Source organism: Uliginosibacterium sediminicola, from assembly GCF_039631295.1.
Classification (GTDB): Bacteria; Pseudomonadota; Gammaproteobacteria; order Burkholderiales; family Rhodocyclaceae; genus Viridibacterium; species Viridibacterium sediminicola.
Window position 1 is genome coordinate 507,929 of sequence record NZ_JBDIVE010000002.1, and the last position, 115,343, is coordinate 623,271.

Sequence of the window (115,343 nt, forward strand, 5' to 3'; positions counted from 1 at the left end):
GCCGCGTCGGCAAGGCATAGGCCAGATAGCCGAAAGCCGCGATCAACACGCCCGCCACCAGGGTATTGCGGATGCCGATGCGCCGCTCCAGCCAGTGGGCGACGAGCGCGCCGCCCAGCCCGCCGAGGGCGCCCAAGGTATTGATCAGGGCGATGCCGCTGGCGTCCAGACCCAGCTCGCGTGCGGCGAACAGCACGTACAGCGCGGCAAAACCGTCATTGAGGCCGATCCACAGACAAACCACCCAGACCAGGTGGCGCAGCATCGGTGTCTGCCAGACCAGTTGCAGACCTTCGCGAATCTGCGGCCACAGGCGCAGCGGGCTCGCCACGCCCCGGACTTCCTGGAAGCGGATGCGTGCCACCAGCAGCGCCGAGAGCAGGAAACTCGCCGCATCCGCGATGATCGCCAGCGGCGCGCCGAGCAGGGCGACCAGCAGCGCCGCCAGCGCCGGCCCCACCACCTGGGCCACCGAGGCAGCGCCGGAGAGCTTGCTATTGGCCAGCACCAGACGCTCGCGGCCGACCAGCTGCGTGATGAACGCCTGCATGGCCGAACCGCCAATCGCCTCCTGCGTCTTGACCAGGAAGCCGACGCCGCACAGCAAGGGCATGCTCAGAAAGCCGCCGAACCAGGCCAGCGGCACCAGCAGCAGGCCCAGCGCCGCGCAGAGATCAAAGGCCACGGCGAGATGCCGCTTGCGCGAACGGTCGATCCACACCCCGGCCGGCAGACCGAGAATCACAAAGGGCAGCAGCTGGCAGGCGATCAGCACGCCCATTTCGGTCGCGCTGGCGCGCAGGAGCTGGACTGCGGTGAGCGGCAAAGCCATCTGGGTGACGGCCGAGCCCAGCACCGACAGGGTATTGGCGGCGAACAGCAGCAGGAAGTTGCGATCACGCCACAAAGAGCCGGGAACAGCCGTGGCGGACGCGGGAAGGGGATGATTCAAGGCAAGCGGGCCTACACAAAGAGGCCGCGAGTCTCGCCCGCATGCACGACGCGGTCAAGCATGCGCCCATAATGCAAAGCTTCGACGATGCCCGACGTGCCCCCATGAACATTCCCGCCCCACGCCTGCACCGCAACCTGTTGCTGCGGCAGATCCGCATCCGCCCGCGCCTGTTCGCCGCCAGCCTGCTCGCCCTGATCGTGTTCGCGCTCAGTCCCGCACTGCTTGGCGTACATCCGGTCACGCGCCTGCTGCTGAGCTGGAACGCGGGCGTCTGGGCCTATCTGCTGATGGCGGCGGTAATGATCCTGCGCAGCACCCACGAACGCCTGTGCTGGCGCGCCCGCTTGCAGGACGAGGGGCGCCTGGCCGTGTTGAGTGCGGTGATCCTCGCCAGCTTTGCATGTCTGGCGGCGATCTTCGTCGAACTGGCCAGCGTGCGCGAACTGCACGGGCTGCTCAAGGCCGAGCACATCGCGCTGACCCTGGCCACCGTGCTCTCATCCTGGTGCTTCATCCATCTGATGTTTGCCCTCCACTACGCGCACGACTTCTATCTCGCCCAAGGGCGTGGCGGTGATGGTGGACTGATTTTCCCGAACACGCCGCAGCCCGATTACATCGACTTCCTCTATTTCGCCGCCGTCATCGGCACCTCCGGCCAGACCGCCGATGTCGCCTTCAGCTCCTCAGCCATGCGCCGCTGGGGTCTTTTGCATTGCGTGCTGGCCTATGTTTTCAATACCACCGTGCTGGCGCTGGCGATCAATATCGCGTCAGGCCTGATCTAGGGCCTGCTTACACTCATCCGACGGTTGCGCGGCCACACAATGGAGTGCAGAACAAGGCGCGGCAAGGCCGTACTGCGCTCAATTGAGTGAGCGCCTGCACGGTTGAAGTGCTGGGCTTGCCATACTGCGTTGCGCTCCTTGTGCGGGGACCCACCCCGCACCGCGTCGTGCGCCTTGTCTGGCAAGCCCAGCACTTCAACGCAATCCGCCGGATGAGTGTAAGCAGGCCCTGGTGCCTTGTTACAATGCAGGAACCAATTCTGCACAGCGTGCATCAGAGACAAGATGGATATCCAGCAATACATGCAGCGCGTCGGCCAGGAGGCGCGTAGCGCCTCGCGCGCAATGGCAGCGGCCTCGACGGCAGCCAAGAATCTGGCCCTGAACGAAATCGCCCGCCTGATCCGTGCGCGTGCGCCGCAGCTGCTTGCTGCCAATGCGCGCGATCTGGAGCAGGCGCGCGCCGATGGCCTCGAAGCGGCGATGATCGACCGCCTCACGCTCAGCACCAAGGGCATCGAGCAGATGGCGGCGGGCCTGGAGCAGGTCGCATCCCTCCCCGATCCGATTGGCGAGATCAGCAACGTCAAGCGTCGCCCCTCGGGCATCCAGGTTGGTCATATGCGTGTGCCGCTGGGCGTCATCGGCATCATCTACGAAGCCCGCCCGAACGTCACTGCGGATGCCGCCGGTCTGTGCATCAAGAGCGGCAATGCCAGCATCCTGCGCGGCGGCAAGGAAGCCCTGCACTGCAATCAGGCAATTGCTGCCTGCGTGCGCGAAGGCCTGCTGGCGGCAGGCTTGCCGGAAAACGGCGTGCAAGTCATCGAGACCACGGACCGCGCCGCGGTGGGTGAGCTGATCACCATGCCGCAGTTTGTCGATGTGATCGTGCCGCGTGGCGGCAAGGGCCTGATCGAGCGCATCAGCCGCGACGCACGGGTGCCGGTGATCAAGCATCTGGACGGCAATTGCCATGTCTACATCGACGACGAAGCCGACGCAGCCAAGGTGCTGCCCATCGTCGAGAACAGCAAGACGCAGCGCTACGGCACCTGCAACACGGCCGAATCCCTGCTCATCGCGCGCAGCGTGGCCAAGCGCTTCCTGCCGGACATCGGCCGCATGCTGGCCAGCAAGAACAACGAGATGCGCGGCTGCGCCGAGTCGCTAGCGATCTTGCGCGAAGCGGACATCCCCAACGCCAAATTTGTCGAAGCCACCGAGCAAGACTGGTTCGAGGAATACCTCGCACCGATCATCGCCATCAAGGTGGTGGCCGATGTCGATGAAGCCATCGCCCACATCAACACCTACAGCTCGCAGCACACCGATGCAATCATCAGCGAGAACTACAGCAAGGCCATGCGCTTCCTGCGCGAGGTTGATTCGGCCTCGGTGATGATCAATGCCTCGACGCGCTTTGCCGACGGCTTTGAATACGGCCTGGGCGCTGAAATCGGCATCTCCACCGACAAGATCCACGCCCGTGGCCCGGTCGGCCTGGAAGGCCTCACTTCGCAGAAATGGGTGGTCTTCGGCAATGGCGAGGTCCGCGCGTGAACGGCCTGCTGCTGGTGCTGATCGGCGTCATCGCCTGCGTGGGTGCCTGGGCAGTGTTCCGACGCGAAGAGCACAAGTTCTTCACCATGGTGCCCTTCAACGAAGCCCATCGCTACATGCGCCAGCCTGGTGGCCTGATCTGGTGGATCGGCATTGCCGTGCTGCTGCTGGGCATTTTCGAGACTTGGGCGGCACGCTGAACCGGACTTGTCGCGCTGCCGACCACCGTACCCGCGCATGAGCAGCCCGCCCTTCGATGCCGTCCTCGCCCTGCCCAGCTGCCGCCTGGGCGTGCGCAGCACGCATCAGGCGCTGAGCGAGCTGGTATTTCTGCCGCCCGACACCCCGCTCTACGCCGGGCAGCAGCCCTTGGCGCAAGCACTCGCTGAATTGATCGCGCGCTGGCTGAATAACCCGCAGCAGCGCTTCGATCTGCCCCTGCAGACACGCGGCACGCCTTTCCAGCGCCGCATCTGGCAAGCGATCAGCGCCATCCCGCTGGGTGAGACTCGCCACTACGGCGAACTGAGCGCCCTGCATGGCGGCACCGCGCGCGCCGTCGGCCAGGCCTGCGGCGCCAATCCTTTTCCGATCATCGTGCCCTGCCACCGCGTGCTGGCCAAATCCGGCCTCGGCGGCTTCGCCCATGCCCGCGACGGCTGGTTGCTTGAAACCAAGCGCTGGCTGCTGCAACACGAAATAAAGGCATGAGCACACCTGGTCTGGCGCTGGAAGAAAACATCCTGATCGCTGAATTCATCGATCAGTTATGGCTACAAGACGGTCTGGCCAAAAACACGCTGGACGCCTATCGCTCGGATTTACTGCTGTTCGCCCAATGGCTGCAGTCTTCACAGCGGACATTATTGAATGTATCGAGCGCTGATTTTGGGCAATATCTCGCCAGCCTCAGCCAGTCGCGCCGCGCCACCACGCAACGCCGCATGCTCGCCGCGCTGCGCCGGTTTTATCGCTGGCTGCTTGCGGAAAACCGCATCAGCAGTGATCCCACGCTGCAAAGCGACGCGCCCATCACGCCGCAACGCTTCCCGAAAACCCTCAGCGAACAGCAGGTCGAAAGCCTGCTCGCCGCACCGGATATTGAAAACCCGCAAGGCTTGCGCGATCGCGCCATGCTCGAAACCCTGTATGCCAGCGGTCTACGCGTTTCGGAACTGGTCAGCCTCAAAATACTGCAGCTTGATCTTTCCTCGGGCCTGATGCGTATTACCGGCAAGGGCAGCAAAGAAAGGCTGGTGCCACTCGGCGAATGGGCGATTGAATGGCTGCGTCGCTACATGGCACAAGCCCGCCCCGTGCTGCAGAAAAAACCCGATGACGCGGTATTTTTAAGCCGCTTCGGCACTGCCATGACGCGGCAAATGTTCTGGCAAATCGTCAAACGCCACGCACTGAGTGCAGGCATTTCGCAGGCGGCAATATCACCGCACACCTTGCGCCACGCCTTTGCCACGCATTTGCTCAATCACGGCGCGGACTTACGCGTGGTGCAGCTGCTGCTCGGGCATGCCGATATATCCACCACACAGATTTATACCCACGTAGCACGCGAGCGCCTCAAACAATTGCACAGCAAACACCACCCGCGCGGCTGATTAATTTTGTTGTATACAAGAAAATTAACAGAATTTGATCGGGTGGGTTTTGCATTTTATGTATTATTAGAACACAATTGCGCCTGTAGCCCGGTGTGCAGAACCTCACTGGATAATCAACAACACCCGGAGAATAAAACCATGGAATTGAACAAGCTTTCCCTCACTGAGCTCAACCGCCTTAAATCCCGCGTTGAGGCAGAAATTGCACGCCGTGCCGACACCTCCAAACGTGACCTGCTGAAAAAGGTCCAAAAGCTCGCCGCCGATGCTGGCGTGTCGCTGGACGACCTGCTGGGCCAGGCTCCCGCCAAGGCCGCCGGCAAGACGGCTGCCAAGGCTGCGCCCAAAGCAGCCAAGAAACCGGGCGCTCGCAAGGGTCAGAAGGTTGCCCCGAAATACAGCAATCCCGCCGATGCCAGCCAAACCTGGACCGGCCGTGGTCGCCAACCGGCCTGGGTGGCCGCCCACGTTGCCGCAGGCAATACCCTCGACAGCCTGCTGATCCTGTAATACCCCGCAGCGCCGGCTTTTCCGGCTCCGCATAGACCGCCGCTCAACCCGCCAGGGGAGCGGCGGTTTTTCATTGTGCCGCCATGATTCGCGAGATTGAACAACGAGCCTCACGCGCGACGACGCGCAACAGATAAGCTTGCAGGCAATAAAGCGAATTCGGCGCGAGTTTGTATGGCTTCAGAATAAAACCCAAACAAATAATGCGCATACGTTTGCGGGTAATAAAACAACACGCAAACGGCTTATGCCGACATGCAAGCGGAGAGACGGCCTCAGCCTCCTGGCGCCGCGCAATGCCCGGAAAAATACCGCAAGCCTAACGAGGCCTGAGTTACCTTGAGACGAAGATTCGTTCTGGCTACCAAAACAATCAAGGCGCTCAATTCAGCGGACACCCCGTGGCACCCGCGTTTATACCCGTGGTGGCACCGACACCCCATCACGGCCACGCTCGATATAAACCCCCACGCGGTGCACGCCACGCAGCACACCAAGCTTGGCGATCGACAGGCGCACCCAGGGCGCACCGAATTCCTCGAACATGATGCCGATGAGGAATTCGCCCAGGGTTTCAAGCAGATTGAAATGCTGTTCGGCAAGCAGCTCGCGGATGCGGCACACCACCTTGTCGTAATCGATGGTGTCGGCGATATCGTCGTGCTCAGCAGCGGCGTCGGGCACGCCGAAGGTCAGATTGATCTCGACCGACTGCGGCGCGGCTTGCTCACGCGGATAAATTCCCACCCAGGCTTGCAGCTGCAAGCCCTCAACAAAGATAAAATCCATCCCTCGCCCGTCCACATCGTAAGCAAAACCTGATGCCCGCCATTCTAGCCCCCGCCCTCGCCTTCATCGCTGCCTTCCTGCTCGGTTCGATTCCCTTTGCCGTCATCGTCTCGCGCCTGATGCGCCTGGAAGATCCGCGCAAATACGGCTCGGGCAACCCCGGCGCCACCAATGTGCTGCGCTCGGGCAACAAAACCGCTGCCGTGCTGACCCTGCTGGGTGATTCCGTCAAAGGACTGTTTGCCGTGGCGCTGGCCAAGGCGCTGGCGCCGCAACTGGGCCTGAGCGCAAGCACACTGGCCCTGGTCGCGCTGGGCGTATTCCTCGGCCATGTGTTCTCGGTGTTTCTGCGCTTCAAGGGCGGCAAGGGTGTCGCCACGGCTGCCGGCGTGCTGCTCGGCATTGATGGCCGCCTCGGCCTGGCCACCCTCGCGGTGTGGCTGCTGGTCGCCTTTGTCACGCGCTATTCCTCGCTGGCTGCCATCTGCGCGGCCGTCGCTGCACCGGCCATCGCCTACGCGCTGGGCGCCGGCAATACCTGGGCGGGTGCCTGCACGATCATGTCGGCGATCCTGATCTGGCGCCACGCGGGCAATATCCGCAAGCTGCTGGCCGGTCAGGAAAGCCGCATCGGCAAGAAAGCCTGACTCAGCCGGCCGCCTGATCCAGCGGCCAGCGCGGGCGGATGGCGAAAGCACCGCCCGGCGTCGAACTGGCCAGCCCGCGCTGCCAGCGCATGGCAGTAGCCAGAGCGATCATGGCGCCATTGTCCGAACAGAACTCCAGCTCCGGGAAATACACCCGGCCGCCACGGCGCGCCAGCGCCTGGCCCAGCTGGGCGCGCAGGCATTGATTGGCACCCACGCCGCCGGCGACGACCAGGCTTTTCAGCCCGCTTTGCTTGAGTGCGGCCAGCGCCTTGGCACACAGCACATCGACCACCGCCTGCTGGAACTCGGCCGCCAGATCCGCCGCCTGCTCGGCGCCATAGCCCTCTTGCTGGGTGGCGGTGAGCACAGCTGTTTTCAGACCGCTGAACGAGAACTGCAGATCACCCGAATGCAGCATCGGACGCGGCAGCTTGAAGCGCCCCGCCTGCCCCTGCGCAGCCAGGCGCGCCAGCGCCGGCCCGCCGGGATACGGCAGGCCGAGCAACTTGGCGGTCTTGTCAAAAGCCTCGCCGGCTGCATCATCGACGCTCTCGCCGAGCAAGGCGTATTCGCCAACCCCGGTGACCTGCATCAGCTGCGTATGGCCGCCTGAGACCAGCAAGGCGACAAAGGGGAATTCGGGCGGATCGCTGGCCAGCAGCGGCGAGAGCAAGTGCCCTTCCAGGTGATGCACCGGAATCGCCGGCACGCCGAGGGACAGCGCCAGCGCTTCGGCGAAACTCGCGCCGACCAGCAAGGCGCCCGCCAGCCCGGGGCCAGTGGTGTAGCCGATCACGGCGACATCCTGCAAACGGGCATCGGCCGCAGCCAGCGTCTCGCGCAGCAGGGGAACGAGGCGGCGGATGTGATCGCGCGAAGCCAGCTCAGGCACCACGCCGCCGTAGGCAGCGTGCATGTCGATCTGCGAAAACACGCGATGCGCCAGCAGGCGCCCCTGGCGCGGATCGTAAAGGCCGATGCCGGTCTCGTCACACGAGGTTTCGACACCGAGAACAAGTTGCGGCGCAAGTTGAGGCGTATTCATGCCGCCAGTTTACACGACTGCGCACTGTGGACTTGGAAAACGCGCGGCGCCGTAGTATAGTCGCCGACTGTCTGCGCTGCCGAGTACGCAGCCTCCCGAACAAACAATGCAATTTCGCACCTTAATCGAGTGCACATTGCAAGCCAAGGAAGCCAAGAATGCCTGGTGTACGTGTCAAGGAAAACGAGCCGTTTGAAGTTGCCATCCGCCGCTTCAAGCGCACCATTGAAAAAGCTGGCGTGCTGACCGATCTGCGCGCTCGCGAGTTCTACGAAAAGCCGACTTCCGAGCGCAAGCGCAAGAAAGCAGCAGCCGTCAAGCGCCTGCATAAGCGTCTGCGCAGCCAAACCCTGCCGCCGAAGCTGTTCTGATCGGCGGCGGTCAGGGCCAGACCGGTTCTCGCCCCTCACCGCCACGCATCAAGCTTACGTTGCTGGACAAACCCGGCGCCCTCAGGGTAGCCGGGTTTTGTTGTTTGATGCCTGCCTGCGTGCCGCATAGTTTGCTAGTCAGACCTCACTAGCGCGCCACGCCCGCAGAACCCGCCCATTTGCCGGAGAACACCCATGTCGCTGAAAGAACGCATCACCGAAGACATGAAGACCGCCATGCGCGCCAAGGATACGGCCCGCCTGTCCGCGATTCGTCTGCTGCTGGCTGCCATCAAGCAAAAGGAAGTCGATGAGCGCATCGTGCTGGACGACGACGCCCTGCTCGCGATCATCGAAAAACAGCTCAAACAACGCCGCGATTCGGTCAATCAGTACGAAGCCGCCAAGCGCGAAGATCTGGCCAGCGCCGAGCGTTTTGAAATCGAAGTGCTCAGCGCCTACATGCCGGCTGGCCTCTCCGAGGCCGAGATCGACGCCGCGGTCAGCGCCGCCATTGCCGAAACCGGCGCCAGCGGCCCGGCCGACATGGGCAAGCTGATGGCCCTGCTCAAGCCGCGCCTGGCCGGCCGCGCCGACATGTCGGTGGTCTCCGCCAAGATCAAGACCGCACTCGCCCGCTAAGCGCAACGGGCGCGCGGCATGATTCCGGAGTCCTTCGTCCAGGAAGTGCTGGCCCGGGTCGACATCGTCGACCTGATCGAGCGCCACGTGCCGCTCAAGAAAGGCGGCGCCAACTACGCCGCCTGCTGCCCTTTCCACAACGAAAAATCGCCGAGCTTCACGGTCAGCCCGAGCAAGCAGTTCTATCACTGCTTCGGCTGCGGCGCGCACGGCACGGCAATCGGCTTCCTCATGGAATACGCCGGTCTGTCCTTTCCGGACGCGATCAAGGAGCTGGCCCAGCAAGTCGGCCTGACGGTGCCGGAAGAAGACCGACCCGATCCGCAAAAGCAGGCGCAGAGCCAGTCCCTGCTAGAAATCATGGCGCGCGCGGCAAAGTTCTACCGCGATGAGCTGAAGAAGTCCCACAAGGCCATCAACTACCTCAAGGGACGCGGGCTGACCGGCGAGATCGCCGCCCGCTACGGCATCGGCTATGCGCCGGAAGGCTGGCAAGGCCTGCGCGCGGTTTTCGGCGGCCAGTACGAGAATGCCGCCCTGGTCGAGGCCGGCTTGGTCATCACCAACGACACCGGACGCCGCTACGACCGCTTCCGCGACCGCGTGATGTTCCCGATCTGCGACCAACGCGGCAATATCATCGGCTTTGGCGGCCGCGTGCTTGGCCCGGACACACCAAAATACCTCAACTCGCCGGAAACGCCGCTGTTCGAAAAAGGCCGCGAACTCTACGGCCTGCATCAGGCGCGCCAGGCCATCCGCGAGAGCAATACGGTCGTGGTGACCGAGGGCTACATGGACGTGGTCGCCCTCGCCCAGTTCGGCTTCGGCGCCGCAGTCGCTACGCTGGGCACCGCCACCACCGCCACCCACATCCAGAAGCTGTTTCGCCAGGCCGAGCGCGTGGTGTTCTGCTTCGACGGCGACAAGGCCGGCCGCAAGGCTGCGCGGCGCGCGCTGGAGAACAGCCTGGAACACCTGGCGGACGACCGCGCCGTGCGCTTCCTGTTCCTGCCCGCCGAACACGATCCGGACAGCTACATCCGCGAGCAAGGCCTGGTCGCCTTCCAGCGCGCGCTGGACAACGCCATGCCACTGAGCGACTTCATGCTGCGCGAGCTGCGTGGCGAGCTCAATCTGGACACCGCCGAAGGCCGCGCACGCCTGGTGCACGAAGCCAAGGACTGGATTCCGCGCATGTCGGCGCCGATCCTGCGCAGCCAGACCCTGCGCCTGCTGGCCGAACACGCCGGCATGGACACCGCCGAAGTCGAGCGTGCCCTGGGTCTGGAGCCCGGCAAAAAGCCGCGCCCGACGCCACGCCGTCTCGAACGCCAGCGCGTCATCACGCCGGCGCGCCAGCTGCTGCGCCTGCTCTGCGCGCGCCCGGCCCTGTGCGCCGAAGTGCCCGCTCAGGCCGGCAGCCTGCTCGAAGACGAAAGCGAGCGCGATGCCCTGCAACTGATCTGCGAACGCATGGTCCAAGGCGTATCGCTCAACGCCCTGTTCGAAAGCCAGAGCGACGCCGGTCTGCGCAACCTGCTGGCCGACCTGCTGACCGCCTCGGACGAAGAGCTGGTCAGCGACGAAGAAGCTGGCGAATTCCTGGCCGACACGCTGCGCACCCTGCAGCGCAATGCCGTCGAGCGCGAGATTGCAGCCATCACCCAGCGCGCCAGCAATGTCGCCCTGAGCAGCGAGGAAATACAGCGTTACACAAGCCTTTTACAGCAGAAACAGCAACTCAAAACTGGACAGAAACCCTCTGTCTAACATATACTTATCTGTTTCCCTGCCCGCAGATGCGAAGGTCTTGAATCACGGACCGGAATCCGCATGACTGCCGAGGCTCGATCACAGAAATGCCGCCCAGAGGAACTTATGGCCAAGGCAAAACCCTCCGCCACCGAAGTCGAGCAAGTCATTCCCGCACCCAAGGCAAAAGACGCTCCCAAGGCCAAGTCGGCCAAGGCTAAAGACAAGAAGGATCTGCGCAACCTGCCTGCCGAGCTGGTCGCCCCGGGTGAAAACGCCGAAGTGCGCCGCACGCGCCTCAAGTCCCTGATTGCCCTGGGCAAGGAGCGCGGCTACCTGACCTATGCCGAGGTCAATGACCACCTGCCCGACGAGATGGTGGACGCCGAGCAGATCGAGTCGATCATCTCGACCTTCAACGACATGGGCATCAAGATCTTCGACGTGGCACCCGCCGCCGAAGACCTGCTGCTCTCCGACAGCGTGCCGACCGCCGTGGTCGACGAAGAGGTCGAAGAAGAAGCTGAACAGGCGCTGTCGACCGTCGACTCCGAATTCGGCCGCACGACCGACCCGGTGCGCATGTACATGCGCGAAATGGGCACCGTCGAGCTGCTGACGCGCGAAGGCGAAATCGAAATCGCCAAGCGCATCGAAGATGGCTTGAAGCACATGGTGATGGCGATCTCCGCCTGCCCGACGACGATTGCCGAAATCCTCGCCATGGCCGAGCGCGTCGCCAAGGACGAGCTGCGCATCGACGAGCTGATCGACGGCCTGATCGACCCCAATGCGGTCGAGAACGAAGAAGCCGCCGCTGCCGCGATTCCTGACGAAGACGAAGAACTGGCTGAAGAAGAAGAGGAAGAAGACGAAGAAGGCGCTGCCGCCGGCGCCGTCTCGGCCTCGCTGCTGCAGCTCAAGGCCGACGCCCTGGAAAAGTTCGAGACCATCAAGGCCCTCTACGCCAAGATGATCCCGGCGCTGACCAAGAAGGGTCCGCAGGACAAGACCTACCAGAAGCTGCACGAGCAGATCTGCGCCGAGCTGCTGAACATCCGCTTCACCGCGCGCGTCACCGAAAACCTCTGCGACACCGTGCGCCACATGGTCGAGAACGTGCGCAAGCACGAGCGCAAGATCCTCGAACTGTGCGTGGATCGCTCGGGCATGCCGCGTCCGCACTTCATCAAGGCCTTCCCCGGCCATGAGACCGACCTGGACTGGCTGAAGAACGAAATCTCCTCGGGCGCCAGCTACGGCGTCACGCTGATGCGCATGCAGCCGAACATCCTCGAAGAGCAACAAAAGCTCATCGACTTGCAAGAGCGCATCCAGATCAGCCTCAAGGACCTCAAGGACATCAACAAGCAGATGTCCACGGGTGAAGCCAAGATGCGCCGCGCCAAGCGCGAGATGACCGAGGCCAACCTGCGTCTGGTGATCTCGATTGCCAAGAAGTACACCAACCGCGGCCTGCAGTTCCTCGACCTGATCCAGGAAGGCAATATCGGCCTGATGAAGGCGGTCGACAAGTTCGAATACCGTCGCGGCTACAAGTTCTCCACCTACGCCACGTGGTGGATCCGTCAGGCGATTACGCGTTCGATTGCCGACCAGGCGCGCACCATCCGCATCCCGGTGCACATGATCGAAACGATCAACAAGATGAACCGCATCTCGCGCCAGATCCTGCAGGAAACCGGTGCCGAACCCGATCCCGCAACCCTGGCGATCAAGATGGAAATGCCGGAAGACAAGATCCGCAAGATCCTCAAGATCAGCAAAGAGCCGATCTCGATGGAAACGCCGATCGGTGACGACGACGACTCCCATCTGGGTGACTTCATCGAAGATACCGCCACGCTGTCGCCCAGCGACGCCGCGCTGTACTCCTCGCTGAAAGACACGACGAAGGAAATCCTCGACTCGCTCACGCCGCGCGAAGCCAAGGTTCTGCGCATGCGCTTCGGCATCGAAATGAATACCGACCACACGCTGGAAGAAGTCGGCAAGCAGTTCGATGTCACCCGCGAGCGCATCCGCCAGATCGAAGCCAAGGCGCTGCGCAAGCTGCGTCACCCCAGCCGCTCCGAGAAGCTGCGCAGCTTCCTCGACGGCGAAGGCTGATCCAAACCCGCGCCAACATGCCATAAACATGTTGGCGCAACAGTTTCGGGCCTCTAGCTCATGCCTGGTTAGAGCAGCGGACTCATAAAATTTGTGCCGTACGTCTGGAAACTGCGTACGGGATGGCGTCAAATTCGGCGAAACCTAAGGTGCCGCAAGGCATACGGCAACGCCGAGCCAAGCTTCGGTGCGAAAGCTCCGTTGAAGGTGTAGAGACTAGACGGCGCCCACCTACAGCGAAAGCCAGGGTGAAGGCATAGTCCAGGGAGTGGCGAAAGCCACACAAACCGGAATCCGTTGGTGCTGGGTTCGACTCCCAGGGGGCCCACCAAACAAAAGAGCCTGGCCGAACGGCCAGGCTCTTTTCTTGCTCGAAAATAGCATCGAAGAAGCAGAGTAAATTCGACCGTAGCTCATCACATAACGGTCGCAAACACCACAAGCCTTCGCTACCATCCGAGTAACAGAAGGAGCACTAAAATGACCATACTCACCATCGGCTACGAAGGTTTAGACATTGACACATTCATGTCTCTGCTAGTAGAACACGGCGTAGAAACCGTGGTGGATATACGAGAACTTCCGCTCTCACGAAAGCCCGGATTCTCAAAGAAGGCATTGGCAAATGCTCTTAATCTGTCTGGCTTGGAATACGTCCACATGGTCGAACTGGGTTGCCCGAAGCCGGTACGTGATCGTTACCGGGTAGATGGCAACTGGAAACATTACACAGACGGTTTCCTGAAACACCTCAAAGCACAAGGAACTGCGGTTACCGAACTGTCCGATTTGGCGAGCGCAACTAACTGCGTGCTGCTGTGTTATGAAGCGGACTTCAATTTCTGCCACCGCTCGATGGTAGCCAATGCTGTGCGCGACTTCTGCGGTCTGGATGTAAAACACATCAAGGCCACAGACCTTAGAACAAGGAACCCTGTGTCACTTCCATTGGCCGCAGCTTAGGTGGATAGAACAAACTGATGATCAGCCACTGGTCCTGGAAACGGTGCTGATTTCCCATCAGGAACATCAAATCCCTACCGATCAGATCGCCCTCAAGCTTGGCGCGGAACTTATCTTTCCAACCTAGAGGACCGTGGTCTTGATATGTCTTCCAAAATAATGCGCCAACTTCCCAGTCGACTACCTTGTGCCTGTGCTCTATCTCTCCATCTGGCGTGTCATACAAGTAGGCGTAGTAAAAATCGAACGGTACTTTGCGCAAATCCCTGACCTGCTGCTTAGCCTGAGCTTCTGAGAAAAGATCGCCTTGCATCTGAGCACGCATCAGCTTTTCCCTCTCCTCGTCTGTCCAGTCTTTGTTGCGCGCATCCTTAATCTCTAGACGCACAACCTTTTTAGGCCGCAGCAATGCTAATGACACGCCCTCGTTCAGGCTGGCCTTCCCGAGCTCATCGAAACTGTTGAATGAAGGGATCTTGTCAATCCATCCCCGACGTTCAGCCCACTCCTTCTTGGGAGCTATTTCCTCTTCGACCCGCAAGGAGCCAATATCAATCTTGTGGCTTTCTGGTCGATGGTCAGCGGGGGCTTTCTCAACACCAACGTCGATCCATTGCCATTTTTTGAACTGCTGACTCTGTTCGATCATTCGAAACGGAACGGGATACAAACGACGCATCGCCCCATCCTGATTGATACCTGCAACACAAGAGGTTTCTACATGCTTTGCACTCGGCGATGGGTAAGTCTTCGCAAGAATAAGAATACGCTCGCGTCGTACCAGTGCCATTTTCTCCCTCCCTTAGTATCCTGTTGTAAGCCATACCCCGCATATAAGCGGCCCACCCCAACATCACAAACCCCCAACCGAATGTCATCCTACAACATGTAGGATGCAATAAGCGTCAGCGCATTGCACCGATTTTTGGCGTACCAAGCTGTAAGCAAGGTTGTGCTCCGCAAGCATTCGGTGCAATGCACTTCGGTTATTGCTCGCTACAATTTCTACGCTTTCTGCCTCACGAAATCAGCCGCCAAAAAAAGCCCCGCAATGCCAAGGCATGCGGGGCTAACTCGGAGAGATGCGAGAGAAAACGGTCAGGGGCGCATGGCGGCTTCGATCTGGCGGAGGACTTGCGGGTCTTCGATGGTGGTGAGGTCGCCGAGGTCGCGGCCTTCGCACAGCGCCTGGATCGAGCGGCGCAGCACCTTGCCGGAACGCGTTTTGGGTAGCGCGGTGATGATGTACACGCGGGCCGGGCGGGCGACGGCGCCGAGCTGCTTGTCGACGAGGGCGAGCATTTCTTTTTCGAGCGCTTCGCGCTCCGCCCTGCTCTCGCCCTTGGCGGTGTCCTTGAGTACGGCGAAGGCGATGGCGACCTGGCCCTTGAGCTGATCGGCGACGCCGACCACGGCGCACTCGGCGACGGCCGGGTGGCTACTCACGGACTCTTCGATTTCGCGCGTGCCGAGTCGATGGCCGGCGACGTTGATGACGTCGTCGGTGCGGCCGAGGATGAAGGTGTAGCCCTCTTCGTCGCGAATGCCCCAGTCGAACGTGGAATAAACCAGCTTGCCGGGCACCGAGCTGAAGTAGGTGCTAACAAAGCGCTTGTCGTCTCCCCACACGGTTTGCAGACAGCCGGGCGGCAGCGGCGGCACGATGGCGACGACGCCTTTCTGGTTGGTGCCGACTTCTTCGCCGGTCTCGATGTCGAGCAGGCGAACGTCATAACCGTACATCGGCATGCCGGGGCTGCCGAATTTGCTGGGCGTTTTCTCGACGCCATGTGCGACGGTGAGAATGGGCCAGCCGGTTTCGGTCTGCCAGTAATTGTCGATGATCGGCCGGCCGAGTCCTTCGCTGATCCACTTGGCAGTCGGCTCATCGAGCGGCTCGCCAGCGAGGAACAGCGCGCGCAAGCTGGAGGTGTCGTACTTGGTAAGCCAGGCCGGGTCCTGCTTCTTGAGCACGCGGATGGCGGTCGGCGCGGAGAACATCACCGTGACCTTGAAACGCTCGACCAGCTGCCACAGGATGCCGGCATCGGGGCAGATCGGCAGGCCCTCGTACATCAGGGTCGCCATGCCGGCAAGCAAGGGGCCGTAGATGATGTAGCTGTGGCCCACGACCCAGCCGATGTCGCTACTGGAGAAATAGGTCTCGCCGGCCTTGCCGCAGTAGATGTATTTCATCGAGGCGGCGAGCGCTACGGCATAGCCGCCGACATCGCGCTGCACGCCCTTCGGCTTGCCTGTGGTGCCCGAGGTGTAAAGCGTGTAGCTGACTTCGTTGGACTCCAGCCAGGTCACCGGCACTTCGGCATTGATGTGTTTCAGGCGCATCGCGGCGTAATCCACGTCGCGCCCCTCGATGCGTGTGAATTCGGCGAGCTTGCGGTCGACCATCAGCACATGCGTGGGCTTGTGCTCGCTGCGCTCAATCGCTTCATCGAGCGCCGGCTTGTAGGGCACCACCTTGCCGCCGCGCGAACCGGCATCGGCCGAGATGATCAGCTTGGGCGACGCGTCGTCGATGCGGCTGGCAAGGCTCAGCGCGGCAAAGCCGCCGAACACCACGGAGTGGATCGCGCCGATGCGCGCACAGGCGTACATGGCGATCGCAGCTTCGGGAATCATCGGCATGTAGAGCAGCACGCGGTCGCCACGACCAACGCCCAGCTGCTGCATGATCGCCGCCATGCGCATCACTTCCTTGTGCAGCTCACGGAAGCTGAGTATGCGTTCGGAATTGGTCTCGCTCGACACGTGGATCAGCGCAGGCTTATCGGCCTGGGTGGCGAGGTGGCGGTCGATGCAGTTGTAGCAGAGATTGGTTTCGCCACCGACAAACCAGCGCGCGAACGGCGGCTTGCTGTAGTCGAGCACCTTGGTGAAGGGCTTGTGCCAGTGGATAAGGCTGGCCTGCTCGCCCCAGAAGCCCTCACGGTCATCAATCGACCACTGGTGGAATGCGCTCAAGCTGTCGATGGCTTTCATGCTTGTCTCCTGCTGTGGGGGCTTGCCGGTGGCATCCCTTTTATTGACTGATTTCGCGGCGGCTTTTCACGACCTCTCAAGCCACTGATCTTGACGCGAAGGTCGCAAAGAAAAGCGAAGGTGCGCAGAGAGAGGAAAGAGACCCGCATTCAGTCTTTCCTTTGCGTACCTTGTCTTGTTTGTTCTTTGCGTCCTTCGCGTCATCAATGCCGGCCTCAAGGACTTGAGGTCTGGCGTTCAAATCACATACAAATCCACATACTCATTGACCGCCATCGCCTCCAGCTTCGCCTGATCGAGCGAGACGGCGAGGATCGCGTCCTGCTGCTTCTTCGGAAACTGGCGTGCGAGGTTGGTGCGGAACTTGGCTTCGAGCAGCGGGATGCCATCGCCGCGCCGGCGCTTGTGGCCGATGGGATACTCGACCACGATTTCTTCGAGCTGGCTGCCATCATTGAACTCGACCGTCAGCGCATTGGCGATGCTGCGCTTTTCGGGGTCGTGGTAGTCCCGGGTGAATTGCGGGTCTTCGACACAGACCATCTTCTCGCGCAGCGCGTCGATGCGCGGATCGTGCGCGATGCTGTCTTCATAGTCGCCGGCGGTGAGGCGGCCGAACAGGATCGGCACGGCAACCATGTACTGCACGCAGTGATCGCGGTCGGCCGGGTTGTTGAGCGGACCCTTCTTGTCGATGATGCGGATGCAGGCCTCGTGGGTGCGGATAGTGATCTTCTTGATGTCCTCGGCACGCCTGCCGCGCTGCGCGAGCGCGCCGTGAATGGTCATCGCCGCCTCCACCGCCGTCTGGCTGTGGAACTCGGCCGGGAAGCTGATCTTGAACAGCACGTTCTCCATCACATAGCTGCCATAAGGGCGCTGGAACTTGAAGGGCTGGCCCTTGAACAAGACATCGTAGAAGCCCCAGGTCTTGGCGCTCAGCACCGAGGGATAGCCCATCTCGCCGGTTTTGGCGATCAGCGCCAGGCGCACGGCGCGGCTGGTCGCATCGCCCGCCGCCCAGCTTTTACGTGAGCCGGTGTTGGGCGCGTGGCGGTAGGTGCGCAAGCTCTGGCCATCGACCCAGGCGAGCGAGACGGCGTTGATGGTTTCGTCCCGCGTCAGGCCCAGCATCTGCGACACGACCGCCGTAGACGCCACTTTCACCAGCACCACGTGATCGAGGCCCACCTTGTTGAAGCTGTTCTCCAGTGCGATGCAGCCCTGGATCTCATGCGCCTTGATCATGCCGGTGAGCACGTCGCGCATGGTCAGCGGTTTCTTGCCGGCGGCGACCGCATTGCGGCTGAGCCAGTCGGCGGTGGCGAGAATACCGCCGAGATTATCGGAAGGATGGCCCCACTCCGCCGCCAGCCAGGTGTCATTGAAGTCCAGCCAGCGAATCATGGTGCCGATGTTGAAGGCGGCCTGGATCGGATCGAGCTGGAACTGCGTGCCCGGCACCTTGGCGCCGTTCGGCACCACCGTGCCCGGCACCACGGGACCGAGCAGCTTGGTGCAGGCTGGGTACTCCAGCGCTTCGAGACCACAGCCGAGCGTATCGATCAGACAGTTGCGCGCGGTCTCGTAGGCCAGCGGGCTCTGGATCTGATAGTTCAGGACGTAATCGACGATGTCGCTGAGGACCTGATCGGGCTCGGGGCGGATGTTTGAGATGTGTGCGGACATGGATTCCTCTGAAATCGGGAGTTGAGAGTCGAGAGTGGGGAGTCGGCTGGCAGGACGAGGCTTCGACTCGCCACTCCCGACTCCCCAGTTTTTCAGCGGCGTTCTTCGATCGGCACGAACTTCAGATCCTCGGGCCCGACGTAGTTCGCGCTCGGACGGATGATCTTGTTGTCGATGCGCTGCTCGATCACGTGCGCGGCCCAACCGGTGGTGCGCGCGATGACGAAAAGCGGCGTAAACATCTCGGTCGGCACGCCCATCATGTGGTAGCTCACGGCGCTGAACCAGTCGAGGTTGGGGAACATTTTCTTGGCATCCCACATCGTCGATTCGATGCGCTCGGCGATGTTGAACATCTTCATGTCATGCGCGGCAATCGACAGGCGACGCGCCACTTCCTTGATCACCTTGTTGCGCGGATCGGCAATCGTGTAGACCGGGTGACCAAAGCCGATCACCACTTCCTTGTTCTCGATGCGGCGACGGATGTCAGCCTCGGCTTCGTCAGGCGAATCGAAGCGCTTCTGGATCTCGAAGGCCACTTCGTTGGCGCCGCCGTGCTTGGGGCCGCGCAGCGCACCGATGGCGCCAGCCACCGCCGAATACATGTCCGACCCGGTGCCGGCAATCACGCGTGCGGCAAAGGTCGAAGCATTGAATTCGTGCTCGGCGTAGAGATTCAGCGAAGTGTGCATCGAGCGCTTCCACAAGCCGCTGGGCTCCTTGCCATGCAAGAGATGCAGGAAGTGGCCGGCGATGGTGTCGTCGTCGGTCTCGGTCTCGATGCGGCGGCCGGCATGGCTGAAGTGATACCAGTACAAGAGCATCGAGCCCAGGCTGGCGATCAGGCGGTCAGCGATGTCGCGCGCACCGGAGGCGTGGTGATCATCTTTTTCCGGCAGCAGGCAGCCGAGCGTGGAGACGCCGGTGCGCATCACGTCCATCGGATGCGTCGAGGCGGGCAATTGCTCCAGCACCGTGCGGATCGCCGAGGGCAAGCCGCGCAGCATCATCAGCTTGTTCTTGTAGGCAGAGAGTTCGGCGGCGGTCGGCAACTTGCCGTGGATGAGCAGGAAGGCGATTTCCTCGAACTCCGTCGCTTCGGAAATATCGAGGATGTCGTAGCCACGGTAATGCAGATCATTCCCCGTGCGGCCGACCGTACACAGTGCGGTATTGCCGGCGGCAACGCCGGACAGAGCCACCGATTTCTTGGGCTTGGGTGCGCTGGCCGTGCTGGCTTCAGCAATTGTCTGGACACTCATCAATCATCTCCTCTCTGGTTTTATGTTGCCTCGCACTGCGCTTGAGGCTGCCTGGATTGTGTTCTGCGCTGTATGACGTTCGGCTTACACGGTAGATCAGGACTTACCCTTGAACAGCGCATCGAGTCGCGCCTCGTAGTCCCAGTAGCCAATTGCGTCGTAGAGCTCCTTGCGCGTCTGCATCAGTGGCAGCACGGTGCGCTGCGTACCCTCGCTGCGCAGCGCGCCATACACCGTTTGCGCGGCCTTGTTCATGGCGCGGAAGGCGGACAGCGGGTAAAGCGCCATCGCCACGCCGACAGCGCCCAGCTCCTCGCGATTGAACAGCGGTGTGGCGCCGAATTCGGTGATATTGGCCAGCACCGGCACGCGTACGGCATCGACAAAGCGCGCGTACTGCGCAAGCTCGATCATCGCCTCGGGAAAGATGCCGTCGGCCCCCGCTTCCACGCAGGCCACGGCGCGCTCGATGGCCGACTCCATACCTTCCACGGCCAGCGCGTCGGTCCGCGCCATGATGAAAAAACTCTCGTCCGTGCGCGCATCGACAGCTGCCTTGATGCGGTCGACCATCTCCTGCTTGCTGACGATTTCCTTATTCGGGCGATGCCCGCAGCGCTTGGCACCGACCTGGTCCTCAATATGCATGGCGGCTGCGCCGGCCTTGATCAGACTCTTGGTCGTGCGCGCCACATTGAAGGCCGAGGCGCCGAAGCCGGTATCGACATCGACCAGCAGCGGCAGCTCGCAGACATCGGTGATGCGCCGCACATCGATGAGCACATCTTCGAGACCGGTGATGCCCAGATCGGGCAAGCCCAGCGAACCGGCCGCGACCCCGCCGCCGGAGAGGTAGATGGCGCGGTAGCCCGCCTGCTGAGCCAGCAGCGCATGGTTGGCATTGATCGCGCCGGGGATCTGCAAAGGCTTCTCTGTGGCCAGCGCTTGGCGAAAGCGCTGGCCGGGGCTGAGGGTGACAGGCTGGCTCATGGCAGATCCTTCTTGTTGGTGTGAGCCATTAGCGCAAAGCACATACCAGCGGCGTAGCGGGTGCGGGAATGTCCTTAGGCGAAGCGCATGCAGCGCGTGATGCAACAGCGCGCAGCACGCTGCACAGCGCGCAATGGCGCGGTTTACAGGCCGACGGGCGAAAAACCCTGTGCCCGCCGAAGTGCCTGCTCTGGCGCTGCGGGCGCAGGCACGCCGCAGGGCTTCAGTTTCATGTAAGGAACGCGTGTTTCATTCTCGAAACATGAACACACCCTCAAACCTGCAACGCCCACGCATCTGCGTACTCGCCTTTCCGCGCCTGGCGCGCCTGGTCGAACAGGCGGCGGCTGAACTGAGCGAGCAGCTGGAGCTGATCGTCGAGCACCGCCGCTTCAGCGATGCCATCGCCCAGGCACAGGCGCTGATCGCGCGTGGCGATGTCGATGCCTTCATCAGCGCGGGCGCCAACGGCGCACAGTTGCGCCGCCAGCTGGAACACCCGGTCGCCCTGGTGCAGGTCAGCGGTTTCGACATCATGGCCGCGCTCGTGCAGGCAGCGCGCCTGTCACGGCAGAATCCGCCGCGCATCGGCCTGATCACTTACGAGACGGTCAGCGCCGAGCTCGATGAGCTGAGCAGCTTGCTGCGCATCGACCTGCATCTGGCGCGCTATCGCGACGCTGCACATGTGCGCGAACTGAGCACGGCGCTACGCAGCCAGGGCGTGGACGTGCTGATCGGCCCCAGCCTGGTCACCGAGGCGGCCGAACAAGCGGGCATGGCCAGCGTATTTCTGTACACCGCCGATGCGGCACGGCGCGCACTCGACGAAGCGCTGGCCGCCGCCCGCGTGCGCGCCATCGAACAAGGGCGTCGCCGCCAGCTCTCTGCGATCATCAGCCAGCTGCATGACGGCGTGCTGGCGATCGACACCCAGCAGCAGGTGTGGCTGGCCAACCAGGCGATGTGCGAGATGCTGGGCATTCCCGAAACGCATCTACGCGGGCAAAGCCTGGCTCAGCTGATCCCCGAACTCGATGCGGGCGAAGTGCTGCAAGCCGGCGCTGACGCCGCGCTGGGGCGCGTGTTCAAACTCGGGCGGCAGCGCATGGTCGGCAAGCTGATTCCGCTCGACGAAGGCGGGGTACGCAGCGGCGCCGTGCTCACCGTGCAGGCGGCCAGCAGCATCGAACGCGCCGGCCGCGACCTGCAGCGCCATGCGCGCAGCACGACGGCACGGGCGCGGCACACGCTGGACGATCTGATCGGCGATTCGGCGGCGATGCAATCTCTGCGCAAGCTGGCCGCGCGCTACGCAAGCCTGGACCTGACGGTGCTGATCCACGGCGAATCGGGCACCGGCAAGGAGCTGGTTGCGCAAGGCATTCACCGCGCCAGCCCGCGCGCCGCCGAGGCCTTCATCGCCATCAATTGCGCGGCGATGCCGGAGAACCTGCTCGAATCCGAACTATTCGGCTACGAGGAAGGCGCGTTCACCGGCGCGGCCAAGGGAGGCAAGGCCGGCTTGCTCGAAGCCGCACAGCACGGCACGGTGTTTCTCGACGAGATCGGCGATATGTCTCCGGCATTGCAGGTGCGCCTGCTGCGCGTACTGCAGGAACGCGAGGTGCTGCGCGTCGGCGGCCGTGAGCCGATTCCCATCGATGTGCGCATCATCGCAGCCACGCATCGTGTGCTGGCCGAGGAGATTCGCGCCGGCCGCTTCCGCCAGGATCTCTACTACCGCATCAATGGCCTGCATCTGAGCATTCCGCCGCTGCGCGAGCGGCGCGAAGACCTGCCGGCGCTGATCGCCCAGCTCTTGCAGCGCAAGCCTGGCCGCGTAGCAGTCAGTGCCCAGTTGCAGCAGCAGTTCCTGCACGCAGCACGCGGCTACGCCTGGCCGGGCAATGTGCGCGAACTGGAAAACCTGCTCGAACGCCTGCTGGCCATCGCGCAGGATCTGCCGGCGGCGGCGGACGCAGAACTGTTCGCCCTGCTCTACCCCGAATGGTCGCCCAAGCTCGACAAAACGGCTCCCGGCGAGCTGCACGTGGCACGCCAGACAGCCGAGCGCCAGCAGCTTGAGGCCGCACTGCGCGCCTCCCAGGGCAATGTGCAGGAAGCCGCACGCGCGCTGGGAATCAGCCGCACCACGCTGTGGCGCAAGCTGGGCAAACAGGCCCGCCGCTGACATTCACGCGCATGAAAAAGCCCGGCCATGGCCGGGCTGAGGTGCTTCAGACGGGCGCGCTCAGGATGCCGCGCTGAGCGCTGCATCCACGAGAGACTGCGCTTCAGCCAGGATGCGCTGCAGGTGGTCCGGGCTGTTCATACTCTCGGCGTAGATCTTGTAGATGTTCTCGGTGCCCGAGGGGCGCGCGGCAAACCAGCCGTTTTCAGTCATCACCTTGAGCCCGCCAATGGCCTTGCCATTGCCCGGCGCGTGGCTAAGGATCTGGGTGATCTTCTCGCCAGCCAGTTCGGTGCTATGCACCTGTTCCGGCGCCAGCTTGCCCAGACGCGCTTTCTGCTCCGGCGTGGCCGGCGCATCGACGCGGTCATAGGCAGACTCGCCAAACTTGCTGGTCAGCTCGCGATACACCTCACCGGGATCGCGACCGAGCTTGGCGGTGATTTCAGCCGACAGCAGCGACGGAATCAGGCCGTCCTTGTCGGTACTCCAGACGCTGCCATCGCGGCGCAGGAAGGACGCGCCCGCGCTCTCTTCGCCGCCAAAGCCCAGGCTGCCATCGAGCAGGCCATCGACAAACCATTTGAAACCCACCGGCACCTCGTAGAGACGACGACCAAGGCTGGCCGCCACGCGATCAATCATCTGGCTGCTGACCACGGTCTTGCCCACTGCCGCATTGGCGCCCCACTGCGGACGATGCTGGAACAGATAATGGATCGCCACAGCGAGGTAATGATTGGGCGGCAGCAGGCCGCTGCTACGCGTGACGATGCCATGGCGGTCATGGTCGGCATCGCAGCCGAAAGCCACATCGAAGCGCTCGCGCAAGCCGATGAGGTTCTGCATCACATAGCGCGAGGACGGGTCCATGCGGATGCGGCCATCCCAATCGACCGGCATGAAGCGGAAAGTCGCGTCGACCTCGGCATTGACCACGGTGAGGTCGATGCCATAACGCTCTGCAATGCGGCCCCAGTAATGCACACCTGCACCACCGAGGGGATCGGCGCCCATGCGCACACCGCCGGCGCGGATCGCCTCGAAATCGATGACCTGCTGCAGATCTTCGACATACGTCGTGATGTAGTCGTGACGATGGGTGGTCGCCGCCTGCAGCGCCTGGGCCAGGGTGACACGGGCAACGCCCTTGAGGCCGGCTTTCAGATAGTCGTTGGCGGCGTTTTCGATCCACTTGGTAACATCGGTGTCGGCCGGGCCACCATTCGTGGGGTTGTACTTGAAGCCGCCATCTTCCGGCGGATTGTGTGAGGGCGTGATCAGGATGCCATCGGCCAGATGCTCGCTGCGGCCGCGGTTGTAGCTCAGGATGGCATGCGAGACAACCGGCGTCGGCGTGTAATCGTCATGCACATCAAGCATCACCTCGACGCCATTGGCGGCCAGCACTTCCAGCGCGCTGGCACGCGCCGGCGTCGACAGCGCATGGGTGTCGATACCGAGGAACAAGGGGCCGTCGATGCCCTTGAGCTTGCGGTAGTCACAGATGGCCTGCGAGATGGCCAGTACGTGCCATTCATTGAAGCTGGCGTGTAACGCCGAACCACGGTGGCCCGAGGTGCCGAAGGCCACGCGCTGCGTGCTGATCGCCACATCGGGCTGCTGGCTGTAATACGCCGTCAGCAGCTTGGGCAAATCCACCAGCAAGGCGTAGGGGGCAGGCTTGCCGGCGAGAGGATTATCGGACATGCAGAACTCCTTGAACAATCATTGGCGCTTCATACAGCAAGAAGCAGGCCGCCGGGCCTGCTTCTTGATCCGACCATGTCCGCTTGGCAAGCCAGACGGACTCTCGGTGCTCAGCCGCGGGCATCGCCCCAGCGCAGCGCGCAGCGGTCATCGCCCACATACATGGTGTCGCCATTGCGACCCACGCAGTAACGTGGCGAGACAATCATCTCGCTGAAGCGCATGTCGGCACCGATGCGCGTGTACTCAAACAGAACGCTGCGCTCGACCACGGCGCCCTCGCGCAGATGGCTGCCATGACCGATCCAGCTCGGGCCGATGATGCGTGCGCCCGGATCGATACGCACGCTGGAGCCGATGTAGACGGGGCCATCGATGTGCACGTTATCCCAGTCGATATGCGTGTTGAGCCCCACCCAGACGCCCGGACGCACTTCGGTGCCAGGCATGTACATTTCGGCGACCTCACCGCGCAGCACGCGCTGCAGGACCGTCCAGTAATCGGTGACGCGACCGATGTCGATCCAGTTGAAAAAACGCTTCTGCGCGAAGAAGGGCAGGCCCTTCTCCACCAGCGAGGGGAACAGTTCGCTGCCGATGTCATAGACCTTGCCCGAAGGCACCAGATCGATCACTTCCGGTTCGAAGATATAGATACCGGTTGAGGCCAGGGTTGACTTGGCTTCTTCAGGCTTGGGTTTTTCCTGGAACGAGAGCACCTTGCCAGCCTTGTCAGCCACCACGATGCCGTAGTTCTTGACCTCTTCAAGCGGGACGTCGAGCGCCACCACGCTGGCAATCGCCTTCTTCTCACGGTGCTCGAACAGTGCGGCCTTGATGTCGAGGTCGATGATTGCATCACCGCACAAGACCAGCGTGGTCTCGTCGAAGAAGCCGCTATTGTCCTGGATGTGCTTCATGCCGCCAGCCGAACCGCGCGGCTTCGGAATCATGTCGCCGTGGTCGTAAGCGCCTTCGTAGGAGTAGCCGATTTCCACACCCCAGCGATGACCATCACCGAAATACTCTTCGATCTTGCGGTGCATGAAGGCCACGTTGATCATGATCTGACGCACGCCGTGGCGCGCCAGATGCTCGATGATGTATTCCATGACCGGCTTGCCGAGGATCGGAATCATCGGTTTCGGAATATCTTTGGTCAGCGGGCGGACCCGCGTTCCCTGGCCGGCGGCCAGGATCATCGCTTTTGCCATTTCAGTTACCCTGTGTGATTGTATTTTTTATGCGCCAGCGTGCGCACGATTTTCCCAAGTATAACCCTGCTCTCAGTGGCGCATTGCAGAACGACTGCGGCAATAAAAAAAGCCGCAGAGAATCTGCGGCTTTTGTAAAAAAAACAAACAGCGATTAAGCAGCCTTGCCCGGCGTGTTCTCACCCGTATAGCGGTGACGATTGACGATGCGCTTGTCATTCGGGTGCGTCCCCGGCACGGCCGAGATGAGGGCCTTGGTGTAGGGATGCTCCGGTGCGCCGCAGATCTTGTCAGCAGGACCGGTCTCCACAACCTGACCCTTGTACATCACGGCAACGCGGTCACAGAAGTAACGAATCACGCCGATGTCATGCGAGATGAGGATGAAGCTAAGGTTCAGCTTGTCCTGCAGATCCAGCAGCAGATCGAGAATCTGCGAACGCAGGGTCACGTCCAGCGCCGAGGTGGCTTCGTCAGCAATGATCAGGCGGGGGTTGAGTGCCAGCGCACGTGCGATACCGATACGTTGACGCTGACCGCCCGAGAATGCATGCGGATAGCGCTCCATCGCAGCCGGCGGCATGCCGACCATGGCCAGGGTCTCGGCAACCTTCTCGCGCAGGGCATCACCCGTTGCCACGCCGTTGACCAGCAGCGGCTCACCGACGATCTGACCGATGGTCATACGCGGATTGAGCGAGGCGAACGGATCCTGGAAGACCATGCGCACCTCGCGGTGTACTGCACGCAGGTCATGCTTGCCGGTCTTTGCCAGATCGACGATCGAGCCGTTGCCCATGCGGTAGAGCACTTCACCGTCAGTCAGACTCAGCACACGGATCAGGCAGTTGCCCAGCGTGGTCTTGCCGGAGCCCGATTCGCCCACGATACCGAGGTTCTCACCTTCGTAGAGGTCGATGGAAACATTGTCCAGCGCCTTGAACGGTGCGCTGGCCTTGCTGCCGCCGAGGAAGCTCTTGCGACCCGGATAGATCTTGGACACGCCACGCACTTCGAGCAGCTTGCGATCCGAGACCGTGGTCGCACGCGCACGGCGTGCCGAAGTTTCGAGCTTGCGCACCGAATCGATCAGCTTGCCGGTGTACTCATGCTTGGACGAGTAGAAGATCTGCTCGGCCGTGCCGAATTCCAGCATCTTGCCGTTGAGCATCACGCCGATCTCGTCTGCAATTTCTGCCACCACGCCCATGTCGTGCGTGATGAACAGCACAGCCATGCCGTAGGAATTCTGCAGTTCCTTGATCAGCGCCAGGATTTCGGCCTGGGTGGTCACGTCCAGTGCAGTCGTCGGTTCGTCAGCAATCAGGATCTTCGGATTGCAGGCGAGCGCCATAGCGATCATGGCACGCTGACGCATACCACCCGAGTACTCAAAGGTGTACTTGTCGATCGCGACGGCCGGGTTGGGGATTTCAACCCGACGCAGCAACTCGATGGCGCGCGAGCGCGCCTCTTCCTTATCCACATTCTGGTGCAGGAGGATGGACTCGCAGATCTGATTGCCGATGGTGTGGATCGGCGACAGCGAGGTCATCGGCTCCTGGAAGATCATCGCAATTTCATGACCACGGATGTGACGGATCTCTTTGCCACGCGGATGCAGCTTGGCCAAGTCAACGCCCTTGCCGCCTTCACCACCGTAATAGAGGATCTCACCACCCTCGATACGACCCGGGTGATCGACGATCTGCATCACCGAGCGGGCCGCCACGGTCTTGCCGGAGCCCGATTCGCCCACGATACAAAGCGTCTTGCCGCGCTGAATCTGGAAACTGACGTCATCAACCGCACGCACAGCCTTCTCGCCCGTGCCGAAGTACGTCTTCAGGTTGCGAACATCAAGAATGATGTCGCTGGATTGGGTATTCACGTTATCAACCATTTTCTCAAACACCTGTCAGGTTCAGTGCGTGTAAGGGTCAGCAGCGTCGCGCAGACCGTCACCCATGAAGTTCAGGGCCAGAACAGCCAGCACCACCGCAGCCCCCGGCATGAACAGCCACGGTGCAGCGGAGATCGAGCGGATGTTTTGCGCTTCCTTGAGCAGCACACCCCAGCTGATGGCAGGCGGTTGCAGGCCCAGGCCGAGGAAGGACAGCGAGGTCTCGGCCAGCACCATCATCGGGATGGCCAGCGTCACCGCAGCAATGATGTGCGAAGCCAGCGAGGGCAGCATGTGACGGAAAATCACGCGACCTTCACTACAGCCGTCAAGCTGAGCTGCCACCACGAACACTTCGCTACGCATGGCCAGCAGACGACCACGCACAACACGCGCCAGCGAGGTCCAGCCGATCAGCGAGATGATCACCGTCACGGCCATGTACTGGAATTGCGGCGGCCAGTTCTTTGGCAACACAGCAGCCATGGCCAGCCAGATTGGGATGGTCGGCAGCGAGATGATGAACTCGATGACGCGCTGGATGAACCAGTCGATCTTGCCGCCGTAGTAGCCGGAAATACCACCGAGGATCAGACCCAGCACCACCGACAGCATCACACCGATCAGACCCAGCGACAGCGTGAAGCGACCGCCATAGACCACGCGGCTGAACATGTCACGGCCGTTGCGGTCCGAACCGAAGAGGTAGAACACCTCGCCCGGATTCTTCGGCCCGAAAAGGTGGATGTCGCTGCGCACCAGGCCGAGGAACTTGTACTCGAAACCACGTGCAAACAAGGTCAGGTAGATCTTCTTGCCCTCATCTTCGACATAGGTCATCTTCAGAGTGTTCGGATCACGCGTTTCCTTGAAGCTCTGGATGTAAGGACGGATTGCAAAGCCACCGTCGCTGTTGTCGATGAAATGAATCATCTGCGGCGGATGGTAGGTCTTCGCTTTGTATTCACCGGGCATCCGCAGCGCATCTTCCGGATTGAAAGGCGCGAGGAACTCGGCAAATACCGCCATCAGATACAGGGCAAACACCACATACATGCTCACCAGGGCGAGCTTGTGCTTACGGAAGCGGTGCCACATCAGCGTCCACTGCGAGGCGTACTCGATGCCGCCCCGCAGGTTGGCCATATTGACCTGGGCCGGTGCCTCAGGTGTTGTCTTTGTTTCGCTCATTGTTCCACTCATTGCTCAAGTCTGATGCGGGGATCGAGAATAACCAGCAGGATGTCCGAAATCAGCGTACCCACCACAGTCATCATGCACAGCAGGAGCAGGAATGCGCCCGACAGGTAGATGTCTTGTGACAGCAGCGAGGTGTAGAGCAGCGGACCGGCCGTCGGCAGGTTCAGCACGATCGAGGTGATCACGGCGCCGGACACAAGGTGCGGCAGGATCATACCGATGGTACTGACGAAGGGATTCAGGGCGATACGCACCGGATACTTCATCAGCAGACGCACTTCAGTCAGACCCTTGGCACGCGCCGTCACAACGTAAGGCATGTAGAGCTGGTCAATCAGGTTGGCGCGCATGATGCGGATCAGGCTGGCCGTCGAACCCAGGCCGAGAATGATCATCGGAATCCACAGGTGATGCAGCAGATCGACGAAACGCGCCCAGGACCATTCGGCATTGGCGAACTCGGCCGAGAACAGACCGGTCACGTCGAGGCTCCAGTACTTCACAGCCAGGAACATCAGCACCAGTGCAATCAGGAAGTGCGGCACGGCAAGACCGATGAAGCCGATGAAGGTGAAGAAATAGTCACCCACCGAGTAACGGCGCACAGCGGAGTAGATACCGATCGGCAGCGCGATGGCCCAGGTCACAAACAGGGTACCGACCGACAGGATCAGGGTGAGGTTCATGCGCTCACCGATCAGGGCCGACACGGGGCTATTCCACTCGAAGGAGTAGCCGAAGTCACCTTGCAACACACCGATGATCCATTGGAAATACTGAATCATGATGTTTTGATCGAGACCGTAACGATGGCGCATGTCAGCCATCTGTGCCGGATCGACCACTTCACCGGACGATGCCTTCATGGCAGCCCAGCTATCAACGAAATCGCCCGGGGGCAACTGGATGAGAATAAAGACTGTGAGCGACACCAGGAACATGAAGGGTATCGCCGACAGGAGACGTCGGAATATGTAGGAAAGCACGGTGAATCTCGCTTGAAAAACCGCTACAGGGGGAATACCCGGAGGGAGGTCTCCCTCCGGGCAATGCTACTCACTCCAGCAGCTTACTTGCCGCCAGCGTAGAACCATTGTTGCAACAGGGTGGGGCCCGGCGTCGGGTAGGTCCAGCCCGACGGCATCTTTTCATACACGTTCTGCAGCTTGGCATTGCGCACAGCGGTTTCAACTGCAGGACGCACGGTACCGATCACTTCGAACTCGTTGGCAGCTTCTTGCAGAATCTGCTTGAACAGGGTGTCAGCTTCGGTTTGCGTCTTGGCAACTTGCCATTGGTCGAACCACTTCAGACGCTTTTCCATGCTCTCCGAGGGCTTTTCACCTTGCTTGCCGCCAGACAGGTAGTACTTGGTCCATTCGAGGCTCATGCGCGACTCTTGCGGGTGCCATGCAAGGTAAGCACGCGGATTGAAGGTTGCGTCCATACCGCCCGGGAAGACGTCGGTGCTGATGTCATAGTTGTTCTGAGCGGCACGGTCATAGAACAGCGTGCGTTCGGAAGACTGGATCACCAGCTCGATACCTGCCTTGGCCCATTGCTTGCGCACCAGGTCCAGGGTGTCGATCATCGTCGATTGAGCGATCTGTGCGATGGCGCCCAGGGACACGCGACCGCCATCCGGATACAGACGGAAACCGTCGCTATCCTTCTTGGTCAGGCCAAGCTTGTCGAACAGTTCGTTGGCACGCTTCAGATCGTGGTTCAGGTATTGCTTGCCGAGCTTCTCGTTGTACCACTTCGATTGCGGCAGCGGGCCGCTCTGCCAGGGCGTTGCCTGACCGAGGAACACGATGTCGTTGATTTCCTTGCGGTCGGTCGAGAGCGACAGCGCCTCACGGAAGTCATGGTTGCGGATCAGCTTGCGCAGCTTTTCGTTCTTGGTCGAATGATTCAGCCACAGACCGACAGCATTGGCGTTCACGTTTTCCGAGTTGAAAATCTTGTAGCCACCCTTGGCTTGATTTTCAGCCAGCACCGGACGGTTCTGGATACCCGAAATGTTACGCAGCTGGAAGTCGAGCTGGCCGTTGATGGCTGCCAGCACGATGGTTTCCGGCTCCGAGATCACTTGCAGCTGCAGGCGATCAATGTAGGGCAGTTGCTTGCCCGCAGCATCGACTTGCCAGAAGTACGGGTTACGTTCCAGCACGACCTTGGTGGCGCTGCCGCCATAGCCTTCCTTCACGATCCACGGATCCAGCGTGGGGCGCTCGGGGTTGTTCCAGCGAGCCGAGGACTCCAGATCACCACACTTCAGACGGAACAGCGTGCCCCAGTCCTTGGCCTTTTCCTTGGCAACCAATTCGTTGATCTGCGGGTTGTACTTCGGATGGAACTGACCGCAGTACTTCTTCTGCCACATCGTCGGATGCTGAGCGACCGGGGTTGCCAGCTGCTCAAGGAAGGAGATGTAGGGGCCAGCGAACTTGAACTTGACGGTGTAATCGTCAATCTTCGTCACTTCAGGCGCGGTGTCCTTCAGCGAGAACATCACCGGCAGAGCCGTGAAGAACTGCTTGTTGGCGACCAGATCGTTCATGTTGAACAGCACGTCATCCGCCGTGAAAGGCGTGCCATCCGACCACTTGGCGCCCTTGCGCAGCTTGAAGGTGTATTCAGAGGCATCGGCGCTGGTCGTCCAGCTTTCAGCCAGATTCGGCTCCACACCGTTGAAGTCCATTCTCCAGCGAACCAGGCCCTGATTGCCGACCAGACGCAGGATCGCGTTGTAGTCACCATTGCCGCGCAGAGCGGTGCGCAGAGTGCCGCCGTAGGTACCAATCTTGAACTGGCCGATCTTCGGATCGATCTTCAGAACTTCGGGTGCTACCGGCAGACGCTCGGCAACCGGCGGCAACTTCTTGTCTGCCACCAGCTTGTCCAGCATCGGTGCCTGCGTAAACGCAGCACTCGCAATAACCGGCATGGAGAGGACTGCCACAATTGCGGCGGTCATTCCCAGCGGTCGGGATGAATGGAATTTCATCGTATCCTCCTAAGGTTAAAATCAGGCTTCGCTCGCGGCCTGTCAGCCCCTGCCGACGCCACTTGTATGTCTGTGCAGCCGGGCGAATGCTACTACACTCAGCGGGCGGATCATACAAGTGCTCGGGAAGGTCAGACAAGCCGCGCAATGCCTTGCACTGCAACACTTCTGGCCGTTTTGCCGATCTGCTGACTACTCTGCAGCGCGGCTCTCTTAGAGCGTTTGCGAAACATCAACTCAGACTGAATTTCGCACCAACTTCGTACGAGTTTTCCCTAATTCACAGGAAAATGCGATGTGCAGTGCACAAATTGATGCCTTTGAACATTGCGCAGGTGGGCAGACCAGACTTAAGCCCTCCAGGCAAGCTCGTTTTCACTAACACCTGCGAAAGCCTAGAATTCCTTCAGAAGGGTCAGAGGCTGCCGATACATATGCAGTACGGTTCACATTGCGACCGGATCGTCACACCTGACAGGTGCTTACATGACCATGCTCGCTGCAAAGCCCGCAGACAGCCCGCGCACCCGCGTGCCGGACCCGGCTGAGGTCGGGCGGGATTTGCTGAAAAAGGAAGCGCCCATGCTCATCGCCATTGTTGACGACACCCCCGTCAATCTCATCGTGATGAAAAGCCTGGTGCTACGCCTGGGCGAGCACCAATGCGTGACCTTTGACGAGCCCTTGCCCGCCCTGGACTGGTGTTTGCAGAACAGTCCCGACCTGATCATCGTCGATTACATGATGCCCGGCATCGATGGCCTGGAGTTCATCCGGCGCTGTCGCAATGAAGAGCGCCTGCGCGACCAGCCGATCCTGATGGTCACCGCCGCGTCGGAGCGCGAAGTGCGCTATGCGGCACTCGAAGCCGGCGCGACCGACTTCCTGATCAAACCCATCGACAAATACGAATTCAATCCCCGCGTGCGCAACATGTTGCGCCTGCGCGCCAGCATGTCGGCCGTTTCACGTCGGGCTGACGAACTTGACCAGGAAGTCAAGAAAGCTGTCGAGGCGATTCACGCGCGCGAACACGAGACCGTCGTGCGCCTGGCCCGCGCCGCGGAATTCCGTGATCCGGAGACGGGCTCGCACATCGTGCGCATGGCGCAATACTCGGAGCTGATCGCACGATGCCTCGGCATGCCCGACGCGGAACGGGAGATGCTGCTGATCGCCGCGCCCATGCACGATGTCGGCAAGCTGGGCACGCCCGACCACATCCTGCTCAAAAGCGGCCGGCTGACGCCCGAAGAGCTGCTGGTGATGCGCGAACACGCCATGATCGGCTACGAGATCCTCAAGGACTCCACTTCGCCGGTGCTGCGCATGGCCGCCCAGATCGCCGCCTCGCATCACGAGAAGTTCGATGGCAGTGGTTACCCCTTCGGCCTGGCGGGCGAAGACATTCCCCTGATCGGGCGCATCGTCGCCGTCGCCGACGTCTTCGATGCCCTTACCTCGCAACGTCCCTACAAGCCTGCCTGGAGTCTGGAGCACGCGCGGGACTTCCTGCTGCAGGGGCGTGGTTCGCACTTCGATCCGCGCTGTGTCGATGAATTCCTCGGCGCCTGGGAAGAAGTGCTGCGTATTCATTCGCGCAACGCCGACTGAGCCTCGCCGCACAGGCCATGAGCAGACTTCGCGCCCTACTGCCCCGCACGCTGCAATTGCAGCTGATCCTGATCTTCACACTGCTGTTCGCCAGTTTCACGCTCGGCTGCATCCTCTACACCACGCATGATCAATACGTCATGCTGGAGCGAACCCTGATCGCCCAGGCGAACTCGCTGAGCCGTGGCCTGGCCGCGTCATCCGAACAAGCGCTGGCCACCGGCGAGGTGTGGCAACTACAGACGATCCTCAAGCAGGCCAGCCACTACCCCGGCCTGGAGCACATCGATCTGACTGATCCGGACGGCATCATCCTGTCCAGCCAAAGCTCGCCAAACAACCCGGGCGCCGCCGCCAAACCGAGGCTGCGCCTGCAAATCCCGGCACAACGTAGCGAATCGATACAGCATGAAGAAGGGCGTCGCCACGGCATCGACATCTGGATCCCGATCGGCGGCGAATCCAACCTGGGCTGGCTGCATACCCGCTTCAGCCTGTCCGTCGCCGACGAAGCACGCGAGCATCTGTACGAAGACAGTCTGTGGATCGGCCTCAGTGCGCTGATCCTGGCCAGCGGCGCCTTTGTGCTGCTCCTGCGCCGCCCGATGCAGCAACTCAAGGCGGCGACCGGATTTGCCGCCACCCTGGACGAAGCGCGCGGCGCCGTAGTCAATGCCGATTCCGGCGTCGACGACATCGACCGCCTGCTCGAAACCCTCAACCGCGCCTCGACCCGGCTGTTCGAACAGCAGCAGGAATTACGCCGCAGCGAAAAGCAGTTCCGCAACGTCGTCGAAGGCCTTTCCGAGCTGGTGTTCGAAACCGATACGGACCTCAACTGGACCTACCTGAACCCGGCCTGGACCGAGATCACCTGCTACAGCCTGAGCGAAGGCCTTGGCCATCCGGTACTCGACTTCATTCCCGCAGACGAAAAACCACGCATCTCGGCCTGCTTCAAACCGCTACGCGAGGGACACATCACCACGCTGCGCGATCAATTCCGCTACCTTGCCAAGGATGGCAGCGAGCGCACCATGGAAGTCTTTGCGCGGGCCCGGCGCGATGAACTCGGCAACTTTCTGGGCTATTCCGGCTCGATTACCGACATCTCGGACCGCAAGGCTGTCGAGCTGGCCATCCTGAGCGCCAAGGAAGCCGCTGAAAACGCCAACCAGGCCAAGAGCGATTTCCTGGCCAATATGAGCCATGAAATCCGCACGCCGATGAACGCCGTCATTGGCATGACCCAGCTGATGCTGGACACCGAACTGGACGCCCAGCAACGCGAATTCATGGAGCTGATCCAGAACTCGGCCGACTCACTACTGAGCATCATTGACGATGTGCTGGATTTCTCCAAGGTCGAATCCGGCCACATGCAATTCGAGCATACGCCGTTCAGCCTGCGTGAATACGTCGACAGCACGGTAGCTACGCTGCGCCAGCGCGCCAATAGCCAGGGACTGCAGCTGAGCAGCACCGTCGCCGAGGACATCCCCGACACCCTGCGTGGCGATCCGCACCGGCTGCGCCAGGTACTGCTCAACCTGCTCTCCAACGCGGTCAAGTTCACCGCGCAAGGCAGCGTCGCGGTCAGCGTGAGCATCGAATCGCACAGTGAAACGCAGATCCAGCTGCGCTTTGCGGTGAGTGACACCGGCATCGGCATCCCCGCCGACAAGGCTGACTACATTTTCGACAGCTTCTTCCAGGCCGACAGCTCAACCACGCGGCGCTATGGCGGCACCGGGCTCGGCCTGGCGATCTGCAAGCGCCTGGTCAGCGGCATGGGCGGACGTATCTGGGTCGACAGCCAGGCGGGCCAGGGCAGCACATTTTTCTTCACCGCGCAGTTGGGCATTGAAGATGTACTCAGCACACATCTGGACGTGCTGGACCTGGGCGACGCCAAGCCCGAACAGCACCTGAACCTGCTGCTGACCGAAGACAACCCGGTCAATCGCACGGTCGCCACGCACATGCTCGAGAGCCTAGGCCACCGCGTCAGTTGCGCCCACAATGGTCTGGAGTGCGTCGAGCGTTTGCGTGGCGAGCACCACTTCGATGCGGTACTGATGGACCTGCAAATGCCACTCATGGACGGCCTCACGGCCTGCCGCACGCTGCGCGAGGAAGCGCGCCGCGCCGGTCGCGCACGCCTACCGGTGATTGCGATGACCGCGCACGCTACCCAGGCTGATCAGGAACGCTGCATTGCGGCCGGCATGGACGGCTTCATCACCAAACCCGTGCTGCGCGACGCCTTGCGCGCCGAGCTGACGCGGGTACTCGGACATTCAACTGCTACGGCGACCACTCACATGACACCGATACCCGATACCACCGCACCGGATGCAGGCCCGGCTTTCGACCGCGCCTGGATGCTCGAACAGATCGGTCAGGACGAAGAGCTGATGCATGAGGTGATCGGCATTTTCCTGGGCAGCTACGAGGAGCTGGAAGGCCAGCTCACACGCGCCAGCAATGCCCAAGCACTGCGCGAGGCAGCGCATGCCATCAAGGGCGCAGTGAGTAACTTCGGCGCGCATGCAGCCGTGGCAGCTGCCTTGCAGCTGGAGCTTGCCGCCAAGGGCGGCAGCCAGCCCGCTGACGCTCTGGAACTGAGCCAGCAACTGCTGGCCGAAATGGGCCAACTCAAGCTTGAACTAGAGCTTGAGCAGTCCCAGGCGGCCAGCCGCTAAGCGCCTCAGAGACCTTCGGCCGCCTGACGGATCTCGTCAACACCGAGGTGGCGAACATCGCGGCCGCGCACCAGAAACACCACATGCTGCGCCACGTTCTTGGCGTGATCGCCGATGCGCTCGAGTGCCTTGGCGGCGAACAGGATGTCGATACTGCGCGAAATGGTGCGCGGATCTTCCATCATGTAGGTGATCAGCTGACGCATCACACCCTTGAATTCGCCATCGACATCCTTGTCCTGCGACACCACTTCGGCGGCAGCAATCACATCGAGGCGCGCCATCGAATCGAGCCCCTTGCGCAGCAGTTCGATGGCCAGATTACCCAGATGCTGCAATTGAACACGCGGCGTCGTGGCGATGGCATCCGGCGTGTGGATGGCGCGGGCCACCTTGGCGATCTTCTTGGCTTCATCGCCCACGCGCTCCAGATCGGTCACCACGCGTGACACGGCGAGGATAGAGCGCAGATCATTGGCCGCCGGCTGACGCTTGGCGATGATGTTGGCGCAAGCCTCGTCTAGGTCCACTTCCAGTTCATTGACGCGGCGATCATTCTCGATCACCCGGTCAATCGTCGCCTGGTCGCCGGTCAGCATACCTTCGAGCGCCTTGACGACCTGCAGCTCCACGTAACCGCCCATCTGCAGCACACGCGTACGAATGCTCTCAAGCTCGACGTCGTACTGGCGAACTGTGTGATCAGACATGTTGATCTCTCCTTGATGTGGCGTAACGGCTCCACACGGGAGCACAAAGCAGCCCAGTGTGCATCATCCGCATGACCGCAATATTTCAGTTCCGTAACATTGTGCGCACGCCCTGCGCCGTCGCCAGCAACAGCACATCGGCGGGACGCTGGGCAAAGATGCCGTTGGTGACGACACCGACGATATTGTTGAGCTGCGCCTCGAAGGCTTCCGGCTCGGTGATGCGCAGTCCGCGCACATCGACGATGGCATTGCCATTGTCGGTCACCACGCCGGCGCGCACGCTCGGCGTACCGCCCAGCGCAGTCAGCGCGCGCAAGACCTGGGCCGTAGCCATCGGGATCACTTCAATCGGCAGCGGAAAGGCGCCCAGCGTGTCCACCAGCTTGCTGCCGTCGCAAATACAGACGAAGCGCTGCGCCACCGCCGCGACAATTTTCTCGCGCGTCAGCGCCGCCCCGCCGCCCTTGACCATGCACAGGCGTCCGTCCACTTCATCAGCGCCATCGATATAGACCGACAGCTCGCTGACATCATTGAGATCGAACAGCGCAATACCGTGTGCGCGCAAACGGGCTGCGCTGGTTTCGGAACTGGCGACCGCACCACGGATGCGATCCTTCATCTGGGCCAGACCATCGATGAAGAAATTGGCGGTTGAGCCAGTGCCCACGCCGATGATCTGGCCCTCCGGCACATAAGCCAGGGCAGCGTTTGCAACAGAGCGTTTCAGATCATCCTGATTCATACACGACCTACATCAACTATGCGATGCTCGCATTGTAGTGGAAGCGCCGCATGCGCGAACGCAGGCAGCGCGACGAGACAACAACAGCAACCCCAAAACCGATGCGGAGGACTTCATGAGCTTGTTCGGACAACTGGCAGGTCAATTACTCAACAGCGCCCTCGGCGGCGGCGCCCAGCAAGGCGCCAGCCCCTTGCTGCAGATCGCAGCAAGCCTGCTGGAGAGCCAGGGCGGCCTCGGTGGCCTGTTGCAAAAATTCAATGCTGCAGGTCTGGGCGAACAAGCTGCGTCCTGGGTCAGCACAGGAGAGAATCTGCCCATCGACGCCAGCCAGCTGAGCCAGGCCCTGGGTCAAGGCACACTTGCCGATCTGGCAGGCCAGTTTGGCCTGCCGGCCGATCAGGTCTCGGGCGGACTGGCGCAGCTGCTGCCCAAGCTGATCGACAAAGTCACCCCGAACGGCAGCACCGAGGGCTCGGAAGCGCTGATCCAGCAAGGGCTCAGCCTGCTCGGCGGGCTGCTCGGCAAAACAGCCTGAACATAGCAGGCAAAAAAACGGCGCGGTTACCCGCGCCGTTTCTCATACTACGTGAAACAAACGCCTCAGCGCTCGATGGCCATTGCCACGCCCATGCCACCACCAATGCACAGCGTTGCAAAACCCTTCTTGACATCACGACGCTGCATTTCGTGCAACAAGGTGACCAGGATGCGGCAGCCTGAAGCACCAATCGGGTGACCCAGCGCAATCGCCCCGCCATTGACGTTGATCTTTTCGGGATTCCAGCCCAGCTCCTTGTTGACCGCCAGCGCCTGCGCGGCGAAGGCTTCATTGCCCTCGATCAGGTCGGGCGTATCGATGGTCCAGCCAGCTTTTTGCAGCGCGCGACGCGAAGCCGGAGCCGGGCCGATGCCCATGATCGCAGGGTCGACACCTGCCGTGGCGTAGCTGGCGATCACGCCGAGGATCGGCAGACCCAGCGCACGCGCCTTCGACTCAGTCATCACCATCACGGCAGCTGCGCCGTCGTTGATACCTGAGGCATTCCCTGCTGTCACCGTCCCGGCCTTGTCGAAAGCCGGGCGCAAGGCGGCCAGCGATTCGACCGTGGTCCCCGCCTTGATGTACTCGTCGCTGTCAAAAACGGTATCGCCTTTCTTGCCGGGGATCACCACCGGCACGATCTCGTCCTTGAACTTGCCAGCCTTCTGCGCAGCCTCAGCCTTCTGTTGCGAGCCAGCCGAAAAAGCATCCTGCTCTTCGCGCGTCAGACCGTATTTCTTGGCCAGATTTTCAGCCGTCACACCCATGTGATACTGGTTATAGATGTCCCACAGCCCATCGTGCACCATGGTGTCGACGAGCTTTGCGTCGCCCATGCGGAAGCCATCACGCGAGCCATTGAGCACATGCGGACTGGCCGACATGTTTTCCTGACCACCGGCGATGACGATCTCGGCATCACCGCTCTTGATCGCCTGCGCGGCCAGCATCACGGCGCGCAAACCCGAGCCGCAGACCATATTGATGGTCATCCCCGGCACACCTTCGGGCAGACCAGCGCGAATCACCGCCTGGCGCGCAGGGTTTTGCCCGACACCGGCCGTCAGCACCTGCCCCAGCAGCACATCGCTCACCTGCTCCGGCGCCACGCCGGTACGCGCCAACAAGGCGCGAATGACCGTCGCGCCCAGCTCAGCCGCGGGCACCTTGGCCAGAGATCCACCAAATTTGCCTACTGCTGTTCGTGCTGCACCAACAATAACAACGTTTTCCATGATCTCTCCTGATCGGACTTAAGCCTGCAAGCATCTTAACCCAAGCCATTGCATGCGCGCAGCGAGGGGATTTCCAGTATGTCGCGCAGATGACACGTCATGACACTGCAACAATCGGTCCAGAAAATGCCGCCATGCCTCGCGTACGGACCGTTTTCCTGTCGGACATCCATCTCGGCACTCGCGCTTGTCAGGCCGAGCGCTTGCTGGACTTTCTCCGCGAACACCCCGCTGATCATGTTTTCCTGATCGGCGACATCATCGATTTCTGGGCCATGAAGCGCTCGATCAGCTGGAGCACCGCGCAAAACACCGTGGTGCAAAAGCTGCTGCGGCGCGCGCGTCACGGCGAAGCGGTGACCTTCATCCCGGGCAATCACGACGAAGCCTTGCGCGCTTACTGCGGCACTGACTTCGGCGGCATCCGTGTCGAACGCGAATGGGTGCACCAGCTGGCCGATGGCAAGCGCTTCCTGTTGGTGCATGGCGACGAATACGATCAGGTCACGCGCTACCACAAGTGGGTCGCCATCCTTGGCGACATTGCCTACAACCTGCTGGTGCGCATCAATATCTGGCTATCCTGGCTGCGGCGGCAACTCGGTCTGTCGGGTTACTGGTCGCTGGCCGGCTATGCCAAGCGCAAGGTCAAAACAGCACTGCAGTTCATCTTCGACTTCGAGGAAAGCGTCGTGCACAGCGCACGCGCACGCGGACTTGACGGCGTCATCTGTGGCCACATCCACTGGGCGGCGATCCGCGAAATGAATGGGCTCACCTACGTCAATTGTGGCGACTGGGTCGATAGCTGTACCGGCATCGTCGAGCATCTGGACGGCCGTCTCGAACTGGTGAGCTGGATCTCGGCCACCGTAGCGGAACACTCACTCGAAGAAGCGCTCGCTGGAGAATCCTGAATGCGCGTACTGATGTTGTCCGATGTGTACTTCCCACGCGTCAATGGCGTATCGACCGCAATCCAGACCTATCGCCGCCAGCTCTCGCGGATTGGCATCGACAGCGTACTGGTCGCCCCGCATTACGGTAACGAAGCGGCGGAAGCCGATGTCCATCGCCTGCCCTCGTGGAGCGTGCCGATGGACCGCGAAGACCGCTTCGTGCGCCCCGATCACTTCAAGGCGGCAGCACTGGAAGCCGCACGCGATTGCGACATCATCCATATCCAGACGCCGTTCTGCGCGCATGGCGCCGGCATCAAGGCCGCACGCACGCTGAATCGGCCGGTGCTGGCCAGCTACCACACGCTGTTCGAGGAATACCTGCACCACTACGCGCCAGCCGTTCCTGCGTCATGGCTGCGTGGCCTGGCGCGCATGATCTCGCGCCAGCAATGCAATGCGCTGGATGCCGTCATCGTTCCCTCCTCGCCGATGCTGCAACGCCTGCAGTCCTACGGCGTCGCACGGCCGATGCATATCCTGCCCACCGGCATCCCGCTGCGCAGCTTTGCCGGTGGCATGCGGGAGCGCTTCCGCGCGCATTACCAGATCGAAGCGGATCGCCCGGTTGCGCTGTATGTCGGTCGCGCCGCCCACGAGAAGAACATCGACTTCCTGATCGAAGCGCTGCGCCATGCCTTGCAGAAAAAACCCCGCCTGCTGCTGCTCATCGCCGGCGAAGGCCCGGCCCTCGAACACTTGCGCGACAAAGCGCAGACCCTGGGCCTGAACGATTCGATACGCTTTGTCGGCTACCTTGATCGCGACAGCGAACTGCCCGACTGCTACGCGGCGGCAGACGTCTTTGTCTTCGCCTCACGCACCGAAACCCAAGGCTTGGTGCTGCTCGAAGCGATGGCCGCTGGCTTGCCGGTGATCGCCCTGGCCGAGATGGGCACCTGCGACATCCTCACCGCCGCATCGGGCGCCATCGCACCGGTGGCGCAGGAAGAAGCCTTCGCACAAGCGCTGGTGCGCGTGATCGGCGATCCCGCCTTGCAAACCGAGATGCGCGAGAAAGGGCGCCAGTGGGCGGCACAGTGGTCCGATGCTGCACTGACAGAAAAGCTGGCGGACTTGTACCGCTCGCTGCTGTCCCAGAGAATAAACGAGCCAGACTTGGCCAAACGCGCAGCACATGCCTGATCAACAGGCGTCCCCTACGGAGAACACATGGAAAGCCCGTTCAAAGGCAAGACAGGCCTGACCCGCCTGTTCAATGCCCTGCACTACTCGATTGATGGTTTGCGCGATGCCTATCGCCTTGAAGACGCCTTCCGGCAAGAGGTCCTGCTGGCCATCATCCTCATCCCGCTGGCGATCTGCCTGCCGGTCTCCGGCGTCGCCCATGCGCTGATGATCGGCAGCGTGCTGCTGGTGCTGATCGTCGAACTGATCAACTCGGCCGTCGAAGCCACCGTCGACCGCGTCGGCCTGGAACACCACCGTCTCTCCAAACGCGCCAAGGACATCGGCAGCGCGGCCGTGCTGGTCGCCCTCGTCAATGTCATCGCGGTATGGAGCTGTGTGATTTTTGGAGAACTCATCAGATGAACCGTCCTCTGCGCATCTCCCTCGTCACCGAAACCTGGCCCCCCGAAGTCAACGGCGTTGCGATGACGGTCTCGCGGCTGGTCGAGGGATTGCGCGAGCGCGGGCATCAAGTCCAGGTGGTGCGCCCACGCCAACGCAGCGACGGCGCAACGCAGCCGGACACGCAGCGGCCGGATGTGTTGATGCCCGGCCTGCCGCTACCCGGCTACAACGGCTTGCAATTCGGCCTGCCCGCCGGGCGCAGCTTGCGCCGGCTGTGGGAAAGTGATCGGCCGGATGTCGTACATGCCGTCACCGAAGGCCCGCTGGGCTGGTCGGCACTCAGCCAGGCACGCGCACTGCGCCTGCCGATCACATCGAGCTACCACACGCATTTCGATGGCTACAGCAAGCACTATGGCGCTGGCATCATCGGCCCGGTGATTGGCGCGGTACTGCGCCGCTTTCACCGCCGCACTCTATCGACCATGGCACCGACCCGCGTGCTCGTCGACAGCCTCAGCCGCGCCAAGGTGCCCGGTGCGCGCCTGCTCGGCCGTGGGGTCGATGTCGAACTGTTCCAGCCCGCCCGTCGTAGCCAGGCACTGCGCGAGCGCTGGGGCGCGGGCGATGAGGACCTGGTGGTGCTCAACGTCGGACGCCTGGCCGCAGAAAAGAATCTCAAACTCGCAGCCCGCGCCTTCGAAGCGATTCTTGCCAAGCATCCGCGCGCAAAAATGGTGTGGGTCGGTGACGGCCCTTCGCGTGCAACGCTGGCCAAACAGTTCCCCGCGCATGTGTTCACCGGCGCCAAGCGTGGTGAAGAGCTGGCTACGCATTACGCCAGCGCCGACATCTTTCTCTTCCCAAGCCTCACCGAAACTTATGGCAATGTCGTGCCCGAGGCGATGGCCAGCGGCCTGGCAGTGGTGTCGTACCACGACGCAGCAGCGGCCGAATTGATCAGCTCCGGCGTCCACGGCCTCACCGTAGCTGCCGGTGACGAGCAGGCCTTCGTCGCTGCTGCCGTGCAGATGGCTGACGACAGTGCCCTGCGCCACACGGCTCGCATCGCTGCGCGCGCGCGCGTCGAGCCGATCACTTGGGAGGCCGTCATTAGCGAATTCGAAAGCGTGCTGCGCGCCGCCTCGCGCGGTGAGCTGAAGCCCGACTAAGCATGTAAAACCGGATTAATCCTGAAATGTCAGCCTGCGCGCGCCTCACGCATCAAGCTTTTCACTTCCTCCACCGTTCGCAACTGTCCACCTAGATGCATAACAGCGTGGCAGTTCGGACAAACGGGAATCAAGTCGGCTATTGGATCAACCAAGTAGGCTGATCCAATAAGTGATAAGGGAACGAGGTGATGCACATGTATAAATCCGCGCGCGCACTCACCGTACACCGCCTCAAAATCAAATCCACAAACACTGCATGCATAACCATGATGACGCAAACAAGCTAAGCGTGCGTCTGGATTACGCTCGTATTCATTAAGCACGAGAACACGAGTAGCTCCTTCTAGGAATTGAGCACTCCGCCCTTCAAGCCTCTCTGCTAATGGCTGCGGAACAACAGCACGACCGGGACGCAAGTCACCGGAAGACTTGACAGCCTCTATATCTTTAAAAGTCGCTCGATAATTTTCAGGACTTAATTTGCATAGACGGCTTCTTCGCACATGCTGAAAGTGTGCCGCCACACCACCCGAAGCACGCGCTCGAAGAGGTCTTACCGGCTCGCCACATTCGACACAAAAAAATAATGCGCTGGCCGACCCGGCCTCTTTTCGCATATCTCGTATTTCGATGGCTCGCTCAATAGAAATTAAAGCTCCCTCGAACAAACACATCTGGGTTGCATTTCCCATAATGCCCTCGCAACGAGACACCTACTTTTAGTAGAACGCTCAAACAAAAGGCTGCCCGAGAGCAGCCTTTTGTTTGCCAAGTAACTTCGCCGATTACTTCTTTCGCATCGGCGGCAAGTCGGTACAAGTCCCTTCAAACACCTCCGCCGCCATGCCGATCGACTCACCCAAGGTGGGGTGCGGGTGGATGGTCTTGGCGATATCGACCGGGTCGGCACCCATTTCGATCGCCAGCGCCACTTCACCGATCATGTCGCCTGCGTTGGGGCCGACGATGCCGCCGCCGATCACGCGATGCGTCTCTTCATCGAAGATCAGCTTGGTAAAACCATAATCGCAACCATTTGCCACGGCGCGACCAGAAGCCGCCCACGGGAACTTGCCAACGCCAATCTTGCGGCCTGCGGCCTTGGCTTCGGCTTCCGTCACGCCCACCCAGGCCACTTCCGGCTCGGTGTAGGCCACGCCCGGAATGACCGAGGCATCGAAGAAGCGCTTCTGTCCCGCTGCGACTTCTGCCGCCACGTGGGCTTCATGCACGCCCTTGTGCGCCAGCATCGGCTGACCGACGATGTCGCCGATGGCGAAGATGTGCGGCACATTGGTGCGCTGCTGCTTGTCGACCGGGATGAAGCCACGGTCGGTCACCAGCACGCCAGCCTTCTCGGCGCTGATCTTCTTGCCATTCGGGCTACGGCCCACGGCCACCAGCACGAGGTCGTACTTCTGCTCGTCGGCCGGCGCCTGCTCACCTTCGAACTTGACGAGGATGCCATCCGGGCGAACCGTGACGCCGACCGTGCGCGTCTTCAGCATGATCTTGTCAAAGCGGTGCAGGTTCTGCTTTTCCCAGACCTTGACGAGGTCGCGATCCGGGCCGGCCATCAGACCGTCAGCCATTTCGACGACGTCGATACGTGCGCCCAGGGTGGAATACACCGTGGCCATTTCCAGGCCGATGATGCCACCGCCGATGACCAGCATGCGCTTGGGAATCTGGCGCAATTCGAGTGCGCCGGTGGAGTCCACGATGCGCGGATCTTCGGGCACGAAGGGCAGCTTCACGACCGAGGAGCCCGCCGCGATGATGCACTTCTGGAACTTGATCACCTTCTTCTCGCCAGTGCGCGTCTGGCCTTCGCCAGCCGTCGCCTCGACCTCCAGATGGTAGGCATCGAGGAAGTTGCCGTAGCCACGCACAACTTCAACCTTGCGTGCCTTGGCCATGCCAGCCAGGCCCGTGCTCATCTTGGTGATGACCTTTTCCTTGTGGGCACGCAGGCGGTCGATGTCGACCTTGGGCGAGTCGAAGGTCACGCCGACGTCTGCAAAGTGCGAAGCCTCGTCGATGACATTGGCCACGTGCAGCAGCGCCTTGGAAGGAATACAACCGACATTCAGACACACGCCGCCGAGCGTTGCGTAGCGCTCCACCAGCACCGTCTTCATGCCCAGGTCGGCCGAGCGGAAGGCGGCCGAATAGCCGCCAGGGCCGGCGCCGAGTACCAGCATGTCGGTTTCGATATCCACCTTGCCACTGTAGCTGCCCGCCGCGCCGGGCGCGCTGGCAGGTGCGGCAGCAGCCGGAGCGGCCGGTGCCGCAGCGGGCGCTGCAGGCTTGGGCGCTTCAGCCGGTGCGCCCGCGACGGCGTCGACGATCAGCAGCACCGAACCTTCGGCCACACGGTCACCGACCTTGACGACGATCTGCTTGATCACGCCTGCCGTGGTCGACGGCACTTCCATCGTCGCCTTGTCGGACTCGAGCGATGCGATCGGATCATCGACACTGATGGTATCGCCAGGCTTGACGAAAACCTCAATGACGGGGACATCCTTGAAGTCGCCGATATCGGGGACTTTCACTTCAACGAGTTGGCTCATCTTTTCTCCTGGGGCCAAGGCCAGCACCGCGTCGGGCGTGCGCTAGCTTGCTGCACATCACCGGCGGCGCCTTGACGCCTAGCTCATCAATTTTGAGGAACGGGGAACGCGCGGGGATCGCGGCGGCGTCAAACACAGCGCCGGCATCCTGGCTCGCGCCCCGTTTCCTTCGTCCTTACAGCAGTACGCGACGGAAGTCCTGCAGCACGCCCGCGAAGTAGGCATTGAAGCGTGCGGCTTCGGCCCCATCGATGACGCGGTGATCCCAGGACAGCGACAGCGGCAGGATCAGGCGCGGCACGAACTGCTTGCCGTCCCACACCGGACGCGTCGCCGACTTGCAGACGCCCATGATCGCCACTTCCGGCGCGTTGATGATCGGCGTGAAGTAGGTGCCGCCAATGCCGCCCAGCGAGCTGATCGAGAAGCAACCGCCCTGCATCTGGTCCGGCTTGAGCTTGCCGTCGCGCGCCAGCTTGGCCAGCTCGCCCATTTCCTTGGCGATCTCGACCACGCCCTTCTTGTCCGCGTCCTTGATCACCGGCACCATCAGGCCATTCGGCGTATCTGCCGCGAAGCCGATGTTGTAGTACTGCTTGAAGATCAGGTTGTCGCCATCGAGCGAGGCATTGAAGCTGGGGAATTTCTTCAGCGCAGCCACGGCAGCCTTGATCATGAAGGCCAGCATGGTGAGCTTGGTACCGCTCTTCTCCAGCTCCTTGTTCATCTGCACACGGAAGGCTTCCAGATCGGTAATGTCCGCGTCGTCATGATTGGTGACGTGCGGGATGACCACCCAGTTGCGGTGCAGATTGGCGCCGGAAATCTTCTTGATGCGCGACAGCGGCTTGGTTTCGATGGCGCCGAACTTGCTGAAATCAACCTTCGGCCAGGGCAGCAGGTTGAGCTCGCCACCACCGCTGGCGGCGGCCGGTGCGGCGCTGACGGCACCGGACGCGACCTGGGCCATCACGCCCTTGACGAAGTTCTGCACGTCCGATTGCAGGATGCGGCCCTTCGGACCCGTACCCGGCACGCGGCTGACATCAACGCCCAACTCACGCGCGAACTGGCGCACCGAGGGGCTGGCGTGTGCCTTGCCGGCCGGCGCAGTGGCCACTGCCGGCGCGGCGACAGGAGCCGCCACCGGAGCGGGTGCAGGCGCGGCCACCGCAGCAGGTGCCGCAGCAGGCGCTGCGACCGGAGCAGGCGCAGGCGCGGCAGCTGCCGGTGCAGCACCCGCCGCTTCGACCACCACCACGACGGCGCCTTCGCCGACGCGATCACCGACCTTGACCTTGATTTCCTTGACGATACCGCCGCTGGACGCCGGCACTTCCATCGTCGCCTTGTCGGATTCCAGCGCCACCAGCGGTGCATCCGCCGCAATGCTGTCGCCGACCTTGACGAAAATCTCGATGACCGGAACGTCCTTGAAGTCACCGATGTCCGGCACCTTCAGTTCAACCAGACCACCCGCGCTTGCCGCTGCCGGCGCTGCCACCGGAGCAGGTGCAGGCGCTGCAGCCACCGGAGCGGGCGCGCTGGGCGCCGGCGCAGCAGCAGCCGGTGCAGGAGCAGCGGCGGCCGCCGCCGCTTCGAGGAGCATCACCAGTGCACCTTCGCCGACGCGATCACCAAGCTTGACGCGCAGCTCCTTGACCACGCCGGCAGCCGGGCTGGGCACATCCATGGTGGCCTTGTCGGACTCGAGGGTCAGCAGGGCGTCGTCCGCCTTCACGGTATCGCCGACCTTGACGAAGATCTCGATGACAGGCACATCCTTCAAATCCCCGATGTCGGGGATTTTGACTTCGATGAGTTGACTCATATCTTTTTCCTAGCGAGGAGCGAGGAGTGAGGCGCGAGAAGCCTGGCATGCGCTCGGTCAGGCCGAGACGCATGCACAGCGCAGGCGCCTCGCTCATCACACGGTCATGGGGTTCGGCTTGTTGGCGTCCAGTTCGTACTTGGCGATGGCCTCGGCGAGCTTGGCGCGCTCGATCTTGCCTTCATCCGCCAGTGCGGTCAGTGCCGCCAGGGCGACCCAGCGACGATCCACTTCGAAGTGGTTACGCAGCGCCTCACGCGTATCGGAGCGGCCAAAGCCGTCAGTACCCAGCACCACATACTTGCCCGGCACGTAGGGACGAATCTGCTCGGCGTAGAGGCGGATGTAGTCGGTGGCCACGATGACCGGACCTTGTGCATCCTTGAGCTTGGCTTCGACATGCGAGACGCGCTTCTCTTCGAGCGGGTGCAACATGTTCCAGCGCGCAGCGTCCTGACCGTCACGCGCCAGCTCGTTGAAGCTCGGTGCGCCCCAGATGTCGGCTTCGACACCCCAGTCGTTCTTGAGCAGCTCGGCGGCGGCGATGACTTCGCGGAAGATCGTGCCCGAACCCAGCAGCTGAACGCGCGGGCCCTTGCTCTTGGCGCCGTCCTTGAACTTGTAGAGACCCTTGATGATGTCGGCCTCAACACCGGCCGGCATCTCGGGATGCTCGTAGTTCTCGTTCATGACGGTGATGTAGTAGTACACATCTTCCTGCTCGGCATACATGCGGCGCAGGCCGTCCTGGAAGATCACCGCGACTTCGTAGGAGAAGGTCGGGTCGTAGCTCTTGCAGTTCGGGATGGTGTGCGCCAGCACATGCGAGTGGCCGTCTTCGTGCTGCAGACCTTCGCCGTTGAGCGTGGTGCGGCCAGCCGTACCACCGATCAGGAAGCCGCGTGCGCGCGAGTCGCCAGCCGCCCAGCACAGGTCCATGGTGCGCTGCAGACCGAACATCGAGTAGAAGATGTAGAACGGGATCATCGGCACGCCGTGCACCGAGTAGGCCGTTGCGGCGGCGATCCAGTCAGCCATGGCGCCGGCTTCGTTGATGCCGTCCTGCAGCACCTGACCGTCCACCGTTTCCTTGTAGAACATCAGCTGGTCATGGTCTTGCGGCACGTATTGCTGACCTTGCTGGTTCCAGATGCCGTACTGGCGGAACATGCCTTCGATACCGAAGGTGCGCGACTCATCCACGACGATGGGCACCACGTTCTTGCCGATCTGCTTGTCCTTGAGCAGCATGTTGAAGATGCGTGCGATCGACTGCGTGGTCGAGATTTCGCGGCCTGCGCCAGACGCCTTGAGCAGCGCGTCGAAGGCCGGCAGCTCGGGCACCGGCAGCGCAGCGCTCTTGGCGCGGCGTGCCGGCAGATAGCCACCGAGTTCCTGGCGGCGGGCGCGCATGTATTCGAGTTCGGGCGAACCTTCCTCGAACTTGATATAGGGCATCGAATCGAGGTCGGCATCGGCCACCGGGATGTTGAAGCGATCACGGAAGGCGCGCAGCGAATCCGAGGTCATCTTCTTGGTCTGGTGACTGGTGTTCTGCGCTTCACCCGACTCGCCCATGCCGAAGCCCTTGATGGTCTTGGCGAGGATCAGGGTCGGCTGACCCTTGTGCTCGACGGCTGCCTTGTAGGCGGTGAAGATCTTGAACATGTCATGGCCGCCGCGGTTCAGGCGCCAGATATCGTCGTCGGTCCAGTCCGCAACGAGAGCCTTCAGCTCAGGCGTGTTGAAGAAGTTCTCGCGCACATAGGCGCCGTTCTTCGACTTGTAGGTCTGGTATTCGCCGTCGACCACTTCGAGCATGCGCGCCTTGAGGATGCCCTTGGTGTCGCGTGCAAACAGCGCGTCCCAGTGGGTGCCCCAGATCAGCTTGACGACATTCCAGCCCGCGCCGCGGAATTCGGCTTCGAGTTCCTGGATGATCTTGCCGTTGCCGCGCACCGGACCGTCGAGGCGCTGCAGGTTACAGTTGATGATGAAGATCAGGTTGTCGAGCTTCTCGCGACCGGCCACGCCAATGGCGCCGAGCGACTCGACTTCGTCCATTTCGCCGTCGCCCATGAAGGCCCAGACCTTGCGGCCGGCCGTCTTGGCCACGCCACGCGAGTCCAGATACTTCATGAAACGCGCTTGGTAGATCGCCTGCAGCGGGCCCAGACCCATCGACACGGTCGGGAATTGCCAGAAGTCAGGCATCAGCCAGGGGTGCGGATAGGACGACAAGCCCTTGCCGCCGGCTTCCTGACGGAAGTTGTCGAGCTGCTCTTCGGTCAGGCGACCGAGCAGGAAGGCGCGCGCGTAGATACCGGGAATCGAATGGCCCTGGAAGAAGACCAGATCGCCACCGTGTTCGCCGTGCGGTGCATTCCAGAACCAGTTGAAGCCCACGTCGTAGAGCGAAGCCGATGAGGCGTAGGAAGCGATGTGGCCGCCAACATTGGTGTGCTTGTTGGCACGCACCACCATGGCCATGGCGTTCCAGCGCAGGTAGGCCTGGATGCGTTCTTCGATGGCCAGATCGCCCGGGTACTTGGGCTGCTGGCTGGTCGGAATGGTATTGAGGTAAGCCGTCGTGGCGCTGTAAGGGGTGTCGATGCCTTCCTCGCGCGCGGCGTCAACGAGGCGTTCGATCAGGTAATGCGCCCGCTCGGGACCTTCATGCGAAATCACTGCACCGAGTGCATCCAGCCATTCCTTCGTCTCTTGCGCATCCGGATCGGACTGCAGGAGCACGTGAGGCATCTCTGCCATCTTGCTTCTCCTCTGTGGGCGTTGATTATCCGACCGGGCCGGGGGAAGCCCATGAACGGACGTTACGTTTCATCCAGCGGCCAATCCGCTGACCAAGCATGTGCTGCACGTCAAGAAACCATGTCATCATCATGACAACGGTTGGGTGACCGGTGATACTGCGCGCTCGCCAAAACGGGCCGCGCCGCGACCCAAGCCGCAAAATAACGCAATTCCCGGTACTGCCGACGCTCGTCGATTTCACAATATAAAACACTAATCCACGCTATGCAACAGGCTTTTGACTCGAAAGAAGAGAACTTTCTTTTACGAAACAATATGTTGCGGCGCAACATGAAAATTGGATGCTGCAAACAGCCCCGCAGCAAACAACAAAAACACAGCAAACACACGAAGTTGCGCACTCAGGCATAAAATCGCGGACTAATCACTTACCGACAGCCACGTGGCGCGCTTCGAATGCCTACTCCCAGATCGCAGAGCAAACCTGCAGAACGGATCTTGCCGCTGGAAGAGCAGACCAGTAACGCTCGCGAAATCCGCGCGCCCGCTCTGTCACTGGTGATCATCGGCATCGCCATCCTGATCGGCCTGATCTGGATCACCAACCGTTCGCTCAGCACCGCAGGCGACGCACATAACGACGCACTTTCGCTGCTGCTGATCCTCTCGCTGCTGGCGGTAGCGGGCTGGAGCCTATGGACGGCGCGCGAACAGCAACGCCGCCTGGCCTCCATCGCCGATGAGCGCGACCAGATATTCGCCTTGTCACTGGACCTTCTCTGCGTGCTGGGCCTCGACGGACGCGTACGCCGCGCCAATCCGGCGTTTCTCAACGTGCTGGGACAGCGGCCCGACCATCTCCCCGAAAAATCACTGCTCAGCCTGGTCCATCCGGACGATGCGCAGATCGTGCTGGCCGCCCTGCACCAGCTGTCCAGTGGCCGCGCCAGCAACTTCGAAGTGCGTTGCCGCTGCGGTGATGGCAGCTACAAATGGCTGTCATGGAGCGCCAACCCGGTACGTGGCGAAGGGCGCATCTACGCAGTGGCGCACGATGTCTCGGCACGCCGCGTGACCGAAGACGCCCTGCGTGCCGAGACCGCCTTCCGCAAAGCCATGGAGGAATCGGTGTCGACGGGCTTGCGTGCGATCGATCTGAGCGGGCGCATCATCTACGTCAATCGCGCCTTCTGCGAGCTGACTGGACGCAGCGCCGACGAGCTGATCAACTCCTCGCCACCTTTTGCCTACTGGCCAGAAGAAGAACACAAGGAGAACTGGCACAAGCTCGCCCTATGCCTGTCGGGCAAGGCGCCGCGCGAAGGCTTCGAAAGCCGCATCCGCCGCGCCAATGGCGAAACCCTGGACGTGCGCCTGCACGAATCCCCGCTGGTCGACGCCAAGGGCGTGCAGACCGGCTGGATGTCGGCGATGACCGACATCACCGAATCGCGCCGCGCCCGCGGCCACCTCGAAGCCTCGTACGAACGTTTCACCGCCGTGCTCGACGGTCTGGACGCTGCTGTCTATGTGGTAGACGTAGCCAGCAACGAGGTGCTGTATGCCAACCGTGCCTTCCTGCGCCGCAAGGACGATAGCGAAATCCTCGGCCACGACGGCCTGGCCATCCCGCGCCCGGAGCTCGGCGACTATCTGATCGATCCGCGCAACCTGAGCCACGAACAATTGCCGCGCGAACTCTTCGATGGCGAGCTGCAGCATCCGGTCACCGGACACTGGTTCCACTTGCGCGAGCGCGCCACACTCTGGGTGGACGGCCGCATCGTGCGCCTGGCGGTGGCCACCGACATCTCCGAGCTCAAGCGCATCGAGGCGCTCAACCGCGAACAGGAAGCGCGCCTGGCACGCACCTCGCGCCTGATCACCATGGGTGAAATGGCCTCAACCCTGGCGCACGAGCTGAACCAGCCGCTGGCGGCGATCGCCAACTACGCCAAGGGCTGCGTCAACCGCCTCAACAGCGGCAGCTACAAGCACGAGGACATCCTCGGTGCGATGGAAAAAGCCAACGCACAGGCCGCGCGCGCCGGCCACATCGTGCGCCGCGTGCGCGACTTCGTGCGCAAGAGCGAACCCAAGCGCAGTGCCGTCTCGCTCATCGGCATTGCCGAAGATGCGCTGGGCATTGCCGAAATCGAAGCGCAACGCCTCGGCGTACGTATCGAATCGCGCATCGACCCAGCGCTACCCGCCGTCTATGCTGACCGCATCATGGTTGAACAAGTGCTGCTCAACCTCGTCAAGAATGCCGCCGAAGCCGAAATTGACCAGCCGCCGGAACGCCGTCACGTACTCGTCACCGCCACCTTGCAGAACGATTTCATCGAAATCGCCGTCACGGACCAGGGCCACGGCGTCGATGTTGCAGACCAGGAACGCCTGTTCTCTGCCTTCTTCACCACCAAGGCAGAAGGCATGGGCATGGGCCTGAATATTTGCCGTTCGATCATTGAATTCCACAATGGCCGTCTCTGGGTTGACCCAAACCCGGCGGGCGGGAGTATCTTCAAGTTTACTTTGCCGCTGGAGAATCATCTTGAGCCTGAATCCGTCGCGAAACATTGAAGCAGCCGCCTTTGAACAACCGGTGCACATCATCGATGATGACGAAGCGCTACGTGACTCGCTGGTCTGGTTACTGGAATCCACCGGCCTCAAGGTCGCCTCCTATCCTTCAGCGGAAGCCTTCCTGAAAGTCTGGACACCGCAACTGCGCGGCTGCCTGGTACTCGATATCCGCATGCCCGGCATGAGCGGTCTGGAACTGCATGAAAAGCTCAACAGCATGCACTCGACCCTGCCGGTGATCTTCATCACCGGCCACGGCGATGTGCCGATGGCAGTCACTGCGCTCAAGAAAGGCGCTTTCGATTTCATCGAAAAGCCTTTCCACGACCAGGACATGCTCAATCTCATCGAACAGTGCCTGGAGCGTGACCGCGCTGAGCAGGATCAGCGCCGCCAAGGCGCCGAGGCGCAACGCCGCATCGATCAGCTGACGCCGCGTGAACGCGAAGTGCTGGAGCTGATCGTCGCTGGCCGTCTCAACAAGCAGATTGCCGATGACCTGGGCATTTCAATCAAGACTGTTGAAGTGCACCGCGCCCGCGTCATGGAGAAAATGAGCGCTGACTCACTGGCTGAACTGGTGCAATCGGTTCTCCACGCTCGCGGCGAAACAGCCAGCAGCTGAGTGCCCGAGAGGCCGGCTTGTGACACCGTGCAACCCATGACAAGATCGGCCCGCTTCAAGAAAACAGCGCAGACATTGGCTGCCACGGAACCCAGTCGACCATGCATTTGATGCGGACTTCACCAGCTACGCACGCCGTGCGCGCCCCAGCCCTGCGCGCATGGCTGGCGGCCGCCTGCGTCTTGGTCAGCGCGCAAGCCAGTGCCCAATCACCGGCCTCGCTGGCAGCCGCCCACTCTTCGCTGCGCAGCCATGCCACGCAAAACTATCTGCTCCAGCTCGAACGTGCACATCTGGTGAGCTACGCGGTGATGCAGGCAGCGGCCCCTTATTGCAGCACTTCACGTGGCTACAGTCTTGGCATTCCTCCCATCAGCACAAAGGATCTGCCCGCAGATCTGCGGGCGGGCATGCAAGCGCTGGACAGCGAAGCAAACGACGATCCGCAGTTCATGTTCATCGCGGAGAAGAGCGCGATAGCCGCCAGTGAAATCAAGCGCGGGGACCGACTCGTCTCCTTGCTCGACTCCGGCACACGTAAAGCCCTGCCGCGGAACTGGATGCGTCACCAGGTGACACGCCCGAGCAACACCCTCTGGCAACTGGACATCGAGCGCACAGGGCAACGCCTTAATCTATCGCTGCAACCGCTGCTGGTCTGCAAACGGCAGCTGGAATTGATCCGCAGCGAACAGCTGCTGGCCAGCGTCGATAGCAGGACCATCAAACTCAGCACGGGCCTGCTGCGCTTTGCACGCAGCGACGATGCCCTGGCCCTGATCCTGTCCAACGAACTGGCACACAATCTTCTTGTCCCGCCGGGCGCACAAGGCGTCAAACACTCAGACAGCAAGGCGCGCGCTGCCGATGCGCTGGCTGCCAAGATCACCACCTTGGCCGGCTATGACGCAACCGAGCAGGAGCGCGTCTGGCTCAATCTCGCCAGTATCAGTCCACACCCGGCGCCGAACACGCTGATGGCGCGCCGCCCGCTCAGCGCCAAGCGGCTGTTGTGGCTGCAGGATCAAACCCGTGAGATGCTCAACGCCATCCAGCAAGGGCGCCGCCCCGCCGCGGCCCTGCCAACAAGCTCGGACAGTGACAAAGCTGCACAGAAAGACAATACAGGCGAAGACCCGCGTTTGAACAAAGTTGAGGACGTGCCCTTCGTCGAGTCCGATGGTCGTAGCGGCTACCAGCGTTTTCTCGACTCCCCGCTGCGTCCGCGCGCCTTCGCCATTGGCCCCAAAGGCGGCTGGTCGGTGAAGTTCGGCCCCAATGCCGCGGCGGATGCGCTTGATCTGTGCTCATTACTGGGCAAGACGCCCTGCTATCTCTACGCACTCGACGACCGTGTGGTGTGGAACCTGCACACATCCAACATCGGCCCGGCGCCTTCGCCAAAAGAGCTGCCGCAGCAGAGCACCTCCTTGCGCCCGCCGCCAGCCAGCGGCTACGCCGACATCCTGAACACTCAGGCCGTGCCTTTACCCATGCATTCAATGTCGGCCTACACGGCTTTTCTGGAGAAGCCATCGCCACGCAGCTTCATCATCACTCAGGAGGGCCGTGGCCGTTACTGGCTGGGCGCCAATGCGCTGGACAATGCACTGAGCTACTGCGAGCGCATGGGGAGTAAATCCTGCTGGCTGTATGCGGTCGACAACAATGTCGTGTGGTCCAACGACATCGACAAGCGCATCAGCCGCCGCAGTCAGCTCCCCAAGGCGGCAGAGGAATCGCAATTCTTCGATAGCAAATAAGCCGACTCAGGCGAACAGACTGGCCAGTTGCGCGCCCGGGTCCGGAGCGCGCATGAAGGCTTCGCCCACCAGGAAGGCATGGACCGCCGAGGCGCGCATGCGCTGCACATCGGCCTGCGCCAGGATGCCGCTCTCGGTCACCACCACCCGCGTGGGCGGAATGCGCCCCAGCTGCGACAAGGTCGTCTCCAGCGTCACCTCGAAGCTACGCAGGTTGCGATTATTGATGCCCAGCAGCGGCGTGCTCATCTGCAGCGCAATGTCGAGCTCGTCCGCGCTGTGCACTTCGACCAGCACGGCCATGCCCAAGTCATGGGCCAGCTGCTCCAGCTCCAGCAGCTGGCTGAGCGCAGCGCGCGTCGTCGAACTATTGACGCAGCCATCCGGCGGCAGGAAGGCGGCGACGATCAGCAGGATGCAATCGGCCCCCATCGCCCGCGCTTCAAACACCTGATAGGCATCGATGATGAAGTCCTTGCGCAACACCGGCAACGCGCAGGCTTCACGCGCTTGCTGCAGATATTCGGTGGCGCCCTGGAAATACTGGCGGTCAGTCAGCACCGACAAACAGGCGGCACCGCCACGCTCGTAGGAGCGGGCGATCTCGGCAGGCACGAAATGCTCGCGCAGAATGCCTTTGGAAGGACTCGCCTTCTTCACCTCGGCGATCACCGCAGCGTCTCCAGCAGCAATCTTGGCGCGGATCGCCGCCACAAAATCACGCGTCGGCGAACCGTCACGGGCGGCTTCGACGATCTCCTCACGCGACACACTACGTTCGGCAATTTCAATTTCCTCACGCTTGGTGGCGAGGATTTTCTGCAGGATGTCCGACATGGGCACTCCGGATTCGGTTGATCAGGCGGCCAGGCGCTGCGTCATCGCAACGAAGGCATCGACGCGAGCACGCGCCGCGCCGCTGGCAATGGTCTGCAGCGCCAGTGCGACGCCGTCCTTGAGCGAGTCAGCCTGGCCGCCGACATAAAGGCTGGCGCCGGCATTGAACGCGACGATATCGCGGGCAGCCGCATGTCGGCCCTCCAGCGCGGCCAGCACGGTCTCGCGCGACTCGGCGACGCTAGCCACGCGCAGGGCCGAGATGCCATGCATCGACAAGCCGACGTCTTCCGGGCTGATGCGGTATTCACGCACCTTGCCATCGCGCAGTTCGCCCACCAGGGTCGGCGCCGAGACCGAGAGCTCATCGAGCCCGTCCATGCCGTGCACGATCAGCACATTGCGGCTGCCCAGGCGTTCGAGCACACGCACCTGGATTCCCACCAGGTCGGGGTGGAACACGCCCATCAGCTGATTGGCGGCGCCAGCCGGATTGGTCAGCGGCCCCAGGATATTGAAGATGGTGCGCACGCCCAGCTCCTTGCGCACCGGCGCTGCATGCTTCATCGAGCTATGGTGATTGGGCGCGAACATGAAGCCGATGCCGACCTCGTCCACGCACTGCGCGACGTGTTCCGGCGTCAGCATGATCTTGGCGCCCAGCGCTTCGAGCACATCGGCCGAACCCGACAAGGACGAGGCCGAGCGGCCACCATGCTTGGCCACCCGCGCGCCAGCCGCGGCTGCAACAAACATCGAGGCGGTCGAGATATTGAAGGTGTGCGAGCCGTCACCGCCAGTGCCACAGGTATCCACCAGGCTCGTCACATCGGACTGCACCGGCACCTTGGTCGACAGCTCGCGCATCACACTGGCGGCGGCGGCGATCTCGCCGATGGTTTCCTTCTTCACGCGCAGACCGGTCAGGATCGCCGCGATCAGCACCGGCGACACTTCGCCCGACATGATCTGGCGCATCAGCGACACCATCTCGTCATGGAAGATCTCGCGATGCTCGATCACGCGTTGCAAAGCGTCTTGAGGGCTCATTTCGGCAGCTCCTGGAAAAGTTCTTGATCAATACCTGCGCCACAGCTGCGCAAACGAATTCTGTTGGTGCTCACAAGCATAACGCGCCTCAGGGCAGAAAATCCGCTGCCGCGACGCGGCTGCCCGATGGCGGCCGGGCCGCCACCACACGCAGCAACGCAGCTGCCACATCGGCAGCGGCGCGCAACTCCCCCGCCGCCTGACGCTGGATGAAGCGCGCCACCTCGGGAAAGTCATCCGCCCCGCTCTGGCGAATCTCCGCCTGCATCTGCGTATCCATGACACCCGGATCAACATTGAGCACCAGGAACGGGTGTTCCTGCTGCGCCTGTTCCAGCGCCAGCGCACGCACGAAGGCCTCGGTCGCTGCCTTGCCGGCGCTGTACAGCGACCAGCCAGCGTAGGCCTTGAGCGCCGCACCGGAGCTGACATTGAGCAGGCTCTTGCGGCAAGGCTGCGCCTGGAACTGCAGCAAGACCTCGCGCATGAACAGGATCGCCGAGCTGATATTGGTATCCAGATTGGCGCAGACCTGGACGGCCGACTTGTCCTGCACCGCGCCGATAGGCTTCAGTGTCGCGGTGTTCTGGACGACCAGGATCTCATCCCAAGACTGCGCCGCCAGGGGCGCCAGCGTGTCGGCAAACACGCGCGCCGCCTGCGCGGGCACGGCGCAATCTACCGCCACCGAATAACTGGCGCGGGCAGAGCGCGAGAACTCGATCAGCGTGTAGTCCTGCGCCGCACAGCATTGGCACAGCGCCTCACCGAGACCGCGCGAGCCACCACTGATCAGGGCCAGCTTCGCCGCCATGGCGTGCCCCTAGCGATTGGCGAGTTCGAGGAAGTTCTGCAGCAAGCGGTGTCCGCCCTCGGTCATGATCGACTCCGGATGGAACTGCACGCCCTCAATCGCCAGCGTTTTGTGACGCACGCCCATGATCTCGCCGTCGGCCGTCCAGGCCGTCACTTCCAGGCAGTCCGGGCAGCTCTCGCGTTCAATCGCCAGCGAGTGGTAACGCGTCGCAGTGAAGGGCTGCGGCAGGCCGTGGAAGACACCCGCATCGAGATGCTCGATCTGCGAAGTCTTGCCATGCATCAGCTGCTTGGCGTGCACGATCTTGCCGCCAAAGGCTGCACCGATGCTCTGGTGGCCCAGGCAAACGCCAAGAATCGGCAGCTTGCCGGCGAAGTGCTTGATTGCCGCCACCGAGATGCCGGCTTCGGCAGGCGAACACGGTCCCGGCGAGATGACGATGCGCTCGGGCTGCAGCGCTTCCATCTGCTCCAGCGAGATCGCATCGTTGCGATAGACGCGCACATCGGCGCCCAGCTCGCCGAAATACTGCACGAGGTTGTAGGTGAAACTGTCGTAGTTGTCGATCATCAGCAGCATGGCACTCTCCCTTATTCGATTGGCGTATCAAGACCAGACTCAGCAAGCTCGGCGGCACGGATCACCGCGCGCGCCTTGTTGAGGGTCTCTTGCCATTCGGAATCGGGATTGGAGTCGGCCACGATGCCCGCTCCGGCCTGCACATGCAGCTCGCCATTCTTGATCACTGCCGTGCGGATCGCGATGGCGACATCGACATCGCCATCAAACCCCACATAGCCCACGGCACCGGCGTAGATGCCGCGCTTGACCGGTTCCAGCTCGTCGATGATCTGCATCGCCCGCACTTTCGGCGCGCCCGACACGGTGCCGGCCGGGAAGGTGGCGCGCAGCACGCTCAGCGCAGCCGCGCGGCGATCCGCATCCTTGGGCAGCACGCCTTCGACGTTCGATACGATATGCATGACGTGCGAGTAGCGCTCAACAGTGAAGCGCTCGGTCACCTTGACCGTACCGGTCGCTGCGACACGGCCCACATCATTGCGGCCCAGATCGAGGAGCTGCAGATGCTCGGCCAGTTCCTTCTGGTCGGCGAGCAACTCTTTCTCCAGCGCCAGATCTTCTTCCGGCGTCGCGCCACGCTTGCGAGTGCCTGCGATGGGACGCACGGTGACGATCTGCTCGCCCGCATGCTCTTCGAGTTTGACGAGGATCTCCGGCGAAGAGCCGACAACCTGGAATTCCTCGAAGTTGAAGAGGAACATGTAGGGCGAAGGATTCAGCGCGCGCAGGCTGCGATAAAGCGCCAGCGGGCTCGCGGCAAAGGGTTTGCTCATGCGCTGCGAGAGCACCACCTGCATGATGTCGCCATCAATGATGTACTGCTTGGCGCGCAGCACCGCATCCTTGAACGCCTGCTCGCCAAAGCTCGACACCGCCGGCGCCGGCACAGCGCGGGTGTCAGCCGGAATCGCCACCGGCTCGCGCAGCTTGGCGACCAGCTCCTTGAGGCGGCGCTGGGCGTGACGATAGGCGCCCGGCACTTCGGGCTCGGCATACACCACCAGGGTCAGCTTGCCGGAGAGATTGTCGACGATGGCAATCTCTTCCGAGAGCAGCAGCAGGATGTCCGGCGCTTCAATCGGATCGGCCGCACTGTGCTTGGCCAGCTTGGGCTCGATGTAGCGCACCGTGTCGTAACCGAAGCAGCCGACCAGGCCACCACAGTAACGCGGTAGATTGGTACGCGGCGGCACCTTGATACGCTGCATGAACTCACCGACATAGGCCAGCGGATCGCCATAATCGCGGCGCTCGATGATGCGATCGTTCGACAGCAGCAGCACACTGCGGCCACGCACTTCGATGCGCGTATTGGCCTTCAGGCCGATGATGGAATAGCGCCCGAAGCGCTCGCCGCCCTGCACCGATTCGAGCAGGTAGGTATTGGCTTCGTTAGCGAGCTTGAGATAAATCGACAGCGGCGTGTCGAGGTCGGCAAAGGTTTCGAGCGTCAGCGGGATACGGTTGTAACCCTGCTCGGCCAGTGCCAGGAATTCGGCTTCGGTCATGATGACTCCAGGTGCAACAGATGTGCAATGCGTTCTTCGATCAATCAGGGTGCAGGTCAGCGGACCTGCAGCGGCTCAGGAATGAGCTCGCCACGAACTCCCGTTGCGCAGCCAGGTCGCCTTGGCAGCACAGCGCGGGCAGTTCTCCATATCGAAGTTGCGGCTCTGGGTGTTCATGATTGGGTCGTGTGGTGGCCGGGCAGCAAAGGAATCAGCTCGGCGAGATTCGATATTAACCCGTCGCAATCGAGCGTGTCCACCGCCACGCCCTCGCTGTAGCCGCCGGTCAGCAACAGCACCGGGACGCCGGCACGGCGCGCAGCCAGCGCGTCATTGGCCGAGTCACCGATCATCAGCGCTTCCTCGGGTGCGACGCCAAACTGCGCGCAGGCGTGCCACAGGGGCTCGGGCGCCGGCTTGCTCTGTGGCAGGGTGTCGCCGCTGACCACACACTGGAAGTACTCGGCGAGGCCCAGCATCTTGAGCAGCGGCAAGGTGAATTCCGCCGCCTTGTTGGTCACCAGCGCACAGGGCAGGCCACGCTTATTCAAGGTGCGCAGGGTTTCGACCACGCCCGGATAGACCACGCTCTGCGCGCCATTGAGGATCGCGTAATGACGCCGGAAAACGGCCAGTGCAGCGGCGCATTCGGCGGCGTCATGGGTACGCCGCCCTTCGTTGAGCGCGCGCTCGACGAGCACACCAATGCCCTTGCCGACAAAGCGCCCGACCTCGGCATCGCTGCGCGTCGGCTCACCGAGTTCGGCGAGCATGGCCCGCACGGCGGCGGCCAGATCGGGATTAGCATCAACCAGGGTACCGTCCAGATCGAACAGCACGGCTTTTGCCGGCGAAGGCAGTTTCTGCAGGGACATCAAATCGTCTCGAGTTGGCTGCGCATGGCCGCGATCACGCTGTCGTAACGGTGTGCATCTTCCGCCTTGGCGGCGCCGAACACCGCCGAACCGGCGACAAAGGTGTCTGCACCCGCGCGGGCGATCTCCGCAATATTGTCCACTTTTACGCCGCCATCGACTTCCAGCAGAATGCGCCGGCCGCTGTCGCGCTCATAAGCGTCAAGGCGCGCCCGCGCAGCCCGCAATTTGGGATAGGTCGAGGGCAGGAAGCTCTGCCCACCAAAGCCCGGGTTGATCGACATCAGCAGGACCATATCCAGCTTGTCCATCACATAATCCATGTAGTCGAGCGGCGTCGTCGGATTGAACACCAGGCCCGCCTGACAGCCGTTGTCGCGGATCAATTGCAGGGTCCGGTCAACATGCCGCGAAGCCTCGGGGTGAAAAGTGATGAGATTGGCACCGGCTTTGGCAAACATCGGCACCAGGGCATCGACCGGCTCGACCATCAGGTGCACATCAATCGGCGCCTTGGTCAGCGGCCGGATCGCCTGACAGACCAGTGGGCCGATGGTGAGATTGGGTACGTAATGGTTGTCCATCACATCGAAGTGCAGCCAGTCCGCGCCGCTGGCGATGACGTGATCCACCTCCTCGCCCAGACGGGCGAAATCAGCGGACAAGAGACTGGGGGCAATGCGGAAACTGGATGCAGACATGGGAAAGACTCACACAACAAGAAAGAAGGATGGACCGCACGCTGGCCGACAAGTGCCCGGCCAGCTCAGCAACATGACGGCGACGAACGGTTCTGCCAGCGGAAATCAGCCACGGCATGCGCAGATTGTGCGAGCATGCCGGGCAACGCGAAGCCCGCAGTGTGACGCAGCCGGCCATTGACGGCAAGCCGCTGCAAACCCGAGTAGCCAGGACCATGACACAGCACAAGACCCGCCCGGATGACGGGCCCGCATACCGCATCGAAATCGAAGCGAGTTCCGAGTTCATCGCCGAGCAATCGGATCCGGACGAGGAACGCTACGTCTTCTCGTATCGCATCCGTATCCACAATGCCGGCCCGACGCCGGCACGCCTGATCAGCCGTCACTGGATCATCACTGATGCCAACGGCGCAGTGCAGGAAGTGCGCGGCGATGGCGTGATCGGCGAACAACCGCTGATCGCGCCGGGCGAAACTTACGAATACAGCAGCGGCTGCTCGCTGAACACTGCGGTGGGCACCATGCGTGGCGCTTACCAGATGCTTGGCGCCGACGATTTCGAATTCGACGCGGAGATTCCCGAGTTCCTGCTCGCCGGCCCGCGCGTGCTGCACTGAAGCTCCGCGCGCGCTGAACTTCAGGCCAGGCGCTGCTGACCATCCAGCCACAAGCGCCAGATCGTCCAGCTATTGGTCGACAGGATTACCAGCTCCAGCAAGGTTCCGCCGTAAGAACCGGAGACGATGTTGTTGATCAGCCACAGCAAGGTGCCGAGCAGCATCAGCGCGCGCATGCGGATGCCCTTGAGCAGGAACAGCGCTGTGGTGCCCACGCACGAGGCAATGATCGGCAACAGGGACAACCAGCCCGAAGCAAGCCACACCCCCATGCCCAGCGACAGCAGCACGAAGAACAGCGCCACCCAGGGTGAGCGGCTGCGCATCGAAGCCAGGGAGCGCCCCACCGACACCGCCGAACTGGCCGCTGCCGTAGGATTACCGAGCAGCCAGAAGTGGATCACATAGCTGATGCACTCAATGCTCATGAAAGCCTTGAAGCGCAGATCACTCTTCTGCAGAAAACAGCCGACACCAAAGATGAAGGCGAGATAGCCGAAAAGCTGGGGAATCGCAAAGAGGTCGTGAAACATGGGAATGGGGAGTCGGGAGTCGGGAGTCGGGAGTCGGAAGAACATCCTGCTACAAGCCAGCAGCAACTACCCCCGACTCCCGACTCTCAATATTCAAGAACGATAATCGGCATTGATCTTGACGTAGTCGTAGGAGAAATCGCAGGTCCACACCGTGGCCGCCGCCTCACCGCGCGCCAGATCGATCTGCACCGTGATCTCGGCCTCAGTCATGATGCGCGCGCCCGCCTCTTCGACGTAACTGGCCGCGCGACCGCCCTGCTCGGCCACCAGCACCTGTTCGCCGCCCGCCGCCAGCCAGACACGCAGCTGGGCCACATCGAGATCATTGACGCCGGCATAACCGATGGCGGCGAGGATGCGGCCGAGATTGGGATCGGAGGCGAAGAAAGCGGTCTTGACCAGGGGTGAATGCGCGACGGCGTAGGCCACCTGACGGCACTCGCCCACACTGCGCCCGCCTTGCACGGCGATGCTCATGAACTTGGTTGCCCCTTCTCCATCGCGCACGATGGCCTGCGCCAGCCACTGCGAGAGCTCGATCACGGCTGCGCGCAAGGTCTGGTAAGCAGCCGAGTCCGCAGCGCTGATCTCACTGCCGGTCTGCCCCGTGGCAATCAGGATGAAGCTGTCGTTGGTCGAGGTATCGCCATCCACGGTGATGCTGTTGAAGGAGAGATCGGCCGCCTCACGGACAAGTTGCTCCAGCAGCGCTTGCGAGAGCTTGGCGTCGGTGGCGAGGAAGCCCAGCATGGTCGCCATGTTCGGACGGATCATGCCGGCGCCCTTGCTCATCCCGGTCAAGGTGATGGTCTGGCCATCGATCAGCACCTGGCGCGAGGCACACTTGGGCAGCGTGTCGGTGGTCATGATCGCGTGGCAGGCATCAAACCAGCCGTCAGCGCGCAGGTTCGCCTGCGCTGCGGGCAAGCCGGCGACCAGACGCTCGACCGGCAGATGTTCGAGGATCACACCGGTCGAAAACGGCAGCACGGCCTCCGCAGCAACACCCAAGGCCTCAGCGACGGCGCGGCAACTGGCCAGCGCATTGGCGACGCCCTGCTCGCCGGTGCCGGCATTGGCGATGCCGGTATTGATCACCAGCGCACGCGTGGCCGCAGCGGCCAGATGGGTCTTGCAGACCTGCACCGGCGCCGCACAGAAACGGTTTTGCGTGAACACGCCGGCAGCGCGGCTACCCTCGGCCAGCTCGATGAGCGTCAGGTCGCGCCGATTGGCTTTGCGAATGCCTGCTTCTGCCACACCCAGACGCACGCCCGGCACGGGCAGGAGTTGATCGGCAAGCGGCGGCAGAAGATTGACTGGCATGAAGATTCTCGACAGAAGGAAGTGAGCGCGGGATTTTATCACCGCCGTGTTGCAAGCCATGTGCCGCGCGCGGCACATGGCGCGCTCAGATGACGATGCGACTACCCAGTTCAACCACGCGATTGGGCGGCAGCTTGAAGAAGTTGGCCGCACTGGAGGCGTTGCGGAACATGAACTCGAAAATGCGCTCACGCCACAGCGGCATGCCTTCGCCCGGCGCCGGCAAGAGGATTTCGCGACTGAGGAAGTAGGAGACCATCATCGGTTCGAGCGCCAGGCCTTGCTCCTCACACCACTCCAGCGCTGCCGGCACATCCGGCTCTTCCATGAAGCCGAAAAACACCTTGACGCGATAGAAGTGCGCGCCGATGCGCTCGACCAGCACACGCTGCGAATCGGTGACGCGCGGCATCGGCAGGAAGGTCACCGAGACGATCACATTGGTCTCGTGCAACACGAAGTTATGCTTGAGATTGTGCAGCAGCGCACTGGGCACACTGTCCGGGCGCGGCGAGAGGAACACCGCCGTATGCGGCACGCGGGGCATGCTCGTATCGTTGGCAAGCATGCTGACGAAAGGCAGCAGCTCGATCTCGTCATTCTTCAGACGATCAGACAGCTGCGCCCGGCCGGTGCGCCAGGTGGTCAGCAAAAGCATGATGATGGCGCCAAACAGCAGGGTGAACCAGCCGCCGTCGGCCACCTTGATCACATTGGAGGAGAAGAAGGCCAGCTCGAGCAGGGCCAGCGGGCCAAACACCAGCACGGCCAGGCTGTTGCGCCACTTCCACTCGCGGCGCGCAAAGGAGAACGCCAGCACGGTGGTCACCAGCATGGTGATCGTCACCGCAATACCGTAGGCCGCCGCCAGACGTGAAGATGAGCCAAAACCCAGCACCACGGCAATCACCAACGCCAACAGAAACCAGTTGATGAAGGGCAGATAGATCTGGCCGATCTGCGCGCCCGAGGTGTGGCGAATGGTCAGCCGCGGGCAGAAGCCCAGCTGGATCAGCTCACGCGTTATCGAGAACGCGCCGGTAATCAAGGCCTGCGAGGCAATGACCGTCGCCGCCGTCGCCAGGATCACCATTGGCACCAGGGCCCAGGTCGGCGTGGACATGAAGAAGGGGTTTTCGACCGCCGCCGGATTGATCAGTACCAGAGCGCCCTGGCCGAAATAATTGAGCACCAGACAGGGCAGCACCAGGAATAACCAGGCCAGGCGGATCGGCTTCTTGCCGAAATGCCCCATGTCGGCATACAGCGCCTCGCCCCCGGTCACGGTCAGGAATACCGCGCCGAGCGAGTAGTACGCCAGATGCCCATGATCGATCGCGAAACTGATTGCATGGCTGGGCGACAAGGCCTGCAGCACCATGGGGAATCGAGCAATGTTGTAAATGCCGACCAGACCGATGGCGAGGAACCATAGTGTGACGACAGGGCCGAAAAATCCGCCGACCTTGGCCGTGCCATAGTGCTGAACGAGAAACAGGCCGATCAGGATCACCAGGGTGATCGGCACGATGTAGGGGTCGAAAGCCGGCGTCACGACGCCCAAACCCTCAACGGCGGAGAGCACCGAGATGGCTGGCGTGATCACCCCATCGCTGTAGAACAGCGCCGCTCCGAACAAACCCAGCATGATGGCAACGCGCCGCTTGGTCGGGCGCTCCTTGGCATGCTCGACGACACGCGCCATCAGCGCCACCACGCCGCCCTCGCCGTGGTTGTCGGCGCGCAGCACAATGACCACGTATTTGAAAGTCACCACCACCAGCAAGGTCCACAGAATCATCGACAACAGGCCGAGGACATTGCCCTGCGTGACGGCCATGGGATGATGAACGCTGATGAACGCTTCCTTGAAAGCGTAAAGAGGACTGGTACCGATATCGCCGAATACCACCCCCAACGCTGCAAGGGTAAGTGCCGGCAGGCCTTGTTGCTCGTGCCCGGATTGACTCATTCAAGACTCCGCAAACGGGCTGCAGCGCGCTGCGACCTTCCGGCGGCAACTGCACGCATACCCACAGCCGTATTACAGACAATTTTTGTGCTGTGCGCAAAGAAGCTTGCGGCCTAGATGTCAAAAAGGGCCGCCCGAAGCGACCCTTGTTTGATCCGCGCAACAAAGCGCCCGATGTACTCCGCGATGAGATCAGACCAGCTGGCCGTGGCAATGCTTGTATTTCTTGCCCGAACCACAAGGACAAGGATCATTGCGACCGACCCGCGCCAGCGGACTTTGCACCGGCTCGGGCTTGCTGGTGGCGGCATCAGCCAGCACTTCGTCATAGTCAGCGTGGTGATACTGGACGTTCTCCACCCCAGGATGCGCTTCAACCGCCGCTTCGATCTGCTCTTCCGAGCGCACCTGCACGGTCAGCAAGAGGCGCGTGACATCGATACGCACCGAATCGAGCAGCGCTTCGAACAGTTCGAAAGCCTCGCGCTTGTATTCCTGCTTGGGGTTTTTCTGCGCATAGCCACGCAGATGGATGCCCTGACGCAGGTGATCGAGCGATGCCAGATGTTCGCGCCAGTGCGAGTCCAGGCTATTGAGCATGACGTTGCGCTCAAAACTGTGCCAGGCCTCCGGATCCACTTCGGCGATCTTGGCGGCATAGTTGGCATCGACCGCCTCGACCACGCGCGTGAGGATGTCTTCGTCCGACAGGGTGGTATCGCTCTGCGACCACTCCACCAGCGGCAGGCTGATGCGGTATTCCGACTCCAGCGCAGCCTGCAAACCAGCCATATCCCACTGCTCTTCAACCGATTCAGCGGGCACGAAGCTGCGGAACAGCTCGGTCACCACGGCACGGCGCATCGCGTCGATGGTCTCGGAGATATCAACCGTCTCCAGCAACTCGTTGCGCTGCTGATAGATCACGCGGCGCTGATCATTGGCGACATCATCGTATTCAAGCAATTGCTTGCGGATATCGAAGTTGCGCTGTTCGACCTTGCGCTGTGCGGACTCCAGCGAACGCGTCACCATGACGTGTTCAATGGCCTCGCCCTCAGGCATTTTGAGACGCTGCATGATGGCATTGAGGCGATCACCACCAAAGATCTTCATCAGCGGATCTTCGAGCGACAGATAGAAGCGGCTGGCACCCGGATCACCCTGGCGGCCCGAACGTCCGCGCAGCTGGTTATCGATGCGGCGCGATTCGTGACGCTCGGTACCGATGATCTTCAAACCGCCGGCTTCGAGCACTTGCTGATGCAGGTTCTTCCACTCGGCGCGCAGTTCAAGGATGCGCGCCTCACGTGCCGCCTCGTCCATGCCCGCGTCGTCATGCAAGCTGGCAATCTGCTTCTCGACATTGCCGCCGAGCACGATGTCGGTCCCACGACCGGCCATATTGGTGGCGATGGTGATCGCGCCGGGACGACCCGCTTGCGCCACGATCTCGGCTTCGCTGGCATGCTGCTTGGCATTGAGCACGCGATGCGGCAGATTCTGGCGCGTCAGCAGGCCCGACAGCAGCTCGGAGCTTTCAATCGAGGTCGTACCCACCAGCACCGGCTGACCGCGCTCATGGCAGGTCTTGATGTCGGCGATGATGGCCGCGTGCTTCTCGTCTGCCGTGCGGAACACCAGATCATTTTCGTCCTTGCGGATCATCGGCCGATTGGTCGGGATCACCACGGTTTCGAGGTTGTAGATCTGATGGAATTCGTAGGCTTCGGTGTCCGCCGTCCCGGTCATGCCGGAGAGCTTGCCGTACATGCGGAAGTAGTTCTGGAAGGTGATCGACGCCAGGGTCTGGTTTTCGGCGCGGATATTGACGCCTTCCTTCGCTTCCACCGCCTGGTGCAGGCCTTCGGACCAGCGGCGCCCGGCCATCAGGCGGCCGGTGAATTCGTCAACGATGATGATCTCGCCATCCTGCACCACGTACTGCTGATCGCGGTGGTAAAGCGTATGCGCGCGCAGTGCCGCGAACAGGTGGTGGATCAGCAGGATGTTGCTGGCGTCATACAGGCTGGCGCCTTCGGCCAGAATGCCCAGACGGCTGAGGATTTCCTCAGCATGCTCGTAGCCCTGCTCGGTCAGCTGCACTTGGTGTTGCTTGAGATCGACGGTGTAGTCACCCGGCTGCTCGACCTTGTCATCCTCGCCGATCTGCTGGCTCAGCAGCGCCGGCACGGCGTTCATCTTGACGTAGAGATCGGTGTGGTCTTCGGCCTGGCCGGAGATGATCAGCGGCGTGCGCGCCTCGTCGATCAGGATCGAGTCCACTTCGTCGACGATGGCGTAATTGAGGCCGCGCTGCACGCGCTGGTTGCCCTCGAACACCATGTTGTCGCGCAGGTAGTCGAAACCGAATTCGTTATTGGTGCCGTAGGTGATATCAGCCGCGTAGGCTTGCTGTTTTTCCTCGTGCGCCATGTGCGAGAGATTGACGCCAGTGGAAAGACCGAGGAAACGGTAAATACGCCCCATCCAGTCCGCATCGCGCGAGGCCAGATAATCATTGACGGTCACCACATGCACGCCCTTGCCGGACAAGGCATTGAGATAAACCGGCAGCGTAGCGGTCAGGGTCTTGCCCTCACCGGTGCGCATTTCGGCAATCTTGCCATCGTGCAGCACCATGCCGCCGACCATCTGCATATCGAAGTGGCGCATGCCGTGCACCCGCTTGCCCGCTTCGCGAACCACCGCAAACGCCTCGGTCAGCAGGTCGTCGAGCGACTCACCCTTGTTAATGCGCGCACGGAACTCATCGGTCTTGGCGCGTAGTGCCTCGTCAGACAGCGCCTCCATTTGCGCCTCCAGCGCATTGATGGCGCGCACCTTGTGTGCGTACTGACGCACGAGGCGGTCGTTACGACTTCCGAAAAACTTCTTGAGCAGACCTTGGATCATTTTTTGTCGACTGAGCTGAGAGTGGGTCGAAGCGAAGCGCGCAATTCTAGCACGCCAGCCAAGTCGGCCATTTTGCAGGACCGCATTGCCGTCCTGTACGATAGGGTCAAATCCTGCGAATTCAAGCTACCGCCCGTAATTCAGACCCATGGCCGCTACTCCCATCCACAACCTGCTCGGCTCGACCGAAGCGCTCGCCCGCCTGCACGACCACGCGGCGCGCCTGGTTCGCCTGCAGAATGCGGTCGAGCGCTACCTGCCCGACAATATGCGCGGCGCGGTAAGCGTCGCCAACTGCCAGGACGGCATTCTCAGCCTGCACGTCAGCACGCCAGCCCTGGCCACGCGTCTGAAAATGAGCCTGGAAAGCCTGCGGGCGCAGCTGATGCAGAACCACGAGGCGATCCTCGGCATCCGCGTCAAGGTTCGTGTCGTCCATAGCAGCACTCGCGAAATACCGCCGACGCAGCGGCAGATCGGCGCGCAAGGCAAGGCGGCGCTGGCGGCGCTGGGCGACGCGCTCGATGCCGGCAGCCCGCTGGCGCAGGCGCTGCGCAAGCTGCTCAAGGATACGCGCTAGAGGCCCGGCTCAGAGCATGGGCGCCAGCAGGCGTTCGAGCAGGAACACCGCGGCGAACACCACCGCCACCGCTACGCCGACACGCAACAAGAGCCGCGCCCAGCGCCAGTAATGGCGCCGCCCGGTGAGCAATCCCGCCGCACAACACAAGGCGATGCTCAGCAGCAACAAAAGGCCCAGCGCGCGAAAGATCAGCACAACTCAGACCTCTGCTGCGGCCAGCTGCAGCGCGAACTGCTCGCGCAAGCCGGCGGGGACGCTCTCATCCGACTCGAAGCTGACGATGTCCCAGGCCTCCTCGTCTTCCAGCAAGGCGCGCAGCAAGCGATTGTTCAGTGCATGCCCCGACTTGAAGGCACTGTAGGCAGCCAGCAGCGGCTTGCCGACGATATAGAGGTCGCCAATCGCGTCGAGCACCTTGTGTTTGACGAATTCATCGGCGTAGCGCAGGCCGTCACTGTTGAGCACGCGGTATTCGTCCACCACGATGGCATTGTCCAGACTGCCGCCCATGGCCAGCCCGGCGTTCAGCATGGTTTCCAGGTCCTGCATCTGGCCAAAGGTGCGCGCCCGGGCGACATCACGCGCATAGACATCGCGCGCGAAATCGACATTCACCGTGGTCGGCGTGGCATCGATGGCCGGGTGATTGAAGTGGATCGAGAAATCGAGCTTGAAGCCGTCGTAAGGCGAGAGCTTGACCCACTTGTCGCCCTCGCGGATCTCGACCTCCTTCTTGACCTTGAGGAAGCGCTTGGGTGCGTTCTGCACCTCGATGCCAGCGGACTGCAAGAGGAATACAAAAGGCGCGGCGCTGCCATCGAGAATCGGAATTTCGGCGGCATCGATATCGACATAGCAGTTGTCGATACCCAGACCAGCGAGGGCCGACATCAGGTGCTCGACCGTGCCGACCTTGGCCGTACCTTGCTGCAAGCCCGAACACAGGCGCGTCTCAAGGACCGAATACGGATCACTCGGCAAATCAACGGGCGGCGTGAGATCGACGCGACGGAAGACGATGCCCGTATCCGGCGCCGCCGGGCGCAAACACAGCTCCACGCGCGCGCCGCTGTGCAAGCCGACACCGGTTGCCTTGACGATGGATTTGAGCGTGCGTTGGCGAATCATTGTGGCTCCTGAAAGTAGTCCCAAGTATATGCTGGCCGCCGCATGCCCAGCCACTATGAAGCCGATAGAAACAAAACGGGCAGATGACTCGCGTCATCTGCCCGTGATCTTTACAGCTTTGAACCTTGCGTTGAAACTCAGTCAGCCTGCTTGCGCAGGAAGGCCGGGATATCGTAGGTGCCAAAACCATTGGCGCTCATCGCCTCGACCGTGCGGCGCTCGGGGCGGCGAATCACGGCGGGCAGCTCCAGATCGCCGTAATTGACTTCCATGCCGACATTGTCGGTACCGGTCTTGATCACTTGCATGACCGGCTGACGGGCCACTGCGCGACGCGTGCCGAGGCCGGTGGCGAGCACGGTGATGCGGATGCGGTCTTCCATGTTCTCGTCGAACACGGTGCCATAGAACACGCTGGCGTCTTCCATCGCAAAGGCGCGCACGGTCTGCACGGCTTCGCGCACTTCAGCCATTTTCAGCGAGCGGCTGGCGGTGATGTTGATCAGCACGCCACGCGCGCCTTCAAGCTCGACACCTTCCAGCAGCGGGCTGTTGGCAGCCTGCTCGGCGGCGATGCGTGCGCGATCCAGACCAGCGGCTTCGGCCGAGCCCATCATGGCGCGGCCCATCTCGGCCATCAGCGTGCGCACGTCCTGGAAGTCGACGTTCACCAGACCCGGCACATTGATGATTTCGGCGATGCCGCCGACCGCCTTGCGCAGCACTTCGTCTGCATTGCGGAAACAATCAACGAAGCTGGCTTCCTCGCCATAGACTTCCATGAGCTTGTCATTAAGCACGACGATCAGCGAATCGACATGCTTGGACAGCTCTTCAACACCGCTGTCAGCAACGCGGATGCGGTTCTCGAAGTCGAAGGGCTTGGTCACCACGGCAACCGTCAGGATGCCCAGTTCGCGGGCGACTTCAGCCACCACGGGCGCAGCACCCGTACCCGTGCCGCCGCCCATGCCGGCAGTGATGAACACCATGTGTGCGCCAGCCAGAGCTTCGGCAATGCGCTCGCGGAACTCAAGTGCGGCGGCGCGGCCAGCTTCAGGCTTGGCACCTGCGCCAAGGCCGGTGCCGCCGAGCTGGATCTTGGTCGCAGCAAGGGAACGCTTGAGCGCCTGGGCATCAGTATTGGCGCAGACAAACTCAACGCCTTGCACACCCTCGCGGATCATGTGATCAACTGCGTTGCCGCCGGCCCCGCCCACGCCAACCACCTTGATCACGGTCCCGCTGGTTTCCTTCTCAACGATCTCGATCATGCGTGCACTCCTTTGAAGATGCGCCTGATGTGCCCGAGGGTCTCAAATTCAGGCACCTAAATATGGTATCAAGTGCGAAGTCTACTACTAAATAGCGCATTAGCACATCTTGCTTAACATTTTTCCTGCATGCCGTTCATCGCCCGAACCGGCTTTTTAGCCAAGTCGTTGACGCATCACAGATTTTTTTCAAACCAGGATTTCATGCGCTGGAAAACCTGTTTGAAATTCTGCCCTTCACGCGCCTGCATGCCACGCCGGCGCTGGGCTGCCCCTTCCAGAACGAGCCCCATCACATTGGCGTACTGCGGATGACAAATGACATCCGCAAGGCTGCCCTGATACTGCGGCACGCCCATGCGTACCGGCAGATGGAAGACTTCCTCACCCAGCTCGCAGATACCGGTCAGGGTCGCCGAGCCGCCGGTCAGCACCAGACCGGAGGACAGCAGTTCCTCGTAACCGCTGCGCCGCAGCTCGCCCTGCACCAGCTCGAAGAGTTCAGTCACGCGCGGCTCGATCACATCGGCCAGCGAAGAGCGCGACAGGCGGCGCGGCGGGCGATCGCCGACGCTGGGCACTTCGATCATGTCCGCCGGATCCACCAGACTGTGCAGCGCAACGCCCTGGCTGAGCTTGATTTCCTCGGCCTCGGCCGTCGGCGTACGCAGGGCCATGGCGATATCGTTGGTGACCTGGTCGCCCGCGATGGGGATCACCGCCGTGTGGCGAATCGCGCCCTGCGTGAAAATGGCCAGATCGGTAGTGCCACCGCCAATGTCGACCAGGCAGACGCCCAGCTCTTTCTCGTCTTCCGAGAGGGTCGCAAAACTCGATGCCAAGGGCTGCAGCACCAGGTCGGCCACTTCCAGGCCGCAGCGGCGCATGCACTTGATCAGGTTCTGCGCGGCAGAGACGGCGCCGGTGATGATGTGCACCTTCACTTCAAGCTTCACGCCGCTCATGCCGATCGGCTCGCGCACGCCGTCCTGACCATCGATGATGAATTCCTGGGTGAGGATGTGCAGGATCTGCTGATCGGCCGGAATCGGCATCGCGCGGGCCACATCGATGACGCGCTCGACATCCAGCGGCGAGACTTCCTTGTCCTTGATCGCCACCATGCCGTTGGAGTTGAAGCTGCGGATATGGCTGCCGGCAATGCCGGTATAAACCTCGCGGATCTTGCAGTCGGCCATCAGCTCGACTTCCTGCACCACGCGGGAAATGGCGTCTACCGTCGCTTCGATATTGACCACCACACCCTTCTTGAGGCCGTTGGACGGCTGGGTGCCGATGCCGATCACTTCAAGGCGGCCATCGGGCCGTAACTCGGCAACCATTGCGGTGATCTTGGACGTGCCAATATCGAGGCCGACTATTAGGTTCTTGTTGTCCCTGCTCATGGTGTGCCCTTGTGTTCTACTTCACTGGTAAGGATTGGTTTGCCCAGCCGTACAGCGAATCCGGCGGGGTAGCGCAGATCCGCGACTTGCCACGGCTGCGCCAATTTACGATGTGCGTCGGGCCAGGCGGCGACGAAGCGCTTGAGGCGTTCGTCAAGCGGTGCCTTGGCCTGATCGCGGCCCATTTCGACGAGCAAGCCGTCGTCGAGCTGCAGCTGCCAGGCGCTGCGCGGTGAGAGATTGAGCGCCACGATGTGGCGGCCGATGCCTTCCAGCATCTGGTCCATGCGCGCCCGTGCGGCAAGCATGTCGGCCACCCGCTCAGGCGGGCCGCTGAATACCGGCATGGTGGCATTGCTGGCAGCGTCGAAAATCTCGCCATGGGTGTTGACCAGGCGGGTGTCGCCGGTTTCCGCCACTTTCCAGTAAGCCACCGCGGCCTGCTCTTCGAGGCTGACTTCCACCGTGCCCGGCCAACGCCGGCGCAGCTGCGCCTGGCGCACCCAAGGTAACTTCTCGAAGGCGGCGCGCGCCTGATCGAGATCGACGGTAAAGAAATTGCCGCGCATCGAGGAGATCGCCGCGTACTCCAGCTGCGCGCCGGTGACCTGGCCCAGCGGCGTGAGCACCATGACCTGGCGGATCTCGAACAGCGGCATGCGCAGCACGCTCTTGACGGCGGCGTAGCCAATCGCAATCGAGACCAGCAGCAACAAGATATCGGAGACCAGATTCATCCACTCCGGGCTGTTCCAGAAGCCGACGCCACCTTCCTTTTGCGCAGCATTGCGCGCAGCGGGTTTGTCACCCGCCGTCGCAGCACCACCACGAAAGGCTGGTACGCCTTTAGCCAAGAGAAGCCCTCGCCAGCACGTCGATGCACAGATCTTCAAAGCTGATGCCGACGGCACGCGCCGCCATCGGCACCAGGGAATGACTGGTCATGCCCGGCGCCGTATTGGCTTCGAGCAGATACGGGGCGCCGGCCTCGTCCATGAGGAAGTCGATGCGCCCCCAGCCCTTGCCGCCCAGCACCTCGAAAGCGCGCAACGCGTAGGCGCCGACCTGCGCTTCCAGCTCCGGCGACAAGCCCGAGGGGCAGCGATAGACCGTGTCGTCACGGAAGTACTTGGCCTCGTAATCGTAAAAGTCGCCGGCCGGTTCGATCTTGATCGAGGGCAGTGCGCGCGTACCGAGAATCGCGCAGGTGTACTCGCCGCCGCCGACGAAACGCTCGGCCATCACCAGCTTGTCGAGCTTGCGTGCCGCGTCGAAGGCCGGACGGAATTCGGCCAGGCTGCGCACCTTGGTGACGCCCAGGCTGGAGCCTTCGCAGGCGGGTTTGACGAAGAGCGGGAAGCCCAGCGCCTGGGCGATCTGCTCGAAGTCGCTGTCTTCATCAAGCATGCGAAAATCCGGCACCGGCAAGCCGGCGGCCTGCCACAGCAGCTTGGTGCGCCATTTGTCCATGCCGATCGCCGAGGCGAGCACGCCGCAGCCGGTGTAGGCAATGCCCAGCGCTTCCAGCGCGCCCTGCACCGTGCCGTCTTCACCAAAGCGCCCATGCAGGGCGATGAAGGCGCGCGTGAAACCCTCGTCATGCAACGCCCACAAGGGCTGCTCGGCCGGATCGAAGGCATGCGCATCGACGCCGCGCGCGCGCAACGCAGCCAACACCGCATTGCCTGACAGCAAGGAAATCTCGCGTTCGGCCGACGCGCCGCCCATCAGCACTGCAACCTTGCCAAAATCTTGTGTTGTCGTCGTCACGCGTCAATCCTCAAAGCTCTGCTGCAGAAACAATCTTGCCCGGCACCGCGCCAATCGAGCCGGCGCCCATGGTCAGCACCACATCGCCGTCCTGCACCGTGGCCCACACGCGCTGCGGCAGGTCGGCAATCTGTTCAACGAACTGCGGTTCGATCTGGCCGGCCACACGCAGCGCGCGCGCCAGGCTGCGCCCGTCGGCCGCCACCAGCGGCGCCTCGCCGGCGGCATAGACTTCGGCCAGCAAGAGCACATCGACGCTGCCGAGCACACGCACGAAGTCCTCGAAGCAATCGCGGGTACGTGTATAGCGATGCGGCTGGAAGGCCAGCACCAGCCGGCGGCCCGGAAATGCACCGCGTGCAGCCGCCAGCGTGGCCGCCATCTCGACCGGGTGATGGCCGTAGTCATCGATCAGGGTGAAGCTGCCACCGGCGGGCAGCGGCACTTCGCCATAGCGCTGGAAGCGCCGCCCGACACCACGGAATTCGCCCAGCGCGCGCTGGATTGCGGCATCGTCCACACCCAGCTCGGTCGCCACGGCAATCGCCGCCAGGGCATTGAGTACGTTATGGCGGCCGGGCAGATTGAGCACGATCGGCAAGCGCGATTCGCCGTCGATGGTACGCACACAATCGAAGTGCATCTGTGCGCCCACCGCACGCACGTTCTCGGCGCGCACCTGGGCGGAGGCATCGGTGCCGTAGCGCACGATCTGCTTGGAAACAAAGGGAATAATCTCGCGCACATGCGGATCATCGACGCACAGCACCGCCACGCCGTAGAACGGCAGGCGCTGCAGGAATTCGACAAAGGCCTGGCGCAGGCGCGCAAAGTCGTGGCCGTAGGTCTCCATGTGGTCGGCGTCGATATTGGTGACCACCGACAGCACTGGCGTGAGCAGCAGGAACGAGGCGTCCGACTCATCGGCCTCGGCGACCAGGAAGTCGCCACTGCCCAGACGCGCATTGGCGCCGGCAGAGTTGAGCTTGCCGCCGATGACGAAGGTCGGGTCGAGCCCGCCCTCGGCCAGCAGACTGGCGACCAGGCTGGTCGTCGTCGTCTTGCCATGCGTGCCGGCAATCGCCACGCCCTGCTTCAGGCGCATCAGCTCGGCGAGCATCTGTGCGCGCGGCACCACCGGAATCTGCCGCGCCCGCGCCGCCAGCACTTCAGGGTTATCGCCGTGCACCGCCGTCGAGGTGACGATGGCGTCGGCCGCCCCGAGGTTTTCCGCCGCATGGCCGATGGCGACACGCACGCCCTGCGCTTCCAGGCGCTGGGTAGTAGCGCTGGCCGCCAGATCCGAACCGCTGACGGTGAAGCCCAGATTGCACAGCACTTCGGCGATGCCGCTCATGCCGGCACCGCCGATGCCGACGAAGTGGATGTTCTTGACCTTGTGCTTCATGACGAGGCCCTCGTGACCTGGATCGCGGGGCGGGAAGAAGAGACGCGCATGGAGTGAAGAGGAATTCCGGAACGATGAGCCTGCCGCGCCGCGCCCTCAAGCACAGCCCGGCACGCAGCGAAGCGCGCAGTTTTACAGATTTGTTGAATGCGCACACGTCTTGACTTGCAGTGCACAAGGCTCTCCAGCGCTTCAGCGCTGACTGGCAAGGCCGGGCGCACGACAGAATGCGCGTTGCGGGGCAAAGTCAGCTGTTTCATGGCTTGAGCAGGCCTTCGCAGACATTCGCCACAGCATCAGCGACACGCGGCCGCGAGGCGGCACGTGCTGCTTCGGCCATCTCCAGCAAACGCTGGCGGTCGAGCCTGGCCAGAAAGTCGGCCAGCCATTGCGGGCTCAGTGCGTGCTGGGCGATCAGCTCGGCGGCATCGCGCTCGGCGAGGAAGCGCGCATTGCCGGTCTGGTGATCATCGACAGCATGCGGATACGGCACCAGCACGCCGCCCACGCCGACCGCCGCCAGTTCAGCAATGGTCAGCGCGCCGGCACGGCAGATCACCAGATCCGCCTCGGCATAGCGCGCCGCCATGTCCTCGATGAAGGGCAGCAGCTCGCCGCTCACCCCGGCGCGCGCATAGGCCTCGCGCAAGGCATCGATCTGCTTGGCACCGGACTGATGCACCACCTGCGGACGCTGCTCGGCCGGCAGCAGGGCCAGCGCCTGCGGCACCGCATCATTGAGCGCCTGGGCGCCCAGCGAACCGCCGACCACCAGCACTTTCAGCGGGCCGCTGCGGCCGGCAAAGCGCTCAGCCGGCGGCGCAATCGCCTCGATGTCGGCACGCACCGGATTACCGATCCACTGCGCCGACTTGATCACATCCGGAAAACCGCTCAGCACGCAATCGGCGACTCCGGCGAGCACCTTGTTGGAGAGGCCGGCAATCGAATTCTGCTCATGCACCACGAATGGCCGGCCGAGCAAGCTGGCCATCATGCCGCCCGGAAAGCTGACATAGCCGCCCATGCCGATCACCACATCGGGACGCGTCGCGCGCAGCAGGCGCAGCGCCTGCCAGAAGCCACGCAGCAGATTGAGCGGCAGCAGCAGCTTGCGCAGCAAGCCCTTGCCGCGCAAGGCGGCAAAATCCAGCCAGGCCATCTCATAGCCACGCTCGGGCACCAGGCGCGCCTCCATGCCGTTCGGGTTGCCCAGCCAGATGATCTGCCAGCCGCGCGCACGCAAGGCCTCGGCCACCGCAATGCCCGGATAGATGTGACCGCCGGTGCCGCCGGCCATCACCATCAGACGCGGCGCACGGCCCTCAGACGCGCGAGACATGACGATTCTCCCAGTCGATCCGCATCAACACCGCCAGCGCCATGCAGTTGGCGACGATGCCGGAACCGCCGAAACTCATCAGCGGCAAGGTCAGGCCCTTGGTCGGCAACAGGCCCATGTTCACACCCATGTTGATGAAGCCCTGGAAGCCGAACCACAGGCCGATGCCCTGCGCCACCAGGCCGCCGTAGTAGCGTTCCAGCAACAAGGCGCGGCGCCCCATCGCAAAAGCGCGCTGTACCAGCACGGCGAACAGCACGACGACGGTCAGCACGCCGGCAAAACCCAGCTCTTCGGCAATCACTGCGAGTAGGAAGTCGGTATGCGCTTCCGGCAGGTAGAACAGCTTTTCGACGCTGGCCCCCAGACCTACGCCAAACCACTCGCCGCGCCCGAAAGCGATCAGCGCGTGCGAGAGCTGGTAGCCGCTGCCATAGGCATCGCGCCAGGGATCGACGAAGTTGAACAGGCGCTCGCGGCGGTACGGCGACAACCAGATCAGCAGCACGAAGCCAACCAGGGCAACCACGAAGAGCAGCGCGAAGATGCGCGCATTGAGACCGCCCAGAAAGAGGATGCCGAAAGCGATCGTGCAGATCACCACGAAGGCGCCGAAGTCCGGCTCGCGCAGCAGCAGGAAGCCGACGAACAGAATCACCGTCGCCATCGGCAGGAAGGCGCGCTTGAAGCTACCCATGTCCGGCAGCTTGCGCACCGTGTAGTCGGCGGCATAGAGCACGGCAAAGAGCTTCATCAATTCGGACGGCTGCAGATTGATGATGCCCAGCGGCAACCAGCGCCGCGAGCCATTGACTTCACGCCCGACGTGGGGAATCAGCACCACGATCAGCAAGACCACGCCAATCGCGAAGAGATAGGGCGAGAGGCGCTGCCAGGTCGCCAGCGGAATCTGCACCGCGACCAGGCCCGCCACCAGACCGACGACCAGGAACACCGCGTGGCGCATCAGGAAGAAGGTGGTGCTGTGGCCGGAGACCTTGCTGCCTTCGGCATAGGCAATCGACGAGGAATAGACCATGACCAGGCCGAACACCAGCAAGGCGATGGCCGACCAGATGAAGAAAGGATCCAGCTCACGCTGCGGCTGCGCGTAATCGAACCGCCCGCTGAAACGCTGCCGCGCCGGATTGAGGATGCGCTTGATGCCGGACTTGTCGCCGGTCGCCGGCCACAGCGCAGAGAAGAGGCTGGAGAGCTTCATACGCGGCGCACACCCGGCAGTTGCAGCACCGCATCGCAGAACACCTGGGCGCGATGCGCGTAGTTGCGGAACATATCGAGGCTGGCGCAGGCCGGCGAGAGCAGCACCGCGTCACCGGCCTGCGCCAGAAAATTGGCGACCAGCACGGCCTCTTCCATGCTCGGTGCAAACTGCGTCGGCACCGCGCTGTCAGCCGTCTCGGCAGCCAGTCGGGCGGCATCGCGACCGATCAGCACCATGCTGCGTGCGTGGGTCTGCAGGGCCGGCGACAGCGGGCGGAAATCCTGCCCCTTGCCATCGCCACCGGCGATCAGCACGACGCGGCGCCCGAGGCCCTGCAGCGCGGCGAGCGTGGCACCGACATTGGTGCCCTTGGAATCATCGTAGAAATCGACACCGTCTTCGCGCCGTGCTACGCGCTCGACGCGATGCGGCAGGCCACGGAAGGCGCGCAGGCCCGCCAGCAAAGCCTCGCGCGGCAGGCCGATGGCCTCGCACAGCGCCAGCGCCGCCAGGGCATTGGCCAGGTTGTGCATGCCGGCCAGCTGCAGCGCGCTGTGTGCCAGCAACACTTCGCTGCCCCGACACAAATAGTGTTCGCCCTCAATCTGGCGAATGCCGTACTGCGCCTCGCCCTGCGGCGCCGACAGGCCGAAATCCACGACCCGGCGCCCGGCCAGGCCCAGACCGGCGACCCAGACATCCTCGCGGTTGAGCACCTGCACGCCGCTGCCGGCAAACACGGCGGCCTTGGCCTGCGCGTAGGACTGCATGTCGCCGTGACGGTCGAGGTGATCGTCGCTTACATTGAGGATGACAGCGGCATCCGCATCCAGACTGCGCGTGGTTTCCAGCTGGAAGCTCGACAGCTCCAGCACCCACACATCCGGGCGCTGGCCGGCATCGAGGCGCAGCATCAGTTCGGACAGCGCAGCCGGCGAGATATTACCGGCCACCGCCGCATCCAGCCCGGCGGCGCGGCACAGCTCGCCGCACAGCGCGGTGGTGGTGGTCTTGCCATTGGTACCGGTGATGGCGATCAGCTTGCTCTCGGCGCGCCAACCGATCTCGCGCAAGGCCTGCGCGAACAGCTCGATCTCGCCGGTGATCTCGATGCCACGGCTGCGCGCCAGCTGCACCACGGGCTCACGCGGATCGAGCCCCGGGCTGATCACCAGGAGTTCGATGCCTTCGAGCAGCTGGGGCGAAAAGGGGGCGCAGATCAGTTCGGCCTGCGGCGCAATGCTGTGGATGGCTTCGCGACCGGGCGGCACGGTGCGTGAGTCGGCAATGCGCAGTCGCGCCCCCTGGCGCGCCAGCCACTGCGCAGCGGCCAAGCCGCTTTCACCCAGCCCCAGAACGAGACAATGTCTATCGCTGTACAAGCTCATTTTCCGCCACGCAAACTGCTCATCCTGCACTCCGGGACGCCATGCCCCTGAGCTCTGCCCCAGGATGCCTTGCGCCGCGCTCGCTCACTCTGTCATCAACACACCGCGCTCAGCGCAGCTTGAGGGTGGACAGGCCCAACAGCACCAACATGATGGTGATGATCCAGAAACGCACCACCACCTTGGTCTCTTTCCAGCCACTCAATTCGTAGTGGTGATGCAGCGGCGCCATGCGGAAGATGCGCTTGCCGCCACTCCACTTGAAATACGCCACCTGCAGCATCACCGACACGGTCTCAGCGACGAACACGCCGCCCATGATGAAGAGCACGATTTCCTGACGCACGATCACCGCCACGGTGCCCATCGCCGCGCCCAGCGCCAGCGCGCCGACATCGCCCATGAACACTTCGGCCGGATAGGCGTTGAACCACAGGAAGCCCAGCCCGGCGCCCGCCATCGCGCCACAGAACACCGCCAGCTCGCCGGCGCCCGGCACATAGGGCAGGCCCAGGTACTTGGAGAAGCCGATATGGCCGGCGACATAGGCGAAGATCGCCAGCGCCGCCGAGACCAGAACCGCCGGCATGATCGCCAGCCCGTCCAGGCCATCGGTGAGGTTGACTGCGTGGCTGGTGCCATTGATGACGAAATAACTCAGCGCGAGGAAGCCGAACATGCCCAGCGGGTAGGCAATGGTCTTGAAGAAAGGCACGATCAGCTCGGTCTGCACACCGCCGCTGGTGGCGGCCAGATAAGCGGCCGCGCTGCCGGCGATCAACGAGGTCCACAGATACTTCCAGCGGCTCGCCAGCCCTTTCGGATCGCGATGCACAACCTTGCGCCAGTCATCGACCCAGCCGACGATGCCAAAACCCAGGGTGACGAACATCACCACCCACAGGTAGCGGTTCTTCAGGTCGCCCCACAGCAGCATGGTGGCGGCAATTGCGATGAGGATCAGTGCGCCGCCCATGGTCGGCGTGCCGGCCTTGATGAGGTGGGTTTGCGGGCCATCGTCACGCACCGCCTGGCCGATTTTTTTGGCCGCCAGCCAACGGATCACGCCGGGGCCGAAGATGAAGGAGATCAGCAGCGCCGTCAGCGCGGCCAGCATGGTCCGCAACGTGATGTAGTTGAACACGTTGAACATGCGGATATCGTGGCCAAGCCAGCGGGCAAGTTCGAGCAGCATCAGTGATATACGCCTGTTTGAGAGGTCAATCGGGGCATCGTCATTTGGGGTCCTCGGTGATCGCCGCCACGACGCGCTCCATCTTCATGAAACGCGATCCCTTGACCAGCACGACCACATCGGCCGCCAGCATCGGTCGCAAGGCAGCCAGCAGGTCGGCGAGGCTTTCGAAGTGCTCGGCGCCGCTGCCGAAGTTGCGCACGGCGACCGCACTGTGCTCGCCCAGCGCGAGCAGTCGATCAATGCCCTGGCTCTTGGCGTAACCGCCAATTTCGTCGTGGCACTGCGCGCTCATGTCGCCGATTTCGCCCATGTCACCGAGCACCAGCACCTTGCGCCCGGGAGTGGCGGCCAGCACGTCAATGCCGGCGCGGACCGAATCGGGGTTGGCATTGTACGTGTCGTCGAGCACAACTGCACCTGCGGCGCTGTGCTTGACCTGCAAACGCCCCTTGGTGCCGCTGTATTCGCTCAAGCCCTGCGCCACCAGGTCCAGCGGCACGCCCGCCGCCAGGCAGGCGGCGGCGGCGGCCAGCGCGTTGCGCACATTGTGTTGTCCGGGCACGCCGAGCGTGAAGTCACGCTGCTCGCCACGCAGCTTCAGCTGCACACGGCTGCCAAAGGCGAGCATCTGGTAGCTGGCGGTGACATCGGCATTGTGTGCCAGCCCGAAGCTGAGCATCGGGCGGCCGACGTTGATTTCACGCCAGTAGTCGGCATGCGCATCGTCGGCATTGATGATCGCCACGCCCTCATCGCCCAGCACGCTGTAGATGGCGCCCTTCTCGCGCGCCACCGCCATCACCTCGCCCATGCCTTCGAGGTGGGCGCGTTGCGCGTTGTTGACCACAGCGACATTGGGCTGGCTCAGGCGCGCCAGATAGGCGATTTCGCCGGGATGGTTCATGCCCATCTCGAACACCGCCGCGACATGGCTTGGACGCAGGCGCAGCAGCATTTGCGGCAGCCCCAGATCGTTATTCAGATTGCCCTGGGTGGCGAGCACCGCCGTGCCGGCATCCAGCCCGCGCGCACGCGCCCAGGCGCCGAGGATGACCGCGCACATCTCCTTGACGCTGGTCTTGCCATTGCTGCCGGTGACGCCAATCACCGGGATGTCGAACTTCTGCCGCCACCAGCCGCCAAGCTGCCCCAGTGCAAGACGCGTATCCGCCACGCCAATCACCGGCAGGTCAGCGGGCACCACGCCCAGACCACGGCGGTCGATCAGGGCCGCCACGGCGCCGGCCTTCTTGGCTTCGGCGAGAAAAGCATTGCCATCGAAGTTCTCGCCGCGCAGGGCAACATACAGCGCGCCATTCAGATCAGCACGGGTATCGGTTCCAACGCGCTCGACACTGAGGTCTTCGCCCGTCAATACGCCGCCGCACGCTGCCGCTACTTCGCTCAGTCGCATCATGCTTGCCTTCCCTTGCTCATCACCCATTGCTGCAAGCCCGCGCGCGCCTCTTCGGCATCGCTGAAATGCACGCGCTGGCCGCCGCTCTCCTGATAGGTTTCATGTCCTTTGCCGGCGATGAGCACAATGTCATCGGCCTCGGCGAGATTCAGCGCCTGGCGGATCGCCTCGGCGCGGTCGACTGCCTGAATTGCCTGCGGCGCAGCGCTGGCGATCTCGTCAATGATCTGCTGCGGCACTTCGCTGCGCGGATTGTCGCTGGTGAGGATCACCTGATGGGCCAAGCGCGTCGCCACTTCACCCATCAGCGCGCGCTTGCCTTTATCGCGATCTCCCCCACAACCGAACACACAGATGATGCGTCCATTGCGCGATAACGATATCGGGCGCAGCGCCATCAGCGCCTGCTCCAGGCCATCGGGCGTGTGGGCGTAATCGACGACGACCATCGGCTCCCCCACTCCACCCAGGGTTTGCATGCGCCCCTCGGGCGGCGTCAGGCGGCGGGCGGCGGCAGCGGCTTCGGCAAAGCTGTAGCCGGAAACCATCAAGGTCGCCATCACCGCCAGCAGGTTAGAAACATTGAAATTGCCCACCAAGCCGACCTTCATCTCCTCGCGCACGCCTTCATGGCTGACGATGAAGCGCAGGCCATTGGGCGTACTGCGCAGGTGCTCGGCGATCAGCAGGCTGCGTGCCGGCGCGGCATTGGCATTGTCGGGAATCAGGGTGTAACCGATCACATCGATGTGGCTCTGCTCCAGGCGCCGCGCCTGGGCGACGCCCATCAGATCATCGAAATTGAGCACCGCAGCAGACATCCCGGCGTGCTCGAACATGCGCGCCTTGGCATTGGCGTAGGCTTCCATGGTGTGGTGGTAATCAAGATGGTCACGCGTCAGGTTGGTGAACACGCCCACATCGAGCTTGCAGCCATTGATGCGCCCTTGATCAAGACCGATGGACGAGACCTCCATGGCCATCGCCTGGGCGCCCTGGTCGCGCAGCTGTGCCAGCTTCTCATGCAACACGAGGGCATCCGGCGTGGTATTGGCGCTCGGGTCGAGACGGCCTGGGAAGCCCATGCCCAAAGTGCCTACCACCGCACAGCGGCGCCCCAGGTCATTGAGCGCGCGTGCCAGCCATTGCGATACCGAGGTCTTGCCATTGGTGCCGGTGATGCCGACCATCCACAACGCCTGTGACGGCTGGCCGTAGACCTGATCGGCCAGATCACCCGCCAGCCAGCGCAGCTGGTCGATTGGCACATTCGGGATGGCGGGGTCATGCTGCCAGGCATAACCCTCGCGTTCCCACACCACGCCACGGGCGCCGCGCGCGAGCGCATCAGCGATGTACTTGCGGCCATCGCTGGCATGGCCGGGATAGGCCAGGAACAGATCGCCGGCCTGCACCTGCCGCGAATCGGCACACAAACGCTGCGGCACGATGCCCTCGGCCTTCAGCAGCGCGAGCAGGGCGGCGGCCAGCGCTTGGCTCACATATCCTCCGGTACAACCGTCACGTTCTGACGTGCGATCTGGGTCGGCACAATCGGCGCATCGGGCCGCACGCCCAGGGTCCGCAGCGAACCGCTCATGATCTGCGCAAACACCGGCGCAGCGATCTCACCACCGAAGTAACCGCCCGCCGAGGGCTCATCGACCATCACCGCCACCACCAGACGCGGATCACTGGCCGGCGCAAAGCCGATGAAGGACGCCACATATTTGTTCACGTAGCGCCCGCCTTCAAGCTTGTGGGCCGTACCGGTCTTGCCCGCCACGCGGTAGCCGGGAATCCGCGCGGTCGGCGCCGTCCCGCCGTTGGCGGTCACCATTTCCATCATGTCGCGCAGCTGGTGCATCACATCCACGCTGAAAATACGCTGTCCATGTGTCGGCGGCGTGTCCAGGCGGGTCAGCGACAGCGGAATCAGATCACCGCTGCGGGCCAGCGCCATATAGGCATGCGCCATCTGCATCAAAGTCACCGAGACGCCGTGGCCGAAGGACATGGTGGCCTGCTCGATGGGCCGCCAGGTTTTCCAGGGGCGCAGACGACCCGACACTTCACCCGGAAAGCCGATGCGCGTCGGCTGACCAAAGCCCAGGCTGTCGTAGAGCTTCCACATGTGCTCGGGCGGGAAGCTCAGCGCCATTTTCGCGGCGCCGACGTTCGATGACTTCTGGATCACCTGCGACACGGTGAAGGCCGGGTGGCGCGTATCATCGTGGATGGTGGCGCCATCGATGGTCAGCGTGCCGCCATTGGTGTCGATGACGGTATCCGGGCGGAACTTGTTGGACTCCAGCGCCATCGCCGCCACAAAGGGCTTCATGGTCGAGCCCGGCTCATAGGTATCGGTCAGCACGCGATTGCGCAGCTGGTTACCGGTGAGCTTGACGCGATTGTTCGGGTTGTAGGTCGGGTTATTGACCAGCGCCAGAATCTCGCCCGTGCGTGCATCGAGCACCACCGCCGCACCCGCCTTGGCATTGGCCGCCTGCACCGCCTGCTTGAGCGCGCTGTAGGCGAGGTACTGGATCTTCGAGTCAATCGACAAGATCACATCCTCACCATTTTGCGGACGACGGATCGATTCCACGTCCTCGACGATGGAGCCGTACAGATCCTTGATCACGCGACGCGAGCCCGGCTTGCCTTCCAGGCGAGACTGCATGGACAGTTCGATGCCCTCCTGCCCCTTGTCATCGACATCGGTAAAGCCAACCATGTGCGACGCCACTTCGCCCACCGGGTAGTAGCGGCGGTATTCCGCCTCACTATGAATGCCAGGCAGTTTCAGCGCAGCAATCTGGGCGGCCACATCCGGCGGCACTTCGCGCTTGAGGAAGACGAAATCCTTGCTGCTGGCCAGTTTGCGATTGATGTCTTCAATCGGCACCCCCAGGGTGCGCGCCAGCTGCGCCACCTGCCCCGGCGTCAGCGAGGCCATATCAGGAATCGCCGTCACCGACTTGACCGGCGTGCTCAGCGCCAGCGGTTCGCCGTGACGATCGAGAATGCGGCCGCGCGTAGCGGTCAGGGTCAGGGTGCGGCCATAGCGCGATTCGCCCTTGGCCTGCAGGAAGTCACGATTGACGCCCTGCAACCAAGCCGCACGCCCAACCAGGCCGAGCATCGAGAACAGCAACACACCAAGCACGAAGCGCGAGCGCCACAGCGGCAGCCGCTCGGAGAGCAAGGGATTGTGATTGAAGGTGTAGGACTTCTTCATCGCGCAGGCTCCGGACTCGCCGAATCCAGCGACACCAGGTTGTCGCGGGCCGGCGTCACCATGCCCAGGCGTTCGTGGGCGATCTTCTCGACACGCGCCGGCGCAGCCCAGGTGCTGTTTTCAAGTTGCAATTGCGTCCATTCGGTCTCCAGCGCATGGGTGTGCGACTGCTCGCGCTCCTGCGCGGTCACCAGCTTGCGCGACTGGTACTGCAGCTTGACCACGCCCAGCGCGCTGAGCACCACCACGGCAAGCAGGACGAGTGCGAGTCGCATCAGCGCACCTCACTGGCGACGAACGCGGCATCGGTGCGCTCGGCCACACGCATGATGGCGCTGCGCGAACGCGGATTGGCCGCCACCTCCTCGGCCGAAGGACGCTGCGCATCACCAACCAGATTCAGCGCCGGACGCGGGCGATCGACCTCGCGAATCGGCAGGCCACGCGGCAAGGCAGGCGGACGCGAGTGATCGCGCATGAAGCGCTTCACAATGCGGTCTTCCAGCGAATGGAAGGCAATCACCACCAGTCGTCCCCCTGTTGCCAGCTTGCTCACCGCTTGCGGCAGTGTCAGCGAAAGCTCTTCAAGCTCGCGGTTGATGAAAATCCGTAAAGCCTGGAAGGTGCGCGTCGCAGGGTGCTGGCCCGGCTCGCGCGTGCGGACGGTCGCCGCCACGAGCGCGGCAAGCTGTCCTGTGGTTGCAATAGGGCTCCCCGCCCGAGCAGCATCAATCGCCTTTGCAATCGCATAAGCAAACCGTTCTTCACCGTAATCCCTCACTACTGTCGTGATTTCGGCGACGGTTGCCCGTGCCAGCCACTGCGAGACACTCTCGCCCCTTGTTGTATCCATGCGCATATCCAGCGGCGCATCGAAACGAAAACTCATGCCACGCGACGGATCGTCCAGCTGCGGCGACGACACGCCAATATCCATCAACACCCCATCCACCTGCGCCACACCGAGTGCATCAAGCTCCTCGGCCAGTGACGAGAAAGCCTCGTGCACCAGGGTGAAGCGCGCATCAGCCAGAGCCTCGCTGGCCGCCACCGCCATCGGGTCGCGGTCAAAGGCGATCAGTCGCCCACGCTCGCCCAGCTGTGCCAGGATCGCCCGGCTATGTCCGCCACGACCAAAGGTGGCATCGACATAAACGCCATCCGGACGCACCGCCAGCGCATCGACTGCTTCGTTCAACAGCACCGTCACGTGCTGCAAGGGCGCGCTCACAGGCTCAAGCTTTCAAGCCCCGGCGGCAGTTCAGCCGCCTTGAAAATGGCCAGCATCGCCGCTTGCTGCTGCTTCCAGCCCGCGTCAGACCACAACTCGAAATGCGTCCCCTGCCCCACCAGCCACACCTGCTTTTCCAGCCCTGCCCATTCACGCAACTCCGGCGCGATCAGCACGCGGCCGGCGCTATCCATGTCTTCATCACGCGCATTACCGACCAGCAAACGCTTGATCGCCGCTGAACGCGGGTCGAGGCTGGGCGCCGCCAGCACCTGGGCGCGGATCGGCTGCCAGGCCGGCTCGGGATAGATCACCAGACACTGATGCGGATGCGCCGTCACCACCAGATGACCGCCGCAGGCAGCCGTCAGCGCATCGCGATGCCGTGCGGGCACGCCAAGGCGTCCCTTTGCATCCAGACTCAGCGCTGCTGCCCCCTGAAACATCCGTTTCACGCTCCCTTTCGCAGCCCGTCGCGACTTCCAGAATCGCCCACACAGCCACCCAATTAACCCACTTCAACCTACTTTTTACCACTTTGCTCCACTTTAGTGAAAAAGAAATACCCGGTCAAGCAACGTTCGGCAGAAACACCCTTAGGGACAGAGGCTTAGCGCACACACCTCGTGGCAAGATCGCGCCTTCATATCGCACTTGGGTAAAAAGCCCCGATGAGCGCCCGCCTCCGCAGCACCCAAAAGCCCGGCCCGCTGCAGATTGCAGCGATCCTCCTGCTGGCGCTGGCCATCCTGTGCGTGGTGCTGGCCCTGCGTGCCAGCTCCAATGCGGCGGATAGTTACGGGCCGCAGGCCATCGCAGTTGTAGGAAACAGGGTCTGGCTCGCGGACGAGCGCAGCCTGCTGATAACCGATGAAGCAGGCCGACTTGAGGAAGAGAAAGGTTTTGCTGCACTCGGGATAAACAACATCTCAAGCATCGTTCCAGCAGGAGAGGCTGGCGTGCTGGTGGCCAGTCGGGGCAGCACGAGCCTCAAGCTACTCGATGCCCGGCAGGCCCAATCCATCCGCGAGATCAAGCTGGCGTTTCCAAGCGACTTGCAAGATCCTGCCCATACGGCGCTGTGGCTCGCAGTTCGCCCGACAGGCGCGAACGGGCATTTCGATCTCGCCGTCGCCACCGGGGGCAACCATACTGTCGTGCGCTTTGCGCACGACGGGCGTTTCCTGGCCCGCACGAAAGAAGGGCTTTACCGTTTCACCAATGGCATCTGGTTCGACCAGGGGAGTCTGTGGACCACCGACACCAACCGCTATGTGCTGCGCAAACTCGATCCGGAGACGCTGACGCAACGCGAAGAACTGTCTCTGTCAGGGCTCGGCAGACAGCGCTATCTGGGTGCCGGTATCGCCTCTCACGGCACCGCAAATGCAGCGGGACAAGCGCCGTTCGCCACGCTGATCCGCTTGCAGAGCGGCATGACGATTGGCCGAATCGTCGATGTGTTTGCGGACGCTTCCGAGGCCGCATATCCGCTCCCCAACGAAGCGGAGCCAATGGATATTGCCTGGAAAGGCGGAGAACTACTGGCGATTGACGGTGCCACGCATCGCGTTGCGCGCTTCAACGCCCAACGCCAACGACTAGGCGACTTTGGCGCCCCAGCCTTGCAAGCGCGCTTCAAAGCATCAGCCAAAGCGCGCGCATTAAGCGAGCAGATGCACACAATCTGGCTGGTGCTGGCAGGCGTTTTACTAACATTCGGATTACTCCTGCTGCTGGTCCAGCAAAGGCGGGGACAAACACCAGGCGTAGTGCAGCCCGCACTGCCGATGCCAGACAAGCGCGCCATCCGAAAGCTTGCACTGTCAGTTTTCTGGCCCATCCTGGTTCCGCTGATTATTCTGGCCACGCTGGAGATACCGCCGGTCACCAACGCTTTCAATACCGCCATCAATGAGCAACTTGAACAAGAAAACCTGCTACCACTCGCTATCTTTCCGGCGATGCTTGTGCTCGGACTCCTGCTAGCCGTAAAGCAATACACGCTCGTCAGGCGAGCCATCAAGGACCCCGCATACGAAGCTTTGTTTAACTACGCTGCCCTCAATTGGCTAAACGCCTCCATGCGATGGCGGAATGACATGCTGATAGACGAAGTCCCGCAAGAAATTGCGGTAGTTGTTCGCCCGCGACGCGGCTTCCTTATGCTCACAAACCAGCGAGTACTGTTTTACCGGCAGGGAGTTCGTGCCGGTAGTTTTGACGCAGGCTGGCCACGAACCGAGATCACGACAGCCGGAATTGAAGACCCGGAACAGCTCCGGGGTTGGCGCAAACGGTTGCAGCGCTATCTGGGCACGCAAGTAGTTCTCTACGAAGAAGGAAGCGCCATAAGTACGCTCCGCCTATCTCATGTGGTGGTCGCGCGTCGAATGGTTGAGCGACTGAATACGGAGAAAAACAACCCTCAACCGTCAGCTCCGAGCATCGCAGAAATTCCGCACACCAGCCCTCACAGCAGCTCGCCGCGCGAATACGGTCCCCCCGCGCAACAGGTCATAGCATCGCTACTGATCCCGGGGCTGGGTCTATGGATGCAAAGGCGTAATGGCAGCGCGCTGATCTACTTCTTTGCTGCGATGGTGATGATCGCCTTTGTCATCGGCCCCATCGTCTGGGCGCTGACGACACGGCACACTGACGTCAGCGCAACGCGTATCCAGCATGCTGCGCTCAGCTGGCTGTCGATTGCGGTGTTCTGCGCTGGCGATACATGGCTGGGGCGCAGCAAGACTCTTCGGTAAAAGTGGGAAGCTCGCCGATAAGCCGGGTTCTGTCGCGCCCTCTTGCGAAGACGGGGCAGTCATTCCTCTGGTCCCTGTGTTACCACAGGGCTCTAGCAGCCTACCCGGGAGCTCTGCGAGCCGCATCAACGCTCCCCTATTTGGCCTTGCCCCGGATGGGGTTTAGCATGCCAGGACATGTCACCACGCCTGCGGTGGGCTCTTACCCCACCATTTCAACCTTACCTGTGCTCTTGCGAGCCATCGGCGGTATGTTTTCTGTTCCACTTTCCGTCGCCTTGGGTCGGACAGCTTGCGCCACCCGACTTATAACGCCCGGCCGTTAGCCGGCATCCTGCTCTACGGGGCCCGGACTTTCCTCGATGTACCGATTTCCTCCAGCACACCGCGACTGCCTGGCGAACTTCCCGCCCGGATTATAGCGGTTCAAGCCCGATCGGCCTGCAGACTATTTCTGCTCAACGAAAACCAGGGCGTCTTCCTTGTTCTGGAAGCTGCCAAGCAAGATGCCCGGATCGGCTGGCGGCGTCTTGAAGGCCTGCAGATCGCAGTCTTCGGTGCCGACCGCCCACCACTGCTTGCCCTGATGCAACACGAAGAGCATCTCGTTGGCTTGATACAACTCGAGCGCCGCCTTGCCGGTACGCCCCGGCGCGATGTCGAAGCGATGCTGGCATTGCGGGAAGCGTGCCACCACCACCTTCTGCCCCACCTCATCACTCCAGATCAGCTTTTGCTCACGCAACAAACTGATTGAGTGATCCTTGCTGCCGCCGATCATGTAAGAGGCGCCATTGTTTTCACAGGCCGACAGCAGCAGGAAGAGAGGGATCAGACAGGCTCGTTTCATTTCAATCCACCAAGCGCCAGGCAATCGTCTCGCCAGCGCGCAGGGGCACCAGCGGATCGCCCGGCAGATAATCAATCGTCGCCGGCACCGTCCAGGCTTCATCACTCAGGGTGATCGTGTCTGCGTTGCGCGGCAGGCCGTACCAGTCCGGACCATTGTGGCTGGCAAAGGCTTCCAGCTTGTCCAGCGCGCCCGCCGCAGCAAACGCCTCGGCGTAAAGCTCGATGCCGGCATTGGCCGTGTAGCAACCCGCGCAGCCACAGGCCGCTTCCTTGGTACTTTTGGCGTGCGGCGCCGAATCGGTCCCAAGGAAGAAACGCGGATTGCCCGAAATGGCCGCCGCGACCAGCGCCTCGCGGTGCGTTTCGCGCTTCAGAACCGGCAGGCAATAGTGATGCGGGCGGATGCCGCCGCTAAAGATCGCGTTGCGGTTCATCAGCAAGTGGTGCGCCGTGATGGTCGCAGCCACATTGCTGCCCGCCTCGCTCACGAATTGCGCTGCGTCGGCGGTCGTGATGTGCTCGAAGACCGTTCTAAGCGCCGGGAAGCGCTGCTGTAAAGGTGTGAATACGCGATCAATAAAGACGCGCTCGCGATCAAAGATATCCACATCAGCATGGGTCACCTCGCCATGTACAAGTAAGGGCACACCAAGGGCCTGCATGCGTTCAAGCACGGCCGACACCTTGTCCAGCGACGTCACACCAGCGTCGGAATTGGTCGTCGCCCCTGCCGGATAGAGCTTGACGGCATGCACGAAACCACTGGCCTTGGCCCGGTCAATCTCCTCAGGCGGCGTGTTGTCTGTCAGATACAACGTCATCAGCGGTTCGAACTTGAGGCCAGACGGTACGGCGGCGAGGATGCGCGCACGGTATTGCTCGGCCAGCGCGACACTGGTCACCGGCGGACGCAGGTTGGGCATCACGATGGCGCGGCCAAAACGGCGTGCTGCATCCGGCACGGTCACGGCCAGCGAAGCGCCATCGCGCAGGTGAAGATGCCAGTCATCGGGGCGGGTCAGGGTCAGTTGCGTCATGCGTGCGTCTCGTCGTTCAGCGTGGATCAGGAGCGCAAGTTTAGCCGGGTTTGCGTTGGCGCAAGAGAACTCAGCTTGTCAGCCAAACAGGCCTCGAACGGTACTTTTGGGCAATTCCGGCGCCTCACGGAACCGCTAATATGCCAATCGCAAGACCCAAAAGCAAAAACGATCTCTGCGCACAAGACACTTTACGGGGAATCCATGAGCGACAAAAAATCGCTGTACGACATGCTCGAAGTCAGTCGTACCGCCAGCGCCGAAGCCATTGAGGCCGCCTTTGCACGCCTCAGCGCACAGCACACCCAGGGACGCCTGAAAGCGCCCGAGAGTTTGTCTGCCGAAGCTTTTTTCAGCCTCATCAAGGACGCCTATTTTGTGCTCGGCAATCCGCTGCGGCGGGCCGAATACGACCGTAAATTCCAGAGCAGCGTATCGCTGGGCATCGATCCTGCATTTGAGGAAATGGGACTTTCCCTGCGCAGCAAGCTGCTGATTGGCCTGGTGGTCGCCGCCGTTGGCGCCTACGGCTATCAATCACATCAGGACTCGCTCGCCAAGCAGGCTCGTATCCAGGCTGAGCAAGCGGCTGCCTTGAAGCTGGAAGCCCAGAGAGCTGCTCTGCTCGCCGAAGAGGAAGCACGCCGCGCCCAGGCGCAGGCGCGGGCCATGGAAGACAGCCGCCAGTACCAGGCACGGATTGAGCGCGAACGCGCGATTGCCGAAGCCGACCGGGTGTCCTACAAGCTGCGTTCTGCCGAAGAAACACAGCGTCGCGAGGCGGAACGCAAAAGCCGCGAAGACGAATACCGCAAGCAGGAAGAGCTGCGCCGCGCCCAGGCCGAACGCCAGCGCGTGGTCAACGAAGCGCGGCGGCTCGACTATGAAAACAGCCGTGCCGTGCGCGGCGGCGTGGTCGCCTCGCCGACGCCCGCGCCGGCACAAGCGACGGCCTTGCAGCGCAGATAATCAATCGGCCTTGCTGGCCAGGGCGAAGGCGTAGAGTTCGTTTTTCGACGCGCCGGTAATTGCCGCCGCCAGCTTGGCCGCCGTCTTGATCGGGAGTTCAGCATGCAACAAGCTCATCACGCGACGTGCTTCAGCAGGCAGCGCCTCCTCGCGCGGCGCCGGGCCGACCAGCAGCACGAATTCGCCCCGCAGGCGGTTGGCGTCGGCACTGAGCCAGTCCAGCGCGGCGGACAGCGGCATACGGGCGATCTGTTCGAACAGCTTGGTGAGCTCGCGGCAGATGACGATCTCGCGCTCGGGTTCCAGCACCGCCACCAGATCTTCGACGCATTCGCGCACACGATGCGGCGCCTCGTAGAACACCAGCGCGGCATCGAGCCCGCGCAGGGATTCGATTGCACTCCGGCGCGCAGCGGCCTTGGGCGGCAGGAAGCCATAGAAATGGAAATGCGCGGCCGCCAGCCCGGACGCCGACAAGGCGGCAATCGCCGCGCAAGCGCCGGGCACCGGAATCACCGCAAAACCGGCTTCCTGCACGCGCGCGACCAGGCGCGCGCCGGGGTCAGATACGGCCGGCGTGCCCGCATCGCTGATGAAGGCCACGTGCTGCCCCTGCTGCAGGCGCTCGATGATGCGGCTCGCCCCCTCCTGCTCGTTGTGTTCATGCAAGGCAAAGCAGCGCGGCGAAAGGCCGAAGCTGTCGAACAGGCGCTGGCTGTGCCGCGTGTCCTCGCAGGCCACCAGATCGACCGCGCGCAGCACGGCCAGTGCGCGCAAGCCGATGTCATGGCGATTGCCCAGCGGCGTGGCCACCACATACAGCGCCGGCGAGGCGTGCAAGGGATTCTCTTCAGGGAGTGACGACATGGACATTCTCAGAACCTGCGAGCAAACAATCCGGCATTGTCTGCTGCGCCTGCGCCCCGGGCAAGACCGATCCGCGCCTGCGCTGCACGACGGTGCACGCGCCGAGGCCCTGGCCGAGCGCTTCCTGCTCGCGCAAGGCGCACGGATACTGGCGCGCAATGTGCGCTTCAAGGGTGGCGAAATCGATCTCATCGCGCTGCATCAGCAGCATCTGGTCTTCGTCGAAGTGCGCCTGCGCCAGCAGGCCACCGCCTTTGGCGGCGCGGCCGGCAGCATCACCGCGCAAAAGCAGCTGCGCATCGCGCTGGCCGCACGCCTGTGGTTGCTGCGCGCCGGCCGCGCTTACGCCCAGCGACCCATGCGTTTCGACGCCATCGTGCTCGACGCCTTGCAGGAAGACGCCATCGAATGGTTGCAAGCCGTGTTCTATGCCTGATCGCCTTGCTGGCCCTGCCCACCGAGGCGGCCACGCGGGTGCGTGTGCAGAGCGTCACCGTGGCTGGCCTCGCCTATCACCAGGGCGCGGCGGTCTGGTCGCAGCTGAAAATCGGCGACGCACTGAGCCTGGTCCATGAGGCCGACAATGCGCACGACGCCTGGGCGGTGCGCGTGGACTGGCAAGGCCGCACGCTGGGCTATCTGCCACGCGAACAAAGCGCCCCCATTGCGGCGGCGCTGGACCACGGCAGGCGCCTGACGGCACGCATCGCCCAGCTACGCGAACACCCCAATCCGCGTGAGCGCATCCTCATCGAGGTATTTGTCGAACTGCAGACGCCGTAAAAGCCTTCACCGCAAAGGCGCAAAGAAAACGCAAAGGGCCGCAAAGGAACCTGTTTGGCGTTCCCATTGCGACCCTGTCATTAGCCTTGCTGTCTGCAATCCCGTGAACGACGCTCACCACGCGTCAAGCCAACTGCATTGCCTACCAAGACCCGCAACAGCCATCCAGTTTTGCGCTGTGTTTTTCTTCGCGGCCCTTTGCGTTTCCTTCGCGCCTTTGCGGCGATGTCTTCGGTTAAATCAACCGTGAGATCAACGGACAGTCATTTGAGCTGGCAAATATCGAGTACCTGCATGTCGGTGTAATCAAGATTCTCGCCACCCATGGCCCAGATGAATGCGTAATTGCTGGTGCCTGAGCCCATGTGGATCGACCACGGCGGCGACATGACTGCTTCATCCCGGGCGAGCACCAGATGGCGCATGTCCTCCGGCTCGCCCATGAAGTGCATGACGCGCTGATCATCCTTGAGGTCGAAGTAGAAATAGACTTCCGAACGCCGATCATGCAGATGCGGCGGGCAGGTATTCCACACCGAGCCGGTCTTCAAAATCGTCAGTCCCAACAGCAGCTGGCATGACTGTGCCGTGCTCGGCACGATGTACTGATAGATCGTGCGTTCATTCGAGGTCTCGGGCGCGCCGCGCTCCAGCGGTACCGCCTTGTCGATGGCAATATGCTTGGTTTCAAAGCGCTGATGCGCGGTCGTCGACACCAGGTAAAACCTGGCCGGGTTGGCTGCATCGGCGGACTCGAACTCGACATGCGCCGAGCCCATGGCGATGTAGAGACCGTCCTTGGGCGCCATCTCGTAGCGCACGCCATCCACCGTAATCGCGCCGGCGCCACTGCCGACATTGATCGCGCCCAGCTCGCGGCGCTCCAGAAAAGGCTTGCCCGCAGCCGAAGCCGGCTCCGTCTGCAGCGGCAGCGCAAGCTTGTCCGTCACCGGCGCAGCGCCACCCACGACCATGCGCTCGAAGTGCGAGTAATCCAGATTCACCGTATCGGCCACAAACAGATTGCTGAAAATGTAGCGGTCACGCAGCTGTTGATTGCTCGCACCAATCATCGAATCCGGCGCTGTGGCGTAATAAATCTTGCGATAGATCGTCATGGCAATTTCTCCGCTCAAAATGCAATGCCGGCAGCAATGCTGACTTGATTGTACAAGCCTGCACAGGCCGCCGCTGGGCGAGCGGCACGGCCTTTGCCACTTGACCTCGCGCAACAAAGGCCGCGCAAGCGCGCGCCATTGCGCAGCGCACCATGTTCTCCCCACGCGAATCGGCTAAACTCCCGGGTTCTGACCAGAATGGCCGCAACAGCCGCAGGTTGCCGGTCACACGTCAATAAAAGCCGCCCCCTGGCGCATTTTGCATTTTCACGGGAGAGTGAACGTAATGAGCAATCCTTTTGACCTGACGGGCAAGATCGCCCTCATCACCGGCGCTGCACAAGGCATCGGTGCCGCTATCGCTGCCAAGATGGCAGCTGCTGGTGCATCTGTCATCTGTGCCGACTTCGCACCGATGGCGGCCGAGTCCACCGCTGCCATGGATGCCGCCACGGCAGCCAGCGGTTCCAAGTACTGGTACCTGAAGGCCAACCTGACCGAGAAGGGCGCTCCGGCTGCCGTGATTGCTGAAGCCGTGAAGATCGCCGGTCAAGTCGACATCCTCGGCAACGTTGCTGGCACGATCCGCCGCGCACCGTTCCTGGAGCATACCGAAGAAGACTTCGACTTCGTCATGCAGATCAACCTGTATGCACCGATGTACCTGTCGCAAGCTTTCTGCCGCCACGTTGTCGGCCGCGAAGGCAAGGGCCGCATCATCAACATCTGCTCGATGCTGTCGTATCAAGGTGGCATCCTGGTACCGGGCTACACCGCGTCCAAGCACGGCATCGCTGGTCTGACCAAGCTGATCGCCAACGAAATGGGCACCAAGGGCATCAACTGCAACGGTATCGCTCCGGGCTACATCGCTACCGCGAACACCGCGCCGATCCGTGCTGACGAAGCCCGCAACAAGGCTATTCTCGACCGCATTCCCCTGGGCTACTGGGGCCAACCGGAAGACCTGGCCGGCACCGCCGTGTTCCTGGCTTCGGAAGCTTCGAGCTACCTCAACGGCACCATCATCAACGTCGATGGCGGCTGGCAAGCACGCTGATCACTGATCAGACGGTCTTGAAATGAACGGGGGCTGAGTCGTACGACTCAGCCCCCGTTTTACATCCATCATCCGCGCCTCAAGCGCGGCGCCGATTCAGCAGCGGAAGCGGCTGACCGACTCGCGCAGCACCTTGGCCACCTGCTCCAGCTCACTGGCGGAATTAGCCGTTTCTTGCATGTTGTAGCTGGTCTCTTCGGCCGCCTGCGCAACCTGCTCGACGCGCTGCGCCAGCGAGGTACTGGCCGTGCGTTGCTCGCGTGCCGCCGTCGCCACGTCGGCCACCAGTGCGCGCGAATGCGAAGCCCCCTGGGCGATGCGTCCCAACACCTGCGCGGATTCGCCGACTTCCTCAACACTCTGCTCGGCCTGGCTGGCGGCACTGCCCATCGCTTCGACGGCGCCGCGGGTCTCGACCTGGATTGCCGACAGGGTGCGTTCGATCTGCCCAGTGGCGTGCGAGGTGCGCTCGGCAAGCTTGCGAACTTCGTCCGCCACCACGGCAAAGCCGCGGCCGGTTTCACCGGCACGCGCCGCTTCGATGGCCGCATTGAGCGCCAGCAGATTGGTCTGGTCGGCAATCTCCTTAATGGTTGCGGCAATCGAACCGACTTCCTGAGCGCGCGAGTTCAAACCATTGATGCGTTCAACGGCCTGATCGATGGCCACCGACAAGCTGCGCATGCTGCTGACGGCGGCATTCACCTGGCTCTCGCCCAGCTGTGCGCTGCTCACTGCCTGACTGGCGTGCTGTTCGGTCTCGGAGGCGTTTTCCGAGATGTGTGCAATGCTGACCGTGAATTGCTCCATCGCAGCCGCCATATCCTGCGTGGCGCCGGCCTGGTTGCTGGCCGCCGCAGCGACATTGTTGCTGGAGTGGCGGATATGCTCGGAAGCGGAACCGATGCGCTGCGCGCCATCCTTGATCTCGCCAACCAGAGTACGCAGGGCTCGGATCAGCAGGTTCAGCTCCGCCAACAGGCTTTGCGGCTTGCTTGCCACCACTTCGATACTCAGATCGCCTTCTGCCACCACCTTCATGGCACGCATGGCTTGCTCGGGCTCGCCGCCAAGCTGGTCGAGCACCGAACTGGCGATCAGCGCAATCACGCCAAACACCGCAGCAGCCAGCAGCAGAATGCCAATGCCGGAATAGGTCAGGTTCTTCCAGAACGCCGCATCGATATCATCCACATACAAGCCGGCGCCAAGCACCCAGCCCCAGGCCGGGAGATTCACCGAATAGGCGATCTTGGTCAGGGCTTCCGTCTGGCCCGGACGCGGGTAGCTATAGCTGGTGAAGCCAGCGCCGCTCTTGCCCGTATCGATCAGGTTGCGGATCAGCGGCACGCCGTTGACGTCCTTGACGTCGATCCGCGAAGTGCCTTCCTTCTCCGGTGTCGGCGGCAGCAGGATAGTCAGGCCATCATAGGTGTACATGAAAAAATAGTTGCCGCCCTGAAAACGCATGGCGCGCAAGGCTTCACGCGCGCGGTCCTGCGCATCTTTCTCCGGCAGCTGGCCAGTCTTCTGCAGCTCGGCGTAGAAGTCCACCTGCGTCTTGGCCGACTCCACCAGTGCCTTGAGCATCTCCTGGCGCTCCTCGTACATATGTGAGCGCTGATTGATCGCGGACACCAAACCCACCGCCAGCATGCCAAGCAGGGCCGCGATGCCGATGATGAGCATGCGCTGGCGAAGACTGATACGAGCAAACATTACCGACCTTTCGACGTGAAGAACTAATTCAGTAATTGTTCATAACGACGAGACGGCAAATAACTTGACCCTTATCTCCATGCACGACCACTGAGCACAATAAGCACATAGCGCTGCTTATTCGTACGAATCAAACACAAACTCACGAAGCGTGCGCTTTAACGTAAAAAACCCGGCCGAAGCCGGGTTGGTGAGTGCCTCATAACGGAGGCAAAATCAAACGCCGTCGATACGGATCGTCAGACCGGAGCTGGTGTAGGTCGTGGTGATCTTGCTGAAGCCTGCAACGCTGATGGTCTTGAATGTGCCGGCCAGATTGGCCGCCGTCAGCACCGTGAGCGTGTCACCCACCGCCGGCGTATAGCCCGAGAAACCGACATTCAGATCGCCACCGGCAATCACTGCGTTACCCGCCACCTTGACGACGCCCTTGCTGGCACCGCTCAGCACCAGCTTGAGCACCCCTGCCGTCTGCGTGTACTTGCCGCCAATCTGCAGCGCGCCAGCCACCGCCGACTCGATGATGCCGCCCTTCATGAACACATCGCCCGTACCGAAAGCACTCGTGCTATCGGCTGCCAGCGTGCCCGCGGCGACGATGGTGCCGCCGCTGTAGGTGTTGGCGCCGGTCAGACGCAGGGTGCCGGTGCCCAGCTTGCTGAGCTTGCCAGCGCCGGAGATGTCGTTACGCCATTTGTCGAGCGCGTTGAAGCCCTTCAGGCTGGCGTCCATGCTCACCGCCACGTCGCCATTGAAGGCGCCATAACCATCGGCCGCGGCATAAAGATTCAGACGCCCCCAACCTTCATCATCGCTCGCCAACGGGTAACCGGAATCGATCTCGGTGGTTTTGAGCACGACACGACGCTGCGCGGCCGTCAGATACGGCAGACGCGTCGCCAGCAGAACCTCTGCGCCCTTCGGCACCACGGCAGCCTTGCCCGAATTGGCGCTGATCTTGCTGAAGCCATAGGTCAGGCGCGTGTTGTAGTAGGTCTTGTTGCTGGCGTAGTCGGCAAAACGATCATAGTCGGCGCTGCTGGTGTCGCTGGTCTTGACCGTGTGCGCGTAGGTGTTGAGCGCCAGCGGATCGCTGCTGCCGGTTTGCGCCATCAGGTAGTTCTGCGCCTGATCGTATGCAGCCTGCATCTTTGCCGCAGTGTAATTGGTCGAGCTGGTGAAGAACGGCGAAGTTGCACTGTAGCTGAGGTTGCTGGCCAGGTTGTAGGCCACCACGGCGGTCGCCTGGATGCGCCCGCCCATCACGTCCAGCGGCGAATGCATGCCGGCGAGGATGCGGTTCTCACCCATTTCCATGGCCCGCGTGATCAGTTCCTGGAAGCGCTGCGGCACGACGTAGGCCATCGCCAGAGTGTCACGCCAGGCTTCGGCGGTGTGGCCCGAAGGGAAACCGCCGTCCGTTGCAGGCGTCGTACTCTTGCCGCCTTCGAGCGCCGGCACAACGCTGACGCTGCTGCTCCAGCGCCAGGGGCGAGCGTATTTGTAGAAGCGCTTGGCCGGCTCAGTCGAACCGCTGTCCAAGCTGCCAATGAAATCGACCGCCAGGCCCAGATTGCTGTTGCTGCCGCTCCCGACGCCAAGATTATTACCGCTGTCGCTGGCGATGGTGCTGCTGGTGGTGGTGACGTTCGGGTCGACATTGGTGATGCTCGTCGTCTGCTGCGCACCGCTGCGCCAAATGCTGGTCAGCGGGCCCAGACCGTCGCTGACGCTGTAACCCTTCTGACGACGATCATCAAGATAGGCGGCCAGCGCCTGCGCCGTGGTGCGGCTGCCCGTGGCGCTGATCACGTAGTTGATATTGGCGCTGTGCACGCTGCTGGAACTGATCGAGCCATCCGGGCTGGTGCCGGGCACGCCCGACCATGCCGATGCGGTCACTGCGGCGCAGCCATTGGTGGTGTCAGCAGAGAGTGTGACGCCTGCATCCACCTTGCGCGTCAGCGGTTCCCAGATGTCGAGGAAGCCCTTGAGCACGCGCGCACCTGCATTGGTCTCCAAGCTGACCAGGCAAGGATTGCTACGCTGATTGGAGTAGCCCGTATCAACGTAGGCGCTCACGCTCGGAACATCCGCCGTCTCAACCGTACCCAGCCCACTCGGCTCGGCAGGCACGACCACGGCCGAACTGGTCGTGTCAGAGCTGGTATCACTGTTTCCGCTACACGCGGCGAGTGCGCAAGCACTCAGACAGGCAAGGGCAAGCAAGCGCATGGCGGGCAAACTCGTGGGGGCTGACATCAGAAACTCCTGGCAATCAAAGTGCAACGGCACCCGCGTGCGCAAGAGGCGCACAGGGCACGAAGGAACGAAAGCCGCGCAGTATCCCCGGCCCGTGTTACAGGAAAGCTGCAGCGCTCAGCTCGTTCTCGTCGCGATCTTGATGATGCTTGTCGATCACTCCCTCAAACGCGACAATATCGGATTGCCGGACAGCCCCAGAGCTGACGCCCCAAACTCTCTGCCAGCAGGTTCATCCATGACATACAAGGTTTTCATTGACGGTCGCCACGGCACCACCGGTCTCAAGATCGACGAGCGGCTCGCTGCGCGTGAGGAGATCGAGATCCTCAGCATCCCCGAAGATCAGCGCAAGGATCCGGCCGTCAAGGCGCGCTACATCAATGAGGCCGATGTGGTGTTCCTGTGCCTGCCCGACGCCGCCTCACGCGAGTCAGTCGCCCTGCTCGAAGCGGGCAACACGCGCACCCGCTTTCTCGACGCCAGCACTGCTCACCGCACCCATCCGGACTGGGTCTATGGCCTGCCGGAGCTCAATGCCGGCCAGCGCGAACGCATCCGCCACTCGCAGCGCGTCGCCGTACCCGGTTGTCATGCCAGCGGCTTCATCATGCTGGTCGCACCGCTGGTCGCGCGTGGCCTGATCCCTGCCGAACTAGCCCTGACGACCTACTCGATCACCGGCTACAGCGGTGGTGGCAAGGAAATGATCGCCAGCTACGAGGAACCCGCGAGCCTGCCGCAAAGTATGCTCAGCCCGCGCTTCTACGCGCTGGGCCTGAGCCACAAGCACCTGCCGGAAATGCAGCACATAACGGGTTTGGCCCACAAACCGCTGTTCACGCCCATCGTCGGCAATTTCGCACAAGGCATGGTGGTTGCCGTTCCGCTGCAAGTGGGCAGCCTGCCGCGCGCCGTCACGCCGGCCGAGCTGCACGCGGCCTACGCCGAGCACTACAGTGGTGAGCACTTCGTCAAACTCATGCCGGCTGACCCGACCAGCGTACTCGACGCCGGCTTCCTGCCGGCAACCACTTGCAATGACACCAATCGCGCCGAGATTTTCGTGTTCGGGCATGCCGAGCAGATTCTCCTTGCAGCACGCTTCGACAATCTCGGCAAGGGTGCCTCCGGCGCAGCCATCCAGTGCATGAACATCATGCTCGGCCTTGACGAAGCACGCGGCCTCGCGGCCTAGGAGCAGCCTCAGTGGATTTGCTCAGTCGCATCGAAAGCCAGTTCGGTGAAAGTGCCCGCCTGCTGCAATCGGCCGCCGAAGTGCTGGCCGGACCGATTGCCGGCGCAGCCGAGATGATGGTGCAGAGCCTGCTTGGTAACGGCAAGATTCTGGTCTGCGGCAATGGCGCCTCGGCCGCTGCCGCGCAGCACTTCGCCGCCAAGATGATGGCGCGCTTCGAACGCGAACGCCCGCAGCTGGCGGTGCTCGCCTTGTCGGCCGATAACGCGGTGCTCACCGCGCTGTCGAATGCCTATTCGTTCCGCCAGGCCTATGCCAAACAGGTAGCCACACTCGGTCAACCCGGTGATGTGCTGCTGGTCATCTCAAGCAGCGGCCGCTCGGACAATGTGCTCGACGCCATCGAGGCCGCGCAAGAGCGCGACATGCATGTCGTGGCGCTGACCGGTCGCCACGGCGGCCGGGTGGCGGAACTTCTGCGCGAAGAAGATGTTCATATCTGCGTACCGCATGAACGTCCCGCACGCATCCAGGAAGTTCATGTGCTAGCCATCCATTGCCTTTGCGATGGCATCGACTGCCTTTTGATGGGAGAAGAAAATTGACTCGCCGCACACTCGCCACCCTCGCACTCACTGCAGCCTGCGTCGCCGGCCTGCCCGCCTGCGTGCCACTGATCGCGACCGGCGTGGGCACTGGCGTGGCTTCAACGCTGGACCGCCGAACCTATGGCACGCAGCTCATGGATCAGGAGATCGAGATCCGTGTCATGCGCGGCATCAATGCCCGCTTTGACAACCAGGTCGACATCTCCACCACCGCCTATAACGGCTGGGTCGTGCTGAGCGGACAAGCCTCTTCCGAAGCCTTCCGTGCCGAGGCCGAGAAAATCGCCCTCGACACGCCCAATGTGCGCAAGGTCTTCAACGAGGTCACCGTGGGCTGGCCCGCTTCATTCTCAAGCGGCGCCAATGACCGGCTGATCACCTCGAAGATCAAGACCCGCCTTTTCGATCCCGAGCTCAGCGGTATTTCCGGACATCACGTGAAGATCGTTACCGAAGCGGGCACGGTCTTCATGCTGGGCATGCTCACCGAGGCGGAATCGCGTATTGCCATCGACATTGCGCGTACCACCACCGGCGTGCAGAAGGTGGTCAATCTGTTTGAAATCATCTCCGAAGAAGATGCGCGCCGCCTGACTCAGCCGCCCACATCAAATCCTTCTTCCGTGCGCTGATCAGCGCGATGAGTAGTAGATGGGCAGGGTGATCGTGTAGATGCTGCCCTGCCCGGCCCGCGAGCGGTGACTCAGACTGCCGCCGAGGCCGGACACAATACGCTGTGCCAGAATCAGGCCCAGCGCACGATCAGGCAAGCGCTGGCCGTAACGCGAAAACGGCTCCAACACACCCGCCAGCAAGTCTGGTGCAACGCCGCCGCTGCTGTCGCGCACTTCAAGCAGAACATTGTCACCACGCCGGCGACAACCGAGCAGCACACCTCCCTCGGTACTGGTGCGGATGGCATGCATCACCAGACGCTCGACTGCGCGGGCCAGCTGCGGCTCATCGGCCCAAACGCGCAGACGCGTACCGACATGGCGCAGATGCAGCCCCTTTTCATGCGCACTGGGCAAACACATAGCCACCGTGCTTGCGAGGATTGCAGACAAGGACACCACCTTGTAATCCATCGGAATACGGCCGGATTCAAGCTTGGCAATAGCCATCACTTCCTCGAACTGCAGCGACAAGGTTTCTGCCGCCACCTCCAGACCGTTGACCAGCTGACGCGAGTTGTCCGCCAGACTATGCGTCGCAAGCGTCGCCGCGTAGAGCGCAATGGCTTGCAGAGGCTGGCGCAGGTCGTGCCCCGCCACCGACAGAAAAGCCAGTGCGTCCATCCCTGCGTCTGGCGGCCTGACGGCGGCCAATGAAGGTATCGTCACCCGCTCTTGCTCGGCATGCGGAGGAATTTTCTCGCGCGCAGGCAGCAGGCTTGCCCATGCCAGACAGGCGCAGAGCGCCAGGAACCACAGGCAGGCCAACCAGGTTTGCGATGACATCAGGATGCCCAGCGCGCATAACAAAACGGCGAGTGCCGCAATGCGCTGCCAGCCGGGCCCGTGATCCGAGCGCGCCTCAGGCATCTTCGGAAGGCATCGACAGATTCAGGGACTGCCCGACCAGGATGGCCTGCGAGCGGGTGTTCACGCCGAGAACCTGGTAGACCGATGTCAGATGCATCTTGACCGTGCGTTCGGAAAGATCGAGTTTGATGGCGATCTCCTTGTTGGAGAGTCCCTCCATCAAACAACACAGCACACGCTCCTGCTTGGGACTGAGCTTGAGCTGAACGCGCGGCTCACCCGGCACGCGGACCTGGGCTTCATCAAAGAAACGCCGTCCGGCCAGCAAGGAACGCACACCATCGACCAGCGCGGCAGGATTGAGCGATTTGCTGAGGAAGCCATCGACATCGGCTTCGCGGGCGAGCTGGCGGTAAATCGGTGCGTCCTGGCCGGAAAATACCGCGACCGGCACGCCGGGCGCCTCGCGCCGCAGGACGCCAAGCAGACGCAAGCCATCACTGTCAGGTAATTTGAGATCGAGCAGGATCAGATTGAAGCGCGTACCGCTGCGCAGCGCCGACAGGGCGTCCTGCGCGGACGAGGCGCAGATGATGCGACCGCCGCCCAACAGCGATTCGAGCATGGAAGAGAGGGCATGCTGGAGAAGCGTATGGTCGTCGACCAGCAGAATGTTGCGGACGAAAGGGTTCATGTTCCGGGGGAATTAATCGCCAATCCAGCATCTCACGTGGGTTCACGGCAAGCTGCGCAAGCGGCGTCAGATTGATCTTGTACGCTTGCGCAGAACGGGAGATTACTCCAAACAAAAGAAGTTTGGACAGTCCAGATGCTTAAGAAGCCGACAGACGTCTCACCAGAAAGCGAAATATTCCACCGACGATGGGCAGATGCACATATAACTGACTGCTGGCATCCCAATAATCGCGGTGCTCGATAACCAGGCCTTCGGCGTTGAAAATCAGCCGGCTAAGCCCGTCAATCGACATTTCGCGCCCGCCGCTGCGAAATAGAAAATGCCAGCCAAGCACCACATTGGTGCCGGAAATAAAACGCTCGTTCACAACAAAGCGCGGCGCTTCGACCTGAATAAACATGTGGCGGAAAATATTGCCAATCGCCGCAATGCCACGCACATCATTAAAAGGATCGACAAAACGGGCGCCCTCCGCATAAAAGCGTGCGAGCTCGTCCAGATTGTCTGGCGCAATACGCTGATACCAGTCAATCAGCGCTTGCAGTTGCTGCGTGACGTTTTCCTCGCTTGACGCACTCATCAGGCCACCTTGCCAACAATCCTGAAATAAAGCCCGCGTGGCAGGCATTGCAGGCATTTCAAAAACCACGAAAAACGGCGCGGGAAATGAATCTCGAAGCGCCCAGCCGCCATGCCCTGGACAATACGTCCGGCCGCCGCCTCGGCACTCATCAGCGCGGGCATCGCAAAATCATTTTGCGCGGTCAGTGGTGTCGCGACAAAACCGGGATTGACGATACTCACGCCGATTCCCTTAGCCGCCAGATCAAGATAAAGACTCTCAGCCAGATTGATCAAGGCCGCCTTGCTCGGCCCGTAACACAGAGCGCGCGGCAAGCCACCATAACCGGCGACACTGGCCACGATCAGCAAATGCCCGCTGCCGCGCGCGAGAAATTCCGGCAGGCAGGCCGCCAGCCCACTGTAGACACCCATCAGATTGGTTTCAAAAGTCGCCCGCACCTGCGCCAGCGCGGCCGGCCGCGATAATTCCCAAGCGCGCATCGGCGTATAGGTCCCGGCATTGAGAATCAGCACATCAATGCCGCCAAAGGCTGCACGCGCCGCGGCCGAGGCTGCTGCCCATTGCTCGGCCACGCTCACATCGAACGCGACCGCCACACTGCCCGGCACGCTGTCGGCGAACGCCTGCAAACGCGGCGCATTGCGCGCCGAGAGGATCAGGCGTGCGCCGCGCTGCGCCAATTGCTGGGCCAGGGCCGCACCGATGCCGGTCGAGGCGCCGACCAACCAGACGCGTCGTCCGGACCAGTCACGAATAGGCGGATTGAGACTCATCGCGGGGCGCTCAGGGTTTGCTGAATGACAGGGTGACTTCGCCGAGGCGAACGCCGAACTTGCTCATCACCGAGCGGTTGAGCATGATTTTGTCATCCATGAGATACATCCAGTCATCGAAATCCACGTTATAGACCTTGCCATCCACCGGCAAGGCCATCACGTAGCGCCAGCGCAGCGCATTGCCGGAGAGTTCGCCGCGTGCCTCGCCCACCACATCGGCCGCAGTGCCGATGTAATTGCCGTCCGGCTGGCGAACCAGGGTCCAGATGCGCTGCTGGGTACTGCCATCGCTGTAGCTGAAGCGTTCGTCCAGCGTGCCCTTGTCCCCCTGCCAGCGCGCATCGATGACGACATGGAAGCGCTTGATGACCTTGCCCGAGCGATCCTGGAACATGCCCCATGCATCGATCTTGCCATTGAAATACTGGCGCAGATCAAGTGCCGGCTTCTCGTCACGGTAAGCCGTCACATCAAGTCCGGCACAACTGGCCAGACACAGTACCGAGCAGACTGCTGCACACATTTTCTTGAGTAGCGAGCTCATTCATGCCTCCGCGATGAGATGCTGGTCGCGCCACAGCAAGGCAGCGGCGCACAGCTTGAGAACTGCCGGCACGCCGGCGTAGATCAGTGACAAGGCGTGCAACCCCTCGGGCGAGCGCGTGCCGACCTCGTAGTGCAGCACTTGCAACAAAGGCAAGGCCAGCCCGGCAGCGAGCGCCAGATTGAGCTTGGCAACGAAATTCCACCAGCCGAAGCAGGCTGCCGCGCCTTGCTGACGGCGCGCAATGAAATCGGCGAGCACCGAAGGTGGCAAGGCCAGGTCCGCGCCCAGCGCCAGACCCGAGGCCGCGCAGATCACGGCAAAGGCAATGCTGTCGCCCGCGCCGAGCAAGCCGGCCCAGGCAAACACCAGCACGGCCAGGCACATTGCTGCGCACCAGGCGGGCAATTTGCCGAAGCGCCGCGCTGCCCACAGCCACAGCGGCATACCGGCGCCGGCGCTGAGGAAATAGATCGCCAGAAAGACCCCGGCCTGCGCAGCGGCGCCCAGCACATCGCTGACGAAGAACAGCACCAGCGAGGCCGGAATCGCCGCCGCAATGCCGCTCAAGGCAAACACCGCGAGCAGGCGACGGAACGCCGGCTGGCGCAGCGGCGCCAGCAGATCGATGCCGAGCCGCACAGTCGGCACACTGCGCTGCGGCGCGGGCGTGCCGAGCAAGGCCACGGCGGCCGTCAACACCAGTAGGCAGGCGAACAGCAGAGCCAGATCAGCCATGCCGGTACGCAAATCTGCCGACAGCAAACGCGGTGCCAGCGAGGCCAGCACCACGCCCGCCAGACCGAAGCTCTCGCGCACGGCGGTGATGCGCGTGCGCTCGTGCGGATCAGCGGAGAGCTCCGCGCCCCAGGCCTGGTAATTGACCATCGCCAGCGAGTAACCGAGATAGACGATGCACAGCATGCTCACCAGCCACAGCATGCCGGGCTGCTGCGGCAAGGGCCGCAGCAAGCCCCACAGGCCGCACACCAGCAGCGGCACGGCGAGCAGCAAGGAGAGCTTGCGCTGCGGCCAGCGGTCACCGAGCACGCCGATCAGCGGATCGATCAAGGCATCCCATAAACGCGCGATCAGCAGGATGCTGCCCAGCTGCGCCAGCGGCATGCCATAGGCAAGGCTGTAGAGCTGCGGCACATGCACGTAGATCGGCAGCGCAACAAAGGCCAGCGGCACCGCCAGCAGCGCATAGGCAAGCAAGGCCGGCATGCGCAGCATGGCACTCACCGGTTGTCGCCGAGCAGGCGCTGCCGCAGCTCCGGCGCACGCGTGCGCGGGTCAAACCAGATCTCAAAGAAGCTGCGCGCCAGGTTCTGGTCGACAATCTCGCCGCGCAGCTTGCCCTCGTGATAGAAGCTCGCGCCGCGTCCCGGCATGTACACGCCGGTGATGGTCTCGCCACTCTTGACGTCGGGGAACACCCGCGCCAGCTGTACCCGCCAGCTGGCCAGCAGGGCTGGATCACGGGTGCCGAGACGCTCGATCTCGTCGATGCTGGTCGTCACCAGGCGATCACCGGAGAGATCCCGCGCATAAGTCAGCTGCAGGGCAAAGGGCTGGCTCATGTCGAAACGCGGGCCGCTGAGCCACAGCTCGGCGCTGTAGATCGCGAAGCCGAACCAGCGCATCTCGCCCTGCCCCTGCAGGCGCCAGTTGCCGACCTGCGCACGCAGGGCGCCGGGCAGCTCCTGCGCCGCGTACAAGGCGGGCGCCAGCAGCAACGCCAGACCGAGCAGCAGGGACGCCCAGCGCGCGCGCATCACTCGCGGACCAGGGTGAAGTGATGCACGTCGGTCGAGCCGGAGCGGAAGCCGGCCTCGCAATACGCGAGGTAGAACTGCCACATGCGGATGAAGCGCTCATCGAAACCTTGCGCCAGAACCTCGTCGCGTCGCGCATTGAAGCGACGCATCCAGTCGGCGAGCGTGCGCGCGTAGTCGAGCCCGAAGGCGCTCGACTGCACGATGCGCAGCCCGGCTGCAGTCGCCTCGCGCTGCAGGACCTGGGGCGAAAAGAGCATGCCGCCGGGGAAGATGTAGCGCTGGATGAAGTCCACATCGCGCCGGTAATGCGCGAACAGTTCGTTGGCGATGCTGATGCCCTGGATCACGATGCGCCCGGTCGGCGCCACGCAGGCTTGCAGCTTGCGGAAGTAGCTGGGCCAGAATTTCTCGCCGACCGCCTCGATCATCTCGATCGACACCACATGATCGAACTGACCGGCAAGATCGCGATAGTCGCGCAGCTCGAACACCGCCTGCTGCGCAAAGCCCTTGTCTTCGGCGCGCTGCCTGGCCCAGGCCAGCTGCGAGGGCGACAGGGTAATGCCATGCACATGGCAGCCAAACTCCAGGCAGGCCAGCTCGGCAAAGCCGCCCCAGCCGCAACCGACTTCGAGAATGCGCTGACCCGGCTGCGCGTCGAGGCTGCGCAGGATGCGCCGGTACTTTTCGCGCTGCGCTTCGGCCAGATCCGTCTCCGGCGTGTTGTAGCAGGCGCTCGAATAGGTCATCGTCTCGTCGAGCCACAGCGCGTAAAAATCATTGCCCAGATCGTAATGCGCTTCGATATTGCGCTTGGAGCCCGCCCGCGTATTGGCGCGCAGCGCATGCCAGAAGCGGTGGAAGATCAGGCGCAGCGCATCGCCATGAATGGCCCGCGTCAGCGCCGCGCGGTTGTTGCCCATCAGAGTCAGCAGATCCGCCAGGTGGTCGCTGTCCCACTCGCCATCCATCCAGGATTCGGCAAAACCGATCGAGCCCTTGCTGATGATGCGATCGAACATCGCCCAGTCATGCACCTGCAGATTCGCCGCCAGATGCGCGTCACCACAGAGCACGGCATTGCCGTCAGGCAGCTGGATATTCACCGAGCCGCCGCGCAGCGCATCGAGCATGTGCAAGACGAGCTCGGCACCACGGGGCAGTTTTTGCGACAAGGTCAAAGCTTGCTGGCGGGGATTCATTCGACTTGCTCCGCGGGTTTGAGATGCGCGCCCAGGAATGGAACGCGCTTGAGCAGCAGGCGCAAGGCCTGCCAGTGAATGCGTGCGATGACGCCAAAGGTGAGCATCGGGCAGCGCAACCAGGCAGCGAACAGGCTGCGCGCACTCAGTGGAATGCGCTGGCCGCCCATGCGCGTGCTGAGCATGCGCACGCCATTGTCGTAGTAGTCGATGGCGACAAAATCGTGCTGCACGCGCGACTGAAAGCGGAACACATACTCGCCACGCACCGGAAAGAAAGGCGAGACATGCAGCAGCTTGCGCGCCTGCAGCACATCATCGGCCTGGATGACAGCGCCATCGGGGTGGGCAACCAGATAGTTATGATGCCCGCCAAAGGTGTTGCTGACTTCGGCCAGCACGGCGCGCAACTGCCCTGCGCGGTCATGGCAGAACCAGAAACTGACCGGATTGAAAACGTAGCCGAACAAGCGCGGCAAGGTCTGCAGCACCACTTCGCCATCGCAGATTTCGGCCAGGCCCTGGCTGCGCAGCTGCTCGCGGATCCACGGCAGCAGGGGCGAGCCGTCGCGGGCGCCGTGATCGCGCTCGTAAAAGGAGAACAGACCGCGCCGGTTGATGCCCAGCCCCGCTACCTGCAAGCTATTCAGCTGCGAGAGCGGCAGGCGCAAGGTGAAGATGCGATAGGCAAAGCGATTGCGCGCCGGCGCATGGCGCTCGTGCATGACCGAACCGAAACTGATCGCGGCGGCGCAATGCTTCATGTGGCCCGGCTCATCCATTGTTCACTTCGTCGAGCACCGCCAGCGGCCGCGCCCGCCAGGGCGCCACGACGCCGAGCTGGGCGGCGACCTCGACGGCCGATTTGAGGCCATCCTCGTGAAAGCCATAGCCACTCCAGGCGCCGCAGAACCAGCTGCGATTGCGTCCCTGCAGCATCGGCAGATGGGCTTGGGCGTCAATTGCCGCCTGGTCGAAAACCGGGTGTTCGTAGTCAAAGCTCTGGATCAGTTTGTCCTCGGCCGGCGCATCGAAGGGGTTGAGCGAGACGATCACCGGCGACTTGAAAGGCACCGGCTGCAGACGATTGATCAGGTAGGAAACGCTGACCGCACGCTCATCGGCCCGCCCGGCGCCAGCGCGGTAATTCCACGCGGCCCACACCTTCTGGCGTCGCGGCAGCAAGGCGGTATCGGTGTGCAGCAAGGCGCGGTTGTGCTGATAGCGCACGGCACCCAGCAAGCTGCGCTCAAGCGCCGTCGCCTGCGCGCCGAGAATGCGCAAAGCCTGGTCGCTGTGACAGGCAAACACCACCGCATCGAAATGTTCGCGCCCCTGGCGGCTGATGATCGTCACCCCGGCCGCGTCGCGTTCGACTGCCAGCACCGGGGACGCCAGATGCAATGCAGCGCCGCGCTGCGCCAGAGCGGCGACCAGGCGCTTGATGTATTCGCGTGAGCCGCCCGCCACGGTCTTCCACTGCGGGCGATCGAGGATCTGCAGCAAGCCGTGGTTGTGACAGAAGGCCAGGAAAGTGGCCAGCGGATAGGCCAGCATCTGCCGCGTCGGGCAGGACCAGATCGCGGCCGCCATCGGCACCAGGTACCAGTAGCGGAAAGCTTCGCTATAGCCATGCAGATCGAGGTATTCGCCCAGCGACATGTCCGGCGCAGCGTGTTCGCGCGCCAGGCGCGTGGTGTCGCGATTGAAGCGGCGGATGTCGGCGAGCATGCGCCAGAAGTCCGGCCGCGCCAGATTGCTCCGCTGCGCAAACAGCGAGCCCAGATCGGTGCCCGCCCATTCGATGGCCGGCTCGGCGAGGCTCACCGAGAAGCTCATTTCACTGTCGGCGACGGGCACGTCCAGGGCGGCAAACAGTCCACAAAGATTCGGATAAGTGCGGCGGTTGAAAACCAGAAAGCCGGTATCGACCGCATGGCTGACACCGTCCACGCACACATCCACCGTATTGGCGTGGCCGCCGGCATAAGCGGCCGCCTCGAACACTGTGACCCGATGGCGCTGCGAGAGCAGCCAGGCGGCGCCCAGACCGGCGATGCCACCACCGATCACGGCAACACGCATGCCAGCTGAATCAGCGCGTGAAGGAGGCGTTTCTGCTTTCATGCTCACTCCAATCAAAGGGATGACCGCCAATCGCCAGTCATACAGACTACACGCAGACGCTTACTCAAGTGTAATAATCTTCGCCGCGGCGCCAAATTTGTCCTAGACAAATCCAGGCCGTGGCTTACACTAGCAACTGATTTGTTCTGCGTCAATAACTTTGTCTTGGACAAAATGAGCGAAGCTGCAGCACCCTCCCCCGCCACCCCGGCCTCGGCCCTGTTCAGCATTGCCGTCGTCGAGCGCGACACCGGCATCGGCAAGGACACGCTGCGCGTATGGGAGCGCCGCTACGGATTTCCGCAACCGCTGCGCGACGAGCATGGAGAGCGGCTCTACCCGGCCGAGCAGGTCGAGCGCCTGCGACGGATTCGCCGCCTGATGGACCTGGGTATGCGCCCGGGCAAGATCTTCGCCGCCAGCGACAGCGAGCTCGACAGCCTGCTGCAGGCCAGCGACAGCGCTGGCGCAGCGACGGAAGCCGGCCACGAACTCCTTGATCTGGTCCGCCTGGCACACAGCGAGGCATTGCGCGTCAGCCTGCAGCAGCGCCTGATGAAGCAAGGTCTTGAACGCTTTGTCACCGATACCCTCGCGCCACTGAACGTCGCGGTCGGCAATGCCTGGATGCGCGGCAGCATCGAAGTGGCGGACGAGCATCTCTACACCGAACACGTGCAGAACCTGCTGCGCGCCGCCATCGCCCAGCGCACAGCGGTCGAAGGCGCACCGCGCATCCTGCTCACCACCTTGCCGGAGGAACCGCACGGCCTCGGTTTGCTGATGGCCGAAGCCCTGCTGGTCTCCGAAGGTGCGCAATGCGTATCGCTGGGCACCCGCACGCCCTTGGCCGACATCCTCAGCGCCGTCGACAGCGGGCAATTCGATGTGCTGGCGCTCTCGTTTTCAGCCGCCTTCCCGCAGCGCCTGGCCAGCAGCGGCCTGCAGCAGCTCTCGGCCAGCCTGCCCGAGCACGTTGAAATCTGGGCCGGCGGCCGCGGTCTGGGCCCGCGCATGCCGGCTTTCCCGCGCGTGCGAATCCTTGGCGAGATCGCCAGCGTGCTGCAGGTGCTGGCCGACTGGCGCAGCCGTCAGGCGCACTGACGCAGGCCGATGCGCGTCGCCCTCTTGCAGCAGGTACAATGGCCGATTCAGGTGTGCCGCCTTAAAAAAGCTGTCACAAAGCAGCGCAAGGCCCACAGTAGAATCAGTGCCCCACACAGAGACCACCACAATGCTTTATCCGGAACTGTTCAAATCCCTAGAATCTGCTCGCTGGAACATGGCCGAAGATGTGCCCTGGGACAGTTTCCAGCCCGAACTGCTCAGTGAAGAGCAGGCGATCACCATCAAGATGAACGCGATCACCGAGTGGTCGGCCCTGCCCGCCACCGAGATGTTCCTGCGCGACAACCGTCATGACTCCGATTTCTCGGCCTTCATGTCGGTCTGGTTCTACGAGGAACAAAAGCACTCCCTGGTGCTGATGGAGTATCTGCGCCGCTTCCGCCCCGACCTCGTGCCGACGGAAGAAGAATTGCACGCCGTGCGCTTCGAGTTCGAACCGGCACCGCCGCTGGAGACCCTGATGCTGCACTTCTGCGGTGAAGTGCGCCTGACCCAGTGGTACCGCCGTGCCTCTGACTGGCACACCGAACCGGTGATCAAGAAGATCTACGACCATCTCTCGCGCGACGAAGCCCGCCACGGCGGCGCCTACCTCAAGTACATGAAGCAGGCCATCGACCGTGCAGGCAACACCGCCCGCACCGCCTTCGCCAAGGTCGGCGTGCTGATGGCATCGAGCTCGCGCTCGTCCAAGCCGCTGCACCCGACCAATCTGCATGTGAACAAAGCGCTGTTCCCCAACGACACCGTGCAATCGCGCATGCCCAACCCCGAGTGGCTGGAGCACTGGCTGGACAATCAGATCCAGTTCGGCAAGGAACACGAGGCACGCGTGGTCGGCGGCATCCTGCGCAATCTCTCCAGCCTGTTCGGTCAGACTTTCGAGACGGTCGGCGAGCTCAACCGCTTCCGCAAGCAGATTCCTGCCAGCGCCTGACGCAGCAGGCAGAACTTCTTTTCGCAGAAGTTCAGCGCATTTCACGGCAAAAACAAACAAGCCGGGCCCACAAAGCCCGGCTTGTTTGTTTTTTGCGCAAGCATCCTCAAGGTAAACGATTTTTGCGTCGTGAATACTTACTCAAGGGTTGACAAAGAATCGGCCGCCCCACTTTCCCCTGGAGTAAACATGAAGCTCTCTACCCGACTTGCCCTGATCGTGGGATCCAGCATGGCTGGCCTCATCCTGATCAGCTGTGTGGCCCTGGTCGGCATCCGTTCGACGATGATGGCCGAACGCGAAAACCAGATTGCAACCTTGCTTGATCTCGCCAAAGGCGAGCTCAACTATCTGTACGAACAGGAACAAGCCGGCAAACTCAGCCGCGCCGAAGCACAGGAAAAGGCCGCCGAAGCGCTTGGCCACTTCAGGCACGGCAACAACTACATCCTCGCCCGCAACGATGAAGATGTGCTGGTCATCCATCCCGACAAAGCCCGCATGGGCAAGCTGGACAAGGGCACGCTGACGCCTGCGGGCAAGTACCCAGCCGATCTTTACCGCGAAGGCCTGGCCAAGAATGACCCGGCCTTTGTCACCATCCAGGCCGCCAAACCTGGTGGCGACAAGAAAGTCCTGTTCGACAAACTCAATGGCGTATCGCGCTTCAGCCCCTGGTCCTGGACCGTCGGCACGGGTTTCTTTGTCGATGACATCGATGCGGCCTTCCGTCGCTATGCACTCACCCTGATCGTCGCCGGTCTGGTCATCCTTGCCCTGACAGCCACGCTGGCCGTGGTGTTCTCCAAGCGTATCTACGCCCAGCTCGGCGGCGAGCCCGAAGTCGCCATGCGCGCCGCAGGCGCCATCGCCGCCGGCGATCTGTCCCAGCATTTGCCGGACGCCAAGAGTGGCAGCCTGATGGCCGCGCTCAAGCATATGCAGCAGAGCCTGACGCAAATGATCGGCAGCATCCAGCGCAGTTCTTCGGCACTCGACCAAGCCTCCAGCACGATTGCGCAGACCATGGGCGAGATCCGCCACGCCTCGGCGCAATCGTCTGAAGCCACGTCCTCGACGGCGGCAGCCATTGAGGAGATGACCGTCAGCGTCGGCCAGATCGCCGACAGCGCACGCGAGACGCAGCAGAATTCC

At 62.3% G+C, this 115,343-nt stretch carries 101 protein-coding genes and 1 other RNA gene (2 of these 102 running past the window's edge); 36 read left to right on the forward strand and 66 right to left on the reverse strand.

Annotated features, from left to right (window positions below; translation table 11 throughout):
• On the reverse strand, positions 1-952 hold the 5' portion of the coding sequence (locus tag ABDB84_RS06240) for an MFS transporter (protein WP_345918834.1). Its footprint begins 290 nt before the window's first position; the window shows 952 of its 1,242 coding nt (coding positions 1-952); the start codon lies at positions 950-952; its stop codon lies off the left edge, out of view.
• A 104-nt stretch (positions 953-1,056) separates the two neighbouring features.
• Between ABDB84_RS06240 and ABDB84_RS06245 the strand changes: the two genes are divergently transcribed.
• The 6 genes from ABDB84_RS06245 (at position 1,057) to ABDB84_RS06270 (ending at position 5,435) form a co-directional block, all read left to right on the forward strand.
• The gene (locus ABDB84_RS06245; RefSeq protein ID WP_345918835.1) at positions 1,057-1,743 is read left to right on the forward strand and encodes a DUF1345 domain-containing protein; all 687 of its coding nucleotides are present in this window, start codon (positions 1,057-1,059) and stop codon (positions 1,741-1,743) included.
• A 285-nt stretch (positions 1,744-2,028) separates the two neighbouring features.
• The gene (locus ABDB84_RS06250) at positions 2,029-3,306 is read left to right on the forward strand and encodes a glutamate-5-semialdehyde dehydrogenase (protein WP_345918836.1); all 1,278 of its coding nucleotides are present in this window, start codon (positions 2,029-2,031) and stop codon (positions 3,304-3,306) included.
• Positions 3,303-3,506, forward strand: a complete 204-nt coding sequence (locus ABDB84_RS06255; protein ID WP_345918837.1) for a hypothetical protein — start codon at positions 3,303-3,305, stop codon at positions 3,504-3,506. Before ABDB84_RS06250 ends, ABDB84_RS06255 begins: the two co-directional genes overlap by 4 nt.
• A 37-nt stretch (positions 3,507-3,543) precedes the next feature.
• Positions 3,544-4,017, forward strand: coding sequence for a methylated-DNA--[protein]-cysteine S-methyltransferase (locus tag ABDB84_RS06260; RefSeq protein ID WP_345918838.1), 474 nt, complete (start codon positions 3,544-3,546; stop codon positions 4,015-4,017).
• A complete protein-coding gene (gene xerD / locus ABDB84_RS06265) occupies positions 4,014-4,922 on the forward strand; it encodes a site-specific tyrosine recombinase XerD (RefSeq protein WP_345918839.1) in 909 nt (302 codons plus the stop codon). The genes ABDB84_RS06260 and xerD overlap by 4 nt, the downstream gene beginning before the upstream one ends.
• Before the next feature lie 9 nt (positions 4,923-4,931).
• A complete protein-coding gene (locus tag ABDB84_RS06270) occupies positions 4,932-5,435 on the forward strand; it encodes an H-NS histone family protein (RefSeq protein ID WP_345918840.1) in 504 nt (167 codons plus the stop codon).
• Between the two features lie 414 nt (positions 5,436-5,849).
• On the opposite strand, the gene ABDB84_RS06275 is transcribed toward ABDB84_RS06270, so the two are convergent.
• On the reverse strand, positions 5,850-6,224 hold the full coding sequence (locus ABDB84_RS06275; RefSeq protein ID WP_345918841.1) for a dihydroneopterin aldolase: 375 nt from the start codon (positions 6,222-6,224) through the stop codon (positions 5,850-5,852).
• Between the two features lie 32 nt (positions 6,225-6,256).
• Between ABDB84_RS06275 and plsY the strand changes: the two genes are divergently transcribed.
• A complete protein-coding gene (gene plsY / locus ABDB84_RS06280) occupies positions 6,257-6,871 on the forward strand; it encodes a glycerol-3-phosphate 1-O-acyltransferase PlsY (RefSeq protein ID WP_345918842.1) in 615 nt (204 codons plus the stop codon).
• Position 6,872: 1 nt separating this feature from the next.
• Here the strand turns inward: plsY and tsaD are convergent, their stop codons facing one another.
• The gene (gene tsaD / locus ABDB84_RS06285) at positions 6,873-7,919 is read right to left on the reverse strand and encodes a tRNA (adenosine(37)-N6)-threonylcarbamoyltransferase complex transferase subunit TsaD (protein WP_345918843.1); all 1,047 of its coding nucleotides are present in this window, start codon (positions 7,917-7,919) and stop codon (positions 6,873-6,875) included.
• Between the two features lie 158 nt (positions 7,920-8,077).
• Between tsaD and rpsU the strand changes: the two genes are divergently transcribed.
• The 5 genes from rpsU (at position 8,078) to ABDB84_RS06310 (ending at position 13,780) form a co-directional block, all read left to right on the forward strand.
• Positions 8,078-8,290, forward strand: coding sequence for a 30S ribosomal protein S21 (gene rpsU, locus ABDB84_RS06290; protein ID WP_345918844.1), 213 nt, complete (start codon positions 8,078-8,080; stop codon positions 8,288-8,290).
• A gap of 195 nt (positions 8,291-8,485) precedes the next feature.
• Positions 8,486-8,932 carry a GatB/YqeY domain-containing protein gene (locus tag ABDB84_RS06295; RefSeq protein ID WP_345918845.1) on the forward strand — a complete coding sequence of 149 codons (447 nt, stop codon included), beginning with the start codon at positions 8,486-8,488 and terminating at the stop codon, positions 8,930-8,932.
• Between the two features lie 18 nt (positions 8,933-8,950).
• The gene (dnaG, locus tag ABDB84_RS06300) at positions 8,951-10,705 is read left to right on the forward strand and encodes a DNA primase (protein ID WP_345918846.1); all 1,755 of its coding nucleotides are present in this window, start codon (positions 8,951-8,953) and stop codon (positions 10,703-10,705) included.
• A gap of 108 nt (positions 10,706-10,813) precedes the next feature.
• Positions 10,814-12,817, forward strand: coding sequence for an RNA polymerase sigma factor RpoD (gene rpoD, locus ABDB84_RS06305; protein ID WP_345918847.1), 2,004 nt, complete (start codon positions 10,814-10,816; stop codon positions 12,815-12,817).
• Positions 12,818-13,297: 480 nt separating this feature from the next.
• Positions 13,298-13,780: a DUF488 domain-containing protein gene (locus ABDB84_RS06310; RefSeq protein WP_345918848.1), complete on the forward strand. Its 483-nt coding sequence runs from the start codon at positions 13,298-13,300 to the stop codon at positions 13,778-13,780.
• On the opposite strand, the gene ABDB84_RS06315 is transcribed toward ABDB84_RS06310, so the two are convergent.
• From ABDB84_RS06315 to prpB, 5 genes are all read right to left on the reverse strand, one after another.
• Positions 13,737-14,570: a hypothetical protein gene (locus ABDB84_RS06315; protein WP_345918849.1), complete on the reverse strand. Its 834-nt coding sequence runs from the start codon at positions 14,568-14,570 to the stop codon at positions 13,737-13,739. The genes ABDB84_RS06310 and ABDB84_RS06315 overlap by 44 nt on opposite strands.
• Before the next feature lie 308 nt (positions 14,571-14,878).
• Positions 14,879-16,780 (reverse strand): propionate--CoA ligase, encoded by a 1,902-nt coding sequence (locus tag ABDB84_RS06320; protein ID WP_345918850.1) that lies wholly within the window; start codon positions 16,778-16,780, stop codon positions 14,879-14,881.
• A 237-nt stretch (positions 16,781-17,017) separates the two neighbouring features.
• On the reverse strand, positions 17,018-18,469 hold the full coding sequence (locus ABDB84_RS06325; RefSeq protein WP_345918851.1) for a bifunctional 2-methylcitrate dehydratase/aconitate hydratase: 1,452 nt from the start codon (positions 18,467-18,469) through the stop codon (positions 17,018-17,020).
• Positions 18,470-18,561: 92 nt separating this feature from the next.
• Positions 18,562-19,734 (reverse strand): bifunctional 2-methylcitrate synthase/citrate synthase, encoded by a 1,173-nt coding sequence (gene prpC, locus ABDB84_RS06330; RefSeq protein WP_345918852.1) that lies wholly within the window; start codon positions 19,732-19,734, stop codon positions 18,562-18,564.
• A 96-nt stretch (positions 19,735-19,830) separates the two neighbouring features.
• Positions 19,831-20,724, reverse strand: a complete 894-nt coding sequence (gene prpB / locus ABDB84_RS06335; RefSeq protein WP_345918853.1) for a methylisocitrate lyase — start codon at positions 20,722-20,724, stop codon at positions 19,831-19,833.
• A gap of 262 nt (positions 20,725-20,986) precedes the next feature.
• Here prpB and prpR point away from each other — a divergent pair, with 262 nt between their 5' ends.
• The gene (gene prpR, locus ABDB84_RS06340; RefSeq protein ID WP_345918854.1) at positions 20,987-22,918 is read left to right on the forward strand and encodes a propionate catabolism operon regulatory protein PrpR; all 1,932 of its coding nucleotides are present in this window, start codon (positions 20,987-20,989) and stop codon (positions 22,916-22,918) included.
• A gap of 60 nt (positions 22,919-22,978) precedes the next feature.
• Here prpR and pgm read toward each other — a convergent pair whose 3' ends face one another.
• From pgm to ABDB84_RS06370, 6 genes are all read right to left on the reverse strand, one after another.
• Positions 22,979-24,628 (reverse strand): phosphoglucomutase (alpha-D-glucose-1,6-bisphosphate-dependent), encoded by a 1,650-nt coding sequence (gene pgm, locus ABDB84_RS06345; RefSeq protein ID WP_345918855.1) that lies wholly within the window; start codon positions 24,626-24,628, stop codon positions 22,979-22,981.
• Positions 24,629-24,738: 110 nt separating this feature from the next.
• Positions 24,739-25,842: a nucleotidyltransferase family protein gene (locus ABDB84_RS06350; protein WP_345918856.1), complete on the reverse strand. Its 1,104-nt coding sequence runs from the start codon at positions 25,840-25,842 to the stop codon at positions 24,739-24,741.
• 154 nt (positions 25,843-25,996) lie between these two features.
• Positions 25,997-27,733 carry an ABC transporter ATP-binding protein gene (locus tag ABDB84_RS06355; RefSeq protein ID WP_345918857.1) on the reverse strand — a complete coding sequence of 579 codons (1,737 nt, stop codon included), beginning with the start codon at positions 27,731-27,733 and terminating at the stop codon, positions 25,997-25,999.
• A 33-nt stretch (positions 27,734-27,766) separates the two neighbouring features.
• Positions 27,767-28,936 (reverse strand): ABC transporter permease, encoded by a 1,170-nt coding sequence (locus ABDB84_RS06360; protein WP_345918858.1) that lies wholly within the window; start codon positions 28,934-28,936, stop codon positions 27,767-27,769.
• Positions 28,937-28,944: 8 nt separating this feature from the next.
• Positions 28,945-29,931, reverse strand: coding sequence for an ABC transporter permease (locus ABDB84_RS06365; RefSeq protein WP_345918859.1), 987 nt, complete (start codon positions 29,929-29,931; stop codon positions 28,945-28,947).
• An 83-nt stretch (positions 29,932-30,014) separates the two neighbouring features.
• A complete protein-coding gene (locus ABDB84_RS06370) occupies positions 30,015-31,856 on the reverse strand; it encodes an ABC transporter substrate-binding protein (RefSeq protein WP_345918860.1) in 1,842 nt (613 codons plus the stop codon).
• Positions 31,857-32,537: 681 nt separating this feature from the next.
• On the opposite strand from ABDB84_RS06370, the gene ABDB84_RS06375 reads away from it, so the two are divergent.
• Both ABDB84_RS06375 and ABDB84_RS06380 read left to right on the forward strand, forming a co-directional pair.
• Positions 32,538-33,569: an HD domain-containing phosphohydrolase gene (locus ABDB84_RS06375; protein ID WP_345918861.1), complete on the forward strand. Its 1,032-nt coding sequence runs from the start codon at positions 32,538-32,540 to the stop codon at positions 33,567-33,569.
• Positions 33,570-33,586: 17 nt separating this feature from the next.
• Positions 33,587-36,274, forward strand: coding sequence for a hybrid sensor histidine kinase/response regulator (locus ABDB84_RS06380; protein ID WP_345918862.1), 2,688 nt, complete (start codon positions 33,587-33,589; stop codon positions 36,272-36,274).
• Positions 36,275-36,279: 5 nt separating this feature from the next.
• On the opposite strand, the gene phoU is transcribed toward ABDB84_RS06380, so the two are convergent.
• Together phoU and rpiA are read right to left on the reverse strand one after the other, a co-directional pair.
• Positions 36,280-36,984 carry a phosphate signaling complex protein PhoU gene (gene phoU, locus ABDB84_RS06385; RefSeq protein WP_345918863.1) on the reverse strand — a complete coding sequence of 235 codons (705 nt, stop codon included), beginning with the start codon at positions 36,982-36,984 and terminating at the stop codon, positions 36,280-36,282.
• A gap of 85 nt (positions 36,985-37,069) precedes the next feature.
• The gene (gene rpiA, locus ABDB84_RS06390; protein WP_345918864.1) at positions 37,070-37,732 is read right to left on the reverse strand and encodes a ribose-5-phosphate isomerase RpiA; all 663 of its coding nucleotides are present in this window, start codon (positions 37,730-37,732) and stop codon (positions 37,070-37,072) included.
• A 37-nt stretch (positions 37,733-37,769) separates the two neighbouring features.
• Here rpiA and ABDB84_RS06395 point away from each other — a divergent pair, with 37 nt between their 5' ends.
• On the forward strand, positions 37,770-38,270 hold the full coding sequence (locus ABDB84_RS06395; protein ID WP_428715074.1) for a YidB family protein: 501 nt from the start codon (positions 37,770-37,772) through the stop codon (positions 38,268-38,270).
• A 65-nt stretch (positions 38,271-38,335) separates the two neighbouring features.
• Here the strand turns inward: ABDB84_RS06395 and ABDB84_RS06400 are convergent, their stop codons facing one another.
• A complete protein-coding gene (locus ABDB84_RS06400) occupies positions 38,336-39,511 on the reverse strand; it encodes an acetyl-CoA C-acetyltransferase (protein ID WP_345918866.1) in 1,176 nt (391 codons plus the stop codon).
• A gap of 134 nt (positions 39,512-39,645) precedes the next feature.
• On the opposite strand from ABDB84_RS06400, the gene ABDB84_RS06405 reads away from it, so the two are divergent.
• From ABDB84_RS06405 to ABDB84_RS06420, 4 genes are read left to right on the forward strand one after another with little or no spacing between them, the layout of a single operon-like run.
• Positions 39,646-40,428 (forward strand): UDP-2,3-diacylglucosamine diphosphatase, encoded by a 783-nt coding sequence (locus tag ABDB84_RS06405; RefSeq protein WP_345918867.1) that lies wholly within the window; start codon positions 39,646-39,648, stop codon positions 40,426-40,428.
• Positions 40,429-41,616 (forward strand): glycosyltransferase, encoded by a 1,188-nt coding sequence (locus tag ABDB84_RS06410; protein WP_345918868.1) that lies wholly within the window; start codon positions 40,429-40,431, stop codon positions 41,614-41,616.
• A gap of 27 nt (positions 41,617-41,643) precedes the next feature.
• Complete coding sequence (locus tag ABDB84_RS06415; protein WP_345918869.1) at positions 41,644-42,024, forward strand: diacylglycerol kinase; 381 nt, start codon at positions 41,644-41,646, stop codon at positions 42,022-42,024.
• Positions 42,021-43,178, forward strand: coding sequence for a glycosyltransferase family 4 protein (locus tag ABDB84_RS06420; RefSeq protein ID WP_345918870.1), 1,158 nt, complete (start codon positions 42,021-42,023; stop codon positions 43,176-43,178). The genes ABDB84_RS06415 and ABDB84_RS06420 overlap by 4 nt, the downstream gene beginning before the upstream one ends.
• A 29-nt stretch (positions 43,179-43,207) precedes the next feature.
• On the opposite strand, the gene ABDB84_RS06425 is transcribed toward ABDB84_RS06420, so the two are convergent.
• From ABDB84_RS06425 to aceE, 4 genes are all read right to left on the reverse strand, one after another.
• On the reverse strand, positions 43,208-43,873 hold the full coding sequence (locus ABDB84_RS06425) for an HNH endonuclease (protein ID WP_345918871.1): 666 nt from the start codon (positions 43,871-43,873) through the stop codon (positions 43,208-43,210).
• A 93-nt stretch (positions 43,874-43,966) separates the two neighbouring features.
• Positions 43,967-45,757: a dihydrolipoyl dehydrogenase gene (gene lpdA / locus ABDB84_RS06430; protein WP_345918872.1), complete on the reverse strand. Its 1,791-nt coding sequence runs from the start codon at positions 45,755-45,757 to the stop codon at positions 43,967-43,969.
• Positions 45,758-45,932: 175 nt separating this feature from the next.
• Complete coding sequence (gene aceF, locus ABDB84_RS06435) at positions 45,933-47,588, reverse strand: dihydrolipoyllysine-residue acetyltransferase (RefSeq protein ID WP_345918873.1); 1,656 nt, start codon at positions 47,586-47,588, stop codon at positions 45,933-45,935.
• A gap of 96 nt (positions 47,589-47,684) precedes the next feature.
• Complete coding sequence (gene aceE, locus ABDB84_RS06440; RefSeq protein ID WP_345918874.1) at positions 47,685-50,357, reverse strand: pyruvate dehydrogenase (acetyl-transferring), homodimeric type; 2,673 nt, start codon at positions 50,355-50,357, stop codon at positions 47,685-47,687.
• 459 nt (positions 50,358-50,816) lie between these two features.
• Between aceE and ABDB84_RS06445 the strand changes: the two genes are divergently transcribed.
• The 3 genes from ABDB84_RS06445 (at position 50,817) to ABDB84_RS06455 (ending at position 55,337) form a co-directional block, all read left to right on the forward strand.
• Complete coding sequence (locus ABDB84_RS06445) at positions 50,817-52,946, forward strand: PAS domain-containing sensor histidine kinase (RefSeq protein WP_345918875.1); 2,130 nt, start codon at positions 50,817-50,819, stop codon at positions 52,944-52,946.
• Entirely contained in the window at positions 52,918-53,574 is a 657-nt protein-coding gene (locus tag ABDB84_RS06450) for a response regulator transcription factor (protein ID WP_345918876.1), read from the forward strand. The genes ABDB84_RS06445 and ABDB84_RS06450 overlap by 29 nt, the downstream gene beginning before the upstream one ends.
• Positions 53,575-53,675: 101 nt before the next feature.
• On the forward strand, positions 53,676-55,337 hold the full coding sequence (locus ABDB84_RS06455; protein WP_345918877.1) for a M48 family metalloprotease: 1,662 nt from the start codon (positions 53,676-53,678) through the stop codon (positions 55,335-55,337).
• A gap of 6 nt (positions 55,338-55,343) precedes the next feature.
• Here the strand turns inward: ABDB84_RS06455 and trpC are convergent, their stop codons facing one another.
• The 7 genes from trpC to rpe all read right to left on the reverse strand — a co-directional run bounded on the left by trpC (position 55,344) and on the right by rpe (position 61,707).
• Entirely contained in the window at positions 55,344-56,174 is an 831-nt protein-coding gene (trpC, locus tag ABDB84_RS06460; RefSeq protein ID WP_345918878.1) for an indole-3-glycerol phosphate synthase TrpC, read from the reverse strand.
• A 21-nt stretch (positions 56,175-56,195) separates the two neighbouring features.
• Complete coding sequence (gene trpD, locus ABDB84_RS06465) at positions 56,196-57,224, reverse strand: anthranilate phosphoribosyltransferase (RefSeq protein ID WP_345918879.1); 1,029 nt, start codon at positions 57,222-57,224, stop codon at positions 56,196-56,198.
• 88 nt (positions 57,225-57,312) lie between these two features.
• The gene (locus ABDB84_RS06470; protein ID WP_345918880.1) at positions 57,313-58,038 is read right to left on the reverse strand and encodes an SDR family NAD(P)-dependent oxidoreductase; all 726 of its coding nucleotides are present in this window, start codon (positions 58,036-58,038) and stop codon (positions 57,313-57,315) included.
• A 9-nt stretch (positions 58,039-58,047) separates the two neighbouring features.
• Positions 58,048-58,620, reverse strand: a complete 573-nt coding sequence (locus ABDB84_RS06475) for an anthranilate synthase component II (RefSeq protein WP_345918881.1) — start codon at positions 58,618-58,620, stop codon at positions 58,048-58,050.
• A gap of 11 nt (positions 58,621-58,631) precedes the next feature.
• Positions 58,632-60,131 (reverse strand): anthranilate synthase component I, encoded by a 1,500-nt coding sequence (gene trpE / locus ABDB84_RS06480; RefSeq protein WP_345918882.1) that lies wholly within the window; start codon positions 60,129-60,131, stop codon positions 58,632-58,634.
• Between the two features lie 173 nt (positions 60,132-60,304).
• Positions 60,305-61,006: a phosphoglycolate phosphatase gene (locus ABDB84_RS06485; protein ID WP_345918883.1), complete on the reverse strand. Its 702-nt coding sequence runs from the start codon at positions 61,004-61,006 to the stop codon at positions 60,305-60,307.
• Positions 61,006-61,707, reverse strand: coding sequence for a ribulose-phosphate 3-epimerase (gene rpe / locus ABDB84_RS06490; RefSeq protein WP_345918884.1), 702 nt, complete (start codon positions 61,705-61,707; stop codon positions 61,006-61,008). The genes ABDB84_RS06485 and rpe overlap by 1 nt, the downstream gene beginning before the upstream one ends.
• A 215-nt stretch (positions 61,708-61,922) precedes the next feature.
• Between rpe and apaG the strand changes: the two genes are divergently transcribed.
• Entirely contained in the window at positions 61,923-62,327 is a 405-nt protein-coding gene (gene apaG, locus ABDB84_RS06495; protein WP_345918991.1) for a Co2+/Mg2+ efflux protein ApaG, read from the forward strand.
• 20 nt (positions 62,328-62,347) lie between these two features.
• On the opposite strand, the gene ABDB84_RS06500 is transcribed toward apaG, so the two are convergent.
• The 4 genes from ABDB84_RS06500 to secA all read right to left on the reverse strand — a co-directional run bounded on the left by ABDB84_RS06500 (position 62,348) and on the right by secA (position 69,077).
• Positions 62,348-62,860, reverse strand: a complete 513-nt coding sequence (locus ABDB84_RS06500) for a YgjV family protein (protein WP_345918885.1) — start codon at positions 62,858-62,860, stop codon at positions 62,348-62,350.
• A gap of 93 nt (positions 62,861-62,953) precedes the next feature.
• On the reverse strand, positions 62,954-64,189 hold the full coding sequence (argJ, locus tag ABDB84_RS06505; protein ID WP_345918886.1) for a bifunctional glutamate N-acetyltransferase/amino-acid acetyltransferase ArgJ: 1,236 nt from the start codon (positions 64,187-64,189) through the stop codon (positions 62,954-62,956).
• Between the two features lie 85 nt (positions 64,190-64,274).
• On the reverse strand, positions 64,275-66,161 hold the full coding sequence (locus ABDB84_RS06510) for a potassium transporter Kup (RefSeq protein WP_345918887.1): 1,887 nt from the start codon (positions 66,159-66,161) through the stop codon (positions 64,275-64,277).
• Positions 66,162-66,353: 192 nt separating this feature from the next.
• Positions 66,354-69,077 carry a preprotein translocase subunit SecA gene (secA, locus tag ABDB84_RS06515; RefSeq protein ID WP_345918888.1) on the reverse strand — a complete coding sequence of 908 codons (2,724 nt, stop codon included), beginning with the start codon at positions 69,075-69,077 and terminating at the stop codon, positions 66,354-66,356.
• 148 nt (positions 69,078-69,225) lie between these two features.
• On the opposite strand from secA, the gene ABDB84_RS06520 reads away from it, so the two are divergent.
• A complete protein-coding gene (locus ABDB84_RS06520; protein WP_345918889.1) occupies positions 69,226-69,657 on the forward strand; it encodes a DciA family protein in 432 nt (143 codons plus the stop codon).
• Between the two features lie 9 nt (positions 69,658-69,666).
• Here the strand turns inward: ABDB84_RS06520 and ABDB84_RS06525 are convergent, their stop codons facing one another.
• From ABDB84_RS06525 to mraZ, 17 genes are all read right to left on the reverse strand, one after another.
• Positions 69,667-69,855 (reverse strand): hypothetical protein, encoded by a 189-nt coding sequence (locus ABDB84_RS06525; RefSeq protein WP_345918890.1) that lies wholly within the window; start codon positions 69,853-69,855, stop codon positions 69,667-69,669.
• A 3-nt stretch (positions 69,856-69,858) separates the two neighbouring features.
• A complete protein-coding gene (lpxC, locus tag ABDB84_RS06530; protein WP_345918891.1) occupies positions 69,859-70,788 on the reverse strand; it encodes a UDP-3-O-acyl-N-acetylglucosamine deacetylase in 930 nt (309 codons plus the stop codon).
• A gap of 137 nt (positions 70,789-70,925) precedes the next feature.
• Positions 70,926-72,062 (reverse strand): cell division protein FtsZ, encoded by a 1,137-nt coding sequence (gene ftsZ, locus ABDB84_RS06535; RefSeq protein WP_345918892.1) that lies wholly within the window; start codon positions 72,060-72,062, stop codon positions 70,926-70,928.
• Positions 72,063-72,238: 176 nt separating this feature from the next.
• Positions 72,239-73,468, reverse strand: coding sequence for a cell division protein FtsA (gene ftsA, locus ABDB84_RS06540; RefSeq protein WP_345918893.1), 1,230 nt, complete (start codon positions 73,466-73,468; stop codon positions 72,239-72,241).
• Positions 73,465-74,322, reverse strand: a complete 858-nt coding sequence (locus ABDB84_RS06545; protein WP_345918894.1) for a cell division protein FtsQ/DivIB — start codon at positions 74,320-74,322, stop codon at positions 73,465-73,467. Before ABDB84_RS06545 ends, ftsA begins: the two co-directional genes overlap by 4 nt.
• Complete coding sequence (locus ABDB84_RS06550) at positions 74,315-75,238, reverse strand: D-alanine--D-alanine ligase (RefSeq protein WP_345918895.1); 924 nt, start codon at positions 75,236-75,238, stop codon at positions 74,315-74,317. The genes ABDB84_RS06545 and ABDB84_RS06550 overlap by 8 nt, the downstream gene beginning before the upstream one ends.
• Before the next feature lie 10 nt (positions 75,239-75,248).
• The gene (gene murC / locus ABDB84_RS06555; protein ID WP_345918896.1) at positions 75,249-76,646 is read right to left on the reverse strand and encodes a UDP-N-acetylmuramate--L-alanine ligase; all 1,398 of its coding nucleotides are present in this window, start codon (positions 76,644-76,646) and stop codon (positions 75,249-75,251) included.
• A 256-nt stretch (positions 76,647-76,902) separates the two neighbouring features.
• Positions 76,903-77,988: an undecaprenyldiphospho-muramoylpentapeptide beta-N-acetylglucosaminyltransferase gene (murG, locus tag ABDB84_RS06560; RefSeq protein WP_345918897.1), complete on the reverse strand. Its 1,086-nt coding sequence runs from the start codon at positions 77,986-77,988 to the stop codon at positions 76,903-76,905.
• Entirely contained in the window at positions 77,972-79,210 is a 1,239-nt protein-coding gene (gene ftsW, locus ABDB84_RS06565; RefSeq protein WP_345918898.1) for a putative lipid II flippase FtsW, read from the reverse strand. Before ftsW ends, murG begins: the two co-directional genes overlap by 17 nt.
• Complete coding sequence (murD, locus tag ABDB84_RS06570) at positions 79,207-80,601, reverse strand: UDP-N-acetylmuramoyl-L-alanine--D-glutamate ligase (protein ID WP_345918899.1); 1,395 nt, start codon at positions 80,599-80,601, stop codon at positions 79,207-79,209. Before murD ends, ftsW begins: the two co-directional genes overlap by 4 nt.
• A 109-nt stretch (positions 80,602-80,710) precedes the next feature.
• Positions 80,711-81,796 carry a phospho-N-acetylmuramoyl-pentapeptide-transferase gene (mraY, locus tag ABDB84_RS06575; RefSeq protein WP_345918900.1) on the reverse strand — a complete coding sequence of 362 codons (1,086 nt, stop codon included), beginning with the start codon at positions 81,794-81,796 and terminating at the stop codon, positions 80,711-80,713.
• Between the two features lie 40 nt (positions 81,797-81,836).
• Complete coding sequence (locus tag ABDB84_RS06580) at positions 81,837-83,216, reverse strand: UDP-N-acetylmuramoyl-tripeptide--D-alanyl-D-alanine ligase (RefSeq protein ID WP_428715075.1); 1,380 nt, start codon at positions 83,214-83,216, stop codon at positions 81,837-81,839.
• Entirely contained in the window at positions 83,213-84,718 is a 1,506-nt protein-coding gene (locus tag ABDB84_RS06585; RefSeq protein ID WP_345918901.1) for a UDP-N-acetylmuramoyl-L-alanyl-D-glutamate--2,6-diaminopimelate ligase, read from the reverse strand. The genes ABDB84_RS06580 and ABDB84_RS06585 overlap by 4 nt, the downstream gene beginning before the upstream one ends.
• The gene (locus tag ABDB84_RS06590; protein WP_345918902.1) at positions 84,715-86,457 is read right to left on the reverse strand and encodes a peptidoglycan D,D-transpeptidase FtsI family protein; all 1,743 of its coding nucleotides are present in this window, start codon (positions 86,455-86,457) and stop codon (positions 84,715-84,717) included. The genes ABDB84_RS06585 and ABDB84_RS06590 overlap by 4 nt, the downstream gene beginning before the upstream one ends.
• The gene (gene ftsL / locus ABDB84_RS06595; protein ID WP_428715076.1) at positions 86,454-86,732 is read right to left on the reverse strand and encodes a cell division protein FtsL; all 279 of its coding nucleotides are present in this window, start codon (positions 86,730-86,732) and stop codon (positions 86,454-86,456) included. The genes ABDB84_RS06590 and ftsL overlap by 4 nt, the downstream gene beginning before the upstream one ends.
• Positions 86,732-87,688, reverse strand: a complete 957-nt coding sequence (gene rsmH, locus ABDB84_RS06600; RefSeq protein ID WP_345918903.1) for a 16S rRNA (cytosine(1402)-N(4))-methyltransferase RsmH — start codon at positions 87,686-87,688, stop codon at positions 86,732-86,734. Before rsmH ends, ftsL begins: the two co-directional genes overlap by 1 nt.
• A complete protein-coding gene (gene mraZ, locus ABDB84_RS06605; protein WP_345918904.1) occupies positions 87,685-88,134 on the reverse strand; it encodes a division/cell wall cluster transcriptional repressor MraZ in 450 nt (149 codons plus the stop codon). The genes rsmH and mraZ overlap by 4 nt, the downstream gene beginning before the upstream one ends.
• Before the next feature lie 225 nt (positions 88,135-88,359).
• Between mraZ and ABDB84_RS06610 the strand changes: the two genes are divergently transcribed.
• Positions 88,360-90,453: an NHL repeat-containing protein gene (locus ABDB84_RS06610; protein ID WP_345918905.1), complete on the forward strand. Its 2,094-nt coding sequence runs from the start codon at positions 88,360-88,362 to the stop codon at positions 90,451-90,453.
• Between the two features lie 2 nt (positions 90,454-90,455).
• Here the strand turns inward: ABDB84_RS06610 and rnpB are convergent.
• From rnpB to pyrC, 3 genes are all read right to left on the reverse strand, one after another.
• Positions 90,456-90,860, reverse strand: an RNA gene (gene rnpB, locus ABDB84_RS06615) — RNase P RNA component class A.
• Between the two features lie 41 nt (positions 90,861-90,901).
• Positions 90,902-91,303, reverse strand: a complete 402-nt coding sequence (locus tag ABDB84_RS06620; protein WP_345918906.1) for a hypothetical protein — start codon at positions 91,301-91,303, stop codon at positions 90,902-90,904.
• A gap of 1 nt (position 91,304) precedes the next feature.
• Positions 91,305-92,342: a dihydroorotase gene (gene pyrC, locus ABDB84_RS06625; RefSeq protein WP_345918907.1), complete on the reverse strand. Its 1,038-nt coding sequence runs from the start codon at positions 92,340-92,342 to the stop codon at positions 91,305-91,307.
• A 204-nt stretch (positions 92,343-92,546) separates the two neighbouring features.
• On the opposite strand from pyrC, the gene ABDB84_RS06630 reads away from it, so the two are divergent.
• On the forward strand, positions 92,547-93,311 hold the full coding sequence (locus tag ABDB84_RS06630) for a DnaJ domain-containing protein (RefSeq protein WP_345918908.1): 765 nt from the start codon (positions 92,547-92,549) through the stop codon (positions 93,309-93,311).
• Here the strand turns inward: ABDB84_RS06630 and rsmI are convergent, their stop codons facing one another.
• Positions 93,312-94,184, reverse strand: a complete 873-nt coding sequence (rsmI, locus tag ABDB84_RS06635; protein ID WP_345918909.1) for a 16S rRNA (cytidine(1402)-2'-O)-methyltransferase — start codon at positions 94,182-94,184, stop codon at positions 93,312-93,314. It abuts the gene before it with no gap.
• On the opposite strand from rsmI, the gene ABDB84_RS06640 reads away from it, so the two are divergent.
• Complete coding sequence (locus ABDB84_RS06640) at positions 94,177-94,614, forward strand: YraN family protein (RefSeq protein ID WP_345918910.1); 438 nt, start codon at positions 94,177-94,179, stop codon at positions 94,612-94,614. The two genes, rsmI and ABDB84_RS06640, sit on opposite strands and share 8 nt — an antisense overlap.
• Positions 94,587-94,961, forward strand: coding sequence for an HIRAN domain-containing protein (locus ABDB84_RS06645; protein ID WP_345918911.1), 375 nt, complete (start codon positions 94,587-94,589; stop codon positions 94,959-94,961). The genes ABDB84_RS06640 and ABDB84_RS06645 overlap by 28 nt, the downstream gene beginning before the upstream one ends.
• 263 nt (positions 94,962-95,224) lie before the next feature.
• On the opposite strand, the gene kduI is transcribed toward ABDB84_RS06645, so the two are convergent.
• Positions 95,225-96,079, reverse strand: coding sequence for a 5-dehydro-4-deoxy-D-glucuronate isomerase (gene kduI, locus ABDB84_RS06650; RefSeq protein WP_345918912.1), 855 nt, complete (start codon positions 96,077-96,079; stop codon positions 95,225-95,227).
• A gap of 286 nt (positions 96,080-96,365) precedes the next feature.
• On the opposite strand from kduI, the gene ABDB84_RS06655 reads away from it, so the two are divergent.
• Positions 96,366-97,139 (forward strand): SDR family oxidoreductase, encoded by a 774-nt coding sequence (locus tag ABDB84_RS06655; protein WP_345918913.1) that lies wholly within the window; start codon positions 96,366-96,368, stop codon positions 97,137-97,139.
• Between the two features lie 96 nt (positions 97,140-97,235).
• Here the strand turns inward: ABDB84_RS06655 and ABDB84_RS06660 are convergent, their stop codons facing one another.
• Both ABDB84_RS06660 and ABDB84_RS06665 read right to left on the reverse strand, forming a co-directional pair.
• A complete protein-coding gene (locus tag ABDB84_RS06660) occupies positions 97,236-98,858 on the reverse strand; it encodes a methyl-accepting chemotaxis protein (RefSeq protein ID WP_345918914.1) in 1,623 nt (540 codons plus the stop codon).
• Positions 98,859-99,074: 216 nt separating this feature from the next.
• A complete protein-coding gene (locus ABDB84_RS06665) occupies positions 99,075-101,120 on the reverse strand; it encodes an acid phosphatase (protein ID WP_345918915.1) in 2,046 nt (681 codons plus the stop codon).
• Between the two features lie 238 nt (positions 101,121-101,358).
• On the opposite strand from ABDB84_RS06665, the gene argC reads away from it, so the two are divergent.
• Genes argC through ABDB84_RS06680 form a run of 3 tightly spaced genes read left to right on the forward strand, consistent with a single transcriptional unit; the run spans position 101,359 to position 103,558 of the window.
• Positions 101,359-102,318: an N-acetyl-gamma-glutamyl-phosphate reductase gene (gene argC, locus ABDB84_RS06670; protein ID WP_345918916.1), complete on the forward strand. Its 960-nt coding sequence runs from the start codon at positions 101,359-101,361 to the stop codon at positions 102,316-102,318.
• 11 nt (positions 102,319-102,329) lie between these two features.
• The gene (locus tag ABDB84_RS06675; protein WP_345918917.1) at positions 102,330-102,923 is read left to right on the forward strand and encodes a phosphoheptose isomerase; all 594 of its coding nucleotides are present in this window, start codon (positions 102,330-102,332) and stop codon (positions 102,921-102,923) included.
• Positions 102,920-103,558, forward strand: coding sequence for a BON domain-containing protein (locus tag ABDB84_RS06680; protein ID WP_345918918.1), 639 nt, complete (start codon positions 102,920-102,922; stop codon positions 103,556-103,558). Before ABDB84_RS06675 ends, ABDB84_RS06680 begins: the two co-directional genes overlap by 4 nt.
• On the opposite strand, the gene ABDB84_RS06685 is transcribed toward ABDB84_RS06680, so the two are convergent.
• The 10 genes from ABDB84_RS06685 to ABDB84_RS06730 all read right to left on the reverse strand — a co-directional run bounded on the left by ABDB84_RS06685 (position 103,559) and on the right by ABDB84_RS06730 (position 112,123).
• Positions 103,559-104,470 carry a sensor histidine kinase gene (locus ABDB84_RS06685; protein WP_345918919.1) on the reverse strand — a complete coding sequence of 304 codons (912 nt, stop codon included), beginning with the start codon at positions 104,468-104,470 and terminating at the stop codon, positions 103,559-103,561.
• Positions 104,463-105,104, reverse strand: coding sequence for a response regulator transcription factor (locus tag ABDB84_RS06690; RefSeq protein ID WP_345918920.1), 642 nt, complete (start codon positions 105,102-105,104; stop codon positions 104,463-104,465). The genes ABDB84_RS06685 and ABDB84_RS06690 overlap by 8 nt, the downstream gene beginning before the upstream one ends.
• Positions 105,105-105,243: 139 nt before the next feature.
• Positions 105,244-105,687, reverse strand: coding sequence for a nuclear transport factor 2 family protein (locus ABDB84_RS06695; RefSeq protein WP_345918921.1), 444 nt, complete (start codon positions 105,685-105,687; stop codon positions 105,244-105,246).
• Positions 105,687-106,466, reverse strand: a complete 780-nt coding sequence (locus ABDB84_RS06700) for an SDR family NAD(P)-dependent oxidoreductase (RefSeq protein ID WP_345918922.1) — start codon at positions 106,464-106,466, stop codon at positions 105,687-105,689. Before ABDB84_RS06700 ends, ABDB84_RS06695 begins: the two co-directional genes overlap by 1 nt.
• A 10-nt stretch (positions 106,467-106,476) precedes the next feature.
• The gene (locus tag ABDB84_RS06705) at positions 106,477-106,992 is read right to left on the reverse strand and encodes a DUF3833 domain-containing protein (RefSeq protein WP_428715079.1); all 516 of its coding nucleotides are present in this window, start codon (positions 106,990-106,992) and stop codon (positions 106,477-106,479) included.
• A gap of 21 nt (positions 106,993-107,013) precedes the next feature.
• A complete protein-coding gene (locus ABDB84_RS06710; RefSeq protein WP_345918994.1) occupies positions 107,014-108,249 on the reverse strand; it encodes an MFS transporter in 1,236 nt (411 codons plus the stop codon).
• A gap of 5 nt (positions 108,250-108,254) precedes the next feature.
• Positions 108,255-108,791, reverse strand: coding sequence for a chalcone isomerase family protein (locus ABDB84_RS06715; protein ID WP_345918924.1), 537 nt, complete (start codon positions 108,789-108,791; stop codon positions 108,255-108,257).
• Positions 108,791-109,996, reverse strand: a complete 1,206-nt coding sequence (locus ABDB84_RS06720; protein WP_345918925.1) for a class I SAM-dependent methyltransferase — start codon at positions 109,994-109,996, stop codon at positions 108,791-108,793. Before ABDB84_RS06720 ends, ABDB84_RS06715 begins: the two co-directional genes overlap by 1 nt.
• Entirely contained in the window at positions 109,993-110,778 is a 786-nt protein-coding gene (locus tag ABDB84_RS06725) for a DUF1365 domain-containing protein (RefSeq protein WP_345918926.1), read from the reverse strand. The genes ABDB84_RS06720 and ABDB84_RS06725 overlap by 4 nt, the downstream gene beginning before the upstream one ends.
• Positions 110,771-112,123, reverse strand: a complete 1,353-nt coding sequence (locus ABDB84_RS06730) for an NAD(P)/FAD-dependent oxidoreductase (protein ID WP_345918927.1) — start codon at positions 112,121-112,123, stop codon at positions 110,771-110,773. Before ABDB84_RS06730 ends, ABDB84_RS06725 begins: the two co-directional genes overlap by 8 nt.
• Before the next feature lie 174 nt (positions 112,124-112,297).
• On the opposite strand from ABDB84_RS06730, the gene ABDB84_RS06735 reads away from it, so the two are divergent.
• From ABDB84_RS06735 to ABDB84_RS06745, 3 genes are all read left to right on the forward strand, one after another.
• Positions 112,298-113,227 carry a MerR family transcriptional regulator gene (locus ABDB84_RS06735; RefSeq protein WP_345918928.1) on the forward strand — a complete coding sequence of 310 codons (930 nt, stop codon included), beginning with the start codon at positions 112,298-112,300 and terminating at the stop codon, positions 113,225-113,227.
• Positions 113,228-113,357: 130 nt separating this feature from the next.
• Complete coding sequence (locus tag ABDB84_RS06740; RefSeq protein WP_345918929.1) at positions 113,358-114,188, forward strand: ferritin family protein; 831 nt, start codon at positions 113,358-113,360, stop codon at positions 114,186-114,188.
• Positions 114,189-114,377: 189 nt separating this feature from the next.
• Positions 114,378-115,343, forward strand: the 5' portion of a protein-coding gene (locus tag ABDB84_RS06745) for a methyl-accepting chemotaxis protein (protein WP_345918930.1). 648 nt of this gene lie beyond the right edge of the window; only the first 966 of its 1,614 coding nucleotides appear in the window; its start codon is at positions 114,378-114,380; its stop codon lies off the right edge, out of view.

Coding starts and splice junctions, on each gene's coding strand:
- ABDB84_RS06455 (WP_345918877.1), top strand. CDS start 53,676: ATGCATTTGATGCGGACTTCACCAGCTACGCACGCCGTGCGCGCCCCA.
- rpsU (WP_345918844.1), top strand. CDS start 8,078: ATGCCTGGTGTACGTGTCAAGGAAAACGAGCCGTTTGAAGTTGCCATC.
- ABDB84_RS06315 (WP_345918849.1), bottom strand. CDS start 14,570: ATGGCACTGGTACGACGCGAGCGTATTCTTATTCTTGCGAAGACTTAC.
- secA (WP_345918888.1), bottom strand. CDS start 69,077: ATGATCCAAGGTCTGCTCAAGAAGTTTTTCGGAAGTCGTAACGACCGC.
- ABDB84_RS06370 (WP_345918860.1), bottom strand. CDS start 31,856: ATGCTGGACAAGCTGGTGGCAGACAAGAAGTTGCCGCCGGTTGCCGAG.
- ABDB84_RS06730 (WP_345918927.1), bottom strand. CDS start 112,123: ATGAAAGCAGAAACGCCTCCTTCACGCGCTGATTCAGCTGGCATGCGT.
- mraZ (WP_345918904.1), bottom strand. CDS start 88,134: ATGTTTCAGGGGGCAGCAGCGCTGAGTCTGGATGCAAAGGGACGCCTT.
- ABDB84_RS06685 (WP_345918919.1), bottom strand. CDS start 104,470: ATGCCTGAGGCGCGCTCGGATCACGGGCCCGGCTGGCAGCGCATTGCG.
- ABDB84_RS06735 (WP_345918928.1), top strand. CDS start 112,298: ATGAGCGAAGCTGCAGCACCCTCCCCCGCCACCCCGGCCTCGGCCCTG.
- ABDB84_RS06410 (WP_345918868.1), top strand. CDS start 40,429: ATGCGCGTACTGATGTTGTCCGATGTGTACTTCCCACGCGTCAATGGC.
- xerD (WP_345918839.1), top strand. CDS start 4,014: ATGAGCACACCTGGTCTGGCGCTGGAAGAAAACATCCTGATCGCTGAA.
- murC (WP_345918896.1), bottom strand. CDS start 76,646: ATGAAGCACAAGGTCAAGAACATCCACTTCGTCGGCATCGGCGGTGCC.
- ABDB84_RS06470 (WP_345918880.1), bottom strand. CDS start 58,038: ATGGCGGCGAAGCTGGCCCTGATCAGTGGTGGCTCGCGCGGTCTCGGT.
- dnaG (WP_345918846.1), top strand. CDS start 8,951: ATGATTCCGGAGTCCTTCGTCCAGGAAGTGCTGGCCCGGGTCGACATC.
- ABDB84_RS06350 (WP_345918856.1), bottom strand. CDS start 25,842: ATGGCAAAAGCGATGATCCTGGCCGCCGGCCAGGGAACGCGGGTCCGC.
- ABDB84_RS06295 (WP_345918845.1), top strand. CDS start 8,486: ATGTCGCTGAAAGAACGCATCACCGAAGACATGAAGACCGCCATGCGC.
- ABDB84_RS06260 (WP_345918838.1), top strand. CDS start 3,544: ATGAGCAGCCCGCCCTTCGATGCCGTCCTCGCCCTGCCCAGCTGCCGC.
- mraY (WP_345918900.1), bottom strand. CDS start 81,796: ATGCTGCTCGAACTTGCCCGCTGGCTTGGCCACGATATCCGCATGTTC.
- ftsW (WP_345918898.1), bottom strand. CDS start 79,210: ATGAAGCTCTCCAGCCTCTTCTCTGCGCTGTGGCCGGCGACCGGCGAC.
- ABDB84_RS06425 (WP_345918871.1), bottom strand. CDS start 43,873: ATGGGAAATGCAACCCAGATGTGTTTGTTCGAGGGAGCTTTAATTTCT.
- argJ (WP_345918886.1), bottom strand. CDS start 64,189: ATGCCAGTCAATCTTCTGCCGCCGCTTGCCGATCAACTCCTGCCCGTG.
- aceF (WP_345918873.1), bottom strand. CDS start 47,588: ATGAGTCAACTCATCGAAGTCAAAATCCCCGACATCGGGGATTTGAAG.
- ftsA (WP_345918893.1), bottom strand. CDS start 73,468: ATGAGCAGGGACAACAAGAACCTAATAGTCGGCCTCGATATTGGCACG.
- ABDB84_RS06710 (WP_345918994.1), bottom strand. CDS start 108,249: ATGCTGCGCATGCCGGCCTTGCTTGCCTATGCGCTGCTGGCGGTGCCG.
- ABDB84_RS06250 (WP_345918836.1), top strand. CDS start 2,029: ATGGATATCCAGCAATACATGCAGCGCGTCGGCCAGGAGGCGCGTAGC.
- ABDB84_RS06700 (WP_345918922.1), bottom strand. CDS start 106,466: ATGAGTCTCAATCCGCCTATTCGTGACTGGTCCGGACGACGCGTCTGG.
- ABDB84_RS06360 (WP_345918858.1), bottom strand. CDS start 28,936: ATGAGCGAAACAAAGACAACACCTGAGGCACCGGCCCAGGTCAATATG.
- pgm (WP_345918855.1), bottom strand. CDS start 24,628: ATGTCCGATAATCCTCTCGCCGGCAAGCCTGCCCCCTACGCCTTGCTG.
- ABDB84_RS06655 (WP_345918913.1), top strand. CDS start 96,366: ATGAGCAATCCTTTTGACCTGACGGGCAAGATCGCCCTCATCACCGGC.
- ABDB84_RS06645 (WP_345918911.1), top strand. CDS start 94,587: ATGGTTGCAAGCCGTGTTCTATGCCTGATCGCCTTGCTGGCCCTGCCC.
- ABDB84_RS06740 (WP_345918929.1), top strand. CDS start 113,358: ATGCTTTATCCGGAACTGTTCAAATCCCTAGAATCTGCTCGCTGGAAC.
- ABDB84_RS06510 (WP_345918887.1), bottom strand. CDS start 66,161: ATGAGTCAATCCGGGCACGAGCAACAAGGCCTGCCGGCACTTACCCTT.
- lpdA (WP_345918872.1), bottom strand. CDS start 45,757: ATGAGCCAACTCGTTGAAGTGAAAGTCCCCGATATCGGCGACTTCAAG.
- plsY (WP_345918842.1), top strand. CDS start 6,257: ATGCCCGCCATTCTAGCCCCCGCCCTCGCCTTCATCGCTGCCTTCCTG.
- ftsL (WP_428715076.1), bottom strand. CDS start 86,732: ATGCGACTCGCACTCGTCCTGCTTGCCGTGGTGGTGCTCAGCGCGCTG.
- ABDB84_RS06400 (WP_345918866.1), bottom strand. CDS start 39,511: ATGGAAAACGTTGTTATTGTTGGTGCAGCACGAACAGCAGTAGGCAAA.
- pyrC (WP_345918907.1), bottom strand. CDS start 92,342: ATGACGCAACTGACCCTGACCCGCCCCGATGACTGGCATCTTCACCTG.
- aceE (WP_345918874.1), bottom strand. CDS start 50,357: ATGGCAGAGATGCCTCACGTGCTCCTGCAGTCCGATCCGGATGCGCAA.
- trpC (WP_345918878.1), bottom strand. CDS start 56,174: ATGTCGGACATCCTGCAGAAAATCCTCGCCACCAAGCGTGAGGAAATT.
- ABDB84_RS06420 (WP_345918870.1), top strand. CDS start 42,021: ATGAACCGTCCTCTGCGCATCTCCCTCGTCACCGAAACCTGGCCCCCC.
- ABDB84_RS06610 (WP_345918905.1), top strand. CDS start 88,360: ATGAGCGCCCGCCTCCGCAGCACCCAAAAGCCCGGCCCGCTGCAGATT.
- murD (WP_345918899.1), bottom strand. CDS start 80,601: ATGAGCTTGTACAGCGATAGACATTGTCTCGTTCTGGGGCTGGGTGAA.
- ABDB84_RS06380 (WP_345918862.1), top strand. CDS start 33,587: ATGAGCAGACTTCGCGCCCTACTGCCCCGCACGCTGCAATTGCAGCTG.
- ABDB84_RS06695 (WP_345918921.1), bottom strand. CDS start 105,687: ATGAGTGCGTCAAGCGAGGAAAACGTCACGCAGCAACTGCAAGCGCTG.
- ABDB84_RS06485 (WP_345918883.1), bottom strand. CDS start 61,006: ATGTCCCTGCAGAAACTGCCTTCGCCGGCAAAAGCCGTGCTGTTCGAT.
- ABDB84_RS06405 (WP_345918867.1), top strand. CDS start 39,646: ATGCCTCGCGTACGGACCGTTTTCCTGTCGGACATCCATCTCGGCACT.
- ABDB84_RS06690 (WP_345918920.1), bottom strand. CDS start 105,104: ATGAACCCTTTCGTCCGCAACATTCTGCTGGTCGACGACCATACGCTT.
- ftsZ (WP_345918892.1), bottom strand. CDS start 72,062: ATGATCGAGATCGTTGAGAAGGAAACCAGCGGGACCGTGATCAAGGTG.
- trpD (WP_345918879.1), bottom strand. CDS start 57,224: ATGAGCCCTCAAGACGCTTTGCAACGCGTGATCGAGCATCGCGAGATC.
- tsaD (WP_345918843.1), bottom strand. CDS start 7,919: ATGAATACGCCTCAACTTGCGCCGCAACTTGTTCTCGGTGTCGAAACC.
- ABDB84_RS06275 (WP_345918841.1), bottom strand. CDS start 6,224: ATGGATTTTATCTTTGTTGAGGGCTTGCAGCTGCAAGCCTGGGTGGGA.
- prpB (WP_345918853.1), bottom strand. CDS start 20,724: ATGAGCCAGCCTGTCACCCTCAGCCCCGGCCAGCGCTTTCGCCAAGCG.
- prpC (WP_345918852.1), bottom strand. CDS start 19,734: ATGAGTGTCCAGACAATTGCTGAAGCCAGCACGGCCAGCGCACCCAAG.
- ABDB84_RS06665 (WP_345918915.1), bottom strand. CDS start 101,120: ATGTCAGCCCCCACGAGTTTGCCCGCCATGCGCTTGCTTGCCCTTGCC.
- phoU (WP_345918863.1), bottom strand. CDS start 36,984: ATGTCTGATCACACAGTTCGCCAGTACGACGTCGAGCTTGAGAGCATT.
- lpxC (WP_345918891.1), bottom strand. CDS start 70,788: ATGATTCGCCAACGCACGCTCAAATCCATCGTCAAGGCAACCGGTGTC.
- ABDB84_RS06475 (WP_345918881.1), bottom strand. CDS start 58,620: ATGCTGCTGATGATCGACAACTACGACAGTTTCACCTACAACCTCGTG.
- ABDB84_RS06590 (WP_345918902.1), bottom strand. CDS start 86,457: ATGAAGAAGTCCTACACCTTCAATCACAATCCCTTGCTCTCCGAGCGG.
- ABDB84_RS06620 (WP_345918906.1), bottom strand. CDS start 91,303: ATGAAACGAGCCTGTCTGATCCCTCTCTTCCTGCTGCTGTCGGCCTGT.
- ABDB84_RS06245 (WP_345918835.1), top strand. CDS start 1,057: ATGAACATTCCCGCCCCACGCCTGCACCGCAACCTGTTGCTGCGGCAG.
- ABDB84_RS06325 (WP_345918851.1), bottom strand. CDS start 18,469: ATGTCCGCACACATCTCAAACATCCGCCCCGAGCCCGATCAGGTCCTC.
- rsmI (WP_345918909.1), bottom strand. CDS start 94,184: ATGTCCATGTCGTCACTCCCTGAAGAGAATCCCTTGCACGCCTCGCCG.
- apaG (WP_345918991.1), top strand. CDS start 61,923: ATGACACAGCACAAGACCCGCCCGGATGACGGGCCCGCATACCGCATC.
- ABDB84_RS06725 (WP_345918926.1), bottom strand. CDS start 110,778: ATGGATGAGCCGGGCCACATGAAGCATTGCGCCGCCGCGATCAGTTTC.
- ABDB84_RS06630 (WP_345918908.1), top strand. CDS start 92,547: ATGAGCGACAAAAAATCGCTGTACGACATGCTCGAAGTCAGTCGTACC.
- ABDB84_RS06445 (WP_345918875.1), top strand. CDS start 50,817: ATGCCTACTCCCAGATCGCAGAGCAAACCTGCAGAACGGATCTTGCCG.
- ABDB84_RS06705 (WP_428715079.1), bottom strand. CDS start 106,992: ATGTGTGCAGCAGTCTGCTCGGTACTGTGTCTGGCCAGTTGTGCCGGA.
- ABDB84_RS06415 (WP_345918869.1), top strand. CDS start 41,644: ATGGAAAGCCCGTTCAAAGGCAAGACAGGCCTGACCCGCCTGTTCAAT.
- rpiA (WP_345918864.1), bottom strand. CDS start 37,732: ATGAATCAGGATGATCTGAAACGCTCTGTTGCAAACGCTGCCCTGGCT.
- ABDB84_RS06580 (WP_428715075.1), bottom strand. CDS start 83,216: ATGATGCGACTGAGCGAAGTAGCGGCAGCGTGCGGCGGCGTATTGACG.
- trpE (WP_345918882.1), bottom strand. CDS start 60,131: ATGACCGAAGCCGAATTCCTGGCACTGGCCGAGCAGGGTTACAACCGT.
- ABDB84_RS06660 (WP_345918914.1), bottom strand. CDS start 98,858: ATGTTTGCTCGTATCAGTCTTCGCCAGCGCATGCTCATCATCGGCATC.
- ABDB84_RS06715 (WP_345918924.1), bottom strand. CDS start 108,791: ATGCGCGCGCGCTGGGCGTCCCTGCTGCTCGGTCTGGCGTTGCTGCTG.
- prpR (WP_345918854.1), top strand. CDS start 20,987: ATGAACACACCCTCAAACCTGCAACGCCCACGCATCTGCGTACTCGCC.
- ABDB84_RS06720 (WP_345918925.1), bottom strand. CDS start 109,996: ATGAATCCCCGCCAGCAAGCTTTGACCTTGTCGCAAAAACTGCCCCGT.
- murG (WP_345918897.1), bottom strand. CDS start 77,988: ATGTCTCGCGCGTCTGAGGGCCGTGCGCCGCGTCTGATGGTGATGGCC.
- rpoD (WP_345918847.1), top strand. CDS start 10,814: ATGGCCAAGGCAAAACCCTCCGCCACCGAAGTCGAGCAAGTCATTCCC.
- ABDB84_RS06500 (WP_345918885.1), bottom strand. CDS start 62,860: ATGTTTCACGACCTCTTTGCGATTCCCCAGCTTTTCGGCTATCTCGCC.
- ABDB84_RS06320 (WP_345918850.1), bottom strand. CDS start 16,780: ATGAAAGCCATCGACAGCTTGAGCGCATTCCACCAGTGGTCGATTGAT.
- ABDB84_RS06375 (WP_345918861.1), top strand. CDS start 32,538: ATGCTCATCGCCATTGTTGACGACACCCCCGTCAATCTCATCGTGATG.
- ABDB84_RS06520 (WP_345918889.1), top strand. CDS start 69,226: ATGGCCGCTACTCCCATCCACAACCTGCTCGGCTCGACCGAAGCGCTC.
- argC (WP_345918916.1), top strand. CDS start 101,359: ATGACATACAAGGTTTTCATTGACGGTCGCCACGGCACCACCGGTCTC.
- ABDB84_RS06310 (WP_345918848.1), top strand. CDS start 13,298: ATGACCATACTCACCATCGGCTACGAAGGTTTAGACATTGACACATTC.
- ABDB84_RS06640 (WP_345918910.1), top strand. CDS start 94,177: ATGGACATTCTCAGAACCTGCGAGCAAACAATCCGGCATTGTCTGCTG.
- rpe (WP_345918884.1), bottom strand. CDS start 61,707: ATGTCTGCATCCAGTTTCCGCATTGCCCCCAGTCTCTTGTCCGCTGAT.
- kduI (WP_345918912.1), bottom strand. CDS start 96,079: ATGACGATCTATCGCAAGATTTATTACGCCACAGCGCCGGATTCGATG.